Annotated in this window: 89 protein-coding genes (2 of these 89 cut by a window edge); 53 read left to right on the top strand and 36 right to left on the bottom strand. The window is 62.4% G+C overall.

The features are described 5' to 3' along the window. A protein-coding gene (locus ACILSQ_RS10125; protein WP_395743491.1) for a sugar phosphate isomerase/epimerase family protein crosses the window boundary here: on the bottom strand, positions 1 to 12 show its start. The gene continues 999 nt to the left of window position 1, outside the view; the window shows 12 of its 1,011 coding nt (coding positions 1-12); it begins with the start codon at positions 10 to 12; its stop codon lies off the left edge, out of view. 120 nt (positions 13 to 132) lie between these two features. Here ACILSQ_RS10125 and ACILSQ_RS10120 point away from each other — a divergent pair, with 120 nt between their 5' ends. Continuing rightward, positions 133 to 2,487 (top strand): M1 family metallopeptidase, encoded by a 2,355-nt coding sequence (locus tag ACILSQ_RS10120; protein WP_395743490.1) that lies wholly within the window; start codon positions 133 to 135, stop codon positions 2,485 to 2,487. Between the two features lie 283 nt (positions 2,488 to 2,770). Here the strand turns inward: ACILSQ_RS10120 and treS are convergent, their stop codons facing one another. The 3 genes from treS to ACILSQ_RS10105 all read right to left on the bottom strand — a co-directional run bounded on the left by treS (position 2,771) and on the right by ACILSQ_RS10105 (position 8,875). Continuing rightward, positions 2,771 to 6,055 carry a maltose alpha-D-glucosyltransferase gene (treS, locus tag ACILSQ_RS10115; RefSeq protein WP_395743489.1) on the bottom strand — a complete coding sequence of 1,095 codons (3,285 nt, stop codon included), beginning with the start codon at positions 6,053 to 6,055 and terminating at the stop codon, positions 2,771 to 2,773. A gap of 209 nt (positions 6,056 to 6,264) precedes the next feature. Next, positions 6,265 to 7,446, bottom strand: a complete 1,182-nt coding sequence (gene xylA, locus ACILSQ_RS10110) for a xylose isomerase (RefSeq protein ID WP_395743488.1) — start codon at positions 7,444 to 7,446, stop codon at positions 6,265 to 6,267. A 157-nt stretch (positions 7,447 to 7,603) separates the two neighbouring features. Then, on the bottom strand, positions 7,604 to 8,875 hold the full coding sequence (locus ACILSQ_RS10105) for an MFS transporter (RefSeq protein ID WP_395743487.1): 1,272 nt from the start codon (positions 8,873 to 8,875) through the stop codon (positions 7,604 to 7,606). 198 nt (positions 8,876 to 9,073) lie between these two features. On the opposite strand from ACILSQ_RS10105, the gene ACILSQ_RS10100 reads away from it, so the two are divergent. Further along, positions 9,074 to 10,330, top strand: a complete 1,257-nt coding sequence (locus ACILSQ_RS10100; protein WP_395743486.1) for a hypothetical protein — start codon at positions 9,074 to 9,076, stop codon at positions 10,328 to 10,330. Between the two features lie 57 nt (positions 10,331 to 10,387). After that, positions 10,388 to 10,555: a hypothetical protein gene (locus tag ACILSQ_RS10095; protein ID WP_395743485.1), complete on the top strand. Its 168-nt coding sequence runs from the start codon at positions 10,388 to 10,390 to the stop codon at positions 10,553 to 10,555. Between the two features lie 34 nt (positions 10,556 to 10,589). Here the strand turns inward: ACILSQ_RS10095 and ACILSQ_RS10090 are convergent, their stop codons facing one another. Beyond that, a complete protein-coding gene (locus ACILSQ_RS10090) occupies positions 10,590 to 12,071 on the bottom strand; it encodes a DEAD/DEAH box helicase (protein ID WP_395743484.1) in 1,482 nt (493 codons plus the stop codon). Between the two features lie 57 nt (positions 12,072 to 12,128). Between ACILSQ_RS10090 and ACILSQ_RS10085 the strand changes: the two genes are divergently transcribed. Continuing rightward, complete coding sequence (locus tag ACILSQ_RS10085) at positions 12,129 to 12,860, top strand: ThuA domain-containing protein (protein ID WP_395743483.1); 732 nt, start codon at positions 12,129 to 12,131, stop codon at positions 12,858 to 12,860. Between the two features lie 147 nt (positions 12,861 to 13,007). On the opposite strand, the gene ACILSQ_RS10080 is transcribed toward ACILSQ_RS10085, so the two are convergent. Beyond that, the gene (locus ACILSQ_RS10080; protein WP_395743482.1) at positions 13,008 to 13,622 is read right to left on the bottom strand and encodes a DNA-3-methyladenine glycosylase family protein; all 615 of its coding nucleotides are present in this window, start codon (positions 13,620 to 13,622) and stop codon (positions 13,008 to 13,010) included. A 101-nt stretch (positions 13,623 to 13,723) separates the two neighbouring features. Here ACILSQ_RS10080 and ACILSQ_RS10075 point away from each other — a divergent pair, with 101 nt between their 5' ends. The 3 genes from ACILSQ_RS10075 (at position 13,724) to ACILSQ_RS10065 (ending at position 19,061) form a co-directional block, all read left to right on the top strand. After that, entirely contained in the window at positions 13,724 to 16,180 is a 2,457-nt protein-coding gene (locus ACILSQ_RS10075; protein ID WP_395743481.1) for an FHA domain-containing protein, read from the top strand. A gap of 99 nt (positions 16,181 to 16,279) precedes the next feature. Then, positions 16,280 to 18,055, top strand: a complete 1,776-nt coding sequence (locus ACILSQ_RS10070) for an FHA domain-containing protein (protein ID WP_395743480.1) — start codon at positions 16,280 to 16,282, stop codon at positions 18,053 to 18,055. Positions 18,056 to 18,116: 61 nt separating this feature from the next. Continuing rightward, complete coding sequence (locus tag ACILSQ_RS10065) at positions 18,117 to 19,061, top strand: hypothetical protein (RefSeq protein WP_395743479.1); 945 nt, start codon at positions 18,117 to 18,119, stop codon at positions 19,059 to 19,061. Positions 19,062 to 19,804: 743 nt separating this feature from the next. Here ACILSQ_RS10065 and ACILSQ_RS10060 read toward each other — a convergent pair. Then, positions 19,805 to 20,386, bottom strand: a complete 582-nt coding sequence (locus tag ACILSQ_RS10060; protein ID WP_395743478.1) for an NADPH-dependent FMN reductase — start codon at positions 20,384 to 20,386, stop codon at positions 19,805 to 19,807. Positions 20,387 to 20,478: 92 nt separating this feature from the next. On the opposite strand from ACILSQ_RS10060, the gene ACILSQ_RS10055 reads away from it, so the two are divergent. The 9 genes from ACILSQ_RS10055 to ACILSQ_RS10015 all read left to right on the top strand — a co-directional run bounded on the left by ACILSQ_RS10055 (position 20,479) and on the right by ACILSQ_RS10015 (position 30,065). After that, positions 20,479 to 22,146: an ABC1 kinase family protein gene (locus ACILSQ_RS10055; RefSeq protein WP_395743477.1), complete on the top strand. Its 1,668-nt coding sequence runs from the start codon at positions 20,479 to 20,481 to the stop codon at positions 22,144 to 22,146. A gap of 424 nt (positions 22,147 to 22,570) precedes the next feature. Continuing rightward, positions 22,571 to 24,073: a xylulokinase gene (gene xylB, locus ACILSQ_RS10050; protein WP_395743476.1), complete on the top strand. Its 1,503-nt coding sequence runs from the start codon at positions 22,571 to 22,573 to the stop codon at positions 24,071 to 24,073. Between the two features lie 21 nt (positions 24,074 to 24,094). After that, a complete protein-coding gene (locus tag ACILSQ_RS10045) occupies positions 24,095 to 24,445 on the top strand; it encodes an STAS domain-containing protein (protein WP_395743475.1) in 351 nt (116 codons plus the stop codon). A 23-nt stretch (positions 24,446 to 24,468) separates the two neighbouring features. Then, positions 24,469 to 26,136: a SpoIIE family protein phosphatase gene (locus tag ACILSQ_RS10040; protein WP_395743474.1), complete on the top strand. Its 1,668-nt coding sequence runs from the start codon at positions 24,469 to 24,471 to the stop codon at positions 26,134 to 26,136. Positions 26,137 to 26,212: 76 nt separating this feature from the next. Continuing rightward, positions 26,213 to 26,659 (top strand): DUF3592 domain-containing protein, encoded by a 447-nt coding sequence (locus tag ACILSQ_RS10035; RefSeq protein WP_395743473.1) that lies wholly within the window; start codon positions 26,213 to 26,215, stop codon positions 26,657 to 26,659. Positions 26,660 to 26,788: 129 nt separating this feature from the next. Beyond that, a complete protein-coding gene (locus ACILSQ_RS10030; RefSeq protein ID WP_395743472.1) occupies positions 26,789 to 27,493 on the top strand; it encodes a lysophospholipid acyltransferase family protein in 705 nt (234 codons plus the stop codon). Between the two features lie 65 nt (positions 27,494 to 27,558). Beyond that, positions 27,559 to 28,089 carry a hypothetical protein gene (locus ACILSQ_RS10025; RefSeq protein WP_395743471.1) on the top strand — a complete coding sequence of 177 codons (531 nt, stop codon included), beginning with the start codon at positions 27,559 to 27,561 and terminating at the stop codon, positions 28,087 to 28,089. Further along, positions 28,090 to 28,662: a pseudouridine synthase gene (locus ACILSQ_RS10020; protein WP_395743470.1), complete on the top strand. Its 573-nt coding sequence runs from the start codon at positions 28,090 to 28,092 to the stop codon at positions 28,660 to 28,662. Positions 28,663 to 28,841: 179 nt separating this feature from the next. Beyond that, positions 28,842 to 30,065: an aspartate kinase gene (locus ACILSQ_RS10015; protein ID WP_395743469.1), complete on the top strand. Its 1,224-nt coding sequence runs from the start codon at positions 28,842 to 28,844 to the stop codon at positions 30,063 to 30,065. A 722-nt stretch (positions 30,066 to 30,787) separates the two neighbouring features. Here the strand turns inward: ACILSQ_RS10015 and rpsF are convergent. The 4 genes from rpsF to ACILSQ_RS09995 are packed head-to-tail and all read right to left on the bottom strand — an operon-like array spanning position 30,788 to position 33,466. After that, positions 30,788 to 31,078 carry a 30S ribosomal protein S6 gene (gene rpsF, locus ACILSQ_RS10010; RefSeq protein WP_395743468.1) on the bottom strand — a complete coding sequence of 97 codons (291 nt, stop codon included), beginning with the start codon at positions 31,076 to 31,078 and terminating at the stop codon, positions 30,788 to 30,790. 27 nt (positions 31,079 to 31,105) lie between these two features. After that, positions 31,106 to 31,690, bottom strand: a complete 585-nt coding sequence (pth, locus tag ACILSQ_RS10005) for an aminoacyl-tRNA hydrolase (protein ID WP_395743467.1) — start codon at positions 31,688 to 31,690, stop codon at positions 31,106 to 31,108. Positions 31,691 to 31,747: 57 nt separating this feature from the next. Further along, complete coding sequence (locus ACILSQ_RS10000; RefSeq protein ID WP_395743466.1) at positions 31,748 to 32,467, bottom strand: 50S ribosomal protein L25; 720 nt, start codon at positions 32,465 to 32,467, stop codon at positions 31,748 to 31,750. Positions 32,468 to 32,527: 60 nt separating this feature from the next. Continuing rightward, positions 32,528 to 33,466 carry a ribose-phosphate diphosphokinase gene (locus tag ACILSQ_RS09995; protein ID WP_395743465.1) on the bottom strand — a complete coding sequence of 313 codons (939 nt, stop codon included), beginning with the start codon at positions 33,464 to 33,466 and terminating at the stop codon, positions 32,528 to 32,530. 143 nt (positions 33,467 to 33,609) lie between these two features. Between ACILSQ_RS09995 and ACILSQ_RS09990 the strand changes: the two genes are divergently transcribed. From ACILSQ_RS09990 to ACILSQ_RS09965, 6 genes are all read left to right on the top strand, one after another. Continuing rightward, positions 33,610 to 36,141 (top strand): protein kinase domain-containing protein, encoded by a 2,532-nt coding sequence (locus ACILSQ_RS09990; protein ID WP_395743464.1) that lies wholly within the window; start codon positions 33,610 to 33,612, stop codon positions 36,139 to 36,141. Positions 36,142 to 36,189: 48 nt separating this feature from the next. Then, complete coding sequence (sugE, locus tag ACILSQ_RS09985; RefSeq protein WP_395743463.1) at positions 36,190 to 36,516, top strand: quaternary ammonium compound efflux SMR transporter SugE; 327 nt, start codon at positions 36,190 to 36,192, stop codon at positions 36,514 to 36,516. Between the two features lie 198 nt (positions 36,517 to 36,714). Then, the gene (locus tag ACILSQ_RS09980) at positions 36,715 to 37,371 is read left to right on the top strand and encodes an ATP-dependent Clp protease proteolytic subunit (protein ID WP_395743462.1); all 657 of its coding nucleotides are present in this window, start codon (positions 36,715 to 36,717) and stop codon (positions 37,369 to 37,371) included. A gap of 529 nt (positions 37,372 to 37,900) precedes the next feature. Beyond that, entirely contained in the window at positions 37,901 to 38,815 is a 915-nt protein-coding gene (locus tag ACILSQ_RS09975; RefSeq protein WP_395743461.1) for a sugar phosphate isomerase/epimerase family protein, read from the top strand. 376 nt (positions 38,816 to 39,191) lie between these two features. Then, entirely contained in the window at positions 39,192 to 39,875 is a 684-nt protein-coding gene (locus ACILSQ_RS09970) for a hypothetical protein (protein ID WP_395743460.1), read from the top strand. A 51-nt stretch (positions 39,876 to 39,926) separates the two neighbouring features. Further along, on the top strand, positions 39,927 to 40,226 hold the full coding sequence (locus ACILSQ_RS09965) for a hypothetical protein (RefSeq protein WP_395743459.1): 300 nt from the start codon (positions 39,927 to 39,929) through the stop codon (positions 40,224 to 40,226). Positions 40,227 to 40,395: 169 nt separating this feature from the next. Here the strand turns inward: ACILSQ_RS09965 and ACILSQ_RS09960 are convergent, their stop codons facing one another. After that, entirely contained in the window at positions 40,396 to 40,914 is a 519-nt protein-coding gene (locus ACILSQ_RS09960) for a DUF6702 family protein (protein ID WP_395743458.1), read from the bottom strand. A 365-nt stretch (positions 40,915 to 41,279) separates the two neighbouring features. On the opposite strand from ACILSQ_RS09960, the gene ACILSQ_RS09955 reads away from it, so the two are divergent. The 4 genes from ACILSQ_RS09955 (at position 41,280) to ACILSQ_RS09940 (ending at position 47,564) form a co-directional block, all read left to right on the top strand. Further along, positions 41,280 to 44,390, top strand: a complete 3,111-nt coding sequence (locus tag ACILSQ_RS09955; RefSeq protein WP_395743457.1) for a hypothetical protein — start codon at positions 41,280 to 41,282, stop codon at positions 44,388 to 44,390. Continuing rightward, a complete protein-coding gene (locus ACILSQ_RS09950; protein WP_395743456.1) occupies positions 44,377 to 45,015 on the top strand; it encodes a hypothetical protein in 639 nt (212 codons plus the stop codon). The genes ACILSQ_RS09955 and ACILSQ_RS09950 overlap by 14 nt, the downstream gene beginning before the upstream one ends. After that, on the top strand, positions 45,012 to 45,302 hold the full coding sequence (locus ACILSQ_RS09945; protein ID WP_395743455.1) for a hypothetical protein: 291 nt from the start codon (positions 45,012 to 45,014) through the stop codon (positions 45,300 to 45,302). The genes ACILSQ_RS09950 and ACILSQ_RS09945 overlap by 4 nt, the downstream gene beginning before the upstream one ends. 1,665 nt (positions 45,303 to 46,967) lie before the next feature. After that, complete coding sequence (locus ACILSQ_RS09940; RefSeq protein ID WP_395743454.1) at positions 46,968 to 47,564, top strand: L,D-transpeptidase; 597 nt, start codon at positions 46,968 to 46,970, stop codon at positions 47,562 to 47,564. 181 nt (positions 47,565 to 47,745) lie between these two features. Here ACILSQ_RS09940 and ACILSQ_RS09935 read toward each other — a convergent pair whose 3' ends face one another. Then, positions 47,746 to 47,988, bottom strand: coding sequence for a hypothetical protein (locus ACILSQ_RS09935; RefSeq protein ID WP_395743453.1), 243 nt, complete (start codon positions 47,986 to 47,988; stop codon positions 47,746 to 47,748). 100 nt (positions 47,989 to 48,088) lie between these two features. Here ACILSQ_RS09935 and ACILSQ_RS09930 point away from each other — a divergent pair, with 100 nt between their 5' ends. Both ACILSQ_RS09930 and ACILSQ_RS09925 read left to right on the top strand, forming a co-directional pair. Then, complete coding sequence (locus ACILSQ_RS09930) at positions 48,089 to 48,496, top strand: hypothetical protein (RefSeq protein ID WP_395743452.1); 408 nt, start codon at positions 48,089 to 48,091, stop codon at positions 48,494 to 48,496. Positions 48,497 to 48,520: 24 nt separating this feature from the next. After that, positions 48,521 to 50,488: a hypothetical protein gene (locus tag ACILSQ_RS09925; protein WP_395743451.1), complete on the top strand. Its 1,968-nt coding sequence runs from the start codon at positions 48,521 to 48,523 to the stop codon at positions 50,486 to 50,488. Positions 50,489 to 50,954: 466 nt separating this feature from the next. Here the strand turns inward: ACILSQ_RS09925 and ACILSQ_RS09920 are convergent, their stop codons facing one another. The 4 genes from ACILSQ_RS09920 to ACILSQ_RS09905 form a co-directional block, all read right to left on the bottom strand. Next, positions 50,955 to 51,692, bottom strand: coding sequence for an amino acid ABC transporter ATP-binding protein (locus tag ACILSQ_RS09920; RefSeq protein WP_395743450.1), 738 nt, complete (start codon positions 51,690 to 51,692; stop codon positions 50,955 to 50,957). Then, complete coding sequence (locus tag ACILSQ_RS09915) at positions 51,682 to 52,395, bottom strand: amino acid ABC transporter permease (protein ID WP_395743449.1); 714 nt, start codon at positions 52,393 to 52,395, stop codon at positions 51,682 to 51,684. The genes ACILSQ_RS09920 and ACILSQ_RS09915 overlap by 11 nt, the downstream gene beginning before the upstream one ends. A gap of 306 nt (positions 52,396 to 52,701) precedes the next feature. Then, complete coding sequence (locus ACILSQ_RS09910; protein ID WP_395743448.1) at positions 52,702 to 53,397, bottom strand: hypothetical protein; 696 nt, start codon at positions 53,395 to 53,397, stop codon at positions 52,702 to 52,704. A 527-nt stretch (positions 53,398 to 53,924) separates the two neighbouring features. Continuing rightward, on the bottom strand, positions 53,925 to 54,668 hold the full coding sequence (locus tag ACILSQ_RS09905; RefSeq protein ID WP_395743447.1) for an N-acetylmuramoyl-L-alanine amidase: 744 nt from the start codon (positions 54,666 to 54,668) through the stop codon (positions 53,925 to 53,927). 65 nt (positions 54,669 to 54,733) lie between these two features. Here ACILSQ_RS09905 and ACILSQ_RS09900 point away from each other — a divergent pair, with 65 nt between their 5' ends. The 6 genes from ACILSQ_RS09900 (at position 54,734) to ACILSQ_RS09875 (ending at position 65,515) form a co-directional block, all read left to right on the top strand. Then, positions 54,734 to 56,170 carry a LysM peptidoglycan-binding domain-containing protein gene (locus ACILSQ_RS09900; RefSeq protein WP_395743446.1) on the top strand — a complete coding sequence of 479 codons (1,437 nt, stop codon included), beginning with the start codon at positions 54,734 to 54,736 and terminating at the stop codon, positions 56,168 to 56,170. 434 nt (positions 56,171 to 56,604) lie between these two features. Further along, on the top strand, positions 56,605 to 58,191 hold the full coding sequence (locus tag ACILSQ_RS09895) for a type I restriction-modification system subunit M (protein ID WP_395743445.1): 1,587 nt from the start codon (positions 56,605 to 56,607) through the stop codon (positions 58,189 to 58,191). After that, the gene (locus ACILSQ_RS09890) at positions 58,184 to 59,506 is read left to right on the top strand and encodes a restriction endonuclease subunit S (protein ID WP_395743444.1); all 1,323 of its coding nucleotides are present in this window, start codon (positions 58,184 to 58,186) and stop codon (positions 59,504 to 59,506) included. The genes ACILSQ_RS09895 and ACILSQ_RS09890 overlap by 8 nt, the downstream gene beginning before the upstream one ends. Before the next feature lie 11 nt (positions 59,507 to 59,517). Next, on the top strand, positions 59,518 to 61,698 hold the full coding sequence (locus tag ACILSQ_RS09885; protein WP_395743443.1) for a DEAD/DEAH box helicase: 2,181 nt from the start codon (positions 59,518 to 59,520) through the stop codon (positions 61,696 to 61,698). A gap of 29 nt (positions 61,699 to 61,727) precedes the next feature. Continuing rightward, positions 61,728 to 62,357: a DUF2290 domain-containing protein gene (locus ACILSQ_RS09880; RefSeq protein ID WP_395743442.1), complete on the top strand. Its 630-nt coding sequence runs from the start codon at positions 61,728 to 61,730 to the stop codon at positions 62,355 to 62,357. A 38-nt stretch (positions 62,358 to 62,395) separates the two neighbouring features. Further along, complete coding sequence (locus ACILSQ_RS09875) at positions 62,396 to 65,515, top strand: type I restriction endonuclease subunit R (protein WP_395743441.1); 3,120 nt, start codon at positions 62,396 to 62,398, stop codon at positions 65,513 to 65,515. 72 nt (positions 65,516 to 65,587) lie between these two features. Here the strand turns inward: ACILSQ_RS09875 and ACILSQ_RS09870 are convergent, their stop codons facing one another. Further along, a complete protein-coding gene (locus ACILSQ_RS09870) occupies positions 65,588 to 66,112 on the bottom strand; it encodes a cytochrome C (RefSeq protein WP_395743440.1) in 525 nt (174 codons plus the stop codon). A 201-nt stretch (positions 66,113 to 66,313) separates the two neighbouring features. Between ACILSQ_RS09870 and ACILSQ_RS09865 the strand changes: the two genes are divergently transcribed. The 6 genes from ACILSQ_RS09865 to ACILSQ_RS09840 all read left to right on the top strand — a co-directional run bounded on the left by ACILSQ_RS09865 (position 66,314) and on the right by ACILSQ_RS09840 (position 78,504). Beyond that, positions 66,314 to 66,922 (top strand): tRNA (guanine(46)-N(7))-methyltransferase TrmB, encoded by a 609-nt coding sequence (locus ACILSQ_RS09865; RefSeq protein WP_395743439.1) that lies wholly within the window; start codon positions 66,314 to 66,316, stop codon positions 66,920 to 66,922. 10 nt (positions 66,923 to 66,932) lie between these two features. Next, entirely contained in the window at positions 66,933 to 67,625 is a 693-nt protein-coding gene (locus ACILSQ_RS09860) for a rhamnogalacturonan acetylesterase (RefSeq protein WP_395743438.1), read from the top strand. Between the two features lie 46 nt (positions 67,626 to 67,671). Then, positions 67,672 to 73,866 (top strand): hypothetical protein, encoded by a 6,195-nt coding sequence (locus ACILSQ_RS09855; protein WP_395743437.1) that lies wholly within the window; start codon positions 67,672 to 67,674, stop codon positions 73,864 to 73,866. Continuing rightward, entirely contained in the window at positions 73,863 to 74,447 is a 585-nt protein-coding gene (locus tag ACILSQ_RS09850; protein ID WP_395743436.1) for a hypothetical protein, read from the top strand. Before ACILSQ_RS09855 ends, ACILSQ_RS09850 begins: the two co-directional genes overlap by 4 nt. Positions 74,448 to 74,528: 81 nt before the next feature. Continuing rightward, entirely contained in the window at positions 74,529 to 75,677 is a 1,149-nt protein-coding gene (locus ACILSQ_RS09845; protein ID WP_395743435.1) for an exonuclease SbcCD subunit D C-terminal domain-containing protein, read from the top strand. A gap of 4 nt (positions 75,678 to 75,681) precedes the next feature. Next, the gene (locus ACILSQ_RS09840; RefSeq protein WP_395743434.1) at positions 75,682 to 78,504 is read left to right on the top strand and encodes an AAA family ATPase; all 2,823 of its coding nucleotides are present in this window, start codon (positions 75,682 to 75,684) and stop codon (positions 78,502 to 78,504) included. A gap of 3 nt (positions 78,505 to 78,507) precedes the next feature. On the opposite strand, the gene ACILSQ_RS09835 is transcribed toward ACILSQ_RS09840, so the two are convergent. After that, positions 78,508 to 80,223, bottom strand: a complete 1,716-nt coding sequence (locus ACILSQ_RS09835) for an amidohydrolase (RefSeq protein WP_395743433.1) — start codon at positions 80,221 to 80,223, stop codon at positions 78,508 to 78,510. A gap of 78 nt (positions 80,224 to 80,301) precedes the next feature. Here ACILSQ_RS09835 and ACILSQ_RS09830 point away from each other — a divergent pair, with 78 nt between their 5' ends. Then, positions 80,302 to 80,604, top strand: a complete 303-nt coding sequence (locus ACILSQ_RS09830; RefSeq protein WP_395743432.1) for a hypothetical protein — start codon at positions 80,302 to 80,304, stop codon at positions 80,602 to 80,604. Between the two features lie 3 nt (positions 80,605 to 80,607). Here ACILSQ_RS09830 and hrpA read toward each other — a convergent pair whose 3' ends face one another. Genes hrpA through ACILSQ_RS09795 form a run of 7 tightly spaced genes read right to left on the bottom strand, consistent with a single transcriptional unit; the run spans position 80,608 to position 92,316 of the window. Next, positions 80,608 to 84,318, bottom strand: a complete 3,711-nt coding sequence (gene hrpA / locus ACILSQ_RS09825; RefSeq protein ID WP_395743431.1) for an ATP-dependent RNA helicase HrpA — start codon at positions 84,316 to 84,318, stop codon at positions 80,608 to 80,610. Between the two features lie 44 nt (positions 84,319 to 84,362). After that, the gene (locus tag ACILSQ_RS09820) at positions 84,363 to 85,346 is read right to left on the bottom strand and encodes an AAA family ATPase (protein WP_395743430.1); all 984 of its coding nucleotides are present in this window, start codon (positions 85,344 to 85,346) and stop codon (positions 84,363 to 84,365) included. Beyond that, entirely contained in the window at positions 85,343 to 87,973 is a 2,631-nt protein-coding gene (locus ACILSQ_RS09815; protein ID WP_395743429.1) for an AMP-binding protein, read from the bottom strand. The genes ACILSQ_RS09820 and ACILSQ_RS09815 overlap by 4 nt, the downstream gene beginning before the upstream one ends. Then, complete coding sequence (locus ACILSQ_RS09810) at positions 87,960 to 88,802, bottom strand: hypothetical protein (protein WP_395743428.1); 843 nt, start codon at positions 88,800 to 88,802, stop codon at positions 87,960 to 87,962. The genes ACILSQ_RS09815 and ACILSQ_RS09810 overlap by 14 nt, the downstream gene beginning before the upstream one ends. A 2-nt stretch (positions 88,803 to 88,804) precedes the next feature. Next, the gene (locus ACILSQ_RS09805; RefSeq protein ID WP_395743427.1) at positions 88,805 to 89,578 is read right to left on the bottom strand and encodes a class I SAM-dependent methyltransferase; all 774 of its coding nucleotides are present in this window, start codon (positions 89,576 to 89,578) and stop codon (positions 88,805 to 88,807) included. After that, the gene (asnB, locus tag ACILSQ_RS09800; RefSeq protein ID WP_395743426.1) at positions 89,575 to 91,383 is read right to left on the bottom strand and encodes an asparagine synthase (glutamine-hydrolyzing); all 1,809 of its coding nucleotides are present in this window, start codon (positions 91,381 to 91,383) and stop codon (positions 89,575 to 89,577) included. The genes ACILSQ_RS09805 and asnB overlap by 4 nt, the downstream gene beginning before the upstream one ends. Positions 91,384 to 91,401: 18 nt before the next feature. Next, positions 91,402 to 92,316, bottom strand: a complete 915-nt coding sequence (locus ACILSQ_RS09795; protein WP_395743425.1) for a zinc-binding dehydrogenase — start codon at positions 92,314 to 92,316, stop codon at positions 91,402 to 91,404. A gap of 153 nt (positions 92,317 to 92,469) precedes the next feature. Here ACILSQ_RS09795 and ACILSQ_RS09790 point away from each other — a divergent pair, with 153 nt between their 5' ends. Beyond that, on the top strand, positions 92,470 to 93,204 hold the full coding sequence (locus tag ACILSQ_RS09790; protein ID WP_395743424.1) for a DUF1003 domain-containing protein: 735 nt from the start codon (positions 92,470 to 92,472) through the stop codon (positions 93,202 to 93,204). 15 nt (positions 93,205 to 93,219) lie between these two features. Here ACILSQ_RS09790 and ACILSQ_RS09785 read toward each other — a convergent pair whose 3' ends face one another. Both ACILSQ_RS09785 and ACILSQ_RS09780 read right to left on the bottom strand, forming a co-directional pair. Beyond that, positions 93,220 to 93,651: a hypothetical protein gene (locus tag ACILSQ_RS09785; protein WP_395743423.1), complete on the bottom strand. Its 432-nt coding sequence runs from the start codon at positions 93,649 to 93,651 to the stop codon at positions 93,220 to 93,222. A gap of 58 nt (positions 93,652 to 93,709) precedes the next feature. Continuing rightward, positions 93,710 to 94,186, bottom strand: a complete 477-nt coding sequence (locus ACILSQ_RS09780) for a cupin domain-containing protein (protein ID WP_395743422.1) — start codon at positions 94,184 to 94,186, stop codon at positions 93,710 to 93,712. A gap of 132 nt (positions 94,187 to 94,318) precedes the next feature. Between ACILSQ_RS09780 and ACILSQ_RS09775 the strand changes: the two genes are divergently transcribed. Genes ACILSQ_RS09775 through sufD form a run of 5 tightly spaced genes read left to right on the top strand, consistent with a single transcriptional unit; the run spans position 94,319 to position 99,135 of the window. Beyond that, positions 94,319 to 94,804, top strand: a complete 486-nt coding sequence (locus tag ACILSQ_RS09775) for a Fur family transcriptional regulator (protein WP_395743421.1) — start codon at positions 94,319 to 94,321, stop codon at positions 94,802 to 94,804. Between the two features lie 40 nt (positions 94,805 to 94,844). Next, positions 94,845 to 95,600, top strand: a complete 756-nt coding sequence (gene sufC, locus ACILSQ_RS09770; RefSeq protein ID WP_395743420.1) for a Fe-S cluster assembly ATPase SufC — start codon at positions 94,845 to 94,847, stop codon at positions 95,598 to 95,600. Positions 95,601 to 95,620: 20 nt separating this feature from the next. After that, entirely contained in the window at positions 95,621 to 96,289 is a 669-nt protein-coding gene (locus ACILSQ_RS09765; protein WP_395743419.1) for a hypothetical protein, read from the top strand. A gap of 4 nt (positions 96,290 to 96,293) precedes the next feature. Continuing rightward, complete coding sequence (sufB, locus tag ACILSQ_RS09760; RefSeq protein WP_395743418.1) at positions 96,294 to 97,742, top strand: Fe-S cluster assembly protein SufB; 1,449 nt, start codon at positions 96,294 to 96,296, stop codon at positions 97,740 to 97,742. 34 nt (positions 97,743 to 97,776) lie between these two features. Beyond that, positions 97,777 to 99,135, top strand: coding sequence for a Fe-S cluster assembly protein SufD (sufD, locus tag ACILSQ_RS09755; RefSeq protein ID WP_395743417.1), 1,359 nt, complete (start codon positions 97,777 to 97,779; stop codon positions 99,133 to 99,135). Position 99,136: 1 nt separating this feature from the next. Here sufD and alr read toward each other — a convergent pair whose 3' ends face one another. Continuing rightward, the gene (gene alr, locus ACILSQ_RS09750) at positions 99,137 to 100,258 is read right to left on the bottom strand and encodes an alanine racemase (protein WP_395743416.1); all 1,122 of its coding nucleotides are present in this window, start codon (positions 100,256 to 100,258) and stop codon (positions 99,137 to 99,139) included. A 15-nt stretch (positions 100,259 to 100,273) separates the two neighbouring features. Beyond that, positions 100,274 to 100,849, bottom strand: a complete 576-nt coding sequence (locus ACILSQ_RS09745) for a DUF1802 family protein (protein WP_395743415.1) — start codon at positions 100,847 to 100,849, stop codon at positions 100,274 to 100,276. A 96-nt stretch (positions 100,850 to 100,945) separates the two neighbouring features. Here ACILSQ_RS09745 and ACILSQ_RS09740 point away from each other — a divergent pair, with 96 nt between their 5' ends. The 3 genes from ACILSQ_RS09740 to ACILSQ_RS09730 are packed head-to-tail and all read left to right on the top strand — an operon-like array spanning position 100,946 to position 103,442. Next, a complete protein-coding gene (locus tag ACILSQ_RS09740) occupies positions 100,946 to 102,343 on the top strand; it encodes a DUF1501 domain-containing protein (RefSeq protein WP_395743414.1) in 1,398 nt (465 codons plus the stop codon). After that, on the top strand, positions 102,340 to 102,855 hold the full coding sequence (locus tag ACILSQ_RS09735; RefSeq protein ID WP_395743413.1) for a hypothetical protein: 516 nt from the start codon (positions 102,340 to 102,342) through the stop codon (positions 102,853 to 102,855). Before ACILSQ_RS09740 ends, ACILSQ_RS09735 begins: the two co-directional genes overlap by 4 nt. Further along, positions 102,855 to 103,442 (top strand): methyltransferase, encoded by a 588-nt coding sequence (locus tag ACILSQ_RS09730; RefSeq protein WP_395743412.1) that lies wholly within the window; start codon positions 102,855 to 102,857, stop codon positions 103,440 to 103,442. The genes ACILSQ_RS09735 and ACILSQ_RS09730 overlap by 1 nt, the downstream gene beginning before the upstream one ends. Here the strand turns inward: ACILSQ_RS09730 and ACILSQ_RS09725 are convergent. From ACILSQ_RS09725 to ACILSQ_RS09710, 4 genes are all read right to left on the bottom strand, one after another. Further along, positions 103,423 to 104,844 carry a neutral/alkaline non-lysosomal ceramidase N-terminal domain-containing protein gene (locus ACILSQ_RS09725; RefSeq protein WP_395743411.1) on the bottom strand — a complete coding sequence of 474 codons (1,422 nt, stop codon included), beginning with the start codon at positions 104,842 to 104,844 and terminating at the stop codon, positions 103,423 to 103,425. The genes ACILSQ_RS09730 and ACILSQ_RS09725 overlap by 20 nt on opposite strands. Positions 104,845 to 104,908: 64 nt before the next feature. Continuing rightward, on the bottom strand, positions 104,909 to 105,709 hold the full coding sequence (gene tpiA / locus ACILSQ_RS09720) for a triose-phosphate isomerase (RefSeq protein WP_395743410.1): 801 nt from the start codon (positions 105,707 to 105,709) through the stop codon (positions 104,909 to 104,911). Positions 105,710 to 105,843: 134 nt separating this feature from the next. Next, entirely contained in the window at positions 105,844 to 107,058 is a 1,215-nt protein-coding gene (locus ACILSQ_RS09715) for a phosphoglycerate kinase (RefSeq protein WP_395743409.1), read from the bottom strand. Positions 107,059 to 107,189: 131 nt separating this feature from the next. Next, a complete protein-coding gene (locus ACILSQ_RS09710) occupies positions 107,190 to 108,119 on the bottom strand; it encodes a LysR family transcriptional regulator (protein ID WP_395743408.1) in 930 nt (309 codons plus the stop codon). A gap of 123 nt (positions 108,120 to 108,242) precedes the next feature. Here ACILSQ_RS09710 and ACILSQ_RS09705 point away from each other — a divergent pair, with 123 nt between their 5' ends. From ACILSQ_RS09705 to ACILSQ_RS09695, 3 genes are read left to right on the top strand one after another with little or no spacing between them, the layout of a single operon-like run. Continuing rightward, positions 108,243 to 109,388, top strand: a complete 1,146-nt coding sequence (locus ACILSQ_RS09705; RefSeq protein ID WP_395743407.1) for an efflux RND transporter periplasmic adaptor subunit — start codon at positions 108,243 to 108,245, stop codon at positions 109,386 to 109,388. A 7-nt stretch (positions 109,389 to 109,395) separates the two neighbouring features. Continuing rightward, the gene (locus tag ACILSQ_RS09700; RefSeq protein WP_395743406.1) at positions 109,396 to 112,578 is read left to right on the top strand and encodes an efflux RND transporter permease subunit; all 3,183 of its coding nucleotides are present in this window, start codon (positions 109,396 to 109,398) and stop codon (positions 112,576 to 112,578) included. After that, positions 112,565 to 113,959, top strand: a complete 1,395-nt coding sequence (locus ACILSQ_RS09695; RefSeq protein ID WP_395743405.1) for an efflux transporter outer membrane subunit — start codon at positions 112,565 to 112,567, stop codon at positions 113,957 to 113,959. Before ACILSQ_RS09700 ends, ACILSQ_RS09695 begins: the two co-directional genes overlap by 14 nt. A gap of 25 nt (positions 113,960 to 113,984) precedes the next feature. Here the strand turns inward: ACILSQ_RS09695 and ACILSQ_RS09690 are convergent, their stop codons facing one another. Both ACILSQ_RS09690 and ACILSQ_RS09685 read right to left on the bottom strand, forming a co-directional pair. Further along, positions 113,985 to 114,902, bottom strand: a complete 918-nt coding sequence (locus ACILSQ_RS09690) for an anti-sigma factor domain-containing protein (protein ID WP_395743404.1) — start codon at positions 114,900 to 114,902, stop codon at positions 113,985 to 113,987. Further along, positions 114,902 to 115,343, bottom strand: the 3' portion of a protein-coding gene (locus tag ACILSQ_RS09685) for a sigma-70 family RNA polymerase sigma factor (RefSeq protein ID WP_395743403.1). Its footprint extends 125 nt past the window's final position; 442 of the gene's 567 nt are visible here — the last part of the coding sequence; its start codon lies beyond the right edge, outside the window; its stop codon occupies positions 114,902 to 114,904. The genes ACILSQ_RS09690 and ACILSQ_RS09685 overlap by 1 nt, the downstream gene beginning before the upstream one ends.

Raw genomic sequence — 115,343 nt, 5'->3', positions numbered from 1 at the left:
AGGCGGATTCATGGTGTGGATGCAATCAGAAGCAGCAAACGAAGGCAAGGGGAAGAAACTCGCTTTCCCTCCCCAGATCAGGCGAGCATGATGAACTTGCCTTTGGCTCCCGTATTTGGACAATCGCCCGCCATGAAGCTGCTCATCCCCGCCTTTTTCGCCGCCCTCTCCCTCGCCGCCACCGCCGCCGAGTCCGGTGCACCCGTCAGCAAGTTTCAGCAGCTCGACCCCACCATTCCCACGCCCTCCGCCCAGCGCAATGCCTCCGGGGCCCCGGGCACCGCCTACTGGCAAAACCGCGCCGACTACGACATCACCGTCGAGCTCGATGACGTGAAGCGCTCCATCACCGCCGAGGCCACCGTGACTTATCACAACCTCTCCCCGGATCCTCTCACCTATCTCTGGGTCCAGCTCGACCAAAACTACTTCTCCCACAATGCCGACTCGCGCGCCGTGCCCAACACCAAGCGCGGCATTGATCCCGCCAAGATCACCTACTCCGCGCTCGACCGCCTCCTCGCCTACGAAAACTACGACGGCGAGATGAAGATCACCAAGCTCACCGATGCCAAGGGCGCTGATCTCCCGCACGCCGTGGTGAAAACCATGCTGCGCCTCGACTTGAATGAGCCTCTCGCCTCCGGCGCCGACTTCGTCTTCAAAATCGCCTGGAGCTACCCCATCAATGACTGCGAGCGCATCAATGCGCGCACCGGCTACGAGTTCTTCAAGGAGGATGGCAACACCATCTACACCATCGCCCAGTGGTTCCCGCGCATGGCCGCCTACACCGACTACGCCGGCTGGATCAACAAGCAGTTTCTCGGCACCGGCGAGTTCACCCTCGAGTTCGGCAACTACACCGTCCTCCTCACCGTGCCGGACGATCACATCGTCGCCGCCACCGGCACCCTGCAAAATCCCGAGAAGGTCCTCACCCAAACTCAGCGCAACCGCCTCAAGCAGGCCGAGAGCGAAAGCAAAAAACCTCTCTTCATCGTCACGCCTGACGAGGCCAAGGCCGCCGAAAAGAGCAAGCCCAAGGGTAAGAAAACCTGGATCTTCCAGGCCGACAACGTCCGCGACTTTGCCTTCGCCTCCTCACGCAAATTCGTCTGGGATGCCATGGCCGTGGAAGGCGCCAGCGTGAAGGGCAAACCCGTCATGGCCATGTCCCTCTACCCCAAGGAAGGCATGCCCCTGTGGGACAAGTATTCCACCCACGCCATCGCCCACACCATCCAGACCTACTCACGCTACACCTTCGAGTATCCCTACCCCGTCGCCTGGTCCGTCAATGGCCCCATCGGCGGCATGGAGTACCCCATGATCTGCTTCAACGGCCCGCGCCCCGAGAAAGACGGCACCTACCCCGAGAGAACCAAGTACGGCCTCATCGGCGTCGTCATCCATGAGGTCGGCCACAACTATTTCCCCATGATCGTCAACAGCGACGAACGCCAGTGGACCTGGATGGACGAAGGCCTGAACTCCTTCGTCGAATTCCTCACCGAAGAAGAATGGGAAAACGACTGGAAGCACCGCCGCAACGAGCGTGGCATGACCGACTACATGCGCCTCAAGGACCGCGCGCCGGTCATGACCAATTCCGAATCCATCGCCGATCTCGGTCCCAATGCCTACGGCCAGCCCACCGTCGCGCTCAACATCCTGCGGGAGCACATCCTCGGCCGCGAGGCCTTCGATCACGCCTTCAAAACCTACGCGAAACGCTGGATGTTCAAGCGCCCCACCCCCTCTGACTTCTTCCGCACCATGGAGGAGGCCAGCGGCGTCGATCTCGACTGGTTCTGGCGCGGCTGGTTCTACAGCACCGACCACGTCGATGTCTCCATCGATGAAGTGAAGTGGCTGCAGCTCGACTCCCGCGATCCCTCCATTGAAAAACCCAGGAAGAAAAAGGAAGAAGACGACCTCCCAAAAACCACCACCCGCGAGCGCAACTACTCCCTCTCCAAGCGCATCGACCGCTACCCCGAGCTCAAAGACTTCTACGACAGCTACGACAAGGCCACCGTCCTGCCCAGCGAGAAGAAGAAGTTCGAGTCCCTCATCAAGGAGCTCAAGGAAGAGAAGATCGACCCCGCCCTGCTGCAGACGAAGCACAACTTCTACCTCATCGAGTTCAGCAACGTCGGCGGCCTCGTCACCCCCGTGATCCTAAAAGTCGAATACACCGACGGCAGCACCGAAGAGCTCAAGCTCCCTGCCGAAATCTGGCGCTTCAACACCGAGAAGGCCGCCAAGATGCTCTTCACCAAAAAGGAGCTCAAATCCGTCACCTTCGACCCCCGCCAGGAACTCGTGGACACCGACATCGAAAACAACTTCTGGCCCCGCCGCCCCGTGAAAAGCAAATTCCAGCTCTACAAGGACGAGAAGCCCGTCAACCCCATGCGCGAGCTCACCAAGCCTGACAAAGAAGAGAAGGATAAGGACAAGGAGAAAGACGAAAAGAAGTAATCACACTGCCGCCTCTCATCCGCAATCCTTTGAAACGAGCCTGCATTTAGACAAATCAAGCTCTGCGCTTTGACTTCAGCCCAGCCTCTTTCACTTTCTGAAATGATGCACCGCGTGGCCCGCAAACGACCCGGAGGCGTCGCAGCCGGCAGCCCGGGGTCAGCTCGCGTAGCGAGGTCCACCCCTGGATCACGCACGCGCCTCCGGAAAGCAAAGCCAGCGCTTCCTTGACCACACCGCCCCCTCCCGCAGCGCCTCACCGCTCCGCCGCATTCGCCACGACCTACACCGGTGGCCCGCTGTCCAGAAGCTGCAAGATCCCCCGCACCGGCACATGGATCCATTGCGGCCGGTTGTTCAGCTCGTAGCGGACTTCATACACGGCCTTCTCCAGCACAAACGCGTCCAGCAGCACCTTCAGCGACTTCTCGGAATCCGGCAGGAAAGAGCCGCCCTTCGCCGCGCTCAGATAGGCATCCAGGAAATGAGCGCTGACCGTCTTCACCCAGATCTCGGTCCACCTGGCCAGGTTCTCCGGTTCCCCGGCCTTCAGTCCCTGCTGCCGGCCCAGCGCGGTGTACGCCGCATAATGAAACGAGCGCAGCATGCCCGCGACATCGCGCAGGGGCGAGCGTTTCATCCGCCGTTCGCTCAGAGGCCGCGCGGGCTCTCCCTCGAAGTCGATGATGCAAAAGTCCCGCCCCGTGTTCAGCACCTGGCCCAGATGGTAGTCCCCATGATGGCGGATGCGCGTGGCATTGATCTTTTGCGTCAGAAGTGCCGACTGCCGGCTGAGAATTTCACCCTGGCGCTGGAGCAGCGCGGCGGCCTCTCCCTGATAGGCTTCAGGCAGAGATTCCAGCCCCTCCTGCAGCAGCTGCGCCATGCGCCGCGTCCCTGAGCGCATGGACTGATAGAGAGAGCGCTGGTACAAACCGGTGATGGGTTCCGGTGCGAAATGAGGATCTTCCGTGTCCGCCGCCAGCGCCAGGTGCATCTGCGCCGTGCGCTCTCCCAGTTGCCGCACACGCTCCGGATACACACCGCCCACAACCTCGTCGATCAGTTCCGGCGTCACTCCCTCAGTGCCTCCAGGTGGCAGCGCGAGCACCCGCTCATTGGTCAGCACCCGCTCATAGTACCGGCCCAGCGTCCCCTGGGTGTACTCCCAGGCGTCTCCTTCGTTCGGCACATTTGCCACCAGCAGCGCCAGCACCCGCGCCTCCGAGCCCCGCACCCGGTGCTCAATGGCTCCGCAGTAGCCGGGGACATTTGCAAATTTCTGCCGCTCGCTCAGGAAGCGCAGCACCTCCGCGTCTGGATTCTGCCCCGGCTCCACCTTGCGGTACAGCTTCAGGAAATAGCGGCCGTCGTAGATGATCGAAGAATTGCTCTGCTCGGCACGCAGCGAGCGTGAAGGCAGCGGCAGCTTCAGCTCCCCCGCCTGCGCCTTGAGCGCCTCGCCGCAGGTGCCGGCGAGTTCCCCTGTGCCACCGCGCAGGCGCTTCTCGTTGAGAATGATGTCAAACAGAGCGGCCCGGAAATTCTCGTCGTCCAGGGCGTCCACCAGCACGCCCTCGCCTTCAGGTGAAGTCAAACGCGCCACCACAGATTCGCCACCCTGCCCGGCGGTGGTCAGCTGCAGTGGCAGAACATACGTTTCCGGCGACACGGCAAAGTAGTTCGCCTGGAGGAAGCCCAGCAGCCCGGCGTCATTCCCCGTCGCTTCGGCTCCCAGCGGCACGGTTTCCAGCACCTGCACACTGCGCAGCGCATGCGCCTTTCCGCCAAACCAGCGGCAGTGCTGCAGGCAGTCTGGCAGCGTCTCTTCCTCAAAAGCGTGGCTGTGCAGCGTGGCCAGCACGTTCGGCCAGGTCGGTGCCAGCTCCACCTGGGGCGGTGTGAAATTCTCTCCGATTCGCAGCGGATCAGCCACCGTCTCCAGCGTCAGCCACAGATAATCATGCGGCCCCATCGTGAGAAAATAGGGCGCCGTGCCAATGACTGGAAACCGGTTGTGGCTGAAGACCTCCATCGGTCTCAGGCCTTGCCAGCGTCCCAGCTCCAGCTCCACCGCCTGCGCAAAGCGGGACAAATTCACCACCACCAGGATTCTCTCATCTTCATACTCCTTCACGAAGGCGAGAACCCGCGGATTGTCCGAAGGCGGAAACTCCATCGTGCCACGTCCGAACGCCTTGAAGCGCTGGCGCATGGCCACGATGCGGCGCGTCCACCACAGCAAAGAAGACGGGTTGTATTCCTGCGTCTCCACATTCACGGCCTCATAGTGGTACTCGGAATCGATGATCACCGGGAAATACAGCTGCTGCGCGTTCGCCCGCGAAAAGCCCGCATTCCGGTCCATGCTCCACTGCATCGGCGTTCGCACCCCGTTGCGGTCCCCCAGGTAGATGTTGTCCCCCATCCCGATCTCATCGCCATAATAAATGATCGGTGTTCCCGTGAGTGAGAGCAGCAGCACATTCAGCAGCTCGATCTTGCGCCGGCTGTTCCGCAGCAGCGGCGCCAGCCGCCGACGGATGCCCAGGTTGATGCGCGCCCGCTGATCCGCCGCATACATCCGGTACATGTAGTCACGCTCCTCGTCCGTCACCATTTCCAGCGTCAGCTCATCATGATTGCGCAAAAACATGGCCCACTGCGAGTTCGCGGGAATCGCCGGCGTCTGCTCCAGAATGTCGATGATCGGAAAGCGGTCCTCCATCTGCAGCGCCATGAAAAGCCGCGGCATCACCGGAAAGTGAAACGCCATGGAGCACTCATCCCCGTCTTTGCCAAAATACGCCGCCGCCTCCTCCGGCCATTGGTTGGCCTCCGCCAGCAGCATGCGGTTGGGGAAGTGCCGGTCAATGTGCGCCCGCAGCCGTTGCAGGATGGCATGCGTCTCCGGCAGGTTCTCGCAGTTCGTGCCGTCCCGCTCAATGAGATACGGCACCGCATCCAGGCGCAGCCCGTCCACCCCCATGCCCAGCCAGAAGTCGATCGTCTTAAACATCGCCTTCTCCACCTCCGGATTCTCCCAGTTCAGATCCGGCTGGTGGGAGTAGAAGCGGTGCCAGTAGTACGCATTCGCCACCGGGTCCCAGGCCCAGTTGGAGTGCTCGAAGTCCTTGAAGATGATGCGTGCCTCGCGGTAGGGCTCCGGGGTGTCGCTCCACACATAAAAATCACGCTCCGGCGATCCCGGCTTCGCCCGGCGCGCCCGCTGGAACCACGCATGCTGGTCGCTGGTATGATTCAGCACCAGCTCCGTGATCACCCGCATGTTCCGCCGGTGCGCTTCATTCAGAAACTCCTGAAAATCCGCCAGCGTGCCATACACCGGATTCACAGACATGTAGTCGGCCGTGTCGTAGCCGTCATCACGCAGCGGCGAAGGGTAAAACGGCAGCAGCCAGAGCGCGGTCACGCCGAGCTGCTCCAGATAATTCAGCTTCGAAATCAGCCCGCGAAAATCACCAATGCCGTCTCCGTCTCCATCACAAAAAGCCCGCACATGGAGCTGATAAATGATGGCATCTTTAAACCAAAGGGGATCATTCATGCGCGCAGCTTCAGCAGCCTGCCCACGGATGCAAGGCACCTTGCTTCCATCCGGCGCATCTCCTGCGAAGCCCGATGCACCGGGCCGGGTGAAACCTGACTCCCCCATCGGGCCCATCGCTCACACTCACGCATTTGCATAAAGAGAGGCGGCCGTTTCCGGCCGCCTCCACGATTGGCTCTGAATGACTGCGCGAATTCCCGGCGCGATTACAGGTAGTCGTTCACCAGGTTCTCCATCATCTCCTGACGGCCGCTGCCCAGCAGAGGCTCGCCGTTCGCGAGGACGTGCGCTTCCAGTTCGGCAAAGCCCACTTCGCCCTTCTCGATCTTCGCGCCGATGCCGCTGTCAAACGTGCTGTAGCGCTGCTTGATGAAGGTGTCGATGCGGCCGTCCTCGATCATCGCGTGCGCAATCTTGAGGCCGCGTGCAAAGGCGTCCATGCCGCCGATGTGCGCGTGGAAAAGGTCCACCGGTTCAAACGACTCACGGCGGCACTTCGCGTCAAAGTTCAGCCCGCCCGTGGTGAAGCCGCCCATCTTCAGCACTTCCAGCATGATCTCCGTGGTCAGGTAGATGTTCGTCGGGAACTGGTCCGTGTCCCAGCCGATGAGTTCATCACCGGTGTTCGCGTCCACGGAGCCCAGCGCATTCGCCGCCACCGCCACCTGCATCTCATGGCGCATCGTGTGCCCGGCCAGCGTGGCGTGGTTGGTTTCCAGGTTCAGCTTGAAATGGTCCAGCAGATTGTGCTCGCGCAGGAAGTTCAGGCAGGCCGCCGCGTCAGAATCGTACTGATGCGTGGAGGGCTCGCGCGGCTTCGGCTCGATGTAGAACTGCCCCTTGAACCCGATCTTCTTTTTGTAATCCACCGCCATGTGCAGCAGGCGCGCCAGATGGTCGATCTCGCGCTTCATGTTCGTGTTCCACAGCGTCGCGTAGCCTTCGCGCCCGCCCCAGAAGGTGTAGCCCTCACCGCCCAGGCGGTGCGTCACATCCATCGCCTTCTTCACCTGCGCCGCCGCATAGGCAAACACGCCGGCGTTCGGGCTCGTTGCAGCGCCCTGGCAGTAGCGTGCATGAGAGAAAAGGCAGGCCGTGCCCCACAGCAGCTTCTTGCCCGTCTGCTTCTGCGCTTTCTCGAGTTCATCAGCCACGGCATCAAACGCCGCATTGCTCTCCGCCAGCGTGGCAAGCTCAGGCGCCACGTCACGGTCATGCCAGCAGTAGTAGTCCACGCCCAGCTTGTCCATGAACTCAAAGCGCATCTGCGAACGCATCGTCTTTCCGCCAACGATTTCGTCCGGGTTGTAATGCTTGAAGGAAAGCGGGTTGCGGCTCTTGGGTCCTTCGTACTGGATTTTGGGGATGTCTGGGAAGGCGTCGTTCATGGTAGGGCAGCCAAGGGAGACGAAACGCGCCGCTCTGCAACTGGTTCGTCAGTTCCCGAGTAGACACTTTTTGGGCCAAATAAGACACGCCGCTGACGCGGAATGACGAATGAAGTCCGAATGAATTCGTCATTCGCCATTCTGGTTTCGTCATTTTTTAAAGCGCCTTCCGGTTCGTCTCCTCCGCCAGCCACACGGACACCAGCGTGATCACGCCCATGCAGATCAGATACACCGCCACCGGCCACGGCCGGCCTCCGCTGTACTCCAGCAGCGCCGTCGCGATCAGCGGCGCCAGCCCGCCCGCCAGCGGCGAGGCCAGCTGATACCCCAGCGACGCCCCGCTGTATCTCACCCGCGTGCCAAACAGCTCCGAGAAAAACGCCGCCTGCGGCCCATACATCGCCGCATGGCCGATCAGCCCGATCACCACCGCCGTCACCACCATCCCCATCTGCCGCGTCTCGATCATCCAGAAAAACGGAAACGCAAAGAGCAGCAGAAAGAGAGCGCCCCCCAGATAAACCGGCCTGCGGCCAAATCGGTCAGACAGCATCCCAAACAGCGGTATCGCGATCAGTTGCACCGCCGATCCCGCCAGCACCGCATTTAAGAGGTCCTCATTCTTCATCCCTAGCTGCTGCGAGCCATAGCTGAGCACCAGCACGGTGAAAATGTAGAAGAACGCATTCTCCGCAAAGCGCGCCCCCATCGCCACCAGCACATTGCGCGGGTGATCCTTGATCACAGCCAGAATGGGCACCTTCGGCCCTTCATCCTCCGCCTTCGCCTGGGTGAAGACCGGGCTCTCAATGATCTTCAGCCGGATGAACATCCCCACCGCCAGCAGCAGCACGCCAAGCAGAAACGGCACCCGCCAGCCCCAGGAGAGAAAGGCCTGCGACTCCATCGACGAGGTCACCTTAAACACCGCATTCGCCAGCAGCAGCCCCACCGGCACGCCGGCCTGCACCCAGCTCGCATAATAGCCGCGCCTGCCCGCGGCCCCGTGCTCCACCGCCATCAGCACCGCTCCGCCCCACTCGCCCCCCACCCCGAAGCCCTGGATGAAGCGCAGCAGCACCAGCAAAATGGGCGCCCACACACCGATCTGCGCATACGTCGGCAGCAGCCCGATCAGCACCGTCGCCACTCCCATGAGCATGAGCGTTGTCACCAGCATGGACTTGCGCCCCAGCTTGTCGCCGAAATGCCCGAACACAATGCCCCCCACCGGCCGCGCAAAGAACCCCACCGCATACGTCGCAAACGACGCCATCGTCCCCGCCAGTTCGTCAAAGTTCGGGAAGAACAGCTTGTTGAAGACCAGCGCCGACGCCGTGCCGTAGAGAAAAAAATCATACCACTCAATGGTGGTGCCAATGAAGCTGGCGATGACGACGCGGCGGGTGCTGTTGGAATCGGACATGATTGAGCCCGTCAGGCTGAAGGTTCGGCACGCCCATGACAAGACGAAAAGCATTTTCCCTGAAGGGCGGTCGCCCGTCTCCAATGAAAGGTTTTTCATGTGATTCACACGCCCTGCGCCCTTTTGATCCCGCCGTCCCGCCGCTAAATTTGGGCACGAAGTGAATCCAAACGGCCGCGGCGGGGTTCCACGCTCACCATGAAGACAACCATCCTCCTCTCCCTGGTCTCCCTCCTCGGCGCAGCCACCCTGCGCAGCCAGTCTGCCGACACCCCTGTCGATTTCGCCAAAGCCCGCCAGCTTTTCGAAAAGCGCCAGAGTGGCGCCACGCTCACCGCGGAGGAATCCGCATACATCGAGCGCGCCAAAGCCGCCCACGCGGCCCAGCAGTCAAAATCGGACAGCAGCACATCTTCTTCGCAAGGCCAGGACGGCATCGACTGGCGGAAAGCCCAGGATCTCCACCGTCGCGAACAAAGCGGCGAAAAGCTCAGCGAAGCCGATCAGAAATATCTCGACCACGCCAAGGAAGTCCGCGGCCGCGGCAACAATCGTGGCGGTGGTGGCCGCCCCACCAACCAGCGCAAAGCCCCCGACTCTCTCAAGCCCCTCACGGAAATGACCGCCGACGACAAGTACGAAGGCGAAGACGGCGGCCTCTACGGCAAAGGCAGCAATGAGCCCCCTGAAGCCCTCAAAAAATCCGCCGAAACCGCTCTCGCCCAGATCCAGCCTCTCGATAACGAGGGCAAACCCTCGGAAAGCGGCAAGATCGCGTTCGTTTCCATCAGCATGTCAAACGCCACTCAGGAGTTCTCCGTCTTCAAGACCATCGCCGACAAAGATCCACGCAAGTCGGACAAGCTCACCATCGTGGACTGCGCCCAGGGCGGCCAGACCATGGCAGCCTGGGCCCAGCCCGAGGGCCGCCCCTGGCCTGAAGCCATGAACCGCCTGCAGCGCGCCAATGTCACCCCGCAGCAGGTGCAGGTCGCCTGGGTCAAGCTCGCCAACGCCGGCCCCTCCGGCTCCAAGACCGAGCACCTCGCCACGTTGGAGGCAGACACCATCAAAGTGCTCCATCTGCTCAGAGAGCGCTTCCCCAATCTCCGCATCGCCTATCTCGGCAGCCGCATCTACGCCGGCTACGCCACCTCCGGCCTCAATCCCGAGCCCTACGCCTATGAGGGCGCCTTTGCCGTGCGTCACCTCATCCAGCAGCAGATCAGCGGAGACGAATCCCTCGCCCTCAGCAAGTCCCCCCTCCTTGTCTGGGGCCCCTATCTCTGGGCCGACGGCGAAAAAGGCCGCAAGCTCGACGACCTCAAATACACCAAGGAAGACCTCGGCCCCGACGGCACCCACCCCAGCAACTCCGGCCGCGAAAAAGTCGCCCACCAACTCCTCGAATTCTGCGCCACCAGTCCCCTCGCCAAAGGGTGGTTCGCGAAGTGACCCCAGGCGTTGCCAAATCGTCATGGTTGCCCCCTTCTCAACTGTTAAATCCCCTGCATGAACTCAGCCGCAATTGACATCACCAGTCTCGATCACGAAAAGGAACTGTCACCCGCTTGGCGTGCGGAATTGGATGCCCGTGTGTTGCGCCGTGTGAAGGGTGAGACTCGCCCCCACACGCGCGAAGAAGTTCACGCCGAGATAGAGGCCATCCTTGCGTTCTGAGCTACTGGCGCAAGCGCACTCCGTGAGATACCAATCACCTCCCCGTCAGCTTATTCCACAGCTTTCGTGCCGTCGAAGGCGCCTGTGCATCACGCTGAGACGCCTGCCCCTGTGGCCTCTGCGACCCACCGGATGATGAACGGCGCTCACCGCCGCCCTGGCTCCTCCCACCGCCACCCTGGCCGCTCGGACGCCACTCGCCCTGGCCACCTTGACCACCCGGCCGGCCACCTCCTTGGCGTCCACCGCCACCGCCACCGCCACCGCCCTGCCCATGCCGCTGCTGCCCGCCCTGCCCCTGTGGCCGGCGCTGCTGAAACTGCCGCTGCTGCTCACGCCGCTCCAGCCGTTCATCGCCCGTGGGAGCCGGAGCAGTGGCGCTGTAATCAAAACCCTCCGCACGCTTGCGCACCAGCCCGCGGTTGATGAACTTCTCCAGCTTGCGCAGATCCGCCGCTTCATCCGCCGAGACAAAGCTGATCGCGTCTCCGATCGCCTGCGCACGTCCCGTGCGGCCGATGCGGTGCACGTAATCCTCCACGATGTGCGGAAAGTCGAAATTCACCACGTGCGAGATCCCGTCCACATCAATGCCGCGCGCCGCAATGTCCGTCGCCACCAGCACCCGCACCGTCCCGTTTTTAAAGTCATCCAGCGCACGCAGCCGCTGGTTCTGCGAGCGGTTCGCGTGCAGCGTGGCACACTTCACCCCTGTCTGCTCCAGCTTCCGGGCGATCTTGTCCGCGCCGTGCTTCGTCCGGCTGAAGACCAGCACCATCTGCATCTTCTCATCCTTCAGCAGGTGGGAGAGCAGGCTCAGCTTCAGGTGCTTCTGCACTTCATAGACAAGCTGCGTCACCGTCTCCGCCGGGTTCGACCGCTTGCCGATCTGCACGATCTTCGGCGAATGCTGAAACTCATGCGTCAGCGCCTCGATCTCCTTCGAAAGCGTCGCCGAGAACATCAGCGTCTGCCGCTTCTTCGGCAGTTGGTTGATCACCCGCCGGATGTCCGGCAGAAAGCCCATGTCCAGCATGCGGTCCGCCTCGTCCAGCACCAGGTACTCCAGCCCGGAAAAGTCCGCGCAGCGCTGCCCCATCAGGTCCAGCAGCCGCCCCGGGCAGGCGATCACAATGTCGCTCCCCGCACGCAGCGCATCCTTCTGCGGCTTCTCGCCCACACCGCCATACACCTTGGCAATCTTCAGCGGCAGATGCTTCGCATACGCCAGCACGTTTTCCTCGATCTGCGCCACCAGCTCACGCGTCGGCGCCAGCACCAGCACCCGCGAGCGCCTGCGCTGCCCCTGCGGAATCGGGTTGGCCGCCAGGCGTGTCAAAATCGGCAGCGTGAAGGCCGCCGTCTTGCCCGTGCCCGTCTGCGCGATGCCGATCACATCCCCGCCCTGGATCACCACCGGAATCGCCGCCGCCTGGATCGGCGTAGGCTCCGTGTAACCGGCTTCTTGAATGGCTGTGAGGATGTGTGGGTCGAGACCGAGAGGCTTGAAAGACATGAACCGCCTCCTTAGCCGCCGATAGGCCTCTTAGCAATGGCGCGTTTGCTCATCGCCATGAACCCCACGCCCGCACGTCGTCTTGAGAATGTCCTGGTTTACAGCAAACCCTCCTGGTATGTGCATCCCACGCTCTCCGCCACCAATCACTGGTTTCTGCACTTCGGCTGGGACATCGGCGTGAATATCGATCAGACCGACCACACCGGCGTCTTCAATCTCGATGACCTCATGCGCTATCAGGTCCTCGTCCTCAACAGCACCACCAACTTCGGTCAGGATCTCGACACTCAGCAGCGGGCCGATCTCATCACCTGGTTCCGCCAGGGCCACGGCATCGTCTCCGTCCATGCCGCCGCCGTGCATCACAGCGCCTGGGACTGGTATGCAAACCTCGTGGGCTGTGATTTCACCGCAGACTCCGTGCGCACTCCCGCCCGTGTCGTGATCGATCCCGCCAATGCCGGTCACCCCGCCGTCAAACCCTTCGCCCCCGAAATCTGGATCAACGAAGAATGGCTCTGCTACGACCGCCCCGTCACCGGCCAGCCGGATGTGAAGGTGCTCATGCGCCTTGATGAATCCACCTTCGAGCCCGTGCGTGAAAAATTTCAGCAGATGAATGTCCAGCCCATGGGGGCCGACCACCCTGCCGCCTGGACCCGCGAAACCGAAGGCGGCCGCTTCTTCTACACCGCCATCGGCCACGATGCTCGCGTGCTCAATACCAGCTTCGGCCGCCGCCACATGCTCGAAGCCCTCCGCTGGGCCGCCGGCGAGACACCATAACAGTCTCGTCCTCGCATACAGATCTCAAACCCGTTGACGCATGCCGGACCGTAGGATGGGTGTGGCTTTAGCCCGCCCGTCCATCAGCGCGTAAAAAACACCCACGCATCCGTCGGGCCACGAAAGGCATCTCTCCGCTATCCAGGGTCACCCCTTCGCCGCATCCGCCGCGCGCCACAGGTACCACGCCGCCAGCGTACGGTGCGGCTGCCAGCGCTCCGCCAGCACCCGGAACTCCTTCGGCTTCGGCATCTCCTCCAGCTTCTTCGCCACCCGCCACCCGTTGCGCACCCCGTAGTCGTCGCTCGGAAACACATCCGGCCTCCCCAGCGTGAAAATAAGCAGCATCTCCACCGTCCACCGGCCCACGCCCCGCACGGCCACCAGCCTCTCGATCAATTCTTCATCCTCCAGCTTCAGCGCCGCCGCACGCCCCGGAATCTGCCCGCTCAGCGTCTTCGTGGCGATGTCCCTTATCGCCAGAATCTTCCCCATCGAAAAACCGCAGCCGCGCAGAGCTTCGTCTGTGGCATCCATCACTTCCCCCGGTCGTGGAAAGCGCGACTTCGGAAACAGCGCCTTGAACCGTTTCAAAATCGCCTCCGCCGCGTTCGCATGCAGTTGCTGGTGCGCCACCGCGCTCACCAGCGCCTCATACGGCGAACGCCTGTGCGGCACCAGCGGGCACGGCCCGTGCGCCTTGATCAGCCGGCGCATCACAGCGCAGTTCTTGGAGAGATGGGCTTCGCCTTCAGCATGCATGCCCGCACAGATTGCGACATCGAAACAAATGCAAGATTGATTCAACGCCTCGCCTCGACTTTGTTCCCAGTCTCCCGCAGTCACGATTCTCCTCCGCAGCCATGGCAAAACTCACTTTTGTTCTCGAAGACGGCCAGGAGATCGTCGTCCCCCTGGCGGAGCACATCACGCTCGGGCGTGGGGAGGACAATGACGTGGTCGTGGATGACGAGCGCGTCTCAAAGCGCCACGCCGAGCTCGTGCTCAATGCGGACGGCACCATCCAGTTGTTTGATTCCGGGTCCACCGCCGGCACCTTCGTCAATGGTGAGCGCGTCCGCAGCCGCACCATCCGCCATGGCGACAGCCTCGCATTCGGCCCCCTCACCGCCGTCCTGGATCTTGAAGAACACACCGCGAACGGAGCCAACGGCGCCTCCCCCGCTCTGGAGCTTCTCGGTTCGGACACTCAGGTCGTGGCCATCAGCTCTCCCGTGAAAGCCGGCAAAGTCGGCACCCGCAAAAAAAACCGCGGCGGCAGACGGGACCTCGCCAGTGAAGAGCAAATGGCCAGGCAGCAGGCCGAGCATAAAGAGGCCGTCTCCCGCTTCGAGGCGGAGAAAGCGCGGCTGCAAAATGAAGTCGCTGCCCTGCAGAAGGAAATGCGCGACTCTCAGGAGAAATCAGCCGCGGAGCGCGCCATGCACCTGGCCCGCGTGGAGTCCCTCCGCGCCGAGGAGCAGCGCCTCGCCCCCGTCAAGGCCGCGCTGCAGGAGGCCGAGGCCGCGCATGCCGAATGGCTCCAGTCGATCCAGACTCTGGACGCCCGCCATGCAGAGCAGACCGCCGCCCTCCAGCTTCTCGCCTCCCAGCACGCGCAGAAGACCTCCGAATTGCAGCACCTCACCCAGGATCAGGCCGCCGCCAGAAGCGAGATCGAGGGACTGGCCGCCCACCGCGAGCAGGCACTCGCCCATCTTCAGCAGATCCGCGGCGAATGCGCCCATGACGAAACCGTTCTCGACGACCTCCGCCGCCAGCTCGCAGAGCTCGAGTCCCGCTCCCAGCACAGCAAGGAAATCGCAGACGTCCGCGAAGACCAGGTGAAGACCGCTGAAAAGAAACTGGAGCAGCTCTCCCAGCAGCGCGCTCAGCTCGAGGCCCACATCCACGATCTCACCGGCATCGAGGAAAAGCTCATGCAGACTCGCGCGCAATGCCGCGAAGCCGAGGCGCAGCAGGCCGCCCTCACCGCCGCCATCGCGGCGCTCGGGCAGGATCAGCAGCGCTCCGCCGCCGCGGTCAGAGACCTCGAGTCCCGCATCATCACCTTGCAGGCCTCCCAGCAGGACGCCGCCAAAGCCACCGCGGAGGCCGTGGCCGCGCGAAAGCACGCTGAAGATTCTCTGCGCCACACTCAGGAAGAGCTCGCCGCCCGCGAAAAAGATCTCGCCACCCGCAAAACCGAACTCGCTGAAGAAACCCGCCGCCTGGCGGAAACTCAGGCACGCCGCACCGAGCTTGACCATCAATGCCAGGAGCTCGCTGACACCGGACAAAAACTTGCCGGCATGAAGTCAGACCTCGCTGCCGCCGGCCAGCAGCTCGCTGGCGCAAACACCGACATCGCCTCCGCCGAATCGCAGATCACCGAGAAGAAAGCCGCCCTTAAGGCTCTCTCAGGCGATGAAACCGCCATCAAGGGCCGCATCGAAGTTCTGCACGCTCGGGAAAACGACCTCCGCGCAGAGCTCGCCCAGCTTGCCGCTGCAGAGCGCACCCAGCGCACCCGCTTTGAGGAGGTCCGTCAGCTTGTCGCCGAGGTGGAAAAAGAGCACGCCGCACGCCAGCAGCAGCTCACCTCCGAGCTCGAAACCGCGCGCAGAGACCTCGCGGACATCCTCTCCCGCCTCCAGCCTCTGCGCGACTGGAAGGAGGCCATGGACCAGCTCTACGCCCGCCTCGCCACCCTCCCGCAGGATTCCCCCGAAGCCCGCGATCTCTGGCATGAGATCGAAAAGGAAAAGGCCGGCCTCCACGAGCTCATCACCACGGCCCGTACGCAGGCGCATGCAGCCACGCCCGGCGCGGCCCATGGCGGCTCTTCTCCCCGCTCCGCTCCACCGGCTGAGACCTTTCCCAGACCCCGCGTCGGTGGCGCCGCTCAGGAGCTCACGCTGCGCTCGCGCCTCAGCCATCTGCGTGAAAATGTGCAGCGCGAAGAGTCACGCCTCGAGCAGCTCCGCCTGGAGCGCACCCGCCACGAGTCGCCGCATCGTTCCAATCTCGCCGCCGAAGCCATGCTGCGCGAGCAGAGCCGCCACCTTGAGGCCAAAATCCGCCAGGAGCAGGAGCGCCACCACGCCCTGCTCCACAACATCGAACTCTCTCAGGCTGAGGAGGAAAAGCGCCGCGAACGCCTCTGCGAGCTCGAGCACCGGCTCGCCGAGCTGCGCACCGACATCGTTGAGGCTGAACGCCAGCGCGGCGAGCTTCGCCAGCAGGCCGACCTCGCCCACACCGAGCTCAAAAATTTTGAGGCCGCGCTTGACCGTCTCTCTAAAAAAACAGCGGATTGAGGCATCCTTTCTGCATTCATTTTCGGATACATCCAAATGCCTGATTGATTCCGCGCATTTCATCGACTTTGCTGCATGCGTCTCAACGCCTAATCCCCCATGGCCAAACTCACTTTCGTTCTCGAAGACGGACAAGAAGTGGTGGTTCCTCTCAAGGAACACACCACCATTGGCCGTGACGAGGACAATGACATCGTGGTCGATGACGAGCGCATCTCCCCACACCACGCCGAAATCGTGCAGAATGCCGACGGCAGCCTCCAGGTCTTTGATCTGAAATCCACCACCGGCACCTTCGTCAATGGCGAGAGCCAGCTTAGCTGCACCCTCCTCCATGGCGATGCCGTCGCCTTCGGCCCGCTCCGCGGCACACTCGATCTCGAAGACGAGGCATCAGCTCATGACGTCGCTCTGCCTCCCTCCTTCACCGAGCCCTCTCCGCCTCCATCTCCCGCGCCAGAAAAGCCATCTTCCCCGCCCGAAGAGCCCCCTCCTGCGCCTCCGGCCTCCACTGCACCCGAAGCGGAGCCCAAACCGGCACCCGCAGCCGAGCCCGCACCCGCACCCGCAGCCCCTGCTCCGGCCCCAGGCCGCATGCCCGATCAGGCTCTCGTGGACGCCGTTACAAAACTCGAAGCTGAGAAATCACAACTCGAAGAGGAAAAATCACATCTTGAGGCGGAGAAAGCACGCCTGAAGGCAGAGGTGGCCACGGCCGAAAAAGAGCTGCTCGAATGGCAGCAGCGCGCTGAAAAAGAGCGCGCCCTCCATTTTGCCCGCGTGGAGACTCTCCGTGCCGAGGAGGAAAAACTCACACCGCTGCAAGCCGCCGTTCAGCAGGCTGAATCCGCCCATCGTGAGTGGCTGGAGTCCATCAGCGCCCTCACCGGCCAGTACGACGATAAAACGACCGCCCTCGAGCGCCTCAACACTCAGCATTACGAGAGGTCCACCGAGCTCCAGCGTCTCACCACCACCGCCAACGACCTCCGGCAGGAAATCCAAAACCTCAACGCCGAGAAGGACCAGGCCGCCGCACGCCTCAATCAGATACGCGATGAATGCGAGCAAGACGAGGCCCTCTTAAATTCGCTGCGCCAGCAGATCATCGAGCATGAGAAGCGCATCGTTGAAGAAGAGGCCAGGCACGCCTCCCTCAACACCGCCACCCAGGCCCTCAGCACCAGGCACCAGCGCGATGAAGCCGCCGTCAAAGATCTCGAGTCCCTCCTCATGACTCTTGAGCAAAAAGGCGCCGCTGCCGAAGGCTCCCTGCAGCGCCTCCAGGCAGATCTCGCCGCGCGCGAAAAAGACCTGGCCGCACGCACGGCCGAGCTCGCCGCCTGTGAGAAAAACATCGCCGCTCGCACCGCCGACCTCGCCGCCGAAACCAGGCGCATCGCCGAGGCCAAGGCCCGGCGCGATGAGCTCGAGCAGCAGAGCCGCGAGCTCGCCTCCACCAAGCAGCAGCTCGCGGATGCCCGGCAGCGCCTCGCCGCCGTCGAGCAGCGCTATCGCGACGCCCAGGCCAACGGCGCCCCGGCCGGGTCTCATCTCGCTCCTGCCCGCCGTCCGGCCCCTCAGGAAAATGGCTCAAAACCAGCCGCCTCACCAGCGCCCTCGCCTTCTCCTGAACTCGGCGAGGTGAACGCCCAGGTCGAGGCCGCCCGTCGCGAACTGGCCGAACTCGAGGCCAAAATCGCGTCTCTGCGCGAAGGGCAGCCAGCCCCTGCGGCAGAAGCCCCCGGGACCGCGCCCGCCTTCCCCCCGCCCCTCATTGTTCAAGTCGAAACCATCAAGCTCGCTCGCATCCCCATCAAATCCGAGCGCACCCGTGGTCCCGGCACAAAAACAGCCTTCGCGGACAAAAAGTAGCAGCACGCCATCCACCGCTTTTCAGCCGCCTGCGCGTTCCCCGTCCCGCGGACTTTGAAGAATGCGCATCCACGTTTCCATTCTTCTGACCCTCGCAGTGCTCACCCACGGCCTGCACGCCGCCCCGAAAGCCACGAGACGCTCCAACATCATCCAGTCCCGTCTCCGCCTGCTTCCTCGCGTCAATTTCCAGCGCTCCGGTCTCGGCGAAGAGGAGGCCGGGACCATCACTGCTGGCATGGGATGGTATGAAAAGCTCAGCCGCATTCTCTCCATGCAGTTCCGCACGAGCTCCATGTTCTCCGTCACGGACAATGTCTTCAACACCCAGTCGGATGCGCAGTCGGACACCCAGTACGCCCAGTTCGCCGGCCTCTCCCTCGATGCCGAGTTCAGCGAGCACTGGGCTTTCTCCAACACCTTTGATGAATCATGGTTCTACTATGGCCGCGCGGACAATGCCTCCGAAGACTTCGTCTCCAGCACCTTCCGCCAGATGCTCAGTTACGACCGCGTCTTCTTTGACAAGAAGCTGGACGTGAACCTTCCGCTGAGCTGGGAGTTTTCGCGGCTCTTCAACCGCGCCACCGGCGCACGCACGCTCGACAGCCACACCTACCGCGCCGCGGCGGAGTTCTCCTGGTTCTGCCGCCCCTGGTTCACCCCAGCCTGGAGCTACGAATACTTTTACCAGGACAATGGCAGCCCCACCGACTTCGTGCCCGGCAAGCACAAGCACAACCTCAACCTCGGCGTCACCTTCACCCCCTTCAAAGGACACAAGTTCTACCTCATCCCCTCGGTGCAGTACTCCGTCGAGCAGTTCATCCACGTCGTCCGCACCGACAGAATCTGGACCCCCGCCGTCACCATGACCTGGCAGCCGTTCAAATGCCTCGCCTTTGACGTCATCGGCACCTACACCAGATCCGCCTCCACCCAGGACGACTCCAGCTACAAAGTCTTCTCCACCACCATCTTCGCCCGCCTCTTCTTCGACTGGTAGCCCAAGGAGGGGGAGTCTCCGACTCCCCCAAAGTTCCCGAAGGGATCAAAACCCGCAAAACACCGCGCCACTCATTCATTTCGCCGAAGCCCCCTGCGCCCTCCCTGATCCCAGAGGGATCACAGCCGGTAGCCAGGGATAAGCTCGCGTAGCGAGCGCCACCCCTGGAAAAAACGCCGCCCATCAGGCAAGCAAAGCCAGCGCTTTCTTCGCGCGCCGCGCCCTCCAGCAGCGTCTTATATCATGAACAGTTGAAAACGAGCCTTCGTCCGCGGCGCATAGGATCGGCGGGGAGCCGGAGATGGATGATAGAGCCATCCTCAGGGAGTATAGACACCCATGACAGCGCGAGAGCGCCAGCAAAGTGGTCCGCTCAGTCCTCTGAGCGGAACGAGCGAGCGTGTGGCGAACAAGCCAGGAAAGAAGAGGTTCGGACTGTGAGTGTCAGGGAGGCATGCGTCGGCTTTGCGGCCTGCGTTCCGCTCAGAGGACTGAGCGGACCACGTTGAGAGCCAGCCTGCGGCTGGCACATTAACAAACCCGTTTTCAACTGTTCTTGGTATTACCGCGCCATCGCCGCACTCACCGCCCCGCCACCGAACTTCTCCACGCCCCCTTTGCTCTGATGTCGCTCAGCCAGGCACGCGCGCAGGTGCCGCTTTCCACGAGCCAGCCTGCACACGCATACCAACCCGCTGTCCGAAATCATAAATCATAAATCGTAAATCATAAATTCCCCCGCCTCACCCCACATGCTTCTTCAAAAACCCCGCCAGCGCCTGCGCCACATTCGTCACCTGCCTCGCCGTCCGCTCATCCTTCAGCGTCCCCTGTTCATCAAACGCCTCATGCGCCTTCGGCACCGCCACCTGCTCCGGCAGCACCATCACGCCCAGATTGCCCAGAATCGCCCGCACGTGCACCAGCCCCCGCAGCCCGCCCAGCGCTCCCGGAGACGCGCTGATCAAAGCCGCCGCCTTGCCCTTGTACGCCACCAGCGCCGGCTCATCGTCCGTCTCCGCCCGTGACACCCAGTCGATCGTGTTCTTCAGCACTGCGGTGATCGAGCTGTTGTACTCCGGCGCGGAAATCAGCAGCGCATCATGCTCGCGAAACAGTGCCTTCAGCTTCTTCGCATTCTCCGGCAGCCCCTGCGCCTCCTCCAGGTCCTCGTCAAAAAGCGGCATCGCATAGTCGCGCAGATCCACCAGCGTCACCTCGGCCCCTGCGGCGCGCGCGGCCTCCGCCGCAAAATGCACCAGCTTCTTGTTGTACGATCCGGTCCGCGTGCTGCCTGCAAAAGCGAGAATTTTGGGAGTGCTCATGGCCCATGCATACAGTCCCGCCACGAAACCGCCAGCCCGGAGTGAGCATTCCGCATTGTCAGCCCTCGTTTTTCTGACGAAGGTGTCTCACCATGAAGATCGACGCCCTGGCCCGTCTCGAGCGCTACGCCAAACGCATCGCGGAAATCGCCGCCGTGCTCGGCAAATACGGTCTCGCAGACCTCTTTGGCGGCTTCAAGTACGCATGGCTCCAGGACCGCCTCAAAAGCGCCGACGGCCAGTCCCTCACCATCGGCGTCACACAGGCCGCGCGCATCCGCATGGCGCTCACTGAGCTCGGCACCACCTTCATCAAGCTCGGCCAGATGCTCAGCACCCGCGCCGACCTCCTCGGCCCGGAGCTCACGGAGGAGCTCTCCCAGCTCCAGTCCAATGTGCCGCCAGACGCCTCCGCCCTCGCCCGCGCCACCATCGAAAAAGAGCTCGGCCTGCCCATCGCCGAGCTCTTCGCTGTTTTTGATGACACCCCTCTCGCCGCCGCCTCCGTGGCCCAGGTGCACGCCGCTCTGCTCCATACCGGCCAGAGTGTCGTGGTCAAAGTGCGCCGCGCCGGCGTGGCCGAGCAGGCCGCCACGGATGTGGAGATCGTCCAGGCCCTCGCCGAACTTCTCGAAAAACACTCCCCCGCCCTCCGCTCCTATCAGCCCCTCGCCATCGTCCGCCAGTTCCGCCGCACCCTCCTGCGCGAGCTCGATCTCACCTACGAGCGCCAGAACCTCGAGGAGTTCGCCCGCAACTTCGCCGATGACCCCACCGTCTGCATCCCCGAAGTCTTCGGCTCCCTCTGCTCGCATCAGGTCGTCACCATGGAGCGCCTGGACGGCATCATCGGCGCCGACATCGAGAGGCTCAGGCAGTCCGGCGAAGACCTGGGCGAGTTCGCCAGACGCGGAGCCAACATGTATTTGGAAATGCTTTTTCGCGATGGTTTCTACCACGCCGATCCCCACCCCGGAAACCTCCTCCTCCTGCCCGGAAACATCGTCGGCGTCATCGACTGCGGCATGGTCGGCCGCATCGATGAAGACCTGCGCGATGAAGTCGAGGCCCTCCTCCTCGGCATCGTGGAAAATGATTCCGAACTCGTCTCTGAGCAGGTCCTCCGCCTCGGCTCTGTGCCCGCCGACTGTTCGCGTGAAAAACTCCGCGCAGACCTTCAGGAGTTCATGGCGGACTACACCGGCCATCCCCTCAATGACATCCGCGTCGGCGCCGCCTTGAGCAATCTCGTCGAAATCATCCGCGGCCACCACATCGTGCTGCCGCCTTCCCTCGCCCTGCTGCTGAAGACCCTCATCGTGCTGGAGGGCACCTCCCGCCGCTTCAGCCCGGACGTCAGTCTCGCCGGCCTCATGCAGCCCTACTGCAGGCGGCTCTTCATGCGCCGCTTCTCACCCGGCCGCATCGCCAAACGCGCCCGCCGCACCTTCCGCGTGTGGGACCGCCTCCTCACCGCCCTGCCACGGGACCTCACCGACCTGCTCGCCCGCTTCCGCGACGGCTCCCTCACGGTGCATCTCGACCACCGCCATCTCGATCCCATCATCAACCGCCTCGTCCTCGGTATCCTCACCGCCGCCATCTTCCTCGGCTCCAGCGAGCTCTGGAGCCGCCAGGCCGCCCCGCTCCTCTACGGCGTCTCCGTCTTCGGCGCCCTCGGCTACGCCCTCTCTCTCTTCCTCGGCTGGCGCCTCCTCCGCGCCATCCGCAAATCCGGAAACATCCAGTCCAAGGACTAATGCCATGATCGATTGAATCCAGGCCTCTATCCGTTGAAACTTCTGCCGCAGCCTGCCCCTCCTTTCTTGAAGGCCAACGGCCTTCCGCATCATAGCGAAGGGATGCCGAGCCTCAGCGAGGCTTCCCTGGTACAGGCGTCACCCGCCGGGAAGCACACCCAAAGGCTTCTTCACACATCGCCCTCTCCAGCAGCGTCTTCTCGCCGTCCCGCCCGGTCTTCTAAGCTCCAGCGCATCAGAGCCAGCCTGCGCCCGTGCCCCCCCGGGTGCAGATCTCTTTTCAAAGGCTCATGGTGAAACGTCTCCCCGGCGCATGGCCGGATTCTCACGAATCATGTCCGATTCTTGACAGCTTGACCTCTTGACCTCCCCTCCCTCCCCACCGTAAACCTTTCGTCGCTTCCAACCCCTTCCCTTTCCCACCATGTATTTCCTCGGCATCGACAGCGGCACGCAGAGCACCAAGGCCATTGTACTCGACTTCGATTCGGGCAAAATCATCGCCACCGGCCACAGCTCCTACGATTTGATCGAAGGCCTCCCCCCCGGCCATCTCGAGCAGGACCCCCAGTCCTGGCTCGATGCCGTGGACGCCTCCGTGCAGCAGTGCCTTGAGCAGATCGGCAAGGACCGCACGCGCATCACCGGCATCGGTGTCAGCGGCCAGCAGCACGGCCTCGTGGCCCTCGGCGCGGACGACAAGCCCGTGCGCCCCGCCAAGCTCTGGTGCGACACCTCCACCCAGCCGCAGTGCGCGGAGATCGCCCACCACTTCGGCGGCCAGCCCGGCGTCATCGCCGCCGCCGGCAATGCCATGCTCCCCGGCTACACCATTCCAAAGCTCCTCTGGCTCAAACAGAACGAGCCGGAAAATTTCGCGAAGACCAAAACCATCCTCCTCCCGCACGACTACATCAATTTCTGGCTCAGCGGCATGAAGCGCATGGAATACGGAGACGCCTCCGGCATGGGCATCCTCAATGTGAACACCCGCCAGTGGGCCTATGACATCTGTGATTTCATCGATCCCAGCGTGCGCTCCATGCTGCCTCCTCTCGGCTCTTCCAAGGCCGTTCATGGAACCATCCGCAAGGATCTCGCCGTCAAATGGGGCCTCAACTTCGACGTCATCATCAGCGCCGGCGGCGGTGACAACATGATGGGCGCCATCGGCACCGGCAACATCAAGCCCGGCGTCATCACCGCCAGCTTCGGCACCAGCGGCACCCTCTACGGCGTCGCCTCATCTCCCGTGGTTGATGGCCAGGGCGAAGTCGCCGCCTTCTGCGACAGCACGGACCAGTGGCTCCCGCTCGTCTGCACCATGAATGTCACCGTCGTCACCGAGCAGGTGCGCGAGATGTTCCGCTGGGATCTCCGCCAGCTCGAGGCCGCCGTGAAATCCGCACCCGCGGGAGCAGACGGCGTCATGTTCCTCCCCTATCTCAATGGCGAGCGCACGCCGAACCTGCCCAACGGCACCGGCGTCATCCACGGCCTGCGCCCCGCCAACATGGCCCCCACGAACATCGCCCGCGCCGCCGTCGAAGGCGCCACCCTCGGCCTCGCCTACGGCCTGAAGCGCTTCCGCGATCTCGGCATGAACCCCACTGAAATCCGCCTTACCGGTGGCGGCAGCAAGAGCAGCGTCTGGCGCCAGATCGCCGCGGACTGCTTCAATGCCGAAGTCGTCACCCTCAGCACCAGCGAAGGCGCCGCCCTCGGCGCCGCCATCCAGGCCATCTACGCACGCGACAATCAGGGCGGCGCTCAACGCCTGAGCTACGAAGACCTCTGCGCCCGTCTCGTGAAGCTTGATGAATCCACCCGCTGCAAGCCCAATGCGGACAATGCAGCCCTCTACGCCGCCCAGCTCGAACGTCAGATGGAGCTCACCGGCCGCCTCAATCAAACCGGCTGGCTCTGACCCTGACCGCCCGCTGCCTCCATGAAACCCACCGTCATCACCCACCCCGGCGCCGTCGTCATCGCGCTCGAAGGCGAGGCCGATCTCGCCACCGTGCCCGAATTCCAGAAAGTCGTGCGCGAGCAGATGAAGGCCGGCGTGAAGCGTCTCATCATCGACTTCTCCAAGGTCACCTTCGTCAACACGCCCGTCTGGGCCGTCGTCGTGGAGTACTTTCAGCACGCCAGCGGCGCAGGCACGGAATTTGCGCTCACCGGCATTCAGGGCCGTGTGGATGCCTCGTTCAAAATCGTGCGCCTGGGTGATTTCATCACCCATCTGCCCACCGTGGACGAGGCATTGAGCGCGCCCGACCTCACCAGCAAACGTTAACCCTTCCGGCTCCTCTCGACGCCGTGAGTAATCCTCAGCCCATCTCTTCACGCCAGGGCGTCCTGCTTGAGGTCGCCCGCCGTCTCAGCAGCACTCAGAATCCCGTCGAGCTCGTCGATCACATCCTCCAGCGCTCCCGTGAGGTCATGGACTGCGAGGTCTGCTCCATCCTCCTGCCAGACGGCCCCAGCGAGGACCTCCTCATCCGCTCCACCCTCGATCCCATCAATGCCATGGACGTCCGCGTGCCCAAAGGCCTGGGCATCGCCGGCGACGTCTATGCCACCAGGAAAGCCGTCAATATCGCGGACGCTCTCAGCGATCCCCGCCACTTCCGCCCCGCTTCGGACAAATCCGACCTCGTCACCCGCGCCATGGTCACCATCCCCATTCTTGAGGGCGACCGCTGCCTCGGCGTGATGCAGGCCATCAATCCCAATCACGGCGCCGCTTTCACCACCCAGGACGTCGAAATCTTCGAGACCTTCGGCAGCCTCATCGCCGTGACGCTCATGCGTCTCGAATCTCAGAAGAAGGCCATCCTCGAAGCCGAGACCCGTCAGCAGCTCTCGCTCGCCACCGAGATTCAGAACTCCTTCCTCCCTGCTGCCGACGTCCGCCTTGGCGATGTGCTGGTCGAAACCTTCTACCAGCCCGCCAGCGAGGTCGGCGGCGACTTCTATTTCTGGCATCAGATCGACGACGGCAAAATCCTCCTCGGCGTCGGCGATGTCTGCGGCAAGGGCCTCCCCGCCGCGCTCGACATGGCCCGCGGCACCACCCTCATCGCCTCCACCGCCCATCTCTGCGTCTCCATGCCCCTCGCTGAATGGATGACCACGTTGAACAAACGCCTCTGCGGCGTCATGAAGGCCGGACGTTTCATCGCCATCAATGCCATGCTCGTCTGTCCCAAAACACGTCGCGTCTGGCTCTGCTGTGCCGGCCTGCCCGCCGCCCAGGTGTTCGAAGGTGCCGCGTGGAAGGAAGTCGCCGCTCCCGGCAATGCGCCCCTCGGCATCAGTTGCTTCGCGCGCTATCACGAGCTCGCCCTTCCCCTCAGCACCGGCCGCCAGTGGATGCTCTACACCGACGGCATCCTCGAAGTTCAAAACAGCGCCGGTGAATACTTCGAAGACAAGGCCTTCACCTCCGTCATGCAGCACACCGGCGGAGACGGCTTTCTAACTCATCTCGTCTCCCGCTGGCGCACCTTCGCCCACGGCGCCGCCTATCAGGATGACGCCACCGTCCTCGTGGTCACAGATCATTCTGCGCCACCGCCGGAGTCCATCGCCCTCACCTGCCATCCCGACACCCTGCGCCTCGTGCGCCAGTTCATCGAGTCATGGGCCGCCTATCACGGCCTCGCAGATGATCTCACCGGCCTCATCGTGCTCGGCTGTGATGAAGTGATGAGCAACATCTGCAAATACGCCTACTGCTCCACCAGCACAGACCGCCCCGCCACCTGCCGCATGCAGTCAGGCCCGGACTCCGTCCGCATTCTCATCGAGCACTTCGGCTCCGGCATCACCAACGAGGATTTCCAAAAACTCGTCGCCCCTCCCACTGTCGGGCACCGCATCGGCGGCCTCGGCCTCCACGTCATCAGCGAGATCTTCGACCGCGTCGATTTCCGCCGCGAGGCAGACCGCTCCGTCATCGAATTGGTTAAGGCGGTTCAATAATCCGCCACCGCGGCATTCGCATTGACCCTTTCGCCTATTTTGGATAAAACGGCGGCCTAATTCCAAAATTCAAACCATGGAGACTTCCACCAAGATCAAGCTGTTTGCGATCATTGCCATCCTCGCCGGCCCTTTCGTCACCTACTATGGCCATCAGGAAAAAGAGCGGCTCACGAAGCTCGAAAAGGAAGGCGTCACCGTGGATGGCTTCATCGAAGGCGGAAACTGGAAGACAGGCAAGGGCAGTTACCACCAGTTCGATGTCTCTTACACCCCGCAGAACGGCGCCCCCACCAAACAGACTTTCAAAGTCACCTCCGACTATTTCTCCGCCCACGCCAGCGAAACGACGAAACTGGTCACGAACCCGGATGTCAAAGTGCGCTACCTTCCTTCCGACGTTCAAGGCAGCGCCATCCTCGTCGGCGGCTCCACGGACTTCACCGCAGGCTTCAATCTCGGCATCGGCGCCTTCGTCGGCGGCCTGCTCACCCTCGGTATCATGACCATGCGCAAGAGTTAGCGGCGGCTGCCACACAGCGTTGAAGTGATTTCGCGGGGGGAGAATTTCTCCCGCCTTTTTCATGCCCTGCGCCCGCATCCCTCATCTTGACCGCGCCCCGGATCACCGCCATGCAGTGCGCATCCCCTCATGGCAAAAATCCGCATCAAGTCCGCCGGCAAAATCATCGCATGGATCATGCGCGCCCTCGCCGCCACCTTGCGCTGGCAGATCCGCGATGACGCCGGTGTCTTCGACGCCCACCGCCGCGGCTGCATCTGGGGCTTCTGGCACAACCGCATGTTCCTCATCCCCTGGACCCACCAGGAGTGGTTTGCCAACATTCCCGGCACCATCCTCACCAGCCCCAGCGGAGACGGCCAGATCATCGCGGACCTCTGCGCCAGCTTCGGCATCGAGGCCGCCCGCGGCTCCAGCTCCAAGCCCGAGAAGGGCATGAGCGCCCTCATCACCCTCGCGGAAAAAGCACGCGCCGGCCATGAGATCGGCATCACCCCGGACGGCCCCCGCGGTCCCATCTACCAGGTTCAGCCCGGCATCATCAAGCTCGCCCAGCTCACCGGCGTGCCCCTCATCCCCGTGCACATTCATTACAGCCGCGCATTCCATTTCAAAACCTGGGACCGCTTCATGCTGCCCCTCCCCTTCTCCACCATCACCCTCGTGCTGGACCCGCCCATCCACATTCCCCGCCGCATGACCGAAGAGGAGTTTGAGCAGAAGCGCAAAACCCTCGAAGACGCCCTGCTCCGCGGCAACGACCCCGACTACCTGCGGCAGCGCCTCGAGGCACCCGTGCCCGCCTCCGAAAAGCCCGCACTTCCCCACTGGTGATACAAGAGATGCCGCTCTTTGGAACCACCCTTGAAAAATTTCAGCGCTCCCGCTAGCCTCGCGGCATGGAAACGCTCTCCGTCCGTTGCAACCACTGCGGCGCTCCGCTGCAGGTCGCTGACAAAACGCGCTTCGTCACCTGCCAGTTCTGCCACAGCAGCCTCGAGGTAAAGCGCACCGAAAATTCCATCTTCACCGAGGAAGTCGCAAAGATCGCCGAAAACACCGGCAAGATGGCCGGGAGCCTGGAGATCATCACCCTGCAAAACGAGCTGGAAAGGCTCGACCGCGAGATGGGCGTGGAGCACCTGTCTGCCGCCATGAACAAAAACAAAAGCGGCTCAGGCACCGCCGGACGTTTGATGGGCACCTTGTTCGGCGTTTTTTTCACCGTCGTTTGCATCGTCATGGGCACCGGCTTTTTAAAAGCCGGTGCAGGCATTTTCGCCATCGTTCCCATCGGCATGGCGTTGTTCGGCGTCGCCATTTCCGTCGCATCATTGCGCGCTGGCCTCAATGAAGACACCTCGCGCGCCACCTATCTCACCCGCCGTGAAGACCTTGAGCGCCAGATCGCGGCCTTGAAGCAAAAATAAATGCTCATCGCCTTCTATAAACCCTTCGACGTCCTCTCCCAGTTCACCCAGGAGCACCCCTCCCACCGCACCCTCGCCGAGTTCGGCTTCCCTCCAGACGTGTACGCCATCGGCCGCCTCGACCGCGACTCCGAAGGCCTCCTCCTCCTCAGCGACGAAGCCCGCTGGACCGACCGCCTCCTCAATCCCCGCCACGCCCACCCACGCACCTATCACGCCCAGGTCGATGGCACCATCACCGACGAAGCCCTCAAAAAGCTCCGCTCAGGCGTCGATCTCAAAGACTTTCACACCCTTCCCTGCAAAGCCCGCCGTCTCGACCCCGAGCCCGCCCACCCGCCGCGCATCCCTCCCGTCCGCTTCCGCAAAAACATCCCCACTTCCTGGGTCGAGCTCACCCTCACCGAAGGCAAAAACCGCCAGGTCCGCCGCATGACCGCCGCCGTCGCCCACCCCACCCTCCGCCTCATCCGCGTCAGCATCGGCTCACTCCATCTGCCCGATCTGGCCCTCAGCCCCGGCCAGTGGCGCGAATTGACCTCCAAAGAACAGAATCAGGTCCTTGGCGCATGAGCGCTTTCAGACCCTTCTAAAATTCTGAATCCCCCCCCACGCCCCCTCTCCCTCCGGAAACAACCGCAAACCATCGCAAACAACCGCCAACCACCGCAAACTCCCCTCCCCTCCCCAAATCCCCCCTTGCGCACCCGCCCCGCCATGCCATTTTCCGCGCCCTTTCCCCAACCCCCAGCATGGCCCTCATCGTCCAGAAATACGGCGGCACCTCCGTCGGCAATCCCGAGCGAATCCGCAATTGCGCACGCCGCATTCTGGAAACCCAGCGTGCTGGCAATCAGGTCGTCGCCGTCGTCTCCGCCATGTCCGGCGTCACCGACAACCTGATCAAGCTCGCCAAGGAAGTCTCCCCCGAGCGCGAACCCATCGAGCGCGAGATGGACGTCCTCCTCGCCACCGGCGAGCAAACCACCATCGCCCTCACCGCCATGGCCATCAATGCCCTCGGCGGCAGGGCCGTCTCCCTCACCGGCGCTCAGGCAGGCATCTCCACCGATGGAGTCCACACCAAGGCCCGTATCGTCAATATCACCCCGGACGCGGTGAAAAAGATGCTCGATGAAGGCAACATCGTCATGCTCGCCGGCTTCCAGGGCGAAACCGCCAGCGGCGAAATCACCACCCTCGGCCGCGGCGGCAGCGACCTCACCGCCATCGCCATGGCCGCCGCCATCAAGGCCGACCTCTGCCAGATCTACACCGACGTGGACGGCGTTTACACCTGCGATCCCCGCGTCGTGAAGACCGCCCAGAAGATCCCCGAGATCAGTTACGAAGAGATGCTCGAAATGGCCTCCTCCGGCTCCAAGGTGATGCAGAGCCGCAGCGTCGAGTTTGCCAACAAATTTGGTGTGCGCTTTGAAGTGCGCAACAGCATGAACAACAACCCCGGTACCATCGTGAAAGAAGAAACCCCCGGCATGGAGTCCGTCGTCGTCCGCGGCGTCAGCCTCGAGCGCAATCAGGCCAAGGTCACCATCGACGACGTCGCAGACCGCCCCGGCATCAGCGCCGCCATCTTCGGCGCCATCGCCTCCGCCAACATCACGATCGACATGATCGTGCAAAACGTCAGCTTCGACGGCATCACCGACATCTCCTTCACCCTCAGCGCCGCCGACCTTCCCAAGGCCGAAGCCGCCCTCAAGGCCCTCCTTCCCGGCCTCGGTGAAAAAGCCCAGCTCCGCACCCAGAGCAGCATCGCCAAGGTCAGCGTCGTCGGCATCGGCATGCGCAGCCACAGCGGTGTCGCCGCCAAGATGTTCAAGGCCCTCGCCGACGCCAAGATCAACATTCAGATGATCTCCACCAGCGAGATCAAGACCGCCGTCATCGTCGAAGAAGCCGAAGTCGAAAACGCCGCCCGCGTCGTCCACACCGCCTTCGGCTTGGACGCCTAATCAGTAAGTGATGCGGGCACTCTTGCCCGCAACCTCGATCGTCCTCGATCCTTCTGCCTCGCCTCAACCTCAAAGCGAGAATGGATGGCCTGCCGACCGCCTGGAATATTCGAAAAAAGATTGCCGAAACGGCCAGTCCAAAGGTGAGGCGTTTAGGTTTGAATATTTGTCTGATTTTCCGTGTGTTCCGTAGGCTGCTATTTCAGTTTCTAGGTTCAACTGTGATTCTCTAGAACTCGCAGCGTGAAGGGATCGCGATTCAGCATTAGGGTCACTTCAATCAAAGGAGTCATGAGCGAGGACCTTCATCCATATCAGCCTCCGCAGTCCTCTGCTCCACCCGCGCCGGCCACCCACCCCCGCAATCGCCTCACCGGCTGCATTCGCGGATCTCTCGGCTGCGGCTGCTTCGTCCCCGCCGTGCTATTCTTGATCGCAGGCCTGTCCCACGACATGGGCGGCCCTCTTTTCTGGCCTGTCCTCGTAGTCATTGGTACACTCGTAGGCGCGGCCATCGGCGCCCTCTTCGCCCCTCAGAGAAAGGGACCAGAGTAAGCCCCGGTCCTTTCTGTCCTTCTGAGTGGCACATCTCCCCTTCTGGACATTCCCTTGCCAGCTCATTCCTCTGCCAAAAAAATAGCAAACTCACCGCTAAAAAACAAAACCCCGATCCCGCGTCTTCACGCGAAACCGGGGCAATGAAAAAACACCGACGTAACGGACTACGCGCTGCGCTTCAGATAATACTGCTGGTACACGTTCTCGTTCAGCTTCAGCTTCGCGCGCAGGCTGTCCACCGCGGCAGGCTCGCCGTTGAACTGAATGTTGATGAAGTGGCCGCCTTCCACGTGGCGTGGGTTGAAGGGGAACTTCCGTTTGCCCATGTTGTCGATCTGCTCCAGCTTCAGCCCGGACTTCTCCATGTCCTTGCTGATCGTGCTGACCAGCGAGTCAACGGTTTCTTCTTTGCCTTTGGTGTCGAGCACGATGAGTGCCTCGTATTTGCGGTTCATAGGTGTGTATTTTCGGGGGTTGTTTAATTAAGATTCGGGTTGCTGTCGGTTGAAGACATTCATGGCTGCTTCCAGCCCGCGATCAACTGCGGAAAGCACCGCATCTGCGGCGCGCTGAATCACGGTCTGCAGCGCCGGCTGCTCCTCCGCGCGGAATTTTCCCAGCACGTGGCCCACCATGCGTTCTCCGGCGGGCCGGCCCTCGGCCGGTGCGATGCCCACCTTCAATCGCGGAAACTCCTGCGTGCCCAGCGAGGCGATCAGCGAGCGGATGCCATTGTGTCCGGCGGCCGAGCCGTTGGTGCGAAAACGCAGGCGCCCCAGCGTCAGGTCCACATCGTCATACACCACCAGCGTCTGCTCCGGAGAGGCCTTGTAAAAATGCCCCACGGCCTGCACGGAGCGCCCGCTCTCGTTCATAAACGTCAGCGGCTTCAGCAGGTACCCGCCGGCAAACTTCGCCACCATGCCAGCCCAGCGCTTTTCTTCGCGAAAGGCGGCTCCCAGGCGTCGTGCGATTTCGTCCAGCACCATAAATCCGATGTTGTGGCGTGTGTCGCGGTAGGTTTCGCCGGGATTGCCGAGGCCCACAATGAGTCGCGGCGCGTTCAAGCCGCTGCTCGTTGTTTCCGCGCCGGAAGCCACATCGTGGAAAGGGTGCGGAGGTGATTACTTCTTGGCGGCGGGCTTCGCGGCGGCGGCGCCAGCGGCAGGCTTGGCACCGGCAGCAGGAGCGGCGGCACCGGCGGCGGGCTTGGCGCCAGCGGCAGGGGCGGCGCCGGCGGCAGGAGCAGCAGCGGCGGCTGCAGGCTCGGGCTCGGCTTCCACCTTCGGCTCTTCGCACATCACGATCACCACATCACCGCCCAGGCGGCAGGTGACACCTTCAGGGAACTTGATTTCACTGACGTGAATGCCCTGGCCCACTTCGAGGTTCGTGACGTCGATCTGAATGCTCTCCGGCAGGTCCTTCGGCAGGCAGCGCACTTCGATTTCATGGTGGATCGCCTCCACCAGGCCGCCGTGCTTCTGGCCCTTGGCCTCGCCCACCGTCACCACCGGCACGTTGGCATGAATTTCTTCGTCAGCAGCCACCGCGTGGAAGTCAATGTGCAGGATGCCGCCGCGCAGGTAGTCGTGCTGCACTTCCTGCACCAGCGCCAGCTGGTCTTCGGAGGAGCCCGCGATCTTCAGCGACACCAGGATGTTGTCAGAGGCGCTGCCTTCGAGGAGCTTCGAAAAGGTCTTGCCATGCACCTGGATGTTGGAAGCCTTCACCTTGCGACCATAGAGGGCGGCGGGAATGTTGCCTGCTTTGCGCATGCGTTTGACGGCGCCGGTACCGGACTCGGTGCGGACTTCTGCCTGGAGATCGAGAATTTTAGCCATGGTCGTGTTTCCTCAGGGGAGGAGGTTTAGTTTTGGAAAAAGGGCGCGGAGGATACACGCCTACCCTCGTGTGTCAAACAGGGATGTGACAGACTCGTTCCCGTGAATCCGGGCGATCGCCTGCGCCAGCAGGGGCGCGATGTCCAGCGCGGTCACTTTTTCCCCCGCCGCCTGGGGGGTCGAATTCGTGGAAAGCAGCTCCACAATCGGCGATTTCACAATGCGGTTCAGCCCCTTCTCCCCCAGCACCGCGTGGGAGACCCCGGCATAAATCTTTTTCGCCCCGTGCTTCAGCAGCAGGTCCGCCGCCGCCGTCAGCGTCCCGGCCGTTTCCGTCAGGTCGTCCACCAGCAGCACGTTTTTCCCCGCCACATCGCCAATCACGCTGTGCGCCTCCACTTCCTCGGCGCTCACCCGGTTTTTCGCCACGATCGCCATCGGCGCGCCCAGCGCCTTCGCAAAGGCGTGCGTCATCTTGATTCCCCCCACGTCCGGAGACACCACCACCAGGTCCTTGATCTCCCGCTCCCGGATCGCCTTCATCAGCACCGGCGCCGCGTACAGGTGGTCCACCGGAATGTCAAAGAACCCCTGAATCTGCCCGGCGTGCAGGTCCACCGTCAGCACCCGGTTCACCCCCGCCGCCACCAGCAGGTTCGCCACCAGCTTCGCCGTGATCGGCACCCGCGGCCGGTCCTTGCGGTCCTGCCTCGCATAGCCAAAAAACGGCAGCACCGCCGTGATGCGGGACGCGCTCGCTCGCCGCACCGCATCCACCATGATCAGCAGCTCCATCAGGTTCTGGTTCGTCGGCGGGCACGTCGGCTGCACAATAAAAACGTCCCCCCCGCGGATGTTCTCATGGATCTGCACAAAAGTCTCGCCGTCCGGGAAAGTGGTCAGCTCCGCTGCGCACAGTTCCATATTCAGGTTCTTGGCAATCGCCTGCGCCAGCGTGGGGTGCGCCGAGCCGCTCAAAATCTTCAGACTTTCATTCATGGGGCGCGGAGTTAGGCGAGTCTGTCACAGAAATCAACCTATCGCGTCATTCTCTGCCTGAATGCTTGTTCTGCGTGACAACTTCCCGTACGTCGGGAGGTTATCCTGCTGTCTGCCCTGCCCGTCTTTTTCCTAGCGCCGCCATGAGTGATTTCACCCCTTCCGTCCCCCCGCCGAAGACCACCGGCGGCGGCTGGCGCTGGGAGCCGCCCAGCCCCGCGGAGCTGCAGCAGATCCTCCCCCAGTACGAGGTTCACATGCTCATCGGCCGCGGCGGCATGGGCGCTGTTTATAAAGGCACCCAGCTCAGCCTGGACCGCGCCGTCGCCATCAAGCTCCTCCCCCCTGCCATCGAGCAGCAGGATCTCGCCTTCGCCGAGCGCTTTAAAAACGAGGCCCGCCTCATGGGCCGCATGAACCACCCCGCCATCGTCAGCGTCTATGACTTCGGCCGCACCTCGGACGGCCAGCTCTACTTCGTCATGGAGTATGTCGATGGCACCGACGTCCAGCGCATGATCGCCCGTGAGGGCAAGCTCCCTCCCGAGCACGCCCTCGCCATCACCGCCCACCTCTGCGATGCCCTCGGCTACGCTCACAAGCAGGGCATCGTCCATCGCGACATCAAGCCCTCCAATGTCCTCATCGATCTCGAGGGCCGCGTCAAAGTCGCCGACTTCGGCCTCGCCAAGCTGGCGGACAAAGGCCTGAACTCCGGCCTCACCCAGACAGGCATGGCCATGGGCACGCCCGACTACGTCGCTCCCGAAACGCTCACTTTCGGTTCAGACGTGGACGGCCGCGCGGACATCTACGCCGTCGGCGTCATGCTCTACCAGATGCTCACCGGAGACATCCCGCGCGGCATGTTTAAAATGCCCTCGCAAAAATTTCAGAGCATCGATCCCCGCTTCGATGCCATCGTGCGCCGCGCTCTGGAGCACGACCGCGAGGAGCGCTACCAAAGCAGCCATGAGCTGCGCCTCGCCCTGGACGTCATTCTCACCACTCCCCGTGCGGAGCCCGGCCGCGAATCCAGCGCCGCCCTGCCCAAACAGTCCCCGCCCCCGCACACACCCGGCCGCACCGTCGTCCCCTCCTCGCGCAATCCCGGCTCCTCTCCGCAGCAGCGCACCGCGCCGCAGCCCCCGCCCTACGAGCCGCCGCCCCCGCGCAAGCCCGAATCCTCCTCCACGCTCCCCTACGTCATCTTCGCCCTGCTCATGCTCGGCGGCGGCGGCTGGTTCATCGTGCATCAGCAGCCCTCAGGCACCGCCCCCGCTCCATCGGACTCCGGTGACACAGCGTCCTCCTTGTCTTCTTCATCGTCTTCATCTGAGCCCAAAAAAACCGGAGCACCTCCACCAAAGCCCGCACCCGCTCCGCCCAAGGGCAATCCCGCGCCGGTGACACGCCCTTCCACCAGCGGCGGCTCCTCCTCCACCGCTTCGTCTGCATCCCGTCCCACCACTCCCGTCCCGCCCACCCCGGTTCCCACCACCCCTCCCCCGGCGGTCACACCTCCTGCGACAACGCCTCCTGCCTCCGGGAATGAATCCATCGCCTCCCGCCTCTCCCAGCTCGAGTCCCAGTTCCAGAGCGCCTTCGAGCGCGAGGTGAACGTCTCCTACACCGAGCAGCTCTCCACCCTCGGCACCGGTTACCTTTCCGCCCTGGATCGCGCCACGCAGGACGCCACCAAGGCCGGGCGCCTCGATGAAGCCGTCGCCCTGCGCGAAGAAAAACAGCGCTTCACCGATCACAAGTTCATGCCCTCCATCGACCCCGCGAGTCTGCACAAGACCGTGGTGACTCTCCGCAATGCCTACCGCAGCGCGGAAAAAAAATACGCCCAGCAAAAAGACACCTCCTCCCTTCCGCTCTACGACCGCTACATCGAAGTCCTCAACGCCTTGGAAAAAGAAGTTCTCACCCAGGGCCGCACCGCCGATGTCACCGCCGTCCGCACCAAGCGCGACGACGTCGTCACCCGCCGCAAGCAGCGCGCCGCCAAGGCCCAGACCGGCGCCTCCACCACTCCCCCGCCATCTCCCGCGTCCGCAAAGCTCGCCCTCTTTGACGGCCGCACTCTCTCCGGCTGGCGCATCCTCGGCGATGCCGATTCATTCATCGCCGTCGACGGCGAAATCCGCAGCAACTCACGACCTGGCAATCTCGTCTATGTCGGTCCCAGCGGGGTCGCCCCCTTGTGGAAGGATTTCTCCCTCGAAATCAAAGTCAAATGCCAGGACAAGTCCAATTCAGGCATCTGGCTCCACATTCCCGACCCCATCACCATCCTCAGCCGCAAGGTCTCCGCCTTTGAGGTCAACATCGACGAAAGTGCCGACCAGACAGGCTCCATCTTGGGCGCGGTGGAAATGAGCACCGGCGCGCCCCTCAACAGCAGACTGGAACGCGGCGGGGACCGCTTCGGTTCCTCCAAATCTTTTTCTGACTCGCAAATGAATCAGTGGCTCTCCATGCGCGTCACCAGCAGGTCAGGTCTGGTGACGGTGTGGATTGATGGCAGGCAGGTCAACCAGTGGTCGCTCCCATCCGGCTGGGCGCCACCTCCTGAAAAAAACTACCTGCAGACTTTCCAGGGCACCATAGGCCTCCAATCCATGAGTGGCAGAGTCGCCTTCAAAGACATCATCCTTGAGCTGCTTTGAAAAAGCACGCTCCACATCACCGCCGCAGCGTAGTTCTTGTTTGACACCATGCCCTGGCTCCACCTCATCATCGCCGGACTCCTCGAAGTCGCCTGGGCCATCGGCTTGAAGCAGACTGACGGCTGGACCCGCCTCTGGCCCAGCCTCATCACCGTGGCGCTCATGATCGCCAGCTTCTTCTTTCTCTCCCTCGCCCTGCGCACCCTTCCCCTCGGCACCGCCTACGCCGTCTGGACCGGCATCGGCGCCATCGGCACCGCCCTCATCGGCATCTTCATCTTCCACGAGCCCCGCACCACCGCCCGCCTCATCTGCATCCTCCTCATCGTCTCCGGCGTTATCGGTCTAAAACTCGCCTCCTCCCCCCACACCTGACCCAGCATCCATCTCAATAGTTCTCACAATCCTCCTCTTCCTCTTACTCCTCCTCTTCCTCCCTTTTCCGAGAGTAGGCGGAAGAGTAAGAGAAGGAGAAAGATTCCCAACAACCGTTCAGCCACCGTAAACAACCGTTAACAACTGTAAACTCCCCTCTCCATTGACAACTCCCCCCCCCGCCTCTTCATTCCCATCATGACCCCCAGCTCCTCCTCAGATTTTCCCTCCGTCATCGCCCCTCAGTCCAGCTACATGGTCCCCACCGTCATTGAATCCGAAGGCCGTGGCGAGCGCGCCTATGACATCTACTCCCGCCTCCTCAAGGACCGCATCATCTTCCTCGGCGGCGAAGTGAACGACACCATGGCCTCCATCATCATCGCCCAGCTTCTCTTCCTCCAGATGCAGGACCCGAAGAAGGACATCAACATCTACGTCAACAGCCCCGGCGGCAGCGTCACCGCCGGCCTCGCCATCTATGACACCATGCAGTTCCTCACCTGCGATGTCTGCACCTACTCCATCGGTCTCGTCGCCTCCATGGGTGCCGTCCTCCTCGCCGCCGGCACCAAAGGCAAGCGCTACGCCCTGCCCAACTCCGACATCATGATCCACCAGGTCTCCGGCGGCGCCCGCGGCACCGCCAGCGACGTCGAGCGCACCGTCGAATACATGTTCGGCCTCAAAAAGCGCCTCAACCGCATCCTCGCCCACCACACCGGCAAATCCGTCGAGCAGATCGAACGTGACGCCGACCGCGACAACTACATGTCCGCCGCCCAGGCCGCCGAATACGGCCTCGTGGACAAAGTCCTCGAAGGCAAAAAGGACATCCCCTCCGACTCCAAATAAACAACACTCCCTTTCAAAAGGGCGGGACTCACACTCCCGCCCTTTTTTGTGCCCAAAAACCGGTCCCACAACATCGCATAGCCTCAAAACGAATCCCCTCTCCCCACCGATGATAGGCACACACGCCCAAAAATTCCTTTGGGGAGAGGTCGGGTGAGGGGCCACACAAAATAATCGCCGCATGGTCATCGCAACCCCCCGGCCTTCTCTCCAAGTCTGCCCCTCAAAAATCAAAAATCCTTGCTCATCAATCGTCAATCACGCACACCCATACCACCCTTGCACCAGCGCGATTGCCGATTGTCGAACCATCGATTTTCGATTTTTGAAGCGCCTGCCCTTCCCCCGACTGAGCGCGTCTTGATAAGCTCCTCGTCCAATGTCCGATATTGGTCATTCATTCGTCATTCCTCATTGATTCACTTCGTTCACCCTGCGGGCTCCCTTCGGTCGTCTGTCTCACTTCGTTCGGCTCTGGTTTCGTCATTTGCATTGCACCTCCCCACCACCCTTTGACATCTTCTTTCTCATGAAATTCGGCTTCGTCACCGCCATCCTCCCCGAGCTCTCCTTCGACAACGTCCTCAACTTCGCCCGCCACGAAGGCTTCTCCACCGTCGAAGTCATGTGCTGGCCCGTCGGCAAAGCCGAGCGCAAATACGCCGGCGTCACCCACATCGACGTCACCTGCCTCACCAAGACCAAGGCCCAGGAAATCCTCGGCCAGTGCGATGACCAGGGCGTCAGCATCAGCGCCCTCGGTTACTACCCCAACATGCTCGACCCCGATCCCGCCGTCTCCCGCCCCGCCGTCTCCCACTTCAAAAAAGTCATCGCCGCCGCGCCCAAACTCGGCGTGAACCTCGTCACCGGTTTCGTCGGCCGCGACTGGACCCAAACCATCGATGAAAACTGGCCCCGCTTCCTCAAAACCTGGCAGCCCATCATCCAATACGCCGAAGACCACGGCGTCAAAATCGGCATCGAAAACTGCCCCATGTCCTTCACCCGTGATGAATGGCCCGCCGGCAAAAACCTCATGACCACCCCCGCCATCTGGCGCCGCGCCTTCAACGACATCGACTCCGGCTCCTTCGGCCTCAACTACGACCCCTCCCACTTCATCCTTCAGGACATGGATCCCCTCAGCCCCCTCGCCGAGTTCAAGTCCAAGCTCTTCCACGTCCATGCCAAAGACGTCAAAATCAACCGCGCCGCCCTCAACCAAGTCGGCCGCTTCGACTTTCCCCTCAACTGGCACCAGCCAAGAATCCCCGGTTACGGCGACATCAACTGGCCCGCCTTCATGGCCGAGCTCACGCGCATCGGCTACACCGGCCCCCTCTGCATCGAAGTCGAAGACGACACCTTCGGCAAAACCCTCGACGGCCGCCTCCGCGCCATCAAAGTCGCCCGCAACATCCTCGCCCCTTTCTTCGGCTGACCAAGCTCCCTTGCGCCCCATCGCCACCGAACCTGAATCGTCCTCGTCCTCCTACTCGAACTCGTCCTCGAACCTGCCGCTTCAGCACACCCAACGTTTCCCCTCTCATATCGTCCACTCCTCCCGCCTCACGCCCCCCATCTTCCTCCTCCTCCACCTCTTACTCCTCCTCCCTGAACGACCGTCTTCCTCGTCCTCGTCCTCCTACTCGACTCGTCCTCGATCAAAACGCCCCGCAGACACCCACGCCTCCGCAAACCACACCCGCACCAAGCCCGCCCCTCTTCGTATTGTAGTACCGGCTTCAGCCGGTCCGGACTCCCCGTTCGTAGTTCGGGCTTTAGCCCGTTCCGAAATCAGTCCCACGAAATCCCCCATGCGCCCGGCCCTCATCACCGCATCGCTCCTCACCCTCTCCGCATGCGGCAAGATCCCCACAAAACTCACCACCCCCCCGCTGCCCAAAGTCGCCATCGCTGACATCCCCGCCCCACCCGCTCCCACCATCATCGTCGAAAAAGGCTCCACCCTCCGCGACATTGCCGCGGCAGCCTACCACAGCGACACCTTCAGCGGCTTCGTCGGCCAGCTCAATGGCATCCCAAAACCCGAGCTCCTGAAAGCCGGCGCCACCCTCAAAACACCCTCCCTGCCAGTCGCCCTTCGCGACGCAGGCCTCGATCCCCAGTATCAGCCCGCCGCCAACGCACTCTCCAAAGCCTGGGCCGATCTGTCCGCGATCCTCCCAGACTACCTTCGTGTTCGCGATGCCTCCGGCATCAGAGACGGCGGCAGGTTCGCTCTCCCAGAAAAAATAAAAAAGGTCCTCCTAACCTGCGCCGAAACACTCGACGCCGCGATCAATGTCCTCCAGCACCCGGGCGCAGGACACGTGGCGCCGCGCGCCACCATCGGCAGCTTCAAAGAGGCATCTACCACCCTTCAGTCCATGGCAAAAGGAAACGTCGAAAGCTTCGACTACGAGACTTTCATCCTGGAGCAAAAATTCGGCCGCGGCTTCACCAACCTCCTCCTCTGGGTCCAGAACCACCACAAGTAATCCGTCCACCCGTCTTCATCCAGAGACTCATTTCCCTCGGCGCGCACCCTCATGCACAGGATCTACCACGACTTTAACAAGCTCCTCCCTGGCAAGGATGAGAAGTCACGATCTGCTCCCCTCGTCTGCCGCGGAACAAAGAACGACCTTGATGCATTAGGACTCACTCTCGCAGACGGCATGGAGGTCCTCCTTTATCAGCCCGACGGCGAAGCACCAGATGGCAACTCCGATAGCCTGGAAGTCAGGGCCACCATTCGCTACTCACCCCAGGAAGCCTGCTTCGTCGCCGACTTCATCTGGGATGACTTGATGTATCATTCAGAAGCAGAGGCACTGGGACGCCATTAACGTCCTTCACTCTCATCCTCCGCCCCCTCTGCCTCTCTGCCCCTCCGCGGCAAAACCGAGCATCCCTCCACCTTCGCAGCCACACCCCACAACCATCAATACCACAAACTACCACAAACATCCCGCCCGTCTAAACCCCAAGGACTGGGGGTCTCCGACCCCCGCGCCATCACTCCCTCAACCTCTTCCCCGTCTCCCCCTTCACAAACCTCATCTCCCTCTTCCTCCCACCACCGCTCCTCACCTCCACCAGCGTCACCTGATCCGTAAACAGCTCCTCAAACACCGAGCACCTCAGCGTCGCTCCCTCCACGCCCCCCGGCATCTCCACCTCAAAAAACAGCACCACAGCCGGATCTCCGCTCTTCTCACTCGCCTTCTCCATCTCCCTTCCCACCCACTTCATCTTCGCCACCTTCCCCGCCGCGTCCGCCACCACAAAATGCTTCGCCAGATACACCTCGATCTGCGCATCAAACTCCGCCGCTGGCGTCTTCTCCATCCGCATCTCCCTCTCGCTCTGCCGCACCAGCGCCAGCTCCAGATCACTCACAAAAACCGTCAGGCTCACCTCCAGCCTCTTCGTCCCTTCATCATACTCCACCTCCCCCGTCGCCATGTGCACCGCATGCCCATGCCCCCACGCACACGCCCCAAATAAATAAAAGATGACCCACAAAACACGCACGACACACGAACCTTAGTCCCCAGCCCTGCCTCGATCAAGCCACGCTCTCTCCCTTCAGGCTCAGCACTTCAAAAATCAAAAATCAACTGCTCATCAACGCGTTCTCCGAAGCTCGCAGAGCGAAGGATGAATCCTCAATCGCTCACACCCATCACCTCTCTCCCTCCCATCCCCCGCGCCACCCGCCCACATTTCCAATTCTCAGTTTTTCAGTTCTCAGTTTTCAATAAATCCTCCCACCCACCACCGCCCTCATCCCTCATCCCTCATCCCTTGTCCCTTATCCCTCATTTCCAATCCCACTCCCCCGTGGCGCACAGCCCGCCCCATGATACTCTCCCCTCATGAAGCCCTCCCCGCCACCCATGTCCAAACGCCGCCGCCTCTGGCGCTGGACCTGGCGTCTCGGGCTCCTGGCCTCCCTCCTCCTCACCATCCTCCTCTCCTGGGCCTGGCACCAGCGCGTCCCTCTTGCCAATGCCCTCCTGCATCGCCTCGGCGATGACGTCCGCCTCAAAATCGTCTCCCTCGAATGGCAGGACGGCGCCCTCCATGTTGGCGAGGTCAGCACCCACCACCGCCCCAGCACCCAGCAGCTTTCCCGCGTCGGCCACGTCGAATGGCGTCCAAACTGGGGTCAGTTGCGCTCCGGCAATCTCGGCGGTGTGAAAGTCGCCGATGCCGTCGTCGATGTCCCCCTCTCCTGGCTTCTCCCCTCGCCTCCCCAGCCCGGCGCACCCGTACCACCATCCGAATCCAAGCCCTCCTCCTTTCGCTGGCATCTCGACCTCATCGATATGGGCCCAACCAAGATCATCCTGCGCGATGCAGACTGGCGCCCCCTCTTCAGCGTCCTCGTCACCCAGAAAGTCGAGGCCTTCGAAATCGGCGGCAGCAAGTCCCCCTCCTTCCACACCGTCGTCACCGACCTGCAGCAGGCCGAGTGGCAGGGAAAGACCGTCTTCAGCCAGGCCCATCTCGAGTCCGTCATGCATGGCGATGACATCGGGCTCAAAAAAATCTCCCTTCACGGCGGCACTTTCGATCTCGACTGGCTCAAACAGCTCAGCCCCGCCCTGCATGCCGCCCTCCCACCGCTCCACGGCAGCGTGCAGATCGAGTGGGAAGGCCGCGATGCCAGGCTCTCCGGCGGCGCCCTCACCGCCTCCGGCACTCACGATCTCCATCTGAAAAATCTCCACGTCCAGCCCCTCACCGGCTCAGGTCAGATCTCCGCCACCGCGCTCCATCTTCAGGCCTCCCAGGACTCCGCCGGCCTCTGGCATCTCCGCCGCACCCAGCTTCTCCACCCCGTCATCCACTGGACCCCCGATCTCGAAGCCGCCCTCTTCCCCAAAAGCGAATCAAACGCCCCCTCCTCTTCCTCCTGGAAGATCATCCTCGACGCCCTCGACCTTCAAGACGGCGCCGTCACCCTCACCCCCACCCAGCGCAGCCCCCTCACGGGCGCTTTCACCTTCAGCACCCGCCTGCAGGCCCTGGAGCTCTCCCCCGCTTCGCTCCACTCCACTGCTCAGCAGCAGCTCACTGTTGCAGACGTCTCCCTCACCTGGGGCATCCTCAAAGACCCGTCCCCCTTCCTCCAGATCAAATCCGCCTCGCTCACAGCCGTCCCAGACAAACTTTTCCCCCTCTGGCAGGTGGACTCCCTCATTCTCACAGAGCCCCGCCTCGCCTTCGTCCCCGAAAACGGCCCCTGGTTTCACGCTGACACCACCGCCTCACCGCCGCCGCCACCTCACCCGGCACCACCACAGCCACCCGCCCCGTCTTCCTCCGCCCCCCCCTGGTGGCAGCAGCTCCATTTCGATGCCCTCACCGTCACAGACGCCACGCTGGATCTCGCCATGCAGCTCCCCGAACGCATGGACACCTCCATCCGCTTCGGCATCACCACCGCCCAGGCCAGGCAGCGCCTCCACATCACTCAGGCCCAGGTCCGCGTGCCGAACCGCGCCAATCTTCCCGTCCTCAGCTTCGAAAATGTCGCCGCCGTCGCCTCCCTCCCCCAGATGTGGCAGCAGCACCGGTTCGATTCCCTCACCCTCACCGGCGGCCAGGTGGAATTCGGCGACGCCTTGATGACCCTGTTCGGCCCCACACCAGAAGATACCACTCCGTCCTCCACCAGTGCAAGCCAGCCCCCTCCGCCGCAGCCCCCCGCCTCTTCTCCAGAACGCTGGACCGCGGACCAGATCGACGTCTCAAAACTCGGCGTCACCCTCACCAGCATCGCCCCCGGCCTCCCTCCCGTCCGCTTCGATGTCAACTTCTCCGCCACCGAGACCCCCCTCGATCTCAAAGGCCTCGCCGAAAATGTGAAGCCGCAGACCATCGTCCTCACCCGCCTCCGCATTCCCTCCCCTCATGAGCCCCTGCGCACCGTCGCGGAGATGGACAAGATCGATGTCACCTACACCCTCGATGGCCTCCTCCACCGCCGCATCGATCGCGTGGAAATCATCTCCCCTCTCCTCTACGTCGGCGAAGATCTCTTCTGGTACGTCGAGACCTACCGCAAGTCCATCAAAGGCGAGCCTCCCATCCCGGACGCCACCTTCGGCCCTCCCGCACCACCCAGGCCCGCCGCCCCCGCCTGGCATGTGGACACCCTCTCCGTCTCAGATGGCCGTCTCATCCTCGCCCCCAAAGGCGTCCCGCTCAAAGGCTTCAGCAAACCCTTCCCCTTCAGCTTCACCTCCAAGCTCGAAAGCGGCCAGCTCGATGCCGTCTTCGACATCCCCTCGGACAACTACACCCTCGAAGAATACAAGCTCGAGTTCCGCGGCATGAAAGGCCACGTCCGTTTCAATCTCCCGATGAAGGACCGCAACAACAACCTCACTGAAACCTTCACCGTCGAGCAGCTCCGCTACAAGCAGCTCCACATCGAGAAAGCCCACCTCAGCGTCACCTACGATGCCCACGGCATCTACGGCCTCTTCGGCGGCGCCGCCTACTCCGGTTATGTAAATGGCGCCTTCGACATCTACCTCGACGACAGCTACACCTGGGACGGCTGGGTCGCTGGTGAAAAGGTCGATCTCGGCCCCGTCACCACCGTCATGTTTCCCAGCTACTTCCTTCTCAAGGGCAAAGTCGCCGGCAAAATCATCGCCACCGGCAACAAAAACGAGCTCTACCAGGCCGATGGCGAGTTCAACAATCGCTCCCCCGGCAGGTTCAGCATCGCCTCCCTCAATGACGTCATCGCCGCCATGCCCAAGGCTCTCTCCGGCACCATCGGCGATCAAATTAACCGCATCGGACTGGAAACCCTCCGCGATTTCGAGTATGACAGCGTCGATGGCAGAGCACGCTTCTATGGCCGCGAAGGCCGCGGGCACCTGCGGTTCACCGGACCGTACGGCGCACGTAAGATTGAGATCAATGTTTATGACCACCGCTGGAAAGAGGAACCACGCAAACCCAAGACCGCTGATGCAGTGGAGTAGCCTCCTCCCCCTCTCCCTCCCCCTGGCGGCACTCGCCCTCACCGCCTGCAAGACACTCCCCGCCGTCCCCATCACCACTCCCAAGCCCCTCGAGGTCAATCTCAACATGCGCCTCGATGTGTATCAGTATCGCGGCGACGAGCCCCTCGACAAAGAGGCCGCCAAAAACGCCACCGAAGCCACCGACCGCATGCGCAACCGCATGCAGGAAATCCAGACCCTCAAAAACAACCAGCTCATCGGTGAAGATCATCGCGGCCAGTTGCTCATCCGCGAGGTCCCGCCTGGCGACTGGGGCGTCCAGATGAAAAAAGCCGTCGCCGCGGAAAATGAAGACCGCATGCTCCTCATGCGCAAAAAAGCGAAGGACTCCAACCGCCCCCTCCACGAAATCGAAGACGAACAGTGGCGCCTCCGCACCCAGCAGGCCGGCACCGGCGAATGGATCGAAGTCCCAGGCGCCTCTCCCGGCTCCTTCCAGTGGAAGCGCGTCGGCGCCGCCACCACTCCCCCCGTCCCCCAGCCCGCCGTCCCCACCACCACCACCACCACCACCAACACCACGCCAGCCACTCCAGCCACCCCAGCCTCGCCGTCCGCCACTCCAACCACGCCCAAGCCATGAGACTCATCATCTTCCTGCTCATCTCGCTCTTCGTCATTCTTGCCCTCACCAATCCCAACGAGGCCGAGTTTCGCTCCTACATGCAGCAGAAATATGGCATCGCCGGCTCCCTCAGTTTGAAAGTCGCCTCCATCTTCTCCGCCGGCACCAGCACCGGCGTCCATCGGGACAACTACATCCTCTTCAGCCGCTACTACATCGGCGGAGACGGCATCCTCCCCCGCACCGACCTCGCCTGGGGCGTCGCAGGAAAATTCTTCGACATCGAAGAACCCGCCAAAAACTAAGCGGTGTCTTCGCAAATACCATGCTCTCCGGAGAAATGTGCCATCAGGCATAAGGGGCATGTGGAAAGGGGGAGAGTGACGGGACTGCAGCGCGTGCTGGGACGAGGATGCTTGGGACACGACACAGCGCGTCCCTACCTTCCTTGCGAGTGCCATGGGTGCCGTGAATGCCGAAGGGCTGGTAGGGAACCGCTGCGTCGGGTCCGTAGATGAGGGTCTATGGCGCCGAGGGCGATGCAAAAAGGTGCGCCGTCCTTATTCCCTCCGAAAGGCAGATGGGGGCGGGCGCTCTTGCCCTGACCGCATGAGGGCCTTTGAATTGCAAAGACACCGCCTAGTCCCTCACGCAGAGAGCCACAGATCTATTTTTCAATAGCGCAGGATGGAAGTCTTCCAATCTGGCAAAGGAATGGAGGAGCAAAGGAATGAAGAATTTCCGGCCAGGAATCTCCATTCCCTTGCCCCTCCATTCCTCTGTCAAAAACCAGCCCCCCCCCGCAGCCCTCAAGCATTCACAAGAAAAAGGTCCTTGTTCAGTGATAGCGTTTCCCAAAACGGATTTCCGAAAAATGGGTTGGGCGACGGTCCCCTTCGGGTACGATGGAACACTCAATTTTACCGCAAAGAGGCAGAGAGGCAGAGGGACCAGAGAATCGATACAAGTCTCTGCCACCTCTGCACCTTTGCCCCTCTGCGGCAAACCGAACCTCCAAAGACTCGCCTTACCGGAAATCAGTTTCGCGAATCGCTATAGCGGTTCGCAAACTCATTTCCGTTTATCGGGCTGTTTCTTGATCGCGGATCATGGGCTTCGACGGCGGCTGGCTGAGGACAGCCAGCCCTACCTAAGCTGGGCACTCGCATGCCTGCAGCGAGGTGGGGAGGCTGGTCCTCCAGCCTCCGCCGAACGTCTCCAAGCGCCGCTGACCGGAAATCCGTTTTGGAAAACGCTATAAGACCAGACCCGTGTCCACCAGATCATGGTATGACACCACGAATTCTTCCACAACGAAGAACCCCGCCAAAAACTGGCCCCTGCGGCAAAGGCACAGATCTATTTTCAATAGCGCAGGCGGAAAGCCTTCCAATCTGGCAAAGAAATGAAAAATCTCTGATCCGGCATCTCCATTCCTTTGTCAAAAACCAGCCCCCAGAACATCCACGTTCTCCCCTTTCCCCACGACCGCCCTGCACACCCGCTCCAGCCCCATTTTGATCCCCTCAGGGCCCAAGCAGCCCGCAGACCAGCTCGGAGTACAACACCGCGATCCCTTCCCTACACCTCTGCATCCTTCACGCGGCCTGAAGGGCCGCTCGGGCCCAGCCCAGGGCGCAGTCGCGCAGCGACAAGCCCTGGGTCTCGCCCCCACCACCACGGCTGACTCCGGAAGCGCCCTGAAGGGGCGCGGGAACACACCCTTTCCTGCCAGCAGATAAACCTGCCCCAAGGATCACTTTCCAAGACGAATTCAGGCTCGACGCCATTCCCGGACTCCCCGCCCCACCGAACTCGCGCTGCTCACCCGTCACTAAAAAAACCATTTCAAAAATTCCCGAATTGGCATCACATCCGCGATCAAAACTCGCCTGCATTTTGGAACCCGCTCTCCAGCCCCCCGTTCAGCGAGCGCCCCTCACCCACCCTCACCTTCCACGCCTTCCTCCATGCGCCTGCCCGCTCTGCCGCTGCTCCTGAGCCTCCTCCCCGCCTGCACCCTTCTCCATCGCACACCCTCCCCGCCCCCGCCGCCGAAGCCCGTCTACCACATCGACTCCTCCCTCGCCGCAGCCCTCAAGCCCTCCGCCGCCAGCATCGAAATCGACCTCACCAGGCAGGAGATGCGCCTCCTCAATGCCGAAAAGCAGCCCGTCGTCACCACCCAGATCTCCACCGGCCGCAACACCACCCCCACTCCCGCCGGCCATTTTTCCGTCCTCGAAAAACTCCCCACCAAGTTCTCCAACCGCTACGGCAAGTACGTCAAAAAAGACACCCGTGAAGTCGTCGTCTGGCGCATCTGGGAGCACAAAGGCCCGCAGCCCCCCGGCACCGAGTATGAAGGCTACGAAATGCCCCACTGGCTCCGCCTCACCTGGCCCGGCGTCGGCATCCATCAGGGCGAGTTCAAGCCCGGCGAACTCTCCAGCAAAGGCTGCATCCGCACCCCCGCCGAGCCCCAGAAAGTCATCTGGGAACACTCCCACATCGGCACCCCCGTCCACATCCACGGTACCAGCACCCCCCACCCCGACGCCCCCTAAAAATCCTCCTCTTCCTCCCCCTCTTCCGCACAGCCGCCTCCCGCCTCAAATTCTTCTCCTCGTCCTCGTCCTCGTCCTCGTCCTCGATCCCAGCGCCCCGCAGCATCCCCATCTCCGCTCCCACTAAATCCTCCTCTTCCTCCTACTCCTCCTCTTCCTCCCCCACCCCATTCCTCATTCCTCATTCCTCATTCCTCATTCCCTCCCCCCTCGGCTCCACCTTCTCCTCCCCCTCCGCCTTCTTCACCACCGGCAGCTCCACCGTCACCCTCAGCTCCCACGCCCGGATCGTGATCAGCCACACCACCATCCCCACGCCGATCAGCCCCATCAGCACCAGATGAATCATGCACCCCGTCCCGCAGCCGATTCCTTGAAACGAATCGCGATAAGTGCGGATATTGGTTCTGGCGGAGTCCCCCATGCATGCCACCCTGTGTCATCTTGGATTGGACAGCCAGCGATTGTCGTCGATTTTTGATCCTCCTCCCGATTCCTTCCACCCGCACCTTCACGCTCCTCCCATGTCTCGTCGCGCCCAGTCCGGAGTCCGTCCCGCCCATTGGCTGGGCTTGATCGCCATCCTCGCCGTCGTCGGCGGCGGCGGCTTTGCTTTGATGAACCGCACCATCGATCCCATGACCGGCATCACCGAGCTCAGCGCCGGAGAGTTCATGGAAAACGCCACCGCCCTCAGCGGCAACGAATACAAGGTCGAAGGCATCGTCGATGACCGCCTCGACAACTGGCGCAGCGCCGACGGCCGCCTCTTCAGCCTCCAGATCAGCGACGGCTCCGGCAGCACCTTCCTCCCCGTCTGGGTCCCCCCGGACTACAAAGGCGCCAATATTCAGCGCCGGCAACGTTACATCTTCAAGGTGCGCGTCCTCGAAACCGGCGTGCTCAAAGTTCTCGAACTCATCAAAGCGTAATCCTCACCGCACACCGCACACGTCATGAAGCGCCTCCTCCTCGCCTCACTCGCCCTGGTCTCCCTCTCCCCAGCCGGCGCCCAGGTGCTCCCTGGCAGCACCGGTGTCGGCGCGCCTCCCCCCGCCACCACCACCAATTCCAACAACAACTACCAGATGGTTCCCGGCAGCGCCGCGGACCGCCAGACGGACACCCAGACCGCCCTCACCAACATGCCCATGGGGGACCCCGGCTCCGAAAACGTCTCCTTCAATGGCAAGCTCTGGAACATCACCAACAACCGCCTCATGCGCTCCCGGTTTGAGACCTACCTCACCACCCCGGAAGCCAGTGGCCCCGAAGACCAGGCCTACCGTGACATCATGGCCCAGATCATGGAGCTCCTCTCCCCCAATCACAAGCAGGCCCCCGACCCCGTCACTAAGCAGCAGGCCCGCGGCCCCGAAGTCATGAAGGCCTTCGCCCTCCTCCCCGAGGCCGGCGCCGCAAAGATCGACGGCGGCCTCTGCAATGCCGTCGCCAATGCCGTCTGGGACGTCTGGACCTCCCAGCGGCGCGTCAACGACCGCAAGCTCGCCAACGCCGCCATGATGGAGCGCCGCAAGCAGCTCGAATGGAACGCCGAAATGGGCATGACCAGCCAGCCTCTCTCCAAGGCCGGCGCCACCACCAGCAAAAACGCCGGCCAGCAGACCGGCCAGCAGACCCAGGACAATGCCACCAGCGCCACCGTCGGCCGCACCTCCGGCTACATCAAAGGCATCGCAGAAATCGAAGCCCGCACCAAGCTCAACGAGACCGCCATGGGCCTCTCCGAGATCACCAGCAAGACCCAGTTCCAGGCCCTCATCATCCAGATGTTCCTCCAGCGCCGCTTTGAGCACGCCGTCATCGCCTGCCGCTTCTACCCCAATCTCTTCCGCGACGGCGAAAGCATCCTCCAGCTCGACAAGGACAGCGACGTCCAGAAAATCCTCTCCAGCAGCTTCGGCGTCCCCCCCACCGTCTCCATGATCGACGGCCTCTCCCTCGAAGCCATGCGCAGCGTCGATGAATCCCTCGTCTCCTTCGAAAACCTCGTCGCCCGCCGCGATGTGGACAGCGCCAGCAACCGCCTCCTCGAAGCCTACGGCATCGGCGAATACCTCCCCCGCGTCCGCCGCCTCCCCATGTCCGAGAAGACCAAGGTCCTCGACTTCGTCCGCAAGAAAAACAAGCTCCTCTCCTTCCTCGAAATGAAGGACTACACCAGCGCCGAGACCGTCGTCATGGAGCTCCGCTCCGCCTCCGACGACTTCGAGTACGCCAAGCCCCTCGCCGCCATCCAGACCGCGAAGACCATGAGCAATCTTCACGTCAACAACGCCAACGCCGCCATGGGCAGCAAAGACGCCGCCACCGTCGAAAAGGAAATGAAGCTCGCCGCCGAAATCTGGCCCACCAACCCCCGCGTCACCCAGCTCAGCGAGCACATGATGCAGACCACCGACATGAAGTCCCAGGCCGTCATGGAGTTCGACCGCCTCCTCAGCCAGCGCAACTACCGCCAGATCTTCGAAAACCAGGCCCCCTTCATCGCCGCCGTCGCCGACGACCTCACCCGCAAGCAGCAGCTCGAAAAAGTCCTCAAAGACATGGGCCGCCTTGAGCTCATCCTCACCGGCGCCAAGGAAATGGCCGCCAGCAGCCCTCCCGCCGCCTGGGAAAAAGTCGAAAAAGAATCCAAGCTCTACCCCGACGACCCCGTCCTCAGCAAGCTCCGCGCCGACCTCGGCGTCAAGGCCAGCGAGTTCGTCACCGCCATCGAAAACGCCCGCCAGCAGGAAGAAAAGCAGCAGGTCGGCTCCGCTCTCGCCTGGTACCTCAAAGCCCGCAGCATGCACCCCCTCAGCGAGATGGCCCGCGACGGCATCAAACGCCTCGTCGAATTCGTCAAAGCCGGCGACCAGCCCCCTCCTCCTCCCGAGCCCACCTCCGCCCTCAACAACTGAGCACAGTACAGCAGCCATCTCGCTCCACCGGGATGAGCCCAGCGCGCCGCCCCCTTCGGCCCACCCATTTTTCAGTTCTCAGTTTTCAGTTCTCAGTTTTCAATCCCCCCCACCGCGAGACCACGCCCCCGGCCCGCCTTAGCCCCTCCAAATCGCACACCCTGGAAAATCGAGGTTCAAAAGGACAGGATTCAAACACAACATCCCGCCCAGGATTCCCAATCCAAAAATCCTGTAAATCCCGTCATCCTGTAAATCCTGTCAAATCGGCGGCCCGACATCACGTTCGCATACCCGTTCAAACCACGTCATGGTATCACCATGCCCAAAATCTCCAGCATCCAGCATCCAGCATCCAGCATCCAGCATCCAGCATCCAGCATCCAGCATCCAGCATCCAGCATCCAGCATCCAGCATCCAGCATCCAGCATCCAGCATCCAGCATCCAGCATCCAGCATCCAGCATCACCGATACTTCGACAGCCCCTCCAAATACCCCCTCGCCATCTCCGTCTTCGGCCTCTCAAAAAACTCCCCCGCCGCGGACGACTCCTGCACCTTCCCCGCCGCCAGAAACACCACCCAGTCCGCCACCTTCCGCGCAAAGCTGATCTCATGCGTCGCCAGCACGATGCTCTGCCCCACCTCCGCCAGTTCACGGATCACATCCAGCACCTCCCCCGTCATCACCGGGTCCAGCGCCGAAGTCGGCTCATCCAGCAGCAGCAGCCTCGGCTTCGGCGCCAGCGCCCGCGCGATCGCCGCCCGCTGCTGCTGACCTCCCGAAAGCTGGCTCGGCCGTTTGTTCTCATGCCCCGCCAGCCCCAGCCGGTGCAGCAGCTCCAGCGCACGCTCCTGCGCCCGCGCTTCATCCATCCCATGCACCTCCTGCAGCGGCAGCGTGATGTTCTGCAGCGCCGTCAGATGCGGAAAAAGATTGTACCCCTGAAACACAAAGCCGTTCCCCCGCCGCTCCTTCAGCGCCCCCTCCTCATCATGCGGCAGCGCGCGCCCGTCCACGCTCACATGCCCGTCATCCGGCACCAGCAGGCTCCCCAGCACTCGCAGCAGCGTGCTCTTCCCGCCCCCCGAAGGGCCCAGCAGCGCGATCACCCGCGCCTCCTCCCCCGTCGCCAGAGACGCCCCGTCCAGCGCCGCATGCGCCCCATACCGCTTCGTCACCCCATGCGTCTCAAGTCTCATACGCAAACCTCCCTTCAAGCCGCCGCGCCAGGTGCGAAAGCGGCAGCGTGATCACCAGGTACGCCACCGCCAGCGGCAGGTACCCCTCCAGCGGCAGATACTTCGCCGCATTCATGATCTTCACCTTCTGCACCAGCTCCTCGATCCCGATCACCGACAGCAGCGACGAATCCTTGATCAGCGACACAAGCTGCCCCGTCGTCCCCGGCAGCGCACGCCGCAGCGCCTGCGGAATGATCACAAACCGGTACGTCTGCGCCCGGCTGAAGCCCACCGCCCGCGCCGCCTCAAGCTGCGAAGCGCTGATGCTCTCCACCGCCCCGCGGAAAATCTCCGCCAGATACGCCCCCTCAAAGCACCCCAGCAAAACAATCCCCGTAAACAGCGGGTGATCAATGTTCATCGCCTGCGCAATGATGTAGTGGCCAATGAGAAGTTGCACCAGCAGTGGCGAGCCCCGCACCAGCTCCACCACGCCCCCGCACGCCATCCTCACCGGCAGCCACGGCGCCCGCCTGCCCAGCATCAGCACAAACCCAAACAAGATGCTTACCACCATCGCCACCAGCGAAAGCCCCATCGTCGTCAGCCACCCCTGGCCAAACTGATAACGGTACTGCCACACCCCGCTCCAGTCCCACCGGTACTCCACCGCCGAAAACACCCCGTAAAACACCCCCGCCGCCACGACAAGCAGCCCCACCGCACACAGCAAGTAGCGCCCCCTCGAAACAGAACTGGCATAAGCATCACCCAAGCCCCCACCCCTTACACCACCACCCCACCACACCCAAAGATCATTCCCAAAAAAATACACCTCCTCCCCCACTCCCCACTCCCCACGCGCCAGCGTCCCCGGACTGCGGCGCTTTCGAACGTCCCAGCCCCGCCTCTTCGGATTGTAGTCCCGGGTTCGCTCCGCGGCTCCGCAGCAGCCGGCTCCGGAACCCCCGCAAACTCCCAAGCACGACAACCACCCAAACCCTCAACAATCGCAAACCACCGCAAACTACTGCAAACCACCGCAAACTCCTCCCCCACCCATCCCCTCCCGCACCCGCCAGTCCCTCACCCATCCCACAATCTCCTCCGGCGTCGCATACGGTGCCCTCTTCACCTCCTCCGCCCCCGCGCGCCCCTCCGTCCGCACCCCATAAAGCTCGCAGAGCTGCTTCAGCGCCCGCAGCCGCACGCTCATCATCGGCGGCTTCGGTATCACCGCATCCACAGTCCCCGCAGCCAGAGCCGCGGCCGCCGCTTCACCACCACCCGCTGCCCTCGTCCCCTCCTCATACGTCGCCTCCACCGTCCGCCACAGCATCAGACTGATCTGTTCCCGCAGCGCCGTAAAATCCGCCTCCGACTTCGGCGCCTGCTCCTGCAGCGCCGCCCGCCCCTCCTCCCAGTGCCTCTCCACCTCCTCCACGCTCACCTCCAGAATCCGTGAGATCTGCAGCAGCGAAAAGCCCCGCTGCACATGCAATTCATACACCACCTCCGGCACCGTCCTCCCCCTCTCCCTCACCATCTCCACACACACGCTCTCCGGCCTCCCCCTCCTCCCCGCCCCCGGCCGCGCCCCACCCCGCTTCCCCGGCCCCGCCCGCCCCTTCCCAGCCCCTCCACGCACCTTTGGAGTCCCCCTGCCAGCCTTGCCATTTTTTCCCGCACGAGAAGAAGAAGAAGAAGAAGAAGTTCGAGCCATAATCGTCAAAAAATAGAATTAAGTGGTATTCACTGGTATTAAAAACCAGCCTCACATACCTGATTGGGCCCGCATTTCCAAAATCAACCCCTTTCCTCAAAAAAAACACCTCCCCTCCCCCACACTTTCTCTCCACCCACCATCCCTCTTACTCAAAACACCAGCACTCCAGCCTCCGCGCTCAGTTCAGCCTCTGAAGTTAAAAACTCTGCCCCCTCTGCCTCTTTGCCCCTCTGCGGCAAACCCGCACCTCCCATCGCCCCAATTCGCCATCGCCATCCGTCACTCCCCCCCATCACACCCCGCGCCATCCAGCATCCAGCATCCAGCATCCAGCATCCAGCATCCAGCATCCAGCATCCAGCATCCAGCATCCAGCATCCAGCCTCCGCGCTCAGTTCAGCCTCTGAAGTTAAAAACTCTGCCCCCTCTGCCTCTTGGCCCCTCTGCGGCAAACCCGCACGTGCCATCGCGCCAATTCGTCATTCGCCATTCCCCCGCGCCATCCAGCATCCAGCATCCAGCATCTAGCCCCGCGTCTGCAAAAACAGCACCACCCCCCGCGCAATTCCCCCCGCGATCCTGTCCCGGTACCCCGCTTCCTTCAGCCGCACCACCTCCCGGCTGCTCGTGATGAACCCGCACTCCACCAGCACCGCCGGGCACGCCGCCCGCGCCACCACCGCATAGTCACGCGCCTTCGTCCCCCGGTTCTCCGCCAGCGTCTCCCCGCAGACCATCCGCTGCACCATCCCGGCAAACTCCGCGCCCCCGCTGCCCTCCCGCGACGCCGACACCGGCACCGCCCCTCCCGCCTGCCGCGCAAACAGCCCCCGCCCCTCCGCAAAATACGTCTCGATCCCCTCCGCCCCGCTCCCCTCGCCGTCCGTGTTCAGGTGCACGCTCACAAACGCGTCCGCCCCCTCGTTGCCCGCCAGCGCCGCCCGTTCATCCAGCGTCAGAAAGCGGTCCTCCCTCCGCGTCATCACCACCCGCACCCCCGCGGCCTCCAGCTCCCTCTGCAGCCGCTCCGCGATGTCCAGGCTCAGGTTTTTTTCAATCACCCCGTGCGCCACCGCACCCCCATCATGTCCTCCATGACCCGCATCCACCACCACCACCGGCGCACTCTCACTCCACATCCCCTCCCGCGGCAGAGGCACCGCCGCCCGCTGCCCTTCCAGCCACACCAGCGCAAACGCGCTCCCCCCCAGGGCCGCAAACGCAGCCACAGTCCGCAAACTCAGGGCAATGAACCGGCGAAATTTCAAAAAATATTCACATGTATAAAATATTTATTTGAATTAACAAACGGATATTTCTATAATAGCCATATATGAAGACGCCCTGCCCCGCCTCCCGCATGCTGAGCACTCTCGTGCTTTCCTGGGCACTCGCCACCGTCACGGCGCTCCCACTCTCCGCCCAGGTCTCACACACCTACACCCAGCCCCCGCCTCCCGGCTACCCTGCCCCCGGCGCACCCGCCAGGTCCACCACCACCCGGCCCACCTCCACCAAGGCCCCCTCTTCCAGGACCACCCGCCAGTCCGCCGCCGCCATCCAGACCCCCGTCACCCATCCCCAGTACCCCACCACGTACCCGCCACCTCCCGGCTACACCTACCCGCCGCCCCCCCCAGGCTACGGCACCGCCCCCAGGACCTCAGCCCCCAAATCCTCCGCCTCCAAATCCACCGCCTCAAAGACCACCACCACCGGCAAGTCCAGCTCCACCAAGTCCACCTCCCCAAAGGCCGGCCCCCCGCCCCCGCCCAAAGTTTACGGCCCCACCGGAGACCTCACCAATCAGGTCACTAAAATCCGCGACAGCGACCGCGTCCAAAACATGCGCATCGGCGACCTCGAGCGCGACGTCTCCAGCATCAAGCGCGGCGGCAAAGGCAGCACCCGTTATGACGGCGGCAGCGATCTCCCCGCCTACACCACCTACGTCACCCGTCCCGGCGACACCCTCTGGCGCATCGCCTCCACCCATCGCGTCTCCGTCGGCGAGATCCAGCAGCTCAACCGCATGACCGAAGACGAAGTCCACGTCGGCCAGACCCTCCTCATCCCCTCCCCCCACCGCGCCGCCTCCTCCGCAGCCACCACCCAGGCCAGCTACACCCCCTCCACCCCAGGCGGTGCCCCCCCGCCCCCCCCGTCCTCCGCAGGCCCCGCCGCCACCACCACCGTCAAAGTCACCGCCCCCCTCTACTACACCGTCAAAAAAGGCGACAGCCTCAAAGCCATCGCCCTCCGGCACAAAATCGCCCCCACCGCCCTCGCCAGCGCCAACAAGATCAAAGACGTCAACAAAATCATCGTCGGCCAGCGCCTCAAAATCCCCGGCCGCACCACCACCAGCACCGTCACCGTCGCCGCCAAAAGCAAAACCCCTTCCCGCACCGAATCCACAGACACCGTGCCCCTCCCCGGCTACGGAGTCGGCGTCCCCGGCGCCCCGCCCCCCCCCGCCTCCGGCCTCGGCCTCACCGCCGCCCCCGCGCCTGCGGCAGCCCCCGCAGCACCACCCGCACCAGCCCCCGCCGCAGCCACTCCCAAATCCCCCGACACCACAGACTCCCACCGCGGCATCCTCGCCTACCGCGTCGATCGTTCCGACACCATCGAAACCATCGCCACCCAGTTCACCACCACCCCCGACAAAATCCGCGAAATGAACCGCCTCACCCCCGGCTCCACCCTCAAGCCCGGAGACGAAATCATGGTCCCCGCCATGGGCGCCGTCTCCGTCAGCACCCGCTGATCGCCCGTTGCAGCCCAGCGAGAGGTAGGGCGGCTTGTCCTCAACCCGCCGCCGAGCGTCTCCGCGCTCGCTTTCCGGAACTCCCTTTCGCCAAACGCCACAGCTTACGGAGCAACGTGTCCTTCGCAGCTCGTGTCCTCCGTAGCTTCAGCGAAGGATGGATTTAGCGAAGAAGGAAGCAAGCCGCCAGCCCCTCCCTCCAGCCTGGTAGGGAACCCCTGCGCTGCGTCCCAAATTTCCGGTCTCTCACATCGCAGGCATTGAAAAAGGCACGCCGTCCTTGGAATCTGGAAAGGCAGCGGTGGCTAACGCCCGACGCATATCCGCGATACCGCCGCCACGCGCCCTCTCCAGCAAATCATAAATCATAAATCCCCTCCCCCTTCAGCCCTTGCCATCCGAACCTTTCCCCGCTTGGATAGGTGAAATCCTACATGGCACGAAAAGCATCCAGCAAACCCAGCCCCGCCTCCGGCTCCCCCTCCTCTCAATCCTCCGCCACTATCGGCTTCGAGGCCAAGCTCTGGCTCGCCGCTGACAAGCTGCGCAACAACATGGACGCCGCCGAGTACAAGCACGTCGTCCTCGGCCTCATCTTCCTCAAATACATCTCCGACAGCTTCGAAGAGCACCATGCCAGGCTCGTCGAGGGCAAGGGCGACTACGAAGGCGCCAATCCCGAAGACCAGGACGAATACAAGGCCGTCAATGTCTTCTGGGTTCCCCCCGCCGCACGCTGGGCCTACCTCCAGTCCAGCGCCAAACTCCCCACCATCGGCAAGATCATCGACGACGCCATGGACGCCCTCGAGCGCGACAATCCCCGCCTCAAAGGCGCGCTCAATAAAAACTACGGCCGCCCCGATCTCGACAAGCACCGCCTCGGCGAGCTCATCGACCTAATCGGCTCCATCCAGCTCGTCGATGTCGCCAGCAAATCCAAGGACGTCCTCGGCCGCGTCTTCGAGTACTTCCTCACCCAGTTCGCCAGTGCCGAGGGGAAAAACGGCGGCCAGTTCTACACCCCCTCCTGCGTCGTCCGCCTCCTCGTCGAGATGCTCGCCCCCTACAAAGGCCGCATCTACGATCCCGCCTGCGGCTCCGGCGGCATGTTCGTCCAGTCAGAAAAATTCGTCGAATCCCACGGCGGCCAGCTCGGAGACATCTCCATCTACGGCCAGGAGAGCAATCCCACCACCCGCCGCCTCGCCATCATGAACCTCGCCCTCCGCGGCATCGAGGCAGACTTTGGCAAAGAGCACGCCGACACCTTCCGCGTCGATCAGCACCCCGACCTCCGCGCCGACTACGTCCTCGCCAATCCCCCCTTCAACGACTCCGACTGGCACCGCAAAGACGACGACGTCCGCTGGCGCTTCGGCGTCCCGCCGAAGGGCAATGCCAATTTCGCCTGGGTCCAGCACTTCATCCACCACCTCGCCCCCCACGGCACCGCCGGCTTCGTTCTGGCGAATGGCTCCATGTCCTCCAATCAGTCCGGCGAGGGAGACATCCGCAAAGCCATCATCGACGCCGATCTCGTGGACTGCATGGTCGCCCTCCCCGGCCAGCTCTTTTACACGACGCCGATTGCCGTGTGCCTGTGGTTCTTGGCGAAAAATAAGCATCCCGCAAAGATGAATGATCGTCGTAAAAAGACGCTATTCATCGATGCCCGCGCGCTTGGAAACATCGAAGATCGGAAATACCGCGTTCTTTCTGACGAAGACATCAGCCACATCGTCGTCACCTATCAGAGTTGGTGCGGCAAAGCAGGAGCGAAACCGTATGCTGATATTCCAGGCTTTTGCGCCTCGGTTACGACTGAGGAAATCGCACGACACGAATACAAACTCACGCCGGGGCACTACGTCGGAAATGAGCAACTCGAAGTCGACGAAGTTCCATTTGACGAAAAAATGAAGGCCCTCGTCGCAGAGCTTTCCGCCCACCGCAAAGCAGCCGCAGAGCTTGATATAAAGGTTCGTGTAGCCCTGAACTCCATCGGATACGATGTCTAAGCTCGACAAACTGGAACCAGCCTTCCTTGGAGACCTTGCCTTCGAAAGTAAGGTTCGTGCGTCAGACGTGCCTGACGCCGGTCTGCGCGTTTATGGCGTAGATCGCACTGACGGACTCACCCCGGACGCAAAATACACTTCAAAGGAATTGAGCCGCTACAAGGTCTTGCGCCCCGGAATGTTTGCTTACAACCCGATGCGTCTGAATATCGGGTCGATTGCCGCCTGCACTGAAAAACATGCAATCGGACTGGTTAGCCCTGACTATGTTGTATTCGGATGCAAGCCCGATGCGCTCGACCCTGCGTTTCTCGGCTACGCCATTAAAGGCCCAGAATGGCGGCAATGGACAACGGCGGCAGGTGTTGGCTCTGTACGAGTTCGTATCTACTTTCGCGAACTGGCAAGAATGCCAATGACAGTCCCACCCCTTGCCGAGCAAAAAGCCATAGCGTCAGTGCTGGGAGCGTTAGACGACAAGATCGAGCTGAACCGCCGAATGAACGCCACGCTGGAGTCGATGGCCCGGGCGCTATTCCAGAGCTGGTTCGTGGATTTCGACCCCGTCCGCGCCAAGCAATCCGGACAGGGGTTCAACTCCCCTCGCCGAAAGGGAGAAGCCAAGGGGTTCGAATCCCCTGACCTCCACCTCTTCCCCGACTCTTTCCAAGACTCTGATCTCGGCCCGATTCCTACGGGATGGGAAATCAGCAAACTCAAGAACCTGACCTCCAAAATTGGGAGTGGCGCAACCCCTCGCGGTGGAAGTGAAGTTTACGTTGAGGAAGGCATCGCCTTCATACGCAGCCAAAACGTTTACGATCATGAATTTCACTGGTCAGGTCTGGCGCGGTTGACAGACAAAAGCGCGGATGAATTGAGAAATGTAGAAGTCATGAAGAATGATGTGCTTCTAAATATCACGGGCGATTCTATATTAAGGACCTGTGTGGTTGATCCATCCGTGCTGCCCGCACGTGTAAATCAACATGTTGCCATCATTCGGGCGATCAAAGGCATTCCACCTCGCTATCTTCATCTCTACTTGGTGCAGCCTGCGATCAAGTCACTGCTGATCGGAATGAGCGCCGGGGCAACACGCCATGCCATTACCAAAGGCCACCTGGAGTCCATGGACGTCTTGCTCCCTCCCTCCGATGTTCTGGAAGCTTTCGAAAAAATCGTTACCCCTTGGTTCGATCAGATCGATCTCAACCGCATCCAATCTCGCACCCTCGCCACCCTGCGCGACACGCTGCTGCCGAAGCTGCTGAGCGGAGAGTTGAATTTGACAAAATCCACCCCAACAATCTGACATCAACCGCCATGAGTGAAATCCAGTTTACACGCGGGGTTAACCGAAAGCCGGCAGCCTCGGAAATACTCGAACAAGCTTTGAAGAAGATCTCCAATTTGTCGGGGGAGTGCTTCTTCGGATACCCCCTCGTAGCTACGCCAGAAGGCAAATACTCCATTGATGCAACATTAGTAAGCGCTCAGAAAGGCATCATCTTGTTCGATATCGTCGAAGGAACCAACGTAGGCGATTACGATTCTCGGCAAGACGACCTCGCAAACAAGATTGAATCAAAGCTGCGGTTGCACAGGGAGCTCGTTCAAGGGAGAAAGCTCGTGCCACCCCTCCAGGTGATTACCTTCGTTCCTGCTCTCAACGATACTTCAGCAGTAGTGGTTGACGGTTATCTCATTGCAAATGAACGAAATCTAGATGCTGCAATCGAGTCTGTGGATTGGAGTGGATCTACCCCCGAATTGTTCCGTTCGACTCTGTCTGCGATTGAAAGCCTGTCGTCCATCAGGAAAGGACGATCAAAGCGTGCTGTTGAAAAAGCCGATTCGAGAGGTGCGCGGCTTAAGGAGCTTGAGGATTCGATTGCCACACTGGACCACCGCCAGAATCGTGCGGTCATCGAGACAGTCGAAGGTGTCCAGCGGATACGCGGTTTGGCAGGATCTGGCAAAACCATCGTCCTTGCCCTCAAAGCTGCCTACTTGCACGCGCAGTATCCTGACTGGAGAATTGCAGTCACTTTCAACACTCGCTCGTTGAAAGGGCAGTTCAAGCGTCTAATCAACGGATTCTGTATCGAACAAGGAGGGGAGGAGCCTGATTGGAACAAGATTCGAATCGTCAATGCATGGGGGGCACCGGGTGGAGTTGAAAGAGACGGCATCTATTACGAGTTTTGCCGCTCGACGGGAGCAGAGTTCTTTGACTTTAAGGCTGCGAGTTTCAAGTTCGGTGGGAGTGACAGCGCTTTCGACGGTGCCTGTCAGGCAGCTTTGAGCGCCGTATCGGAGCCGCCAGAACTCTACGATGCTATCCTCGTTGATGAGGCGCAGGACTTCTCTCCAAGTTTCCTGAGAATGTGCTATTCAATCTTGCGTAAGTCGAAGCGGCTCGTCTATGCATACGACGAGTTGCAAAGCCTTTCAGGTGAGTCCCTGCCTCCGCCCGAAGAGATATTTGGCTACGACACCGCACACAGGCCATTGGTGTCTTTTGGCGGCGATACTCGCCGCGATGTAATCTTGCAAAAGTGTTATCGAAATTCGCGCCCTGTTCTGGCGGCAGCCCATTCGTTGGGATTTGGCGTATATCGACCTCCTCAGGTTAACGAGATTGGACTGGTTCAAATGTTCGATCAGCCTGCACTTTGGAATGAAATCGGATACCGAGTTTGCGAAGGTGTCTTGGCAAAAGGGAAGCGTGTCGTGCTTGAGCGCACTGAGGAAACCAGTCCACGGTTTCTAGAAGTGCATTCGCCGTTGGAGGATCTTGTGCACTTCCAGAAATTCGAGAACATGGCACAGCAGAATGAATGGCTGATTGCTCAGATTCTCCAAAATCTTCAACATGATGAGCTTCGGCACGATGATATTATCGTGATCAATCCTGACCCGATGACGGCACGACGCCGCTTTGGTGCCATACGGAGTGCGTTCTTTGAAATGGGAATTCAAACGCATATCGCCGGGGTGGATACCGATGCTGATGTTTTCTTCAGAACGGATACTCAGTCGATAACGTTTACCCACATTTACCGGGCAAAGGGAAATGAGGCTGGAATGGTGTATGTGATAAACGCTCAGGATTGCGACGGCTGGGGAGTTGGTCTTGCCACTCTCCGTAACCGACTGTTTACCGCAATCACTCGAAGTAAAGCGTGGGTCCGTGTTCTTGGGTGGGGCGATGGCATGCAGAACATCCTCAATGAATACCGCGCTCTGCATCAGCACCGCATGCGTCTCGATTTTGTTTATCCTACAGACGATCAGTTGAGTAAATTGCGCGTCGTGCATCGTGATCTTTCGCCGGCGGAAAAGGCTCGATTGCAGAAAAAAATTGCTGGTTTTGACCAAGCAATCGAAGGGTTGGTGGCTGGTGATCTAGATATTGAGGACGTTGCTGCATCGCTGGGCAGGCTTGATCCTGCAAAACGTGCTCAACTTCTCAGAATTCTTGGGGGAGGTGAGGATCGATGAGCCGAGCAGCGCGGTCAATCAAAGTGGAGATGGATCAGATTCTATCATCCTTGATCAACCAGGGGATTGCAGATGACCAAAACTTCGCATCTTTGCATGCGCTCGCTTCTGGCTGCTTTGAAGTGACGTTCTCAGGAGCAGAACATTTGTCAATCGCCATGGACGATGTTTCTTATGATGCGATCTATTCTGAAATCGCTGCCAGACGGTCCTATAGCATCAAGCTTGTAGATGGTGGAGTGTTGCAACTCTCATATTTTTTTGAGCGTGAAGAGTTGAAAAAGCATCGGTTGGCTTACTACCCATCCCCCTCACTAAGACCATTTCAGGAATGTCCCGAGGACTACCTTTCCGACAAGCTGTTCTTGGAAATCGTAGCCCGTAGGATAATTCCGTTCCCTATTCGTTTTGATTTCGATCCAGCCGCAGCAAGCGATGTTACCCATCCTGTCTGTCACGCCACTCTCGGTGATGTCCTCGGCTGTCGGATTCCAGTTTCTAAAGGCCTGACACCCCGTGTGTTTTTCGACTTTGTCCTGCGGAACTTCTATTCGGCAGGGGGCTACGATTTTTGGAAAGTTTTACCGGCTGAGAACCACACTTTTGATGCTACAATCACTAACAATGAGCGAGCGGTAGTTCATTTCGTTGCGCCGTAATGAAGGGCTCTATTTAAGCTTTAGTTTTTTAAAAGTAGATGAGTCTCACCGAATCCATCGTCGAAGACGCCGCCCTGACGTGGTTCGGGGAGCTGGGCTATGCGGTAGGGCACGGGCCGCAGATGGCTCCGGGCGAACCGGCTGCGGAACGGGATTCGTTTGGCGAGGTGGTGCTGGTGAGGCGGCTGCGCGAGGCCTTGCGGCAGTTGAATCCCGCCATCCCCGAGGAAGCGCGGGAGGAGGCGCTGAGAAAAGTGCTGCGCGTGGCGATCCCGTCTCTGGTGCAGACGAACCGAGCCTTTCACCGGCTGCTGCGCGATGGGGTAGATGTCGAGTATGCCCGGCCGGATGGCAGCACGAAGAATGACAAGGCCTGGCTGGTCGATTTCTCCGATGTGCGGGCCAACGACTGGCTGGCGGTAAACCAGTTCACCGTCATCGAAGGCCAGCACAACCGCAGACCGGACCTCGTGGTCTTTGTCAATGGCCTGCCGCTGGGCCTCATCGAGCTGAAGAACGCCGCCGATGAAGACACCACCATCTGGAGTGCCTACCAGCAGTTGCAGACCTACAAGGCGGAGATCCCCAGCCTGCTCCAGTACAACGCTGCCCTCATCGTCAGCGATGGCCTGCAGGCCCGCATCGGCTCGCTGACCGCCAATCAGGAATGGTTCAAGGTCTGGCGCACCATCGATGGCGAGAGCGATGCCCCCAAGAGCGCGCTGGAACTGGAAACCCTCGTGCGCGGCGTGTTTGAGCGTCAGCGCTTCCTCGACCTCCTGCATCACTTCATCGTCTTTGAAGAAGATCCGGACAGCGGCGCTCTTCACAAGATCATTGCCGGTTACCATCAGTTCCACGCCGTGAACGCCGCTGTCGAGGAAACCGTGCGCGCCAGCGGCATGCTGTCGGCAAGCCGCGTGCAGGAAAGCCCCGGCGGCTACTGGAGCGGTCGCATGCACGGCGGCAGGCCCGGCGACCGCCGCGCGGGCGTGGTCTGGCACACCCAGGGCAGCGGCAAGTCCTTCTCCATGCTTTTCTACGCCGCCCGCGTGGTGCGGCACCCGGCCATGCAGAACCCCACGCTGGTGGTGCTCACAGACCGCAACGACCTCGACGACCAGCTCTATGGCCAGTTCCAGCGCTGCGCCGACATCCTCGGCCAGATGCCCGTCCAGGCCGCCAGCCGTGACATGCTGCGCGATCTCCTCGCCGTCGCCAGCGGCGGCGTGGTCTTCACCACCATTCAAAAGTTCCTGCCGGAGAAGGGCGAGAAAATGCCCGAACTCTCGCCCCGCCGGAACATCGTGGTGATCGCCGACGAAGCCCACCGTTCGCAATACGACCTCATCGACGGCCTCGCCCGCCACATGCGCGACGCGCTGCCGAATGCGAGCTTCATCGGGTTCACCGGAACGCCCATCGAAAAGACGGACGCCAACACCCGCGCCGTCTTTGGTGACTACATCAGCATCTACGACATCCAGCGTGCCGTCGCAGACAAGGCCACCGTGCCCATCTACTACGAGAGCCGCATTTCCAAGCTCAGCCTCAATGCCTCCGAGCTGCCGAAGATCGACGACGAATTCGAGGAGATCACCGAAGGCGAGGAACTCACCAAAAAAGAAAAGCTCAAAACCAAGTGGGCCGCCCTGGAAGCCCTCGTTGGCGACCCCAAACGCATCGCCCTCGTTGCCGCCGATCTCGTTGCCCACTTCGAGAAGCGCCTCGAAGCCATCGACGGCAAGGCCATGATCGTGTGCATGAGCCGCCGCATCTGCGTCGATCTTTACAACGCCCTCGTCAAGCTCCGCCCCGAATGGGAGCTCGAAACGCTGAAGGTCGTCATGACCGGCAGCGCCGAAGACGGCCCCGAGTGGCAGAAGCACATCGGCAACAAAACCAAGCGGCGCGAACTCGCCAATCAGTTCAAGGACGCCAAAAGTCCCTTCAAGATCGTCATCGTCCGCGACATGTGGCTCACCGGCTTTGACGCCCCCTGCCTGCACACCATGTATGCAGACAAGCCCATGCAGGGCCACGGCCTCATGCAGGCCATCGCCCGCGTCAACCGCGTCTTCCGCGACAAGCCCGGCGGCCTCGTGGTGGATTACCTCGGCCTCGCCGACCAGCTCAAAAAAGCCCTCGTCACCTACACCGAAAGCGGCGGCCAGGGAAACCCCACCTTCGACACCGCCCAGGCTATCGCCGTCATGCTGGAGAAGCACGGCATCGCCTGCGACATGCTCCACGGTTTCAACTGGGACAAGTGGACCACCGGCAAACCCGCCGAACGTCTCGCCCTCCTCCCCACCGGTCAGGAGCACATCCTCGAACAGGACGACGGCAAGAAACGCTGGCTCCAGGTGGTCACCGAACTCTCCCGCGCCTTCGCCCTCTGCGCCGCCAGCGATGAAGCCACTGCCATCCGCGATGACGTGTCTTTCTTCCAGGCCCTGCAGGCCGCCCTCAACAAGCAGAGCGGCACCAGCCGCAAGACACCGGAGCAGATCGACGCCGCCATCCGTCAGCTCGTTAGCAAGGCCATCACCACCGACGGCCAGGTCATCGACGTCTTCACCGCCGCCGGACTTCCCAAACCCGACATCAGCATTCTGAGCGACCAGTTCCTCGCCGAAGTACGAGGCCTCAAGCACAAGAACGTCGCCGCCGAACTCCTCGAAAAGCTGCTCAAAGACGAGCTCAAAGTCCGCTCCAAACGCAACCTCGTCCAGAGCCAGGTCTTCAGCGAGAAGCTGAAAAGAACGCTAAACGCGTACCACAACCGCGCCATCTCCACCATGCAGATCATCGACGAGCTCATCAAGCTCGCCAAAGATCTCGACGCCGCCACCAAGCGCGGCGAAGACCTCGGCCTTACCGACGACGAAGTCGCCTTCTACGACGCCCTCTCCGCCAACAACAGCGCCGTTCAGGCCATGGGTGATGCCAAGCTCAAAGTCATCGCCGCCGAGCTCATCACCCAGGTCAAAAAAAGCGTCACCATCGACTGGACCCTCCGCGAGAGCGCCCGCGCCAAGATCAAAATCATGGTCAAGCGCATCCTCAACAAACACGGCTACCCGCCCGACCTTCAAGAAGAAGCCGTCAAAACCGTCCTCGCCCAGGCCGAGCTGCTATGCGCGGAATGGGTATGAGACGTGGACGTGTCCCAGGCCGCCGCGCATCCGCGCCCCAGCATCCAGCATCCAGCATCCAGCATCCAGCATCTACTCCTTCACAAACTCCCGCATCTCATACAGCTTCGGGTCCCGCACCGGCTCCTTCTTCGCCGCCTTCGCCCGCTTCAGCATCTGCGCAAACAGCGCGTCCCCCGCCTCGCCCTCGTCCATCCCCCCAAACTGCTCCTCCAGCTTCTCCGGGTCCTCGCCCGATTCCAGCCGCCGCACCATCTCGCGCAGTTCCGGCGGCGTCTTGTCCCCCATCAGGTCCGTCATCTTCCGCATGAAGTGGCCCAGTTGCCGCGGGTCCGGGTTCTCCTCGTCCATCCCGCCCATCTCCCGCTCCATCTCCGCCATGAAGCTCTCCATCTTCGTCTCATCCACCCCCGCAAACGGATCATCCCCCGTCTCCTCCTTCGCCTTGCCGATCACCGCAAACGCCGACACCCGCCGCTCCATCTTCAGCCCTTCCCCATCCGGGCACACCGGCACCTTGTCACGGTACGCCAGCGAGCGCGCCAGGAAAGAATACAGCTTGTTGTTGTCAGGGCAGTAGAACTCGTAAATCGGCATGGTGAGGGAGGAAATCAGGAAAACGTTCCCCACACTATAAACGCACCCAGCAGAAAGCCAGTCTGCTTCACCCTCAGTAAATCTTTACCTGACAGCCCGGCTTCCGTTTGTTCCGCGCTTTCCGTAGGCCATCCAAAGTTTGGTTCACCCTCAGCAAATCTTCACTTGGCAGACCCCGGATTCACCGGCACTCCATGCCCGGTGCCAGCCCTCTTCACCCCCCCAGACCACTTCCGCGAGCTCACCCGCGCCGAAATCTTCCCAGACACCACCCGCCCCCTCGAAATCGACCTCGGCTGTGGCGATGGCACCTTCCTCACCGGCATGGCCGCCCACCACCCGGAGCGCGACTTCCTCGGCGTCGAGCGCATGCTCGGCCGCGTCAGCAAAACCGCCCGCAAGATCGAGCGCCAGCACCTCCCCAACGCCCGCATCATGCGCCTCGAAAGCGCCTACACCGTCGGCTGGCTCCTCCCCACCGCCTCCGTCTCCCGCCTCCACCTCCTCTGCCCCGACCCCTGGCCCAAAAAAGGCCACGTCACCCGCCGCCTCGTCAACCAGGCCGAATTCCTCGACGGCCTCCACCGCATCCTCAGCAACGACAACGGCGGTGGCGAATTCCTCCTCAAGACCGACGACCAGCCCTACTTCGAAGACGCCCTCGCCAGCTTCGCCGCCCGCCCCCACCAGTTCACCCCCCTCGACTGGCCCGCAGACGCCTTCTTCTATCCCACCACCGACTTCGAGCAGGACTGGCTCCACCTCGGCCGCACCATCCACCGTGCGAGATGGCGCAAAATCCCACGTTAAAGCCCCCGCCATGCTCCGCCGCACCTTCCTCCTCCTCGCCCTTTCCTTCAGCATCAGCACCTCCCACGCTGACGAACCCCGCACCAAAGTCGCCCTCGCCGGAGACTCCACCGTCACAGACACCGCCGGCTGGGGCGCCGCCTTCGCCAAGCTCCTCGGCCCCAAGGCCGAATGCCTCAACTTCGCCCGCGGCGGCCAGAGCACCAAAAGCTTCCGCGACTCCGGCAACTGGAAAAAAGTCCTCGACTCCAAGCCCGCCTACATCCTCATCCAGTTCGGCCACAACGACATGCCCGGCAAAGGCCCCAACCGCGAAACCGACCCCGAGACCACCTACCGCCAGAACCTCATCACCTTCATCGACGAAGCCCGCGCCATCGGCGCCCAGCCCATCATCGTCACCTCCCTCACCCGCCGCGTTTTCGACAAAGACAAGATCCGCGGCGAGCTAAAACCCTACGCCGACGCCGCCACCAAAGTCGCCGCCGAAAAACAGGTCCCCCTCGTCGATCTCTTCACCCGCAGCGTCGACCTCCACAACAAGCTCGGAATTGCCGAATCCGACACATTCAATCCCCCCGGAAAAGACCCCAAAACCACCGACCGCACCCACCTCAACCCCCACGGCGCCGAAGTCATCGCCACCCTCATCACCGAAGAACTCCGCAAAACCGCCCCCGACCTCGCCAAACTCCTGAAGTAAAAACCCTGCGCTTGGCGCTCCCTGCAAAGACGTATATGATCGCAGCGTGAAATTTGCAGGCCAGTTGTTCAAAGTGAGGCGCCTCGCGGTGGCGTTGTCTCTTGCATGGGTGTTGCAGGCCCACGCACAAACCACGCCAAAGCCCTGGGCCGAGCGCGAGACAAAGCTGGCAAACGAATATCTCTCACTCCTCGTTCAGCAGCCGGAATACGGCCGCGTGCTGGACCTCCTGTGGGCGCTGTATGAGAAGCACGATGCCACCACCCTGCTGGTGGAAAACGTCTCGCAGCAGGCGGAGCAGTCCAAATTTGAAGCCGTCAAAATCGTTGAGGCTCACCTCATCCGCCGCAGCGGAAATCTGAAACGCGCCGCGCAGCTCTATGATGAACTCCTCAAGAAGGACTCGAAGAATCTGATCCTCCTGAAAGCACGCGCCGAAGTGGCGCAGGAGCTGCAGGATCCCGCCACGGCCTACGCCCACATCAAACGTCTCACCGAGCTCATTCCTCCCACTGATCCCATGGGACCGCAAATGTGGCTGCAGATGGGAGGCTGGGCGCTGGCCGTCAAAAAAAATGAAGAGGCCGCGGAGGCCTATGAACACGCCGCACAGATGCGTCCGCAGGACATTGATCTGGCACGCCAGGTGGCGCAGCTGCTCCTGCAGGCCGGCTTTCCAGAACGCGCGGCCAGTTTCCTTTCCAAGCTCACCGAGCAAAAAGATCCCAAGCTCAAGCTGGACGCGCTCTATGATCTCGCACGCATCTATGAGCACAGCGATCAATTTACCAAGGCGGACAAGGCGCTGACGGACGGTCTGGCCATCCTGCATTTCCGCGATGGCCGTTATCTCGATTTCTTCCGCCGGCGGGTACGCCTGCATGAGCACTACGGGCAGTTGGACGAGCTGCAAAACGCCCTCGTCACCGCCGCTAAGAGCACGCCTCCTTCCGAACAGGCCCTGCTGGATGCCGCGCGCTTTTTTGAGCTGACGGTCGGGCTGGACGAGCATCTGCACTGGCTGCGCGAGCTGGTGAAGGCCGTGCCCCAGGTGGAGGATTACCGCTGGGACCTGGTGCATGCGCTGCTGGACCGCGATGGCGCAGACGAAGCCGCCAAACTGCTGGATGAACGGCTCAGAAACGACGGCAGCGACCTGCCCGCGCTGGTGCTGCTGCGCTGCGAAGTGGATCTCCGAAAGGGCGATGCCGGCGCCGCCACCCAGCGGCTGATGAAGCTGCTGGAGACACAAAACTCGTCTGACGTGGAGAAGCAGGTGCTGGTCTATACCCAGACCCGCGCTTTGGACTCCGTGGTGGAAAAGATCCTGCGCATGCGCGTGGAGCGCGATCCGCAGAAAGCGGAGGCGGTCTTTGATCTGGCGGGTTTTTTCCGCGCACGCCGTGATGTGGCGGCGGAGGACAAGCTGCTGCGCGGCTTCACCGAGGGTGCGGCGACCCAGGAAGAACGGCAGAAACGGCTGGGCGATGCCTCCACCTTTCTCGCGGCCAGCAACAATCTCGACAGCGCCATTATCCTCGCGCGCGAAGCCGTGTCCAAACCCGGTGCGGGCCGCGAGGCCTGGCTGCATCTGGCGGAGCTTCTAGCCGAGCAGGCGGAGAATGACGAGGCCGCGGAGTGGATCGAAAAAGCCTGGCATGCCAGCACCACGGACGAGGAGCGCGTGGATGTGGATGAACGCATGCTTTCGATCCTGATGGGAGACACAAAGGCGCCCGTCAAAGCCACGGCAAACGGCGAGTTTAAACTTCCCGATGCATTCACCGGCACCGGCTTCGCGAGCGATGACACCGAGGGCCCGAAGCGTGAGAAGCTGCCGGAGCGGGTGACTGACTTTGCCCAAAAGGTCATCGCCACCGCCAGACAGGCAGACCCCAAAGCCGCGGATGCGCAGGCGCTCACGTTTCGCGGAGGCTGGTGGGCGACTCGCACAAACCAGTTCGTGGACGCCTATCAACTGCTCGACGCCCTGGAGTTTGATCCCGTGACAAAGAAAAAGCTGCCCGTCTCCCTGGTGGTGGAGCAGTTGAAGCTGGATCTGGCGCAGGAGGATGAAAATTTCGCGCTCATGGAGCGGCAGCTTCGGCGGCTGGCGGAGATGGACGCCGGGGGGCGCGTACGTTACACACTGAGGCTGGCGGAGCTGATCATGGAGACCGAGCGGCGGGTGGATTCTGAGACAAGCAGCCCCGGCTGGAAGAGCAACAATCCGCTGCCAGCACCGGGCGTGGCGTCGGCGAAACTTCTGGAGCAGGTGTATCGCGAGTTTCCAGATTCCGGACAGCTTCTTTCCGCGCTCTCCCAGATTTATTTCCTGCAGCGCCGCGCGGATGATGCGCTGGCGCTGTGGAAGCAGGCGGTGAAACGCGTCGAAGGTCCGGCGGCGATCCCGCTGCTGGAAAACTATGCGGACATCCTGCTGCGGCAGCACCGCATCACCGATCATGTGGAGGTGCAGGCGCAGATTCTGGAGCGCGAGACGGATGTGAAGCGCCGCCGCGAAGTGCTGCGCCGCTGCATCGACCGCCTGACGTTTTCAGACGCCAGCGGCGGCGAGCTGGCGCCCACCGTGGCGCGTGACCGCCTGAAGATGCTGGAGCGGGCCCTGCTGGAGCGCGTGCAGCGCCATCCGTTTGACGGTTTTTACCATGAGGCGCTGGCGCAGGTGTATGAGCGCGGTGGAGACCATGTGAAGGCCTTTGCCAGCATGAAGCAGGCGTACTACACAGCGCCGGACACGCCGTTTTCCCTGGATCAACTGCGCGATGCCGCGCTGAAGGTCGCGGATTTGAAGTCGGCCATCTATTTCCAAAAACAGATCGCCGCGATGGCTCCGCCGAAGGAGATCGCAGCCGAGTCACGGCGGCTGGTGGAGCTGCTGGAGCAGACGTTTCAGATCACGGAAGCGGACCGTGTGCGGCGGCGGCTGGAAAGCCGGTTTGCGCAGGACGCCACCGCGCTTGAGGAGCTGGCAAAGTATTATCAAAGCTCGGGTCAGGACGAGGCGGAGCGCCGCGTGTATGAGCAGATGACGCAGGTGCGCGCCTGGGACGGCCGCGCACGGCTGCGGCTGGCGCTGAAGTGCCTGCGCTTTGCGGATGAGGCGGAGGCGGAGACGCAGCTCCAGGCGGTGATGGCCGCGCCGGTGAAGGTGCGCAACTATGCCACGAGCGGCGTGCGTGCACCGCTGCCGCTGACGGACACGCGGCGCACAGGCGCAGGTGTGACGACGGGGGATCTTGTCTCCCTGCTCGATTTTGCCCCGGGTCTGGAACGCAAGGAGCTGGACACCCTGCGGGCCTTCCTGGGCCAGCCGCGCGCGGAGTTTGCCGAACTGCCAGACGACGCCGCGCTGGTGCGGCTGCGGGCGATCGAAGAACTCGCGAAACTGCGCCATGCGCATGGCGGGGACGCCTTGCGCCAGTGGATCCAGCAGTGGAGCACGGATGCGAAGGCGAATGACGTGGAGAAACTCTGGGCGCTGTTTTATGCCGGTGCAGGCACGGAATTTCGCGTGGTGCTGAAGCGGGTGCTGCCGGACACCAGCAAGCTGGAGGCGCAGTTTGCGCTGCTCTGGCTGACGCTGCACAGCCACGGCATGGATGAAGCGGTGCAATGGGCCGGTGAGAAAGGCTGGGCGCCCGAAGTGATCAAAGCACGCGCCACCCTGCTGCAGGCCTGTGTTTCGATGCTGGTGGATGTGAGCAGCTTCCGCTTCCGCCCCGGCGCCCTGGCCCTGCTGGGCAGCTCCCGCGTGCTGGACAACCCCACCATCGTGGGACTGGCGCGCAAGCTGCAGGACAAGCAGCGCTATGACGAGGCGCTGGCGCTGGGCGCCTGCCTGCCGCTCAATGCGCCCTTGATGGAAATGGACTACTCGCTGTTTCTGGCGCGCATCGCCGAAAGCGCAGAGCGCTGGGAGCTGGCGCGGCAGTACCTGGATGCGGCGGCCCGCGGCCCGGTGGCGGCGGAAGACTACCGCTCCACCTATGATCCGTTTTTGCTGAGCCTTTCCTCGCTGAGCCGCATGACGAGCTCCGAGCAGCAGCGGGAGGAGACGCTGCGCAAAGCCTGGCGCAGGCTGCAGCGCACGCAGCCCTCCGCGCTGACGGCCATTCGCAAGGCGGCGGTGGCGGGCATGGCGGGTGCGGATCAGAAGGGCGCGGAGACTCTGGGGCGGTTTCTGTCCGGCCCTTTCATCGCGCAACGTGAGATGTCAGACACCAAGGGCAGCCTGCTGCCGCAGGGTTCCTCCCGGTACGATGAAGCCCCGCACCTGCGCAGCCTCTGGGAGGAGACGCGGGAGATCGAGGCCCTGCTGATTCAGCAGGGGCTGGGCGGCGTGGTGAAAGGGGCGAACACCGCCCTGGCCCGGCAGTACGAGGCCACCATGCTGGGGCCGCGTTCGGATTCGGAGTTCGGCGAGTGGCGCGTCAACGAGTTGCTGGGCAGACTGCGCAACGTGGACTACCCGACGCGGCGGCGGCTGATCCGCGAGCATCTGGCGGCGGTGGATCTGCGCACCGAGCACTCGGTGGACACACTCGGCAATCTGGGCAGCCGGCTGGAGAGCGCGGGCATGGTGCGCGAGGCGATTGATATTTACAGCATGCTGCCAGACCGCGCGCCGTCGAATCCGGACTATGCACTGTGGCTGCTGCGCGTGTGCGAGACGTCGATGGAGATCGAGCCGGGACTGAGCTTTGCGCTGAAGCTGCTGCTGGCCGAGCCGCCGCTCAAGCCGCCACAACCCGGAGACGACACCCTGCGCGAGAAGCATGCGCTGTTTCTGGCGCGCAGTTTTAATGTGGATGAACTGCGCCGCCAGGGCTTCCGCGAGCAGTTCTCACAGGTGCTGGAACGACGCCGGCCGCATGAGGTCTCCTACCTGCGTGAGCTGGGGCTGCTGCAGGAGCGCATGCAGAATGAGCAGGCGGCGCTCTCTGCCTGGGACCGCCTGCACGCCGCCTATGTGGCGAATGACCAGGCGGGGACCGACATCGATGTGGAGGCCAGCCTGCATCGCGGCCAAATTTTGCAGCGTCTCGGACAGCCGGAGGCCGCGCTTAAAATTCTTCGTGAGGTTCCGCTTCCTGAGCCTCTGGATCCGACCGCACAGGACGTGCTGAAGCTGCGCTGCCAGATCGCGACAGCGACGGGCGCCTGGGATGACGTGCGCGATCTGATGACGGTGTGTGTGGAACGCAAGTCCCTGCCCTGCGTGGTGGCGCTGGCCGCGGGCCTGCGCACTCATGACCGCTCAGCCGAGGCGCTGAACCTCCTGACCCAGGCGGACCGCACGATCAAAGGGGACCACGAGCGCTTCACGCTGCGGCTGGAGCAGCTCAAGGTGCTGGCGGCTTCCGCGGACTGGGCGCCGGAGCGCGGACGCGCGCAGATCGCGGCGCTGTTCCGGACCACCACGCGGGACCGGGACACGCTCAAGGACATGCACGCCTGGCTCAAGGGGCTGGCCGAGGGCAGACAGGCCGCGGGGTGGATGGCGATGCTGCGCACCGAAGCCCGCGCGAGCACGGACCGGCCTTTGGCGGCACTGGCTCTGAGCGCCTTTACCACCGGCCTGCCACAGGAGGCGCAGGCGGACTTCCTCACCGCCTGGCAGAAGGTGGAGGAGAAAGACCGCGTGTGCATCGAGCTCGCCGCGGAGGAAATGCTGCAGGCAGGGCGTGCGGCCTGGGCCTGGGACGCCTGCGAGATCGTGGCTGGCATCCCCACCTTTCGCGAGCAGGGGCGCAAGCTGCCGCTGGCGGTGCGCGTGGCGCATGCCATGCATGATGAAGCGGCGGTGCAGGAGCTTTTCAGCGAAACACTGCGGCTGCCCTTCCCTGGCGGCGCCCAGACGATCGAGTGGGCGCGCGCCTTTGAAGACACCGGCCATGCGGGGCTGGCGCAGGAGCTGCTGGCGGCGGCGGTGCAGCGCCTGCAGGACACCGCAGCGCTGCAGCCGGAGCTGTTTGCCGCGCAGGCGCGCTTTCTGGTGCGCCGGGGGGATTTTGAAGCAGCGGAGACTTTCCTCATGCGCATGAGCTGGACCATGCCGGCCGAGTCGGCCAAACTGATCTTTGAACTCTATCAAAGCTGGGGCAGATTGAACGGCATCGAAGCAGAGCTGACAAAGTTTCACCTGCCGGGCGGCGTGAAGCAGGAGATCCTGTTCCTCACCCGCCAGCCCGCCGCCAAAACCACGCCTCAGCCATGAATCCATCCGCAAGACTTCTGATGTGCCTCAGCGCAGGTGTGCTGCTGTGCCAGTGCTCCGGCCCGGAGGAAAAGAAAAAAGACATCTCCTCCATGAAGCTGCAGGAGCGCTCCATGCTGAAGCCTGACCAAAGCAGGCGCAGCTCGTTTGAGAAATACATGAACGACCCGAAGCTCTCCAAGGGCAGCACCGGCGGCTACTATCAAAGGCAGGCGCACAACGCCAAAGGCTTCAACGGCGCGAACTCGTATGCGGGGCAGAAGCAGTTCAAAACCAGCCAGAGCCTCTTCAGCAAAAAGGCCACCGGAATGGACATGACCTACGCGCTGGGAGACAAGCAGGCGGGAGGCACGAAAAACAGCTTCAAGGCGGATGCGTCCCGCCTCAGCAGCCAGCAGGCCCGCGAAGGCAGCACCTTCTTCAGCGGAGCGGACAGCACCTTCAAGACCGGGCTCGCGCTGCCACGCTCCAAGGGCATCGGCAAGGGGCCGAAGATCATCGAGAACTACAACGACCGGGGCGATGGCAAAAAGAGCGCGTATTCCGAGGATGAAGTGCGCAGGCTGCTGAACCGGAACTGAAGCCCGCCGCTGCCGGAGAAGACGCGCCATTTCCAGTGATGACGGCGCTTGCAGGAGCGGGCGGCCTTCCTATTCAACTGCATGCGCATTCTCCACACGGCAGACTGGCATCTCGGCGCCCGGCTCGTCGAGCGCGACCGCCTGTCCGAGCATGCGGCGTTTTGCGACTGGCTGATCGAGACGCTGCGCAGCGAGAAGATGGATGCACTGCTGCTGAGCGGGGATGTCTTTGATGCGGCGAATCCGCCGCAGGATGCGGTGAGCTTGTATTTTGACTTTCTCAAACGTCTCGCTGACCTGCGCACGGTGAAGGCGGTGATCACGGGGGGAAATCATGATTCGGCCTCGCACCTGAATGCGCCGCGTGAGCTGCTGAAGCGCTTTGAAGTGCATGTGTTTGGACATGCGGGTGAGAACGTGGTGGATCTGGGTGATGCGGTGGTGGCGGCCGTTCCCTTTCTGCGCGAGCGGGATCTGCGGCAGGCCGCCGCCGGTGAGGTCATGGCGGAGGTGCAGGCGCAGGTGCGCACGGCCATCCGGGAGCACTATGCAGCGCGGCATGCGGCGTGCCGGGCAGCGGCCGGCAAGCGCCCGGTGATCGCGATGGGGCACCTGACCGTGCTGGGCGCGACGACGTGCGACAGCGAGCGGGACATTCACATTGGCAACCTGGGTGCGGTGGGCGCGGATGTGTTTGCAGGCTTTGACTACACGGCCCTGGGGCATCTGCACCGGCCACAGAAAGTGGGCGGGCAGGAGAGCGTGCGGTACAGCGGCTCGCCAGTGGCGCTGAGTTTTTCGGAGGCTGGAGACAAGAAGTCGGTGGTGGTGATCGACACGCAGGGCGGAGTGAAGATCGAAATGCTGCCGGTGCCCGTGAAGCGTGTGCTCACCCGTGTGAACGTGAGCCGGGCGGCGCTGTCGGCCGACCTGGGCAGCGTGCCGCAGGAGAGCTGGGCGGAGGTGACGGTGAAGCTGGAGGCGCCGGAGGCGGATCTGGACCGCCAGGTGCGCGAGGCCGCGGGCGGACGCTTTGAAGTTCTCAAAGTTCTTGCGGATCTTCCGCCCAGCCAGACGAGCGCCTGGCAGCACCATGGGCCCGCCCTCAGCGAACTCCAGCCGCGGGAGGTGTTTCGGGAACTGATGAAGGAGAAGCAGATCGAGGGCGAGGAGCTGGGCGCGGTGTTTGATGAGCTGCTGGCACTGAGGGAGCAAAAGATCACCGCCTGACCTCATGCGCCTCCTTGCCGTACGACTTCAAAACCTCAACTCCCTGAGCGGGACGCATGAGGTGCGGTTTGATGCGGTGCCGCTGAGTGCGGCGGGGGTGTTTCTGATCACGGGGGCGACGGGAGCGGGGAAATCCACACTGCTGGATGCGATGACCCTGGCGCTGTATGGACGTGCGGCGCGGTATGGGAATGACCGGGCGGATGAGATGATGAGCCGGCACACGGGCGAGTGCCTGGCGGAAGTGGACTTTGAAGCGGGCGGCGAAACGCTGCGCGCCATCTGGCGCCTGCGGCGCGCGCGTGGCAGGCCTGATGGGAAGCTGCAGCCGGTGGAGCGGCGGCTGGCGAATGCGGTGACGGGTGCCATCCTCGCCGAAAAGGCCGCTGAGATGGACCGGATCATCGAGGAAAAGACGGGGCTGGATGCGCAGCGTTTTCTGCGCTCAGTGCTGCTGGCGCAGGGGCAGTTTGCGGCGTTTTTGAAGGCGAAGCCCAACGAGCGTGCCGAGCTGCTGGAGAAGATCACGGGCACGGAGATTTACAGTGACCTCTCGAAGCTGGCCTTTGAAACGCACAAGGCGAAAGATGAAGGCGCGCGGCTGCTGAAGGAGCGGCTGGGCGCGGTGATGGTGCTCGACGCTGAAAGCCGTGCGCGGCTGGAAACCAGCCTGAGCGAAGCACGCGCGGCCGCCGAGAAACTGCAGGGCGAAAGCACGACTGCGGCGCAACTGCTCCGCGACCAGCGCGAGCATGCGGGCATTGCCGCGGAGATCGCAAAGCTGACAGCGGAGAATCATGCCAGGCAGCAGCCGCAGGCGAGTCTGAAGGAAGAAGTTTCCCGAGCGCAGACGGCTGCCGAGGAGACCAGGCAGCGACGCACAAAGCGGGAGCCGGTGTGGGAGCAGGCGGCGGGCATGGCGGCGCAGAGCGAGCAGCTTGAGAAGCAGCTCGTCGAAAGCCGGAGCACGTTTGAAGTCTGGCGTGCTGAGAAAAATGACGCGGTGGCGCGGAGATCGTCTGCCACGAAGGCGCTGGAGGATCACGCCAAAGCGACTGCGGAACTGGAGGCGTGGCTGCAGGAGAACGCAGGCGCTGGCGAACTCGGCGATGCCCTGCCCAAACTGCGTGCGGCCGTGCGCGAGTGGCGCGGCGCTTTTGAAAAGCTCGCGGAAGGGCGGAAGCGCCATGCGGCGGCGCAGGATCTGAATCAGGGTCTTGCCAAAGCAGAGGCGACGCTGGCGGCCCTGCTGAAGCAGGGCGCGGAGCTGACTGCCAATGCAGCCAGGGACCGCGCGGAGCTGGAGCGACTGAAGAAAGCCCATGAGGCACAGCGCGAGGTGACGCGGCATGCGGAGCAGGTGGCGGGCTATGATGAGCAGCGCCAGGATTTGAAACCCGGCGAGGCCTGCCCGCTGTGCGGAGCCCTGGAGCATCCGTTTGCAACCGCGGAGACTCATTTCGAATCCCAACTGCAGGCCGCCCGAAAGCTGCTGACAACGCTGGAGAAGCAGTGCGAGAAGGCGAATCGTGACCTGACGCTGCTCGAGCGGGAGCTGACGAAAAATGAAGCGGAGCTGAAGGCGGAGAGAAAGCGGATCGAGGAAATGAAGCTGAGGGCGGAAAAACTGGACGCGCCGACAGATGGAGTGGTGAAGGACTGCAGTGAGGAGGAGGAAAGGAAACGTGAGGAGGTGCGGAGGAGCCCAGTGGCACAGCAACTGGGCAACCTGACTTCACCTGATGCGGCGGAGCTCGAACTGGATGCGCTGGAGAAGCGCGCCACCGCCTTTGGCAAGAGACAGCGGGAGGCTGTGCAAAAGCGTGGAGAGCGGCAGAAGATCGAGGCGGACATTCAACTCGCGCAGCAGGAGGAGGCGGCGAAGACAAAGCGCCTGGAGGAACTCAAAACCGAGGGCGTGTCTCTGCGGGCCAGAGCGGACGCTCTGAAGGCGCAGCTGAACGAACTCCTGGGTGGCAGGACTCTGCATGAAGACCGGCAGCAGCATGAAGGGCTGGTGGCGGCGGCTGAGAGAGCATGGCGCGATGCGGAAGCGAAACGCAACACGCTGCAAACACAGATCGCCGCGACGCTGGCGAAGCTGGAGCAGCTTGAAGCACGCCGGGAGCGGTTTGCAGGACAGAGTGCGCTGGATGCGCAGGCGCTGGACGAGCTGGAAATAAAAGCGAAACGATTTGCCGATGAATTTGCGCAGAAGCGCACTGAGCTTGGCTCGCTGGAGCAGCAGGTGCGCAATGATGATGAGGCAAAAAAACGGCGCGAGTCAGGAGGCGCGGAACTGCAGGCGGCGGAGGCTGAGGCGCTGCGATGGGGACGGCTGAAGGAGCTGATCGGCTCTGCGGATGGCGCGAAGTTTTCGCGCTTCGCGCAGTCGCTGACGTTGCGGCAGCTCATCGGGCTGGCGAACGAGCATCTGAAAGTACTGGCGGAGCGCTATCGGCTGATGGCGGCGGAGGGGGATGAACTGGACCTGCGCATTGTGGATTTGTATCAGGCAAATGTGGACCGGCCGATGGAGAGTCTTTCAGGTGGCGAGAGCTTTCTGGCGAGTCTGGCTCTGGCACTGGGCCTGAGCGAGCTGGCGAGCCGGCATCACCCGATTGACTCGCTGTTTATTGATGAAGGGTTTGGAACGCTGGATACGGAGACGCTGGAGGTGGCGCTGAGCGCGCTGGAGAATCTGCGATCGCGCGGGAAGACGATCGGGCTGATCTCGCACGTGGAGCTGCTGAAGGAGCGGCTGACGACGCAGGTGCGCGTGGTGCGAGGCCCCGGGGGAACGAGCCGGATCGAGATGGCGGAGTGAGGGTCACTTTTTTTCAAACACCACTTTGCCGCCGAGCCAGGTTTTGAGGACTTGGGTTTGGGTGAGGTCGTCGATGGGGCAGGTCAGAGGATCGCGGTCCACAAGGATGATGTCGGCGAGCTTGCCGGGTTCGAGGCTGCCGGTGTTTTTTTCGGATTTGAGAAGGAAGGCGTTGTTGATGGTGTAGAGACGGATGGCTTCCTCACGGGTGAGGGCGTTTTCGATGTGTACGGGCTGGTCGAGCTTGCGTGCTTTGCGTGTGATGGAGGTCCACATGCCGAGCCAGGGGTTGTAGGGATTGATGCTGCGGAAGGAGCCGATCTTCTGCATGTGATCGCTGCCACCGCCGACGATGACTTTTTGGTCGAAGCAGGCGCGGAGGGGCTGGAAGCGGGCCATGCGCTGCTCGCCGAAGTGGCCCATGAGGGTGCGGCCGTCCATGTGCAGCCAGATGGGCTGAAGATCAATGCAGACGCCCAGCTTCGCCGCTTTGGCGATGGAGTCGGGGTGCATGAAATTGCAATGCGTGACGCTGCTGCGTGCGGCGCGGACGCTGCCGGGATTTTGCGCATCGACGGCTTCGTAGGTGTCGATGAGAAGTTGCACGGCGGCATCGCCAACGCTGTGCGCGGTAAACTGCAGACCGGAAGCGGTGACTTTTTCGACGAGCTGTTTGAGGCGCTCGGGAGTGATCTTTTGCACGCCGCGATATTGAGGATCGCTGATGCCGTAGGCTTCGCTGATGCCCCAGGGTTCGATCATGAGGGCGCTGCCGGTGAGCATGCCGCCGTCGAGATAGACCTTGGTGCCGATGATCTGGAGCATGGGGTCGGGCCTGGTGAGCGGATGCCTCACCACTTCTTCGATGGCTTTTTCACAGGCGGGCCAGAGGCTCATGCTGGGAATGCCGGGCGAGGGACGCATGCGAATGGTGAGCTCTCCCTTGGCAAGCATTTTCTGGTAAAGCTCGCACTGCTTGAGGCTGGAGTCGCGGTCTGCGACGGTGGTGAGGCCGACGGAATTGTAATCGTGAAAAAGATCGAGGGTGCGGCGGTAGGTGTCCTCGGCGGTAGGGGATTTTGTGGAGGTGGGCGCCTTGACGTTGTGACTGAGGCTGCGGAGGAGGCCGGTGGGTTCGCCATTGGCATCCACCTCCATCACGCCGGCGCTGCCTTGGGGGACTTTGTAGTCGCGGGAGTATCCACCGAGCTTGAGCGCGAGGCTGTTGAGCATGGAGTCCGGGCCGGTGGAGAAGACAACGGGATTGGCGGGCGCGACGCGATCGAGTTCGGCACGCGTGGGATAGCGCTTTTCTTCGAGGCGTGTGATGAAGATCTGGCGCACGCTGATGAGTTCGCCGGGCCGGGAGGCTTTGACCCGGGTGCTGAGGTAGGCGAGCACGTCCGCGATGGTTTCCATCGTGGGGATTTCGTGATCGAACTCGATCATGGCGGCACCGGGATGGACATGGGAGTCCATGAGGCCTGGGAGGACGGTTTTGCCGCCGAGGTCGAGAACTTCGCTCCCCTCCCCTTTCAATTTCAGGACTTCGTCGTTGCTGCCGACGGCGGCGATGCGCCCGTCCGCATTGATGGCGATGGCTTCTGCGATGCGAAAGTTTTGATCGACGGTGACGATCTTGCCGTGATGGAGAATGAGAGCGGGGGCGGCGTGAAGGAAGGGGGCAAGAAGCAGGGTCAACAAGAGGGCGAGTTTCATCGGCATACCAACGTGGCACAATCGAACAAGTTTCCGCTTCTCCGAAGGGGCTGCACGTGCTCTGCTTCAGCTCATCCCATGGCCATTTCGAATGTTGAAAACAAAGAGTCTCAGATCCGGGTTTATGATGCCCAGGGCCAGTGCGTGGGCCGCATGCCGAACACCCGTGTGGAAGTGGCGGGATTTACGACGGACTTTTTCGTGACGGTGGAAGGCGGCTGGATCCGCACCTACGACCCGGAGTGTGAGCGGCTGGGCAGCATGAGCGGCATTGGTGTGAGCGTGCGAAGTGTTTCTGGCGGAAACTTCACCACGTCAGCAGCGGGGGATGTGAGGACGTATGACCGGCGGTGCAAAGAGGTGCGGAAGCGGGGCGACTGAACGCTATACCCACATCGCCTGAAGGCGCTTGACGCTGACGGGCTGGGCGGTGCCGAGTTCCTGGGCGAAGACCTGGACACGGTATTCCTCCATCATCCAGCGGAAGGTTTCGTGCTGGGACTTGGGGACGTGGGTCTGCCAGCCGTCGAAGTCGGCGATGAGGTTGTATTTTTCGATGTCCTTGGCGGGATTGGCGAGGCAGCGTTCGTTGCGGATCTGGATGGCTTTTAAGTAACGCGGGAGATGCTGAAGCTGCTCGTGCGTGGTAGTGGCGAGAAGATCGGCGGGGATGAGGCGGGCGACGTCCTGCTCGAGGCCGGGGTAGCGTTTGGGCAGGGCAAGGAGCTTGGTGCGGAGATCGTGAAGCTGGGTGAAGAGGGTCTTCACGCGATGAGTGACGGCGGGAAGATCACGGCGGACGGTTTCGCAGAGTTTGAAGAAGCGCTCCTGCGTCAGAGGGAAAGTGGGCTGCAGGCGCAGCATGTGGGCGAGGATATGCTCGTGGGCTTGCTGGGCGAGATTTGAGATGGGAGTGGCGGCAGGGGTGTTGAGCTGATTGAGAGCGGCCTGGAAGCTGGCGGGCTGCTGAGGTTTGGTGGTGGTGCCGCCGATGCTGCGGAGTTCTTTGGGGAGCCAGGCGAGGTCTTTGCTGAGGGTGTTTTCGGCGAGCTTGCGCACAGCGGCGGGTGTGCCACGGGCGGCTTCGGCGGAGGTGCGGAAGAGGCGGACGTCGATCTCGCCTTCGCGCAAAACGAGGCCGAGGTAACCGAGAATGGGTGTGCCGTTGAGTTCTTCGACGACGATGGTTTCGGGGAGGTCTCCGAAGGACCAGGATTTGTGAGCGAAGCGTTCGACACGGGGCAGGAGCTTGTCCCAGGCATCAGAGCGCGGGGCCTGCTTCTGCATGGTGGTGCGGATGGTATCGAGATCGCGGCTGGCGGCGATGACGGTGTTCTTTTTGGGATCGAGCACTTCCACGCGTGGCTGCAAATGCGCGGGCAGGCTTTGTGGCGGCCAGTCTTCGGCGCGGACGTGGATGCGATAGTGGCGCGTGATGAAATCGGCGAGGGCGACGAGGAAGTCATCGCGGCCAGGATCGAAGGAGCCAGCGATTTCGCGGGCCTTGGGATCGATGGGCATCAACTGGCGGCGGATGACCTTGGGAAGCGCACGCAGCATGACGTTGGCGAGTTCTTCGCGGATGCCTGGGACCATCCACTGGATCTGACCGGTGGTGAGATGGCCGGCGAGCTGAGCGGGCACGCGGACGGTGACGCCGTCGGTTTCTTCGCCGGGCTGGTAATTGTAGGTGACGGGGAGCGCGGTGTTGGCGAGCGCGACCTGATCGGGGAACATCTGCAGGTCGGCTTCAAAGTCTTCGCCAGCGGTGAGGTCGTTCTCGGTGGCACAGAGGAAGTCGGGCTTCTCTTCGATGTGCTCTTTGACGAGGCGGTTGAGGGCGTGGATCGACGAGACGTTTTTGATGCGGGCATCGTAGAAGCGGAAGAGGCGCTCCTCGATGGCATAGACGCGATTGCTGCGCACGCGGGTGAGCATGGTCTCGATCTTCTGACGCAGCTTGTTGTTATGCGTGTAAAAGCGCTGCGTGATGGGCGCCTCCTGGGTGTCAATGAGCGCAGCGCGGATGAACATCTGCGTGGCGGCAACGGCATCGACCTTGAGGAAGTCGATGTGCTGGCGGCGCACTTCCAAACCGTGGATGAGGACGCGCTGGGTGACGAGGACGCGACCGGCTTTGAGGTTCCAGTGAGGCTCGCTGTATTTGAACTGGCAGAGATGGGCGCCGAGTTCGGCGATCCAGTTGGGGTCAATCTTGGCGAGTGTGCGAGCGAAGAGCTGCGAGGTGTGGACGATTTCTCCAGCAACGATCCAGAGTGGCTGGCGGCCTTTGTCCTGCCCCTGGCCGGGCTTGCCCTTGCCATTTTTTTCGCGGCGTTCGTAGAGGTTGGAACCGGGGAAGACACAGACTTCGCGGTTGCCGGCGGCCTTGTAGAGATTGCGCTCCTCCTTCATGGCAATGTGGCCGAGCTGAGCGGCGAGGATGCTGCGATGGATGGCGTCATCAGTGGCAGGCGGTGTCTGCTGGCGCAGATCTTCGCTGAAGGAGTCGCAGAGCTGCTTCCACACGTCGCGCCACTCCTGCATGCGCGTGAAGGAGAGGAAGCTGCCTTTGCAAAATTTGCGAAGGGCGTTGCGTGAGTTGCCAGTTGGCTCGGGGGAGGCGTTCCAGATTTTAAGGAGGGTGAGGAAATCGGACTCGGGTGCGGCGAAGGCTTTGTGGGCGGCGTTGGCGAGTTCGCGTTTTTCCTCGGGGCGCTCGCGAGGATCTGGGATGCTGAGGCCGGCGGCGATGATGAGCAATTCGGGCAGGGCTTTCTCAGTGCGGGCCTGGAGGAGCATGCGGCCGAGAGTGGGATCGAGAGGGAGGCGGGCGAGTTCACGGCCGAGTGGAGTCAACTCGTGAACTTCGGTCAGGGAGCCGAGTTCGTGGAGGAGATCGTAACCTGCGCGGATGGCGGCGCTGACGGGGGGATTGATGAAGGGGAAGTCCTCGATCTCGCCAAGCTTGAAGGCTTTCATGCGAAGGATGACTTCAGCGAGATTGGCGCGCTGAATCTCAGGCATAGTGAAGCGGTCGCGCTTTTCGAAATCCTCCTGCGAGTACAGGCGGATGCAGATGCCGTCCTGCACGCGGCCAGCGCGGCCCGCACGCTGATTGGCACTGCTTTGGGAGACGGCTTCGACGGGCAGGCGCTTGGTGCGGGTGCGGGGATTGTAGCGGCTGATGCGTGCCAGGCCCGTGTCCACCACGTAGCGAATACGCGGGATGGTGATGGAGGTTTCAGCCACGTTGGTGGCAATGACGACGCGGCGCTTGCGCCCAGGCTGGAAGATGCGCTGCTGTTCGGCGGAGGCCATGCGGCCGAAGAGGGCGAGGACTTCAAAGCCCGCGCCGAGGCGGCCATCGAGCAGATCGCGCGTATCGCGGATGTCGCGCTCGGTGGGCATGAAGACGAGGACGTCGCCGTCGTCGGTTTCGATGAGGGCGTTTTCCACGGCGGCGACGGCGCCGTCAATGAAGCCGTAGTCGTCTTCGCTGCCGAGGAGCGGGGCGTAGCGGATATCGACAGGGTAGAGGCGGCCGGAGACTTCGATGATGGGAGCACCACCAAAGGCGGCTGAGAAGGCCTCGGTATCGATGGTGGCGGAGGTGACGAGGAGCTTGAGGTCGGGGCGCTGTTTGAGCAGGCCGACGAGGTAGCCGAGGAGGAAGTCGATGTTCAGGGAGCGCTCGTGCGCTTCATCGAGAATGAGGACGGAGTAGGCCCGGAGCATGGGATCGCTCTGGATCTCGGCGAGGAGGATGCCGTCCGTCATGAACTTGATGCGGGTGTCGCGGCTGGTGTCGTCGCTGAAGCGCATTTTGCAGCCGACTTCCCTGCCCCAAGGTACGTTCAGCTCTTCGGCGACGCGTTTGGACACGCTCATGGCGGCGACGCGTCGTGGCTGGGTGCAGCCGATCTGGCCGCGCACATCGTGCAGCGCTTCCAGGCACATCTTGGGGAGCTGCGTGGTCTTGCCGGACCCAGTCTCTCCCGCGAGGATCACGACCTGATTTTGACGGATGGCCGCAATGATCTCCTCACGGCGCGCCGTGATGGGAAGGTCTGCGGGGTAACTGATCTGCGGCATGGGGGTGGCGACTTTAGGCAGAAACCGAAAATCGCGAACACCGATTATCGTTTTGCCATCATCGATTCCACTGCCGCAACGGCTGCATGCATGCGCTGCTCCCAGGTGCCGCTGATTTTCACATAGGGGCGGTTTGTGGCGATGAGCGCCTGCTCGCAGCGCTCCAGGAACTTCGCGCCGTCATTGGGAAGATAACGCACCACATCGGGCACCCAGGGCACATCAACATCGGTGAGAAGATAGAGGTCAGCACGGCGTGATTCCGCCAGAGAGGTAACGGCGGGATCGGTGTGGCCAAACATGAACTCAGACCACACGCAGGTGGCGAGGGGGTCAGTGTCGGTGAAAAGGAGGCGGTTGGCGTGGGGTGCGAGAGCGTCCTCGCTCGCTGCCTGACCGCGCGCAATGTCCGGGAGGTCTGCGGGGTCGAGCCTGCCGTCACGCCATTCGAGCAAGGTGCGGGCGTATTCAGGCACGGCGAGGGTTTGGAAGTGGGCGGCGAGGTTTTGTGTCAGCGTGGACTTGCCGGTGGACTCGGGGCCGAAGATGCAGATGCGCTTCGCATACCAGGCACGCACTGGAGGCGGGATGAGATCCCAGTGTTTGAAGGGATCCGCACGCACGGCGGTGCCGCTGACAGGGCGGATGCTGCGCTCAGGATTGACCGGAATGAAACGCCCGCCGAGCACCTCGGCGAGTTTTTGTCCGTAAGGTTCGGAGGCAAAGATGACTTCGGGCCTGCAGGGCAGGATGCGCTGCAGGGCAGTCTGCCACAGATGCCAGAAGTCCGGGTGCTCGGAAGGATCCTGCGGCAGCTCCTCGTCCAGATGCACCACATTCACACCGGGAAAAAGCTGGCGCATCCACTCGAAGCGCAGATGACCAGGAATCGGTTCACGCTGGAGCGTGCCGACGACAATGGTGAGCTCTTTGACAAAGTGCCGGGCGAAGTCGCCGAGATAGACATGCCCGTAGTGTGGCGGGAGAAATTTGCCCAGCAGCATGCCGGTCTGTGCGGGTGGTGTCATGGGGTGGCGGAGAGTTCTGCATGGCGCAAACACCTGCGCAAGTAGTCGGTGGTGATGTTTGGAAACTCGATGCCGCTGCCGGCGATGGCCTGTGCCGTGCCGGACATGTCAAAGCGCACGCCAGTGCTTTTGAAAAGATGGAGCGAGCGGTGCGGACTGCGGCCGGCCAGATAGGAGAACGCATTGGCGGGCCCGGCAGCCTGCAGCGCGGTGAGTTCTGCCTGCGTCGCGGGCCTGGGGTTGGCGATGTGAAAGATGCCTTCCGCACCGCGGAGGATCAGGTGGCCCATCACCCGCGCAGCGTGGTCCACGGGCGTCAGATCAAACTCCAGCCCGTCATCCAGCGGCATCTGCACCAGTCCTGGCAGCGCCAGCGTCAGCCAGTCATGCGCAGGCCCCAGTCCGGTTTCTGTGTCCAGAGAGAGAAGGCCCAGCCGGTGCACCGCAGCGCGCAGTCCACGCTCGCGCGCCTGCAGCACCATCTGCTCGGCCACCCATTTCGTCTGCGCATAGCCGCCGTGCATGTGGGAGATGTCACGGCGCAGGTCGTCCTCGCGGCAGCATGTCTCCGGAGGATCCGCATCCACAAACACCGAGAGAGTGGAGGCGTAGTGCAGGGTCTTGGCCCGGCCCGCGGCGCAGAATTTCAGGACGTTCAGCGTGCCCGCCACCTGTGTGGGCTCCAGCTCTGGATACGGCGCGAACAGGCGCACATCCGCCGCCAGATGAACGACAGTGTCCACCTCGTCGGCGAGCTGCCGCCAGCGTGTTTCATCCCAGCCAAAGTGCACCAGCCGCACATCGCCGCACAGGCCACCACTGCGTGACATGGCGAGCACGCGCCCTGGAAGCCTGGGCAGCAAAGCCGTGCCAAGAAACCCCGTGGCTCCAATGAGCAGAATGCACTGCGGTGACGAGGCAGCCGCGGAGTAAAAGGTCAGAGGCATGTGCACACGCTGCTGAAGCTCTGCGCTGGACATCGCCTCGCCGGCTCCTGCACAGATGAGGCGAGCCACACCGGCGACGCTACGACCACGATGCACCGCATCGGCGGGCAGAGGCACCCCGCGCTCGGCAGCAAGAGCCATCAGCGCGACCACGGCCAGGGAATCGCCGCCAAGATCCATGAAGAAGTCTTCATGCAGGCCAACGTCATCAAGCTGCAGACTTTGAAAAAAAAGCTCCCGCACGCGTTCCTCCTCCGGGGAGAAGATCTGGGCATCCTTCACGCTCGTTTTCTGCGTCAGAGCCGCAAGCATGGCAGCGGCATCGGGCTTGCCATTGGGCAGGCACGGCATGGCAGCCGTACTGACGAGCCAGGCCGAGGGTATCATCCACCTGGGGAGCTGCTGTTCCAGCGCAGCACGAAGGGCGTCGGTGCTCTCGCTTGATTCCACGCAGGCAGCCAGCAGCACGCGGACACCACGCCGCCAGGGAAAAACATGCACCCGTTTCACCCGGGTGTTTTGCAGGAGCACGCGCTCCACTTCCTCCGGACAGATGAGACGGCCGTTCAGCTTAAACTGCCGGTCCACCCGGCCAAGAAACTCATAGCCGCCGTCTTCATGCTTCACCACAAGATCGCCGGTGCGGTAGGTCCGGCCGTCATCCACAAAACGCTGGGCGGACACCTCTGGAAGCCATGGATAGCCCAATGCCACGGCCGAGCCGCTGATGCGCAGCTCTCCCGCAATACCAGGAGGCAGCTCGCGGCCAGAGTCGTCGCACACACGATACACGATGCCTGGAATGGGATCACCAATCAAAGGCCTCTCCCATTTCTCATCGCACACGGCCATGCTCGTGCAGATCGTGGCTTCCGTAGGGCCATACACATTGATCAGTCTTGTGCGTGCAGCCCATCGGCGAATCACCGCTGGCGCGCAGACCTCACCGCCGATGATGATGGTCTGCGGCATGGCGTGCTCGTCCAGATAGGGCAGCAGTGCTGGCGGAAGATCCACATGAGTGATGCCCATGCGTTGGATCAGAGCCAGATCATGCGGGTGTTCTTGGTCGAAGCACAGCGTGGCACCAGCCAGCAGCGCGGTGCCAAGATCTGAGAGGGAGGCGTCAAAGGCTGTGCCGTGCATCCAGAGGCAGCGGCTTTGAGAAGTGATCCTGAAAAGCTCAATCTGCGCGGCCAGCACCGCCGTCAGTCCCGCGTGAGAGACGAGCACTCCTTTGGGCCGCCCGGTGGAGCCGGAGGTGTAGATCAAATACGCCGGGGCGCTGAGCCGGGCCTGCGGCACCGTCTCACGAATGGTTTGCGTGACGACCTGCTCATCCGCGCACAGGACGTGGACGGGCCTGGCTTCCTCCAGAATCTGGTCACGCCGAAGAGCGGGCGTGTGCACATCCAGCGGCAGCGCCACCGCTTCGCAAAGCCAGATGGCGATCATGCCGGCCACAAAGTCTGGCGAGCGTGGCAGGCAGAGCGCTACGGCGGAGCCTGGCGTCACCCCATGCGACTCCAGATGAGCGCGCAGCTCCAGCGCACGGCGCCAAAGGCGGGCATAGTTGAGCGTCTCGCCCTGCGCCGTTTCGATGGCGGGCCTGCCGGCCCACTTCTCCACCACGCGGGCCAGATTCCAGACCAGGGTCTGGCTGACATCAAGGCTGCACATAATCAGGAAGAGTGCTGCCGCGCGAGCGGTTGTCCGCATTCGGCGCTCCGCGGCCCGCGGCCACGTCATCCAGATGCACCACGCGGAAGTCCAGGCTGTACCGCGTGCGCTCCAGATCGTGCGGCAAGGTTTTGTGATAGTGTGCGCCGGAGAAGATGAGCTGCTCGGCTGCACGGCAGGAGAAACCTTCTGCATGCTCAGGCATGGTCTTTTCCAAAGAGCCAGGATAGCGCGCAGTGATGCCGGAGTCGCGCTTCTGCCAGCCGATCTTCAGAGCTGGACCGTCCTTGATCCAGTCGGCGTAATCGAAGATTTCCGAGTCATTGGCCACGGGCTGTTTGAGCTGGTCTGGATAAAAGACAAAGGTCTCCTCGGGCACGAGATCATGCAGCGGCACCCACCAGACGATCATGCTCTGGGAATGCGCATACCAGGTGTCGCGATGCGGGTAGTACACAGGCGCCGCCAGCGGATTACGGTGCCCGCCGGGCTGCACCACGCGCAGGCGGATGGGATCAAACGCCACGCGGCCGGGGTCCAGGCCGCACTCCGCCACCACATCACGCACACGTTGGTGAAACTCCGCCTCCAGATAGACAATGCGCCGCAGCGCTCCGATGCGCGAAAACATTTCCTCCGCGCTCCAGCGGAGGTGGGCCGTGCGGATGTCCTCCATCTCCAAATGCTCCTGCATGAGGCCGATGACACGCGCCACGAGAGACCGGGAGGCGGTGTCCGCCGGCTTGAGAAACACCGTGCCGTCAAAGACACGCTGGCGCATGGTGAGATTGTCCGCGGGAAGCTCGGTTTGGAAAAAGGGGCTGTTCATGGTCAAAGCGGTTTGCGCGCGCGAACAATGCAGCGCGGGCTCTTCAGGGTGAGAGGCGAGGCATCCACATCGCCGAAAAAGGTCACATCAGTAAATCCGGCTCCTTCAAAGAGCCGCCGCAGCGCCGCGGGATCATACAGCCGCACCGCGCTGTCATGCACCACGCGGCGGCCGTCCGGCAGGAAGTAGGTCCACTGCTTGCGGATGACGTTGGCAGGCAGGTCGAGCGTACTTTCGCGAATCAGTGTGACCTCGCCATTTCGCGTCACGACGTGCGGCAGGAAGTGCCGGTAAAGACCGGGCACGTTCATGAAATCGAGCGCGTAGAAGCCACCTGAGCGCAGTGACTCCCAGGCACGGCGGAGCATGAGCTGGTTGGTTTCATCTGCGTCCGAATAGCCAAAGCTGGTCCACCAGTTGAACACCGCGTCGCAAGGCGGGTCGGCTTTGAAAACAAAAGCGTCCGCCACTTCAAACCGCGGGGCATTCTCCACGGTGCTTTCCCGTCTCCGCGCGCGCTCGATGTAGGCGGGAATGAGATCCATGCCGCGCATGGCATATCCCCGCAGTGCCAGCTCCCAGGCCAGACGCCCTGAGCCGCAGCACTGGTCCAGCACGGTGGCGCCGGGCCGCAGATGGAGCTGCTGGATGAGAAAGTCCGCGGCGCTTCTGATCTCTGCAGCACTGGTTTGCTCCAGCAGCATGTCGGCGAGATTTTCGTCATAGAAAGTTTCCCACCAGGGCGGCGGCGGGGTTGGGGCTGGGTTTGTGTTCATGTCATGCGATAGGTGTGGTGCAGCAGCGTTGCGGTGAGGATCTGCATGAGCACGGGATCGAGCCGTGCACGTTCGGCATCGGGCAGCGTTTCCAGCCGGGTGCTCCAGGCCAGAACAGCGCGGTGGTCCAGCAAGGGCAGATCCCGGCAGGCCATGCTGTGGACAGTGTCTTGAATAAAATCACGCACCTGCGGGTCGTGCCCCAGAGTGGGGGCGAGAAAAGGATGCTTTGGCCGCATGCGCACGGCTTCCGGCACCAGGCCGCGCAGGGCCTCACGCAGCATCATCTTGGAGCCGTCGGCACTCAGCAGCGCATCCGCGGGAATGCGTGCCGCGAGCTCAAAAAGTACGTGATCCAGAAAGGGCAGGCGCGCCTCCACCGAGCTGCCCATCTCCGCGCCATCTCCCAGTGTTCGCAGAATGTACTGAGCCAGCGCCATGCGCGTCCACAGCCACGCGCTCTGCCTTGCGCAGGAAGCCCGCTTGGTTGCGTCCATTTCTGCCAGTGTGCCATCGAGGATCTGCTGTGAGTCAAACGGGACCCGAGTGAGCCCGGCGAAGTGCCGGCCGGTGGCCAGCTTGGCATGCAGAAAGGTAGGAAGAGCTGAAAGCCAGGGAGGAGTTCTCCAGGGCTCTTCAGCTTCGTCCGCAGCGGGGAGCATGACTCCTCGCTGCAGAGCAAAGGATGCAGCCGTGCCGGTGTGGTCTTCCTGCAAATGCGCGTAGCCCAGAAAGGCCTCGTCCGCCCCCTCTCCTGCAAGCACCACTTTGAAGCCTGCAGCATGGATGGCACGCGCGAGCAGGTGTTTGCCCACGAGCTGGCCATTGATGGCCAGGCCTTCGGACTGCCGCACCGATTCCGCAAGGTGTGAGACCAGATCACGCCGTGTGACAGGAACCTCATGCACGCGGAAGTGCTCCAGCGCATCTGCCCGCACCTGGGGGCCTTCATCGTAGCCGGGGGCATCGAAACGAACACAGAAGCAGTCCATCGCCCCGTGCTGTGAGGCCAGAGCGGCAACCGCGGTGGAATCCAGACCGCCGCTCAACGTGCAGGCTACCGGCACATCGCTTCGCAGCCGAAGACTCACCGCTTCCTCCAAGGCAGCCCGCACCTCAGCGCTCGTGATGCCTGCATCCGGTTCAAAGCCGGGCCGCCAGTAGCAACTTTCATGCGCGCCGTTTTCATCCATCACCAGCACATGCGCCGGCGGGATCTGCCGCACACCGGCAAAGAGAGTTTCACGGGGACGGAGGTACTGATGCGCGAAGGAATGGAGCAGGGCTGACTCATCCCAGCGCGCTTCGACTCCGGCGGCGATCAGCGCTTTGATCTCCGACGCAAACAACCACTCGGCGCCCCGCCGCGTCACATGGAGAGGTTTGATGCCAAAGCGATCACGCGCGGCAATAAGGCGCTTGTTAGGCTCATCCCACAGAAGGAATGCAAACTCTCCGCGCAAGTGACGCAGACAGCCCAGGCCGTGCTCCTCGTACAAATGCACGAGCAGCTCGCTGTCACTGCGGGTGGCGAAGGCATGCCCGCGTGATTCCAGGCCGGCGCGCAGACGTTCGAAGTCGTAGAACTCACCGTTCACCACGGCGTGGATCGTGCCTGACTCATTCGCAAGCGGCTGCCGGCCATCCTCCGGCCCCATCACCGCCAGCCGCACGGAGCCAAGTCCCAGCCCCGACTGCGGCGAGAGCCAGATGCCCGAGCCATCCGGCCCGCGGTGGCGCATGGCCGCCAGAGCCGCCTCCAAACGCGGCTGCAGCACATCTCTCTGGGCGCTGTGAATAGCCACGATGCCGCACATGCCTTTTCAGCCGTTGGGTTTGAAATAAATTTTCTGCGCCTCGTCCGCACAGGCGGCGGAGAAGGCCTGATCATGGTCCTCCAGCGACCATTCACTGCCCACAAAGCCGGCCAGCTTCTGCGTCCACTGGCCCACGTAGCGCAGTGCGCGCTCAAACTCGGCATAGTGCACGGCCTGCACCCGCAGCCGGCGCGTGATGCAGAGAAGCGGCGGCAGCGCCAGCAGCGCGGGCATGCGGCTTTTCAGCACCAGCAGCCCGCCCGGACGCAGCATGCCCAGGATGTCTTCTGCATTGGCGCTGCACAGGTCTGTTTCCACCACCGCATCAAACTCGCCCGCACGACCTGCCGGCACCGCCACTTTTTCTGTGGAATAACCATGATCCTCCAGAACAAAGTGCGTGAGCTCAGCAATGCGCCCCCGGCCGGTGACAGCGATCTTGCCATGCGGTGGGAGGCCCGCATCCAGCACCGCCATCGTGGCCGCCAGAGGTTCCGCATAGGCGCCGATGGCATCGTCCACGTAGTCTTGCAAACCATGCACCTGAGACTCCGGCACCACGATCTTCTGGGCAAACGCGCCGTCTTGATGCAGGCCCAGAAAGCCGGCGTTCGCGCATTCATGCGGCCGCCCCTGTGCACAGTCCGCGCACGCGCCGCATGGCAGCAGCGGATTCACCACCACGCGGTCTCCCGTTTTAATGCGCGACACATCGGCACCAGTCGCCTCCACCACGCCTGTGAACTCATGCCCCAGCACACGCCCATCGGCCACGGGGATGAGTCCCTGGGCCGCAAACACATCCGTGCGGCAGATCGCGGCGCGTGACACTTTGATCAAAACATCCCCGGACTTCTCCACCCCGGGCACGGGCTTTTCCAGGCATCTCAAGCCTGCGGCGGTCCTGACCAGCGCCTTCATCCACATGCACGTGACATGTAGCAAAAGCTGCGGTGCAGTCACGCTGTTTCGCAAGGTAAATGAGCCGTACACTTAGTGTAAAAGTGGAGCACATCGGAGCTTTAAGAATGACGAATTCCGAATGACGAATGTGCGGGAGATGTATTGTCCAGGATGGAATCCACCCGGACCAAAAACTCTGTGCAGGGCGCATGTGCCATCACCGGCAAGTCGCTGCCAATTTCCAAACTGCTGGTGATGAGGGAGCTGCGGCCGAACATTGCGCAGACTCTCCGAAACCATCATCCCGACCTGGCCGATGATGCGAGAGTGAGCAGCGAGGCGGTGAATGCGGCACGGCTGGAGTATGTGCGCAATCTGCTGGAAACGCAGGTGGGCGACCTGACGCGGCTGGACGAGGAAGTGGTGGAAAGCCTGCACAAGCACGAGGTGCTGAGCGAGAGGCCGCTGTCTGAGATGGAGGAGGTGCAGCAGCTCACCTTTGGCCAGCGGCTGGCGGACAAGATCGCGGATTTCGGCGGGAGCTGGAAGTTCATCATCCTGTTCTGCTCCTTTTTGCTGGTGTGGGTGGTGATCAATGCCGGGGTGCTGCTGAAGCAGCCCTTTGACCCCTACCCTTTCATTTTGCTGAATCTGATGCTGTCCTTCCTGGCCGCGCTGCAGGCGCCGGTGATCATGATGAGCCAGAACCGGCAGGAGGCGCGCGACCGCCAGCATGCCGAGGGAGACTACAAGGTGAACCTGAAGGCGGAGCTGGAAATCCGCCACCTGCACGAAAAGATGGACTACCTGCTGCACCAGCACACCACGAAGCTGATGGAGGTGCAGCAGATCCAGCTGGACCTGCTGCGGGAAATGACGCACGGGCGGGGCAAGCCCCACGCGTAGCGCCGCAGGGCCAGATCAGACGGAGCGAGGCAGCGGCCCCTGGGGCGTGAGCCTGACGTTTTGCGCGGGGAGCGGCGCACCCTTTTTGATCCAGTCGCGGAGGATTTTCATGTCTTTGCTTGAAATGGCATGGCCGCTGGGCGGCATGGCGCCGGGGACCTCATCCGCAAAGGTGACCACCTGGAAAAAGCGGCTGAGCTCCGGTCTGCCGGGGACGATCCAGCGGGAGCCGATGAGTTTGGAGATCGCCTGGGTGTCATTGATCGGCGGCATGCTGGAGAGGCGGTTGTCTCCATGGCAATGGACGCAGTTGTGCTCCAGAACGGACAGGGCGCGGGCCACGCCAGCATTCAGCTTCGGGCGCAGGGTCTCCAGGGGATCGGTCTCGTCAGGCTGAGAACAAGCGGCGAGAACCACGAGGCACGCGGGGAGGAGGAGTCGCTTCATGGCTCAGCGTGCCAGCGTTTTGAGATCTGCAAATCTCAATGGCTGTGCCGGGATTGGCCTATTCCTCGCCTTTGAAGTAGTCCACCTCCTGCATCTCGAAGACTTTGCGCTGCGGCTTGGTCAGCCATTTGCCGGAGTCCGGGTAGTGAATGATGTCGGCCTGCGGCTGGTCGGCCACGACGATGAAGGTCAGGTCTTCGGAGCCGGTGTTGGTGAGCTGATGGGCCTCCCCAGGCGGAAAGACGAGGTAGTCTCCGGCTTTGACCGCCTCCTTGCCTTTGGGGGTGCGGACTTCGCCGCTGCCACTGAGGATGTAATAGGCCTCCCACTGCGCGGCGTGCTGGTGCAGGGGGAAATTGACCTTGCCGGGGGAGACGCGGTGGATTTCCAGGTCAAAGGGGTGGCCGCCACCCCAGGTGCCGATGTCCTTCTGCCCTCCTGCGGCGATGGACAGAGAACGGCGGGCCACGCCATATTTGCCCTTCGGGGAGTTCTGCTGGGTCCAGGGGAGGTCTTCGGCGTGGGTGCGGGTCATGGGAGGAGGTTGTAGCATGGGGCCGGGGCTTTGGCGTGGCCTGGGACAAAGAATTTTCGGGGAAAACGGCATCCCCGCTTGCCAAAGGGCCGTACCCAATCCAGTTAGAATCATTCTAATTCTAAAACACCCATGCCGCCCCCCCCTTCCCGCACCCCCGCCAAACCTACCGGTCTGGACTGCCGCCTCGCCGTGCTGGGTTCGGACGTACGCCTGACGCCGCACCGGCGCGAGGTCTTTGAAGTGCTGGCCTCGTCCACGGATCACCCCACGGCCTACGACATCCTGGACCGGGTGAAGAGCCGCAGCCCCGGCATGTCCCTGGCCACCGTCTACAACTGCCTGGAGCACCTGACCACTGCCGGCCTGATCAAGCTGGTGCACCTGGAGCGCGGCCAGTCCCGCTACTGCGCCAATCTGCACGAGCACGTCCATTTCCACTGCGAGACCTGCGGCAAGGTGATCGACGCCCACCCCAGCGCGGACTTCGACCCCGCCAAGTTCTGGAACCTGCCCGCAGGGACCAGGATCGCCCGCACCGACCTCGCCATTCACGGCACCTGCTCCGCCTGCGCGGGCAAACAGCCCAGCGATGCTGGACTGCTCTCCAAATCATAAATCAAAAATCGTAAATCATAAATTTCCCTCTTTCCCCCACATGTCCCTCGAAATTAAAGCCCTCCACGCCCAGATCCCCGGCCGCGAAATCCTCAAAGGCCTGAACCTCACGATCAACCCCGGTGAAGTCCACGCCATCATGGGCCCTAACGGCTCCGGCAAGAGCACGCTGAGCAAGGTCCTCTGCGGCCACGAAGACTACGAAGTCACCAGCGGCGAGGTGCTGCTGGACGGCGAAAACATCCTGGACATGGCGGTGGATGCCCGCAGCCGCGCCGGCCTCTTCCTGGCTTTCCAGTATCCGCACGAAATCCCCGGCGTGAGCAATGCGAACTTCCTCCGCGCCGCGCTGAAGGCCCGCCTGCCGAAGGGCGAGGACATCGACGCCATCAAATTCTACAAGCAGCTCTACGCCCGCATGGACCAGCTTGAAATGGACCGCAGCTTCACCAGCCGCAGCGTCAATGAAGGCTTCTCCGGCGGCGAAAAGAAGCGCAATGAAATCCTCCAGCTTATGATGCTGGAGCCGAAGTACGCCATCCTCGACGAAACCGACTCCGGCCTCGACATCGACGCCCTCAAGATCGTCTCCCGCGGCGTGAACGCCATGCGCAGCGAGAACCGCGGCTTCCTCGTCATCACCCACTACCAGCGCCTGCTGAACTACATCCAGCCCGACATCGTGCATGTGCTGATGGACGGCCAGATCGTGCACACCGGCGGCAAGGAGCTGGCGCTGAAGCTCGAAGAAAAGGGCTATGACTGGGTCAGGGAGGAGCTGATGGCGGCGGCGTGAGTCTTTCTGCTCGTGTCACTATGACGAACCATTCCACCATCAACATCCTGGCACATGCTAGACAGCATGCCGCATGGTTGTGGCTTCTTCTCGTCATCTCGTCATGTGCACACAAGCCTGCTGAGCCATTGCAGCCCGTGTATGCTGGAAAGCTCAGCTATCCCATCACCGAGTTCAGATTGCAGCACGGGCTGTCTCTGAAGCATGTCTCTGGCGCTCCGTGCACTGATGAAAGCCGGCCTGAAGTTGGCACTTCTGATGGGGAACGGACGTTCTCGGTTTATCATCTGTTCGATGACTCAGGCAAAAAAATTTGCGAGAGCCCGTCGGGACTCTCGGATCCAAAGTTTGCTGGTGAGTTTGAATCCTATCATCGGGAGAATGACAGGGTAAGTGTGAGGCAAAGCCACACAGGCAACACCATTCTTATTGCTGAAGACCGTTCTCCTGCATTTCCGCGAATCGCCCTCCTGTTAATGAGGAAAGACGCAACGGGCGTCTGGCATTCCAGTGAGCTGCTGGCGCCGCACATGCCTGGTTCACCTCCCAACATCTACGGTCACTATCTGGAGGCGGCCGACATCACCGATTCGCACATTCGATTTAGCACAGGCCACAAGCAGTGGTCGGAGACCTTTGCGAAAGTCACCAAGCCTGCTGAGCCCAACATACACCCCACCCAGCTTTAATTTTATGGTCACCGCCCCTGACACTACTTTAGAACTTCATCCTTCCGAGGTGCCGGACATCTCCGACATCAAGGTCGATTCCGTTGGCGATTTCACCTTCCCTGAGCGCAACAAATTCGACTCCGGCTTTGGCATCACCGACAAAACCATCGATTACATCGCCGATGTGAAGGGAGATCCGGACTGGATCCGCGAATTCCGCCACAAGGCGCTCAAGGTTTTCAATGAGAAGCCCATGCCCACCCATTGGGCCACGAAGGACCTCGAAAACATCAAGTTTGACGAGTTCCGCTACTACCTCAGCGACGGCCAGAAGCCGAAGCGCTCCTGGGACGATGTGCCCGAGGACGTGAAGAAGACCTTTGATCGCCTGGGCATTCCGGAGCAGGAACGCAAGTTCCTGGCTGGGGTGGAGGCGCAGTATGACTCCGAGGCAGCCTACTCCAACATCAAGGCGGCCGTGGAGGAGCAAGGCGTCATCTTTGTGAACAGCACCGAAGGGCTGCACAAATACCCTGAAATCTTCCGCAAGTGGTTCGGCAAGGTCATCCCCACCGGAGACAACAAATTTTCCGCGCTGAACAGCGCGGTGTTCTCCGGCGGCTCGTTCATTTATGTGCCTCCCGGCGTCAAGGTGAGCCATCCGCTACAGGCCTACTTCCGCATCAACAGCGAGCAGTTCGGCCAGTTTGAGCGCACGCTCATCATCGCAGATGAGGGTTCCGAGGTCATGTACATGGAAGGCTGCACGGCGCCGAAGTTTGAGACCGCCACGCTGCACAGCGCGGTGGTGGAGCTCGTCGCGATGAAGGGTGCGAAGATCCAGTATGTCACCGTGCAGAACTGGAGCAGCAATGTCTTCAACCTGGTGACCAAGCGCGGCATCGCGCATGAGGACGCGGAAGTTCGTTGGATCGACTGCAACATCGGCAGCCGCCTCACCATGAAATACCCCGGCGTGATCATGAAGGGCCGGCGTGCGCGTGGTGAAGTGATCAGCATCGCCCTGGCAAACAGCGGCCAGCATCAAGACACCGGCGCGAAGATGGTCCACGCCGCGGATGAAACGACGAGCAACGTCATTTCCAAATCCATCTCCATCGGCCAGGGCCGCAGCACCTACCGGGGTCTCGTTCACATCCCGAAACACCTGAAGGGCTGCAAGAACAACACGGAGTGCGATGCGCTCCTGATCAATGCCAACAGCCACACGGACACCTACCCGGCCATCAGTGTGCGGGGCAACCAGCACTCCACCCAGCATGAGGCCAGCGTCAGTCAGGTGAGCGCGGACCAGATTTTCTACCTCATGCAGCGCGGCCTCACCGAGGCGGAGGCCATGAGCCTGTCCGTGAACGGTTTTATCAACGACCTCGTGAAGGAGTTCCCGATGGAATACAGCGTGGAACTGAAGCGCCTGATCGACCTCGAAATGGAAGGAAGCGTCGGCTGATCCGCCGCCCGCATCAATACCACCGTCATTCATCATGTCCGCCACTCTCGCACCCGCACCCAAAAACACTCCCGTCCCAGTGTCCCAAGACTCCGACTCTCTCGCTCCATCCGGTCTCGAAATCACCGTGCCTGTGCGCGATGAAAAAACTGCGCCGGGATGGTTCCTGGCCCGCTCTGAAGCAGCGTGGGCCGAGTTTCAAAAGCTGCCCATGCCGGGGCTGAAGGATGAAAACTGGCGCTACTCAAACTCGAAGCAGATCGAGCTGGCGGATCACACACCTGCGGCTGCGCCGACGAAGGAGAACATTGAGGCAGCCCTGGCTGCGACGCAGGGGCTCAAGGAGCGTGCGGCGCGGTTTGTTTTTGTGAACGATGTGCTGGTGGAGTCTGAAACGAGCAGCCTGCCTGCGGGTGTGGTCTGTGTGACCTTTGCCGAAGCGCTGCGCGACCATGGAGACGTGCTCAAGCAGCACTTCATGCAGCGCGAAATGACGCTGGGCTCCGCCAAGTTTGCGGCGCTGCATCTGGCGCATGTGAAGGCGGGCACGGTGGTCATCGTGCCGAAGAATGTCGCCGTGGACAAGCCGGTGGAAATTTTCCACTGGGTGGTGGGCGACCATGCCGCCATCTTCCCGCACACGCTCATCGTCACCGGCGACAATGCCGAGGTGAGCGTGGTGGATCACTACCGCAGCCTGGATGGCGAAGGAGGGCTGAGCATCGCAATCGCCGACCTTGTGGGCGGGCGTGGCAGCAAGATCACCTACGCGGCCTGCCAGGAGCTGGCGGACGACGCACAGGCGCTGCATCTTTCCAGCATCGTGGCCGGGCGCGACGCCGCCGTGAAGAGTTTCCAGGTGCAGCTCGGTGCCAGCTTCAGCCGCAGTGAGAGCGTGAGCGACCTCATCGGCGAAGGCTCCCGCAGCGACATGCTCAGCGTGTCCCTGCCCATTGGCCAGCAGGTCGTGGACCAGCGCACGCTGCAGAATCACAAGGCCCCGCACGCCAGCAGCGACCTGCTGTACAAGAACGCCCTCTATGGGAAGTCCCGCAGCATCTTCAGCGGCCTCATCACCGTGGATGAAGGCGCGCACTACACGGACGCCTACCAGACCTGCCGCAACCTGCTCAACAGCAACGAGGCCGAGGCGACGAGCCTCCCCGGCCTCGAAATCAGCGCGGACCAGGTGAAGTGCAGCCATGGCGCCACGAGCGGACCGATCAGCGATGAAGAGCTTTTCTACCTCAAAGCGCGCGGCATCAGCGACAGCGAAAGCCGCAAGCTCATCATCGAAGGCTTCCTGGCCGGTGTGATCGAGCGCTTTGGCAACGGCGAACTGCTCGACACGCTGGTGGCGCGCATTGATGAGAAGCTGGAGCGGGCTGAGTAAATCAGACGTAAACGCGCGGCACCCGTGCGTTGATGTTGGTCAGCACCTCATAAGGGATGGTGCCCGCCCAGTCCGCCACGTCCTGGGCGGTGATGGTTTCAGCGCCATCGCTGCCGATGAGGGTCACCGCGTCGCCATTGTAGGCGGTGCCCCATTCCAGATTCACCATGAACTGGTCCATGCACACGCGTCCAGCGATCGGATGACGCTGGCCGCGGATGAGCACCTGACCGCGGTTGGAGAGCGCGCGAAAATAGCCATCGCCATAACCCACCGGCACGGTGACGACGCGCACCTGATGATCCGTGGTCCACGTACCTCCATAGCTCACGGAGCTGCCGGGCTGCACGACCTTGAAATACACCACCTGAGACTTCCAGCTCAGCGCCGGTGTCAGCGCCACGGTGCGGCGCGCCTCTTTGGAGGGATACACCCCATAGAGCATGATGCCCGGACGCACGAGGTCGAGATGACTCTCCGGCAGTTGCAGGATGCCGCCGGAATTGGCGATGTGCCGCAGCGGCGGGCGCAGCCCGCGTTTGGGATAAAACTCGAGGGCTTCGAGGAAGCGTGAGAGCTGCTCTCTGGCGGTGGAGAGGTCCGCCGCATCCGAACTGGCGAAGTGCGAATAGATGCCGGCCACCTCCACATTCGCGAAGCTCAGACTGGCCTCCAGCAGCTTTTCCGCGCTGTACCAATGCATGCCGATGCGCTCCATGCCGGTGTCGATTTTCAAGTGCACACGCGCCTTGGTTTTCACCGCGGCGGCGGCTTCATCAATCTGCCGCAGTTTGTCGATGGAGGACGCCGCCATCATCAGGCCATGGGCGATGAAGTGGGGAATCTGCCGCGTGGCCACGCCCCCGAAGACAAGGATGGGAATCGTCACGCCGGCTTGACGCAGGGCGATGGCTTCTTCGAGAAGAGCCACCCCGAGGCATGGCACGCCATGATTCATCAGATGCCGCGCCACCTCGACAATGCCGTGGCCGTAGGCGTTTGCCTTCACCACGGGCATCACCTGAGCCGCGCCCACATGGGCGCGGATGGCGTCATAATTCTGCGCGATGGCGCCGAGGTTGATTTCGGCGTGGGCGGGTCGGATGGCGTCGGCTGGATTCAAGTGAGTAACACTCGACTAGCCCAGGATCGCTTTCAACTGTGCTGACACATCCGCAAAAGCAGCATCACTCAGCGCAGGCGTCGCAGCCGCGGCGAGAGGCAGGCCCTCCTCCGGCAGGGTGATCCATGACCGGCAGCCGCCGTAGCTTTTGGCATACGGGAAGTGCCAGTTTTGCGGCAGCTTGTAAGCGCGGACGAGGGCGACGTGCAGGCAGGTTTCGTCATCGTAAACGAAGCGCTCTTTGACGATGTCCTCATTCCAGATGTGCAGCGGGGCCAGGGCCGCGACTTTGTCCCAGTCGGTGACCTTCCACACCTGCTCCAGGGTGGCGCAGCCGTCGATGTCCACACTGGTGCGCTGTTCCTCCGGCGGGAAGTCGCGCTGGGTGTTTTCCGGCACCCAGCTCAGCTTTTCGGCCTGGTTGTGGAACCACGTGGGAAACAGGAAAAACTGGCGGTGCTTCCACTCAAAGCCGCCGCGGCCTTCATGGATGCCGCCTTTGCGCAGAATGAGGCTGAGGCGGCCCTGGGCGAGGGCGTCGCAGACGAAGGACCATTCTTTGAAGCCAATGGGGGAGGTGAGGTTGGGCATGGGTGTGTACAGTGCGGATACTACGCCGCAAAGCCGCCCGCAAGTGCTGGCAGAGCGCGGAAAGTGGGGCATGCTGTGCCACGTTTGATTTCCAGCATGGCTTCTCCTTTCAATCCCACGGGTGCCTGCACCCGCATCAGCCGCCGCCAGCTTCTTTCGGCAGGCGGTCTGGGCATGTTTGGCCTGACGATGCCGCGCTTTCTGCGCGGTGCGGAGAACCAGGGAATGGAGAAGCTGGTGGCGCGGGCGAAGTCGGTGATCTTCTGCTTTCAGTGGGGCGGGCCGAGCCATCTGGAGACCTTTGACATGAAGCCGGACGCGCCGGAAGGCATCCGCGGCTTCCACAAGCCGATCAAATCGAATGCGGATGGCATCTGGGTTTCTGAGAAGCTGCCGAAGACGGCGAAGGTGATGGACAAGGTGACGCTGGTGCGGTCCGTGCATCACACGATGAAGAATCACAACAGCGCCGGCTACTATGCGCTGAGCGGCAACGCCCCGCCGAGCGATGACCAGCGGCTGAAGGATTCACCGGACCTGTTTCCCGCCTACTCCTCCGTGGTGGACAAGATTGCGCCGCTGCGGGGCGAAATCCCCACCTCCGCCACCTTTCCCTACATCGTCAGCGACGGCTCGGTGACACCGGGCCAGCGCGCGAGCTTCCTGGGCAAGGAGCACGATCCCTTCATCGTGCTGCGGGACCCCAGCGCGCCGGGATTTGCGCTGCCGGAACTGAGCCTGCCCAGCGGCGTGAGCTTTGAGCGGCTGAGCGCGCGGCGTGAACTGCAAAAGCTGGTGGATTCCCAAACGCGGCTGCTGGACTACTCCGCCGAGGCGCGTGGCATCGAGAGCTACTATGACAAGGCGCTGGCCATGCTGCACAGCGAGAAGCTGCGCGCCGCCTTTGATCTCACCAAGGAGCCGGACAAGGTGCGCGATGGCTACGGACGCTCCCCTTACGGCCAGAGCCTGCTGCTAGCACGCCGGCTGGTGGAGGCCGGAGTGAAATTTGTGACGGTGAATTTCGCCCAGAGCATCGGCGGGCAAAGCACCACCGAAGGCGGCTGGGACACGCACGGCTTCAATGACACGCGGATGTTTCCGATCATCGAGAAATTCCACCTGCCCATCACCGAGCAGACACTGCCGACCTTGCTGACCGATCTCGATGAACGCGGCCTGCTGGATGAGACGCTGGTGGTGTGGGTGGGTGAATTTGGCCGCACACCGAAGATCAACAAGAACGTCTCCCGCGACCACTGGCCCCAGTGCTACACGGCGCTGCTGGCGGGCGGCGGCGTGAAGCGCGGCTACGTGCATGGTGCCTCTGACAAAAACGGCGAGCACCCCGCCGACAAACCGGTGAAGCCGGATGATCTGGCCGCCACGATGTATCACCTGCTCGGCATTCAGCCCGAAACGGAAGTGCGCGATGTGGTGAACCGCCCCGTCCCCATCAGCTACGGCAAAGTCATCCAGGAAATCATCGCATGAAAACACTGCTCACCACCCTCTGCCTGCTGGCCGCCGCCAGCCTTCCGGCCAAGGACCTTGGCGTCAACCCCGTCTTCAAACACTACATCGGCACCTGGAAGGCTGCCGGCGAACTGAAGGGCGAGAACAGCACGCTCGACGTCAAGGAGGAGTGGACTGGCAGCGCCGACGGGGACAATTCCTTTGTGGTGAAAGGGACCCGCACGATCAACGGCGACACGCAGCCGTTTCAATGGACGATCACCTACAACGAAGGAGCGGACAGCTATGACGCGCTGCTCACCGGCGCGGAAAGCTCGCAGGTGATCCACTTCGAAGGGCATGTGTCCGAGGTGAACCTGACCTTTGAGCTCAAGGCGATCACCGGCAACGGCGAGAGCAGCATCGTCATCACCGAAGCCTTTGCGGATGAGGCAAAGGAGGTGATCGAGAGCAAGGTGACCTTTACGGGTGACACGGGACAGACCACCCTGCAGGGTGTGATCAAACACGAGAAACAGAAGCTGCCGTAGTGAACATCACCGACTGGAACCAGGCCTATCAGGAAAACTTCACGCCGTGGGACAAAGGCCTGCCCGCACCGCCGCTGGTGGAATGGCTGGCCGGCCACACGCTTTCAGGCCGGGTGCTCGTACCCGGCTGCGGTCTGGGGCATGACGTGGCGCACCTCGTCTCGCTGGGCGTTGATGCGTACGGGCTGGACATTGCGCCGACTGCCGTGGCACGCGCCAAGGAGCGCCATCCCGCCCTCGCGGAGCGTTTCGTGTGCGCGGATCTGTTTGAGTTCCGCGGGCAGTATGACGCCATCGTGGAGCACACCTGCCTGTGTGCGCTGCCGCCCGAGTGGCGCGCGAAATATCGGGATGCCGTGATTTCCCTGCTGAAGCCGGAAGGCCTGCTGGTGGGAGTGTTTTACATCAATCCAGACATGGACCCAGGGGAAACCGGCCCGCCCTTCGGCATTTCCACGGAGGAGCTCACCGCCCTGTTCGCGGAGCGCTTCCAGATCGTCGAGAGCCAGGTGCCCGCGGCGGCCTATCCCGGACGGGAAGGCCGGGAGTGCCTGCGCGTGCTGCGCCTCACTTCACCTGCGTGCTGAGCTCCTCCGCCAGCGGCGCGGGCGGGTTCTGCATGCGCCGGGCGCTGAACTCCTGCGGCACGAGCTGTTTCACCGTGCCTGCGATGATGTCTTCGATGCCCGAATCAAAGCGGGTGGGCCGCCCATAATAGATCATGGCACCGCCCGCCTCGTAGCCGCCCTCCTGCCAGACACGCTGGGAGGGGATGTAGCAGGGCACGTCGTTCGTGTAACTGTTCACCCACGTGCGCGCGGGGTCGAACTCGTTTTTGAAGCGCAGGCTGTAGTCCACCACCACCTCGCCCGGGAGATTGATCGTGAGGAGGTCGCCGCCGTAGTTCCAGACCTGGATGTCATAGGCCAGCGCGGGCGGGATGTTTTCGCCGCGCTCCAGCATGGCCAGATGCTGCCTGGCATGATAAGCCGTCCATTTGTTTGGGTCGGCGGCTTTGGCCTGCCATTCGGCCTTGGTGGGCAGCCTGTCGTATGGCAGCATGACCTCCCGATGCACACAGTTCAGCGGACCTTCCAGAGGCTGCATGGGGCTGTTGATGACACGCACGATCTCCTTGGCAATAGTGACACCGTGGTCAAGGGCGAAGCGGCTTTCCGTCCGCGGGTAGGGGTTTTGATCCGCCCCGCAGCCGATGGCAATGAGGCAGACGGAGTCGGGGAAGCGCAGCTCCAGCTCCTCATGCGCCAGGCCGGCCCAGTCACCATGGATCTCATTGGCGCCGAGGGTGGTGCAGTGGCAGGCGTAGCTGGCATGCGTGGCGATGAGCCTCTTTCCATCGGCAGACTTGACGCACAGCACCGGCAGGGCGCGGTCGGTCGGCCCGTTGAAGTTTTGGGCGTTTTGCACTCCTGTGTCGGTTTTCAGCCGGCGGTTGAAGGCGAAATAAACCTTTCCCACGCTCCATTCCAGCCGGGCGGGCTCCATTTTGTCCATGGCCCGGCCGACAATGCTGACGAGGTGCGCGGTGAGGTCCTCGGTGTAGCGCTCGATGCGCGTCATCTGGTCCGCCGGAAGGTCTTCCCCGAAAAGGAACGGCAGCACCCCTTTGAGCATGGGGGCGGAATGCGTGTGGGTGGAATGCAGGGCGAAACGCTCATCGGCGAGCTTTCTGCCCTGGGCGCCAAGGCGTTTGAGCACCTCCGCACGCACCGCCGCGGGCACACCGCAGTTGTCCACGCTGACGATCACGGCGGGCGCATCATCCTGCCATTGCAGGACGAGGGCGTTGGCATGCAGCCGTTGCGCCACCTTTTGGGTTTCGGTCGTGCGGCTGCCGTAGCCGCTGAGACGCACCGGATAGGCCGGTGTGATGTCCGCATCAGCCGCGCCAGCCTTCCAGGACGACGCGGTCTGCGCCACCAGGGGCGCCTGAACGAGCAAGAATATCGGGAGGATGATTCGTCGCATTTGTCCAATTATGGACAAATGCGACGTGTACAAACAAGTTTAATTCAAAAAGTAGTGGAAACCCCTACATGTTAGCGTTCGCCCAGTCGATGGCTGCACGGCAAATCTCCCAGAAGCTGCCGGGCTCCATGCTGGCGCCGCCCACCAGGGCGCCGTCCACGTCCTTCTGGCTGATCAGCTCGGCCATGTTGCCGGGCTTCACGCTGCCGCCGTACTGAATGCGGATCTTGGCCGCCACGTCTTCCCCAAAGAGTTCTCCCAGCACCTGGCGGGTGAAAGCGTGGGCTTCCTGCGCCTGCTCGGGGCTGGCGGTGCGGCCGGTGCCGATGGCCCACACGGGCTCGTAGGCGATGACGCAGTCGGTGATGCGGCGGGGACCCACATCTGCGAGCGACTCGCGAAGCTGGTTGCCCAGGACGTCTTCGATCTGGCCGTTGTCACGCTCGGCGAGGGTTTCGCCAATGCAGAGGATGGGATGCAGGCGGGCCTCAAGGGCGGCGAGGACCTTCGCATTCACGATGGCGTTCGTTTCGCCATACAGGCTGCGGCGCTCGCTGTGGCCGAGAATGACGTGCTTGCAGCCGCACTCTTTGATCATGCGGGCGCTGATCTCGCCGGTGAAGGCGCCGGCAGGCTGCGCGCTCATGTTCTGCGCGGCCAGCTCCACGCTCTGCTCGCGGGCATTCACCAGCACGTCCTGGGCCTTGGCCAGGCTGACGAAGGGCGGAGCCACGACGATCTGCACAGGAACCTTGTCCGGCACGAGACGGGCGAAGGCGCGGAGAAAGTCGTCCGTCTCCTGCGGAGTCATGTGCATTTTCCAGTTGGCGGCGATGATGGGTTTGCGGAAGTGGGCGAGGGCCATAAGAGGGGAAGAAGTTTGCGATTGTTGGCGGTGGTTTGCAGTGGGTTGCAATGGTTTTTCGGAGGGCTGGGAGGGTCTGGATAAACAATCGCAAACCATCGCCAACTACCGCAAACCATCGCAAACGGCTTGAATCATTTGTCCTTCAGGCAGGCGACGCCGGGGAGGACTTTGCCTTCGAGGAGTTCGAGGGAGGCGCCGCCGCCGGTGGAGATGAAGGTCATCTTGTCGCCGAGCTTGGCCTTCTTGACGGCTTTCACGCTGTCGCCGCCACCGATGATGGTCTTGGCGGAGGAGTTGGCCGCGACGGCTTCGGCGACGTCGAAGGTGCCTTTGGAGCTTTCCTTGATTTCAAAGACGCCCATGGGGCCGTTCCAGATGACGGTTTTGGCCTTGGCGATTTCCTCGGAGAAGAGCTTCACGGACTCAGGACCGATGTCCACGCCTTCCCAGCCGTCCGGAATGCTTTCGCCGGCGGCGGTGAACTTGGTGTTGCCGAGCTTCTTCGCGTCGAAGTCGAAGGCGTCGGTGATCATGGCATCCACGGGGATGAGGATCTTCACGCCACGCTCCTTGGCCTTGTCCAGAGCCGCCTGGGCGATGGGCTCCCACTCGGGTTTGTAGAGGCTTTTGCCGATGGAGATGCCCTCGACGATCTTGCGGAAGGTGTAGGCCATGCCGCCGCCGATGATGATGGTGTCTGCTTTTTCCAGCAGGCGGTTGATGACGCCGATCTTGTCGTTCACCTTGGCACCGCCGAGGATGACGACGAAGGGGCGCTCAGGGTTTTCGAGCTCGTCATGCAGCCAGGTGAGCTCCTTTTCCATGAGGAGGCCGGAGACGGCGGGAAGATAATCCGCAATGCCAGCGGTGGAGCTGTGGGCGCGGTGGGCGGAGCCGAAGGCGTCGTTCACAAAGACTTCCGCGAGGTCGGCCATGCCTTTGGCCAGTTCGGGGTCGTTCTTTTCTTCACCGGCGTGGAAGCGGGTGTTTTCAAGCAGGAGGACGTCACCGTTGCCCAGGGCGAGCGCCTTGGACTTGGCTTCTTCACCGACGCAGTCGCTGGCAAAGGCAACGGGCTTGCCAATGAGGGCGCTGAGGGCGGGTGCCACGGGGGCGAGGCTCTGCTTGGGATCCGGCTTGCCCTTCGGGCGGCCCAGGTGGCTGGCGAGGATGATTTTGGCACCTTTTTCGATCAGGAACTTGAGGGTGGGCAGCGTCTCCTGGATGCGGGTCGCGTCGGTGATGACCATCTGGCCGTCTTTCTCTTCGAGGGGGACGTTGAAATCGACGCGCACAAAGACGCGTTTTCCGGCGAGGTCGAGATCACGAATGGTCTGCTTGGGCATGGTGTTTTTGGATGGGGGTCAAACGGAGCCGCGGGGCGGCAGGGGGCGGGATTCCTAGCACAGAGCGTGCTCGTTGCGCATGGATTTTTTTCAGTGTGCAGCGCAGGCTGTCGCACCAGTAGGACGAATGCCTAGCGCTCATTCAGATCGAGGCGATGGATTTCGAGAGGGAGCTCCTGCTCCAGGTACTCAATGAGGCTTTTCACCCGCTGGGGCAGGTGCTCGTGTGCAGCGTGGGCGATCTGAAGATCAATCGGGGCGAGGTGCCAGTCTGGCAGGAGCTGGACAAGACGCCCGGCGGTGATGTCCCGCCCGGCCATCCACTCTGGAAGAATGGTGAAGCCAGCGCCCTCAATGGCGGCCTCACGCAGCGCGGTGACGGTGTCCAGCAGCATGACCGGGGAGAGCTTGAGCTTTTTCACCTGCCGGGAGCGCTCCAGCTCCACGCGGTCGCGTGAATAGAAATGAGGCTGAAGAATTCCCAGCCAGGGCATGCGGTACAAGTCATCCGGACGGGTGGGGAGGCTGTGGTATTTCAGCAGCGAGGGGGCGGCAACGAGGCGCCGGTGAATCTGGGCGATCTTGCGAAGGGTGACGCGGCGGTCCGTGGGCGCGCCGACCATGATGCCGCAGTCGAAACCCTCTTTGATAAACTTGGTGGGCCGGTTGATGAGGTGAAGCTCCGTGCTCACGCCCAGATGAAGCTTCTGGAACCGTGACAGCACGCGCGAGACGATCCACTGGCCCACATCCACCACGGACACCATGCGGAGGTGCCCGCGCAGGGCGCGGCGCTCCGACCGGAGACGGCTGCCCATGCGGTCCGCGAGAGTGAGGAGCTCACGGGCATCCGAAAGGACAATCATGCCGGCGTCAGTCAGGCTCATGGAATGCGTGTCCCGGCGCACGAGAGGAGCGCCGATCTGGGCCTCCAGCGAGGCGAGATGGCGGCTGAGCGTGGGCTGCGCCATGCCCAGAACTTTGGCGGCGCCGGAGATGCTTCCGGAGTCGGCGATCTGGACGAATTCGCGGATGTAATGGAGGTCGGAGAGGCTGGTCATGCGGAAACTGTATAACCGATATGTCCATTATGCACTGTTTAAGAGACCGCGGTGTACGTAACTCTGACCATGCAACGCGAACCGCTTTTCCCTATTTTCTGCATCCCTATGCGGAGGCATGCCATGGCGGGAGTCCTTATGCTCGGCGCTCTCACCGGCTGCAAACGGGATGCCGCGGGGCCTGGTGGCGCCCCGCCGGCGGTCGTCCCGCAGGTCACGGTGGCAAAGCCCATCGCGCAGCGGCTGAAGGACTGGGACGAGTTCACGGGACGGCTGACAGCGCGTGAGCGCGTGGACATTCACTCCCGGGTGTCCGGCTACATCACCCAGGTGAGTTTCAAAGAAGGCACGGAGGTCAAGGCGGGAGACCTGCTCTTCACCATCGATCCGCGCCCCTATGAGGCCATTGTGGAGCGTGCCGAAGCCATGCTGGCCCAGGCAAAAACAGCCGCCGAGCTGGCCGGGGTGGAGGCGAAAAACGCCACGGCTCTGCGGCAGGGGCAGGCGATTTCCGTGGAGGAGGCGGAGCGCCGCCTGAAAAGCGCCACCGGAGAGCAGGCCGGCGTGCGCGGTGCGGAAGCCGCGCTGCGTGCCGCGAAGCTCGATTTGGAGTTTACCCAGATCCGCGCCCCCATCAGCGGGCGCATCAGCGATGCGCGTGTGACGGAGGGCAATCTGGTGACCGGAGGCACGCAGGGGGCCACCCTGCTGACCACGATCGTGGAGCTGGACCCGATTTACTGCGAGATCGAGGCCGATGAACGGTCCGTGCTGAAGTACCGCGAGATGCACAAGAACGGCGAGCGCACGAGCGCGATGTTTGAACGCATTCCCGCGGAGATGGCGCTCATCAACCAGGAGGGCTGGCCGCACCATGGCGAAGTGGATTTCGTGGACAACCAGATCAATCCGGCCACGGGCACCATCCGTGCGCGCGCCGTGTTTCCGAACGCCGACCGGCTGATGGCGCCCGGCTTCTTTGCCAAGGTGCGCATTCCGGGAAGCGGCGAATACGACGGCCTGCTGATCCGCGATTCTGCCGTGGGTGACGATCAGGGCAGCAGCTTCGTGTGGATCCTGGATGCCGAGGACAAGGCGGTCTATCGCCCCATCACCCTTGGCCCGCTCCTCAATGGCATGCGCGTGGTGCGCAGCGGCCTGAAGGCGGAGGACAGGGTGATCGTGCTGGGGCTGATGAGCGTGCGCAACGGCGCCAAAGTGAAACCCACCCCCACGGACATGCAGCCGGCGGCGGCGGCCACCAAGTAACACAATCATGAATTTCGCCCGCTTTTTTGTGGACCGGCCCATCTTTGCGGCCGTGCTGAGCATTGTCATCACGATGCTGGGCGCGCTGGCCTACGTGGCGCTGCCCATCGCGCAATACCCGGAGGTGATTCCGCCCACGGTGGTGGTCTCCGCGACGTATCCCGGCGCGGATGCCCGCACGCTGGCGGAGACGGTCTCCACCCCGCTGGAGCAGGAGATCAACGGTGTGGAGAACATGCTGTACCTCTCCTCCTCATCCACGAGCGACGGCAAGGTGCAGATCACCGTGACCTTCCGCCTCAACACGGATCTCAACGAGGCCCAGGTGCTGGTGCAAAACCGCGTGAACGCCGCTGTGTCCCGCCTGCCGGAGGAGGTGCGTCGTCTCGGCGTCAATGTGAACAAACGCTCGCCTGACCTCACGCTGTCGGCCCAGTTTTACAGTCCCGACGGATCGCGTGATGTCTCCTATCTGAGCAACTACTGCACCCTGCAGATTCAAAACGAACTGGCCCGTATTCCCGGCGTTGCGGAGGCCTCCTCTCTCGGCGGTCTGGATTACTCCATGCGCATCTGGCTCGATCCGGAAAAAGTGGCCGGCCTGGGCCTCACGGCTGGTGATATCGTGCGCGCCATTCGTGAGCAAAACGTGCAGGTCGCCGCCGGCTCGCTCGGCCAGCCTCCCGCCGCAGAAGGCTCGGAGTTCCAGTACACCATCACCGCCCCCGGCCGTCTGAAAAAGGCGGAGGAGTTTGGCGACATCGTCCTCAAAACCGGCAGGCAGGGAGACGTGGTGCGCCTGGCCAATGTGGCCCGCATCGAGCTCGGCTCCCGCGACTACTCCAGCCGCACCTACATGGACGGTTACAATGCGGTCTCGCTCCGCATCTTCCAGCTCCCTGGCAGCAATGCCATCTCCACGGCCGATGCTGTTTACAAACGTCTCGGTCAGCTCAAGGAACGCTTCCCGCCGGGCATCGATTACAAGATCAACTACGACACCACCAAGTTCGTCCGCTCCTCCATCGAGTCCGTTCGCCACACGCTCATGGAGGCCATCCTCCTCGTCGTCTTCGTTGTCATCGTTTTCCTGCAGAGCTGGCGCGCCTCCATCATTCCGCTGCTGGCCGTGCCCGTGTCGCTCATCGGCACCCTGGCCGTCATGCAGGCGCTCGGTTTCTCGCTCAACAATCTCTCCCTCTTCGGCCTGGTGCTCGCCATCGGCATTGTCGTCGATGACGCCATCGTCGTGGTCGAGAATGTGGAGCGCAACATCGCCAAAGGACTTTCCCCGCATGATGCCTCCGTGCAGGCGATGAACGAGGTGAGCGGCGCCGTCGTCGCCGTGGCGCTGGTGCTATGCGCGGTGTTTGTGCCCACGGCCTTCATCAGCGGAATCACCGGCCAGTTCTACCGCCAGTTCGCGCTCACCATCGCGGTTTCCACCGTCATTTCCGCCTTCAATTCCCTCACGCTCAGCCCCGCGCTCTGCGCCATTCTCCTCCAGCCGCACGGGGCCAAGCAGGACTGGTTCAGCCGTCTGTTGAACCTGCTGTTTGGCTGGTTCTTCCGCGCCTTCAACCGCGTGTTCCAGTTTGGTTCTGATCTCTATGCCGGCATGGTCGGCAGGCTCATCCGTCTGGCCGTGCTCGTGCTGGTCGGATATGCGGCGCTGATCGGTCTGGCAGGCAAGTTGTTTCAAGATGTGCCCGCCGGGTTCATTCCCTCCCAGGACATGGGCTATGCCATTGTGCTCGTGCAGCTTCCGGATGCCGCCTCCTTCGAACGCACCGATGCCGTGGTGCGCAAGATGGACGCCATGGCGCGGGAGATTCCGGGCATCGCCCACACCTTCGCCATCTCCGGCTACTCCTCTGTGCTGCAGGCCAACCAGCCCAACGTCGGCGCCGCCTTCCTGGTTTTTGATGAGTTCGCCAAACGCCCGGCTCCCGAGCTCAAGGGCGATGGCCTGCTGGCCGTCATCCGCAAAAAATTCTCCACCATTCAGGAAGGTCGTGTGCTGGTGCTGCCCCCGCCGCCGCTGCGCGGCCTGGGAAATGCCGGAGGTTTCAAAATCCAAGTGCAGGACCTCAACAACGCCGGTCTGCCGGCGCTCGAAGCCGCCACGCAGAAACTGCTCGCTGCCGCCCAGCAGGAGCCGGGCCTCATCTCCCTCATCACCGGATTCCGCGCCAAGACACCGCAGTTCAAGCTGGAGATCAACCGCGCACAGGCGAAGACCATGGGCGTCTCCCTGGCGGACCTCAATGAAGCGCTGCAGATTTATCTCGGTTCCGTCTATGTGAACGACTTCAATCTCTATGGTCGCACCTATCAGGTCACCGCACAGGCGGATGCGACCTTCCGCAAAGACCCGGCGGACATCGCCCGCATCAAAATTCGCAATCACAATGGCGAAATGGTGCCGCTGGGCGCGCTGGTGAAAGTGGTCAAGACGGGCGGCGCGGACCGCGTGCAGCGCTACAATCTTTACTACTCCGCGGACATCAACGGCAACACCCTGCCGGGCGTCAGCTCCGGCCAGATGATCGAAAAGATCGAGCGGCTTGCCAAAGACAACCTGCCCGTGGGTTTTGCCATCGAGTGGACGGACCTCACCTACCAGCAGATCCTTGCTGGCGACACGCTGATCTACATCTTCCCTCTCTGCGTCATTTTTGTCTTCCTGGTGCTCGCCGCGCAGTATGAAAGCTGGAGCCTGCCCATGGCCATCATCCTCATCGTGCCCATGTGTCTGCTCTCCGCCATCGGCGGGGTGTGGCTGCGGGCGCAGGACAACAACATCTTCACCCAGATCGGCCTGGTCGTGCTGGTGGGGCTGGCGGCGAAAAACGCCATTCTCATCGTCGAGTTTGCCAAGCAGCTCCAGGACCAGGGCATGGACCGGGTGAAGGCCGCAGTCGAGGCCTGCCGCCTGCGTCTGCGCCCCATCCTGATGACCAGCTTCGCTTTCATCCTTGGCGTGCTGCCGCTGGTGCTCGCCAAAGGCGCGGGCGCTGAAATGCGCCAGGCGCTGGGCACGGCGGTTTTCTTTGGCATGATCGGTGTCACGCTCTTCGGCCTGCTTTTCACGCCCGTGTTTTATGTCATCCTGCGCGCCTTCGTCGAACGTCGTGAACGTCGTCGTCAGTCAGCCGCCCCTACTCCAGCGCTTCATGAAGCCCATTAAACCTGTTCTGTTTCTCATCTGCGTGGCCTCCGGCTGCAACGTGGGGCCGAAGTTCGTCAAACCGCAGCCGAAGATGCCCGGGGACTTCGCATCGCGGGCAAACGTGGCCAGGGCGAAGGAGGTGGATGCCGCGTGGTGGCGCAGGCTCAATGACAGCACGCTCAACGATCTGGTGGCCACCGCCGACGCGCAGAACAAAGACCTCGCCGCCGCCCGCGCGCGCCTGCTGGAGGCCCGCGCCCTGTGGCGTGAGTCCCGCTTCAATCTCGCCCCCACCGTCACCCTCGGCGCGGGCTATGACAGCGTCCGCAGTGGCGCCACTTCCTTCTCAGGCCTGCGCACCCGGGACTATGAACTGTACCGCGTCGGCTTCGATGCGGACTGGGAGCTGGATTTCTTCGGCCGCATCCGCAATTCCATCAAAGCCGCCAGGGCCACTTCCAGCGCCGTGGATGCCAATTTGAATGACCTGCTGATTTCGCTGCAGTCAGAGATCGCCATCAACTACCTCGAACTGCGCGGCTCCCAGGCACAGCTCACGGTGGCCAATGAAAACGCGCACAATCAGCTCGATGCTCTGCACATCGCCGAGGCCTCGCTCAAAGGCGGGCGCGGCACCCAGCTCGACGTGGCCCGCGCCAATGCGCTCTGGAACGCCACGCAGGCGCAGATCCCCACCTACCAGGAAAACATCGCCAGGTCCATCCACCGCATCGCGGTTCTGTGCGGGCAGAATCCCTCGGACCTCCGTCCGCGGCTGCAGCCCAGCAAAAAGCAGCCCGCCGTGCCTTCCCAGATCAGCATCGTCAAGCCGGAGGAGCTGCTGCGCCGGCGTCCAGATATTCGAGTGGCCGAAGACACCCTGGCGGCCGAGACGGCACGCATCGGCGTGGCGGTCGCGGACTTGTTTCCCCGCATCACCTTCAGCGGCCGCGTCAATCTCGAAGCATCCACGCTGGCCTACTTCACGGACCGTTCAGGCGCGGACGCCTACACGCTGGGCCCGCGCATCAGTTGGGCGGCCTTCAATCTCGGCCGCGTGCGCCAGCAGATCGCCGCCGCCGGAAAGCGCGCCGACACCGCGCTGGCCCGCTACGAGCAGACCGTCCTCCTGGCTCTGGAGGAAATGGAGAACTCGCTGACCTCCTACGACCGCGAGCGCGTGCGCCTGCACCATCTGGAGGCTTCCGCGGGTTCCGCGCGTGAGGCGGCGACGCTGGCGCGCAAACGCTACCAGGACGGCATCGCGGATTTCCTCACCGTGCTCGATGCCGAACGCGTGGCCCTCAATGCGCAGAACGACATCGTGCTGAGCCGCACCCGCGTGGCGACCGCCTGGGTGCGCATTTACAAGGCGATGGGCGGCGGCTGGAACGGCTGAGTTCCCGCCGCGGAAGTCTGGAGGATCAAGGTCCTACCATGATGACCGGGCCTTCAGCCTTGGGCACACCGCCTTTTTTCTCAACGCTGATGGCGAACTTCGCCTCCCCGGTCACGGGCTCAACGGGTTTAAAAGTGGTCTTCGAGGCGCCTTTGGAGTCCACGGCCACCACGCCGGCGCTGATCGGATTCGGCTTGGCGGGATCGACGACCCAGAGCTGGTAGTCTTTGTCAGACTCCACCTTGGGCATTTTGTCGAGCACGACGACTCCCTGGCTGCGCTTCTCGTCCCAGACCACGAGCATCTCGCTGCGGCGGTATTCCCAGACTTTGCTCTGCAGAGTGGCGATCTGCAGTTTTGACTCCTGCTCCTGCTGTTTGAGGGCGGCCAGCTCGGCGGTGACCTTCGCGGTTTCCGCCTTGGCGTCGGATTCGCCTTTGCGCAGGACGTCGATCTCAGCCTGAAGCGCCTTCTTCTGCGCCTCAAATTCATCCCGCCGCCTTTTGAGCTCCTCTTCCAGCGTGCGTGCCTTGCCGTCATCCACCACCGGCGTGGCCGGGCTGTTCACAGGGGCGATGGCGCGCGAGGCGGCCTCAAGCTGCTGCGTCATCCCGGCACGTTCCCGCCACAGCCAGACTGAAGCCACGGCAAAGGACGCGGCGAGCGCCCAGCCGATGCCGCCGATGACAAAGCCGCGTGAGACCCCGGCCCCTTTGACGCCAGTGGCGCGCATCTTGGCACGGATGCGCTTTTTCATGTTTGCCGGCGGTTCCACCGGTTTGACGAGAAGGCCCAGCTCCGCGGTCGCCTGGTCCAGCTCCATGCTGAGCGCGCGCAGCTCCTTGTCGCGCGCGATGGCGCCGTCCAGGGAACGCTTCTCGTCATTCTCCAGCATGCCGAGCGCATTCATGGCGGCCAGTTCTTCAAATCGTTCCTGTTCCATCACGCGCCCCCTTTCAAAAGATCGCGCAGGCGCATCAGCCCGCGGCGGATGTTTGTCTTTACCGTGCCGAGCGGAATGCTCAGCGATTCAGAAATCACATGGTGGGTCAGCCCTTTCAAAAAGGCGAATTCAATCATCTGGCGCTGCTCCTTGGGCAGCTCGTTCAAGGCTTCGCGCACCACCATGCCGCGTTCGGCCGCCTGCACTTCGTCAACCGTGCTGGCATGAACGGAGGCGGCCAGCGTGGTCTGCTCCACCACCGCGCCGTCCACCAGGCGGTTGCGCCGGCCCAGCATGCGCATGCGGTCGATCGCCTTGTGGCGGAACAGCATGACGGCCCAGGTGAACGCCTTGCTGCGGTCAGGATCAAAGGTGGAGGCGCGCTCCCACAGCAGCACAAAGCCGTCCTGCAAAATGTCTTCGGCTTCACGCTCATCATAC

It is taken from the genome of Prosthecobacter sp., assembly GCF_044227185.1.
Classification (GTDB): domain Bacteria; phylum Verrucomicrobiota; class Verrucomicrobiia; order Verrucomicrobiales; family Verrucomicrobiaceae; genus Prosthecobacter.
Note: the sequence above shows the minus strand (reverse complement) of the source record. Positions and strands in the feature narration are given on the sequence as shown.

Excerpts from the sequence above, each read along its gene's own strand:
- ACILSQ_RS09715 (WP_395743409.1), bottom strand. The coding sequence starts at position 107,058 with ATGCCCAAGCAGACCATTCGTGATCTCGACCTCGCCGGAAAACGCGTC.
- ACILSQ_RS09900 (WP_395743446.1), top strand. The coding sequence starts at position 54,734 with ATGAAGACGCCCTGCCCCGCCTCCCGCATGCTGAGCACTCTCGTGCTT.
- ACILSQ_RS09740 (WP_395743414.1), top strand. The coding sequence starts at position 100,946 with ATGGCTTCTCCTTTCAATCCCACGGGTGCCTGCACCCGCATCAGCCGC.
- ACILSQ_RS09990 (WP_395743464.1), top strand. The coding sequence starts at position 33,610 with ATGAGTGATTTCACCCCTTCCGTCCCCCCGCCGAAGACCACCGGCGGC.
- ACILSQ_RS09840 (WP_395743434.1), top strand. The coding sequence starts at position 75,682 with ATGCGCCTCCTTGCCGTACGACTTCAAAACCTCAACTCCCTGAGCGGG.
- sufC (WP_395743420.1), top strand. The coding sequence starts at position 94,845 with ATGTCCCTCGAAATTAAAGCCCTCCACGCCCAGATCCCCGGCCGCGAA.
- ACILSQ_RS09775 (WP_395743421.1), top strand. The coding sequence starts at position 94,319 with ATGCCGCCCCCCCCTTCCCGCACCCCCGCCAAACCTACCGGTCTGGAC.
- ACILSQ_RS09880 (WP_395743442.1), top strand. The coding sequence starts at position 61,728 with ATGGATCAGATTCTATCATCCTTGATCAACCAGGGGATTGCAGATGAC.
- ACILSQ_RS10055 (WP_395743477.1), top strand. The coding sequence starts at position 20,479 with ATGAAGATCGACGCCCTGGCCCGTCTCGAGCGCTACGCCAAACGCATC.
- ACILSQ_RS09895 (WP_395743445.1), top strand. The coding sequence starts at position 56,605 with ATGGCACGAAAAGCATCCAGCAAACCCAGCCCCGCCTCCGGCTCCCCC.
- ACILSQ_RS10095 (WP_395743485.1), top strand. The coding sequence starts at position 10,388 with ATGAACTCAGCCGCAATTGACATCACCAGTCTCGATCACGAAAAGGAA.
- ACILSQ_RS09710 (WP_395743408.1), bottom strand. The coding sequence starts at position 108,119 with ATGACCAGCCTCTCCGACCTCCATTACATCCGCGAATTCGTCCAGATC.
- ACILSQ_RS10030 (WP_395743472.1), top strand. The coding sequence starts at position 26,789 with ATGGCAAAAATCCGCATCAAGTCCGCCGGCAAAATCATCGCATGGATC.
- ACILSQ_RS09725 (WP_395743411.1), bottom strand. The coding sequence starts at position 104,844 with ATGCGACGAATCATCCTCCCGATATTCTTGCTCGTTCAGGCGCCCCTG.
- ACILSQ_RS09700 (WP_395743406.1), top strand. The coding sequence starts at position 109,396 with ATGAATTTCGCCCGCTTTTTTGTGGACCGGCCCATCTTTGCGGCCGTG.
- ACILSQ_RS09910 (WP_395743448.1), bottom strand. The coding sequence starts at position 53,397 with ATGGCTCGAACTTCTTCTTCTTCTTCTTCTTCTCGTGCGGGAAAAAAT.
- ACILSQ_RS10070 (WP_395743480.1), top strand. The coding sequence starts at position 16,280 with ATGGCCAAACTCACTTTCGTTCTCGAAGACGGACAAGAAGTGGTGGTT.
- sufD (WP_395743417.1), top strand. The coding sequence starts at position 97,777 with ATGTCCGCCACTCTCGCACCCGCACCCAAAAACACTCCCGTCCCAGTG.
- ACILSQ_RS09930 (WP_395743452.1), top strand. The coding sequence starts at position 48,089 with ATGTCTCGTCGCGCCCAGTCCGGAGTCCGTCCCGCCCATTGGCTGGGC.
- xylB (WP_395743476.1), top strand. The coding sequence starts at position 22,571 with ATGTATTTCCTCGGCATCGACAGCGGCACGCAGAGCACCAAGGCCATT.
- ACILSQ_RS09995 (WP_395743465.1), bottom strand. The coding sequence starts at position 33,466 with ATGAATGAAAGTCTGAAGATTTTGAGCGGCTCGGCGCACCCCACGCTG.
- xylA (WP_395743488.1), bottom strand. The coding sequence starts at position 7,446 with ATGAACGACGCCTTCCCAGACATCCCCAAAATCCAGTACGAAGGACCC.
- ACILSQ_RS10105 (WP_395743487.1), bottom strand. The coding sequence starts at position 8,875 with ATGTCCGATTCCAACAGCACCCGCCGCGTCGTCATCGCCAGCTTCATT.
- ACILSQ_RS10035 (WP_395743473.1), top strand. The coding sequence starts at position 26,213 with ATGGAGACTTCCACCAAGATCAAGCTGTTTGCGATCATTGCCATCCTC.
- ACILSQ_RS10060 (WP_395743478.1), bottom strand. The coding sequence starts at position 20,386 with ATGAGCACTCCCAAAATTCTCGCTTTTGCAGGCAGCACGCGGACCGGA.
- ACILSQ_RS10000 (WP_395743466.1), bottom strand. The coding sequence starts at position 32,467 with ATGGCTAAAATTCTCGATCTCCAGGCAGAAGTCCGCACCGAGTCCGGT.
- ACILSQ_RS10100 (WP_395743486.1), top strand. The coding sequence starts at position 9,074 with ATGAAGACAACCATCCTCCTCTCCCTGGTCTCCCTCCTCGGCGCAGCC.
- ACILSQ_RS09965 (WP_395743459.1), top strand. The coding sequence starts at position 39,927 with ATGCACAGGATCTACCACGACTTTAACAAGCTCCTCCCTGGCAAGGAT.
- ACILSQ_RS10085 (WP_395743483.1), top strand. The coding sequence starts at position 12,129 with ATGAACCCCACGCCCGCACGTCGTCTTGAGAATGTCCTGGTTTACAGC.
- ACILSQ_RS09805 (WP_395743427.1), bottom strand. The coding sequence starts at position 89,578 with ATGAACACAAACCCAGCCCCAACCCCGCCGCCGCCCTGGTGGGAAACT.
- tpiA (WP_395743410.1), bottom strand. The coding sequence starts at position 105,709 with ATGGCCCTCGCCCACTTCCGCAAACCCATCATCGCCGCCAACTGGAAA.
- ACILSQ_RS09705 (WP_395743407.1), top strand. The coding sequence starts at position 108,243 with ATGGCGGGAGTCCTTATGCTCGGCGCTCTCACCGGCTGCAAACGGGAT.
- ACILSQ_RS09795 (WP_395743425.1), bottom strand. The coding sequence starts at position 92,316 with ATGAAGGCGCTGGTCAGGACCGCCGCAGGCTTGAGATGCCTGGAAAAG.
- sufB (WP_395743418.1), top strand. The coding sequence starts at position 96,294 with ATGGTCACCGCCCCTGACACTACTTTAGAACTTCATCCTTCCGAGGTG.
- ACILSQ_RS09860 (WP_395743438.1), top strand. The coding sequence starts at position 66,933 with ATGCTCCGCCGCACCTTCCTCCTCCTCGCCCTTTCCTTCAGCATCAGC.
- ACILSQ_RS09765 (WP_395743419.1), top strand. The coding sequence starts at position 95,621 with ATGACGAACCATTCCACCATCAACATCCTGGCACATGCTAGACAGCAT.
- ACILSQ_RS09955 (WP_395743457.1), top strand. The coding sequence starts at position 41,280 with ATGTCCAAACGCCGCCGCCTCTGGCGCTGGACCTGGCGTCTCGGGCTC.
- ACILSQ_RS09830 (WP_395743432.1), top strand. The coding sequence starts at position 80,302 with ATGGCCATTTCGAATGTTGAAAACAAAGAGTCTCAGATCCGGGTTTAT.
- ACILSQ_RS10065 (WP_395743479.1), top strand. The coding sequence starts at position 18,117 with ATGCGCATCCACGTTTCCATTCTTCTGACCCTCGCAGTGCTCACCCAC.
- ACILSQ_RS10015 (WP_395743469.1), top strand. The coding sequence starts at position 28,842 with ATGGCCCTCATCGTCCAGAAATACGGCGGCACCTCCGTCGGCAATCCC.
- ACILSQ_RS09850 (WP_395743436.1), top strand. The coding sequence starts at position 73,863 with ATGAATCCATCCGCAAGACTTCTGATGTGCCTCAGCGCAGGTGTGCTG.
- ACILSQ_RS09780 (WP_395743422.1), bottom strand. The coding sequence starts at position 94,186 with ATGACCCGCACCCACGCCGAAGACCTCCCCTGGACCCAGCAGAACTCC.
- ACILSQ_RS09815 (WP_395743429.1), bottom strand. The coding sequence starts at position 87,973 with ATGTGCAGCCTTGATGTCAGCCAGACCCTGGTCTGGAATCTGGCCCGC.
- ACILSQ_RS09745 (WP_395743415.1), bottom strand. The coding sequence starts at position 100,849 with ATGCCCAACCTCACCTCCCCCATTGGCTTCAAAGAATGGTCCTTCGTC.
- ACILSQ_RS10080 (WP_395743482.1), bottom strand. The coding sequence starts at position 13,622 with ATGCATGCTGAAGGCGAAGCCCATCTCTCCAAGAACTGCGCTGTGATG.
- ACILSQ_RS10020 (WP_395743470.1), top strand. The coding sequence starts at position 28,090 with ATGCTCATCGCCTTCTATAAACCCTTCGACGTCCTCTCCCAGTTCACC.
- hrpA (WP_395743431.1), bottom strand. The coding sequence starts at position 84,318 with ATGCCGCAGATCAGTTACCCCGCAGACCTTCCCATCACGGCGCGCCGT.
- ACILSQ_RS09870 (WP_395743440.1), bottom strand. The coding sequence starts at position 66,112 with ATGCCGATTTACGAGTTCTACTGCCCTGACAACAACAAGCTGTATTCT.
- ACILSQ_RS09695 (WP_395743405.1), top strand. The coding sequence starts at position 112,565 with ATGAAGCCCATTAAACCTGTTCTGTTTCTCATCTGCGTGGCCTCCGGC.
- ACILSQ_RS09890 (WP_395743444.1), top strand. The coding sequence starts at position 58,184 with ATGTCTAAGCTCGACAAACTGGAACCAGCCTTCCTTGGAGACCTTGCC.
- ACILSQ_RS10075 (WP_395743481.1), top strand. The coding sequence starts at position 13,724 with ATGGCAAAACTCACTTTTGTTCTCGAAGACGGCCAGGAGATCGTCGTC.
- ACILSQ_RS09950 (WP_395743456.1), top strand. The coding sequence starts at position 44,377 with ATGCAGTGGAGTAGCCTCCTCCCCCTCTCCCTCCCCCTGGCGGCACTC.
- ACILSQ_RS09835 (WP_395743433.1), bottom strand. The coding sequence starts at position 80,223 with ATGAAACTCGCCCTCTTGTTGACCCTGCTTCTTGCCCCCTTCCTTCAC.
- ACILSQ_RS10025 (WP_395743471.1), top strand. The coding sequence starts at position 27,559 with ATGGAAACGCTCTCCGTCCGTTGCAACCACTGCGGCGCTCCGCTGCAG.
- rpsF (WP_395743468.1), bottom strand. The coding sequence starts at position 31,078 with ATGAACCGCAAATACGAGGCACTCATCGTGCTCGACACCAAAGGCAAA.
- ACILSQ_RS09945 (WP_395743455.1), top strand. The coding sequence starts at position 45,012 with ATGAGACTCATCATCTTCCTGCTCATCTCGCTCTTCGTCATTCTTGCC.
- ACILSQ_RS09920 (WP_395743450.1), bottom strand. The coding sequence starts at position 51,692 with ATGAGACTTGAGACGCATGGGGTGACGAAGCGGTATGGGGCGCATGCG.
- ACILSQ_RS09735 (WP_395743413.1), top strand. The coding sequence starts at position 102,340 with ATGAAAACACTGCTCACCACCCTCTGCCTGCTGGCCGCCGCCAGCCTT.
- ACILSQ_RS09690 (WP_395743404.1), bottom strand. The coding sequence starts at position 114,902 with ATGGAACAGGAACGATTTGAAGAACTGGCCGCCATGAATGCGCTCGGC.
- sugE (WP_395743463.1), top strand. The coding sequence starts at position 36,190 with ATGCCCTGGCTCCACCTCATCATCGCCGGACTCCTCGAAGTCGCCTGG.
- ACILSQ_RS09980 (WP_395743462.1), top strand. The coding sequence starts at position 36,715 with ATGACCCCCAGCTCCTCCTCAGATTTTCCCTCCGTCATCGCCCCTCAG.
- ACILSQ_RS09975 (WP_395743461.1), top strand. The coding sequence starts at position 37,901 with ATGAAATTCGGCTTCGTCACCGCCATCCTCCCCGAGCTCTCCTTCGAC.
- ACILSQ_RS09970 (WP_395743460.1), top strand. The coding sequence starts at position 39,192 with ATGCGCCCGGCCCTCATCACCGCATCGCTCCTCACCCTCTCCGCATGC.
- ACILSQ_RS09935 (WP_395743453.1), bottom strand. The coding sequence starts at position 47,988 with ATGGGGGACTCCGCCAGAACCAATATCCGCACTTATCGCGATTCGTTT.
- ACILSQ_RS09820 (WP_395743430.1), bottom strand. The coding sequence starts at position 85,346 with ATGACACCACCCGCACAGACCGGCATGCTGCTGGGCAAATTTCTCCCG.
- ACILSQ_RS09940 (WP_395743454.1), top strand. The coding sequence starts at position 46,968 with ATGCGCCTGCCCGCTCTGCCGCTGCTCCTGAGCCTCCTCCCCGCCTGC.
- ACILSQ_RS09845 (WP_395743435.1), top strand. The coding sequence starts at position 74,529 with ATGCGCATTCTCCACACGGCAGACTGGCATCTCGGCGCCCGGCTCGTC.
- ACILSQ_RS09875 (WP_395743441.1), top strand. The coding sequence starts at position 62,396 with ATGAGTCTCACCGAATCCATCGTCGAAGACGCCGCCCTGACGTGGTTC.
- ACILSQ_RS09810 (WP_395743428.1), bottom strand. The coding sequence starts at position 88,802 with ATGAACAGCCCCTTTTTCCAAACCGAGCTTCCCGCGGACAATCTCACC.
- ACILSQ_RS09925 (WP_395743451.1), top strand. The coding sequence starts at position 48,521 with ATGAAGCGCCTCCTCCTCGCCTCACTCGCCCTGGTCTCCCTCTCCCCA.
- ACILSQ_RS09785 (WP_395743423.1), bottom strand. The coding sequence starts at position 93,651 with ATGAAGCGACTCCTCCTCCCCGCGTGCCTCGTGGTTCTCGCCGCTTGT.
- ACILSQ_RS10045 (WP_395743475.1), top strand. The coding sequence starts at position 24,095 with ATGAAACCCACCGTCATCACCCACCCCGGCGCCGTCGTCATCGCGCTC.
- treS (WP_395743489.1), bottom strand. The coding sequence starts at position 6,055 with ATGAATGATCCCCTTTGGTTTAAAGATGCCATCATTTATCAGCTCCAT.
- ACILSQ_RS10090 (WP_395743484.1), bottom strand. The coding sequence starts at position 12,071 with ATGTCTTTCAAGCCTCTCGGTCTCGACCCACACATCCTCACAGCCATT.
- ACILSQ_RS10120 (WP_395743490.1), top strand. The coding sequence starts at position 133 with ATGAAGCTGCTCATCCCCGCCTTTTTCGCCGCCCTCTCCCTCGCCGCC.
- ACILSQ_RS09790 (WP_395743424.1), top strand. The coding sequence starts at position 92,470 with ATGGAATCCACCCGGACCAAAAACTCTGTGCAGGGCGCATGTGCCATC.
- ACILSQ_RS09885 (WP_395743443.1), top strand. The coding sequence starts at position 59,518 with ATGAGTGAAATCCAGTTTACACGCGGGGTTAACCGAAAGCCGGCAGCC.